Here is a 115,343-nt window from a genome sequence, read left to right on the forward strand (position 1 = left end):
ACTAAGTCGTCGATCATGTCAACCGCACCGCACCTGGACGAGATGACCGCCGCCAACCTCGACGCCGCGATCGGCGTCCGCGTCCGCCCCGATCAGGAACACCTGGTCGACCCGGTCGTGAAGTCCCTCGCCGAGGCGTACGTTCACCCGGGCGTCGCCTGGCCCCGGCTGATCCGGGACGGCGACCGCGCCGTCGGCTTCCTGATGGCCTTCCTCGACTTCGACTGGAAGGGCGACGGAACCGGGACCGACATCCGCTCCGGCCTCTGGCGCCTCAACATCGCGGCCGGGGAACAGGGCCGGGGCTACGGCCGCTTCGCCGTCGAGTCCGTGGCCGCCGAGATCCGCCGCCGCGGCGGCACCCGCCTCTTCGTCACCTGGCACCCGGGCGCGGACGGCCCGGAGGCCTTCTATCTCGGCCTCGGCTTCCGCCCGACGGGAGAGGTGAGCGGGGACCAGACGGTGGGGGTGCTGGAGCTGGCCGGATGATCGTCGGAACCGCCGCGCGCGTGCGCGGCGGTTCCGCCCCGCCGAAGCCCCCTCCCGAGAAGGGGTGGCTACGGCGGGGGGCCCCCGCTCCGGTCCGGTTCATGACGTCTCGCCGGTCGTACCCTCCCCCTCCGTCCCTGTCCCCGGCTCCGTCCGCGCTTCCGCCCCCGCACGCTTCTCCTGGAGCTTGCGCAGCAGCTCCCGCTTCTGGGCCCGGGGGTCGAGGCCGCCGCCGATGTGGCCGCTCGGGTGGGAGCCGCGGAGGGCCTTGCGGCCGAGGTTCCGGCGGGCGCCGCCCACTCCCAGCATGCTTCCTGATCCGCCTCGCGACATGGGGTCTCCGTAAGTTGTTGGGTCGCCCGGGAGGGCCGGATGTGGCGATACGGTTCGTCTCGCCTACGTCCACCACCATCAGGCGAGACGCAACGTCTTGTCAACTGGTAAATTCGAGCCCATGGCCAAGAACACCGCCCCTGATTCCACCCGGCGCAGCGAGAAGTCCCGCCGCGCCATCTATGACGCCGCCCTCGCACTCGTCTCCGAGGCCGGATACCAGAAGACGACCATCGAGGGCATCGCGGCCCGCGCCGGCGTGGGGAAGCAGACGATCTACCGCTGGTGGTCCTCGAAGGCGGAGGTGCTGCTGGAGGCGTTCATCGACCTGAGCGCGCAGGCGGCGGAGGCCGCGGCCCGGCCCGAGGCCATCGGTGAGCAGGCGGAGTACGAGATCCCGGACACCGGTGACCTGGAGGCCGACCTCAAGGCGGTCCTGCGGGCCACGGTGGACGAACTGCTCGACCCCAGGTTCGAGATCCCCTCCCGAGCCCTGGCGGCCGAGGGCGTGGTCAACCGGGAACTCGGCACCGAGTTCGTCGGCAAGCTCCTCGAACCCCAACTCCAGTTGTACGTGAAGCGCCTGCGCGCCGCCCAGGAACAAGGCGCGGTACGCCCCGACATCGACCCGCGCATCGCCCTGGAACTCTTCGTCTCACCGCTCGCCCAGCGGTGGCTCCAGTACACGGGGCCCATCTCGTACGAGTACACGGACGCCCTCGTCGAGTACGCCCTGTACGGCCTCGCGCCCCGCTGAGCCGGGTCGACCCGCTGCCCGAGTGTGACCAAACCGACCAGGTGGGGCTGATGGGCAGACCATAAAACCCGTAAAAACATGTAATAGCCCACCATCCCTGTCCGCACCCCGGCATCGCCCCACCTACCCCGGATGTGGGCTCTGGCCCCCCGGGGCGCAGGATGGTGGGACCATGGAGGCATGCTGTCCGCACCACAGCGAGGCGAGGCGATAGATGAGCGCGACGTTCGGTGGCCGTACCGGTCGGCAGGGCGGGATCTCCGGGTGGCTGCGCGCCCGTCGCACCAGCCGCCCGCTCGACGAGGCCGCCGACGACGCCGGCCGTGAGGCGCTGCTGCTCGCCGCCGCCGCTGCCGGACTCCCGCTCGCGCCCGCCGCGTACCCCTCGGACTACCGGTGTTCCTGCGACCGCGTCGGCTGTCCCACCCCCGCCCGGCACCCGGTGTCCTTCGCCTGGCAGACGCAGTCCACCACCGACCGCGCCCAGGTCGAGCGGTGGGCCCGGCAGCAGCCGCGGACCAACTTCATCACCGCGACCGGCATGGTCCACGACGTGCTCGACGTGCCGCTCGCCGCGGGGCAGGAAGCCCTGGAGCGGCTGCTCGCCGCTGGGATCGAGGTGGGCCCCGTCGCCGAGTCGGAGTCCGAGTCCGACGACGGCCGGCTCCTCTTCTTCACCCTCACCCGCGGTACGCCCGAGGTCGAGGACGAGTGGTGGCCCTGCGAGCTGGACTGCCATCCGGAGACCATGGACGAGCATCCGGGCCTGCGTTGGCACTGCCGGGGGTCCTACGTCCTGGTACCGCCGGCCCGGCTCCCCGGCGACCTCGCCGTCCACTGGGTGCGCGGCCCCGAGCACCCGCTGCCGGACCCGCTGACCCTGCTGGAGATCCTCACCGACGCCTGCTCCCGCCACGTGGGCGAGGGGCCGGACCACGCGAACGCGGCCTGGCCCGCGCGCGGCTGAGCCTCCCGGGGAGTTACTCGCCCTTCGCCCCGGTCAGCCCGCCCACCTGGCTCAGGAACTTCACCTGCTGGTCCGACTCCGTCTTCGCCGGATCGAGAACCGCCTGGTTGGAGACGAACTCCAGCGTCAGGGACTCCTTCGGCTCACCCGTCATCAGGGCCTTCACAGCCGCGTCGTCGACGGGGATGTCCACCCCCTGCGCGGCGGTCTGCTTCTCGTAGTGCCGGGTGGTGAAGAAGACCAGCGCCCCGCCGTCCGTGGTGCGCAGCCCGACCGGCGCGTAGTCGCCGTTGGTGAGGGCCTCGTCGATGTACTGCCGCGCAAGCCCCGGCTTCACCGCGTTCTGCTGCCGCTTGGAGCGCTCCTCGGAGGTGTACGGCCCGTCCGCGAAGAGAGCGCTGTCCTGCTGCAGATACGTCACGTACCGGTCGGGCAGTTCCTCGGGGGTGACGGAGAGTTCGGCGTCGTCGGGCTGGACCACCTGGGCCCAGCCGTTCTCGTCCTTCTTGAACTCGGGCACGTCGGAGGCGGCCATGATCGTGAGGAAGGACACCTCCCACAGGTCGGTCAGACCGTCCCGGGTGAAGACGAACAGCCAACGGTCCGTGGAGCGGCCCTTGTTGGCGGTGGCGTCGGCCACGAACCAGCGCGGCCAGGCCGCCTTCTCCGGGATCGTGTACTTGACGTCGGTCAGCTTCAGCGCCACATGGCTGGGGTTGCCACCCGGGTTGATCTTCGCGCCCGAGCGGAGCTTGCCGCCGTCGATGTCGGCGAGGGCGCCGGTCACCCGGGGGGCGTCCAGGGACTGGTCGTACGCCTTGTCCGCCTTGTTGTACGCGGTGGTGAAGTCCGTCAGCGCACGCGCCGCCTCCGACTGTGTCGCCGTGGCGACGATCTCCAGGTCGCCCCGGACCACCACACACCCGCTCGCCGTCAACGACAGCGCGGTCACCGCCGTCGTCAGCAGCGCGCCGCGGCCGTACGAACGAAGTCCGAGGAACCTCCCGCGCGTACGGAGGAACCTCCCGCGCGTACGGAGGAACCTCCCGCGCGTACGGACCGGACGAACCTCACGAAACCTCCGTGGGCTCAGAGCCCCGCGAACCCTGCTCATCAGGAATCTTCACCTTCCCCTTCCCGGAGGCGAACCCTACCGGGGCGAGGAACAGGGCGAGCGTCGGGACCAGATAGAGGAGCCAGACCGTGACTTGGAGGACCGTCGGGTCGGGCTGGAAGTTGAAGACGCCCTTCAGGAGGGTGCCGTACCAGCTGTCCGGCGGGATCGTCCCCGTGATGTCGAACGCCTTGTCCGTCAGGCCGGGCAGGAAGTCGGCCTCCTGGAGGTCGTGGAAGCCGTACGCGAGGACGCCCGCCGCGACCACGACCAGCATGCCGCCGGTCCAGGTGAAGAACTTGGCGAGGTTGATGCGCAGGGCGCCCCGGTAGAACAGCCAGCCGAGCGCGACCGCCGTCGACAGGCCCAGCAGCACACCGATCAGCGGGCCCTCGGTGCCGTCGCTGGAGGCCCGCACCGACGTCCACACGAACAGCGAGGTCTCCAGGCCCTCCCGGCCCACCGCCAGGAACGCGGTCGCCACCAGCGCGCCCGTGCCCATCCGGAGGGCCGCGTCCAGCCTGCCGTGCAGGTCGGCCTTCAGATGCCGGGCCGTGCGCCGCATCCAGAAGACCATCCACGTCACCAGACACACCGCGATGATCGACAGCGAGCCGCCGAGCGCCTCCTGTGCCTTGAACGTCAGCTCCTGGGAGCCGAATTCGAGCACGCAGCCGAAGGCGAGGGCCAGGCCGACGGCGACCCCGATGCCGATCCAGATGGGCTTCAGCGCGTCCCGGCGGCCGGTCTTCACCAGATAGGCGATGAGGATGCAGACGACGAGACTGGCCTCCAGGCCCTCCCGCAGACCGATCAGATAGTTCGCGAACACGGCCTAGGCCCCCTTCGACGTGAACAGCGCCCGGCCCCACCAGTCGTCCGCGTCCCGGACGCCGGGCGGGACCGCGAAGAGCGCCGAACCCACGTGCTGGATGTACTCGTTGAGCGCGTCCGTGGCGAGATTGCGCTGGACCGGGATGAACCCCGTCCGCACGTCCCGCTGGTACGCGAGGAAGAACAGGCCCGCGTCCAGGCGGCCGAGGCCGTCCGTGCCGTCGGTGAAGGAGTAGCCGCGCCGCAGCAGGGTCGCCCCGTGGTTGGAGTCGGGGTGCGCGAGCCGTACGTGCGCGTCCGGCAGCATCGCCTTCAGGAACGGCTCGTCCCGCTCCTTCGCCTTGCCCACCGGGGCGCCCTCGCCCTTGTCACGGCCGAAGATGTCCTCCTGCTCCTGCAGCGAGGTCCGGTCCCAGGGCTCGATGTGCATCCGGATGCGCCGGGCCACGAGATACGAACCACCGGTCATCCACGCCGAGTTCTCGTCGACGTCCTTCTCGCCCACCCACACGAACTTCTTCAGCCGGGCCGTCTCCGTGCCCGCGATGTTGCGGGTGCCGTCCTTGAACCCCAAGAGGTTGCGCGGGGTCTGCGCCTCGGGTGTGGTCGAGGAGGTCTTGCCGAAGCCGAGCTGCGACCAGCGCACGGACACCTTGCCGAAGCCGATACGGGCGAGGTTGCGGATGGCGTGCACCGCGACCTGCGGATCGTCCGCGCAGGCCTGCACGCACAGATCGCCACCGCTGCGGACCCTGTCCAGGTTGTCGCCCGCGAACTGCGGCAGCTCCACCAGCGCCTCGGGCCGCTGCCCCGCCAGCCCGAACCTGTCGAACAGCGACGGCCCGAAGCCGATCGTCAGCGTCAGCCGGGACGGCTTCAGCCCCAGCGCCTCACCGGTGTCGTCCGGCGGAGCCTCCGCCAGACCGCCGTACGCGCCCTCGCCGACCGCCTTCCCGGCGGTCATCCGGCGCGCGGCCGCCGTCCAGTCCTTCAGCATCGCCACGAACTCGGCGCGGTCGTCGGTCTTCACGTCGAACGCGGCGAAGTGCAGCCGGTCCTGCACGGGCGTCGCGATACCCGCCTGGTGCGCGCCGTGGAAGGCGACCCCCGCCCCGGCGGCCGGGGCGGCACTGTCGCCGGTGCCCGCCACGGCGACAGCGCCGCCGGCCGCGGCGGCACCGAGCGCGAGCCCGGCACCGCCCCAGCCGATGAGCGAACGCCTGGAGGGGGCAGGGGAGTTGGCCGAGCTACCCGGGTTACCGGAGCCGGCGGGGATACCGGCGTCGCTGGAGTCCTCGGTGGTCATCGTCACTTCACCACGGCTGCCGCGAGCTGCGAGAGCGGCTCGGCGAGCGCGTTCACCGCGTCCGACAGCTCCTTGCGATCGGCCTTGCCGACCTTGTCGTAGGAGACGAAGTCGTAACCCGTCGTGTCCGGGCGGTACTTGTCGAGGAGCGTGTTCAGCGCCGCGAACTGCTTGTCGAGTTCCTCGGTCAGCGCCGGGTCGTTCTCGGCGGCGACGGACTTCAGCAGCTCGTACGACTCCTCGGCGCCCTCGACGTTCGCCTTGAAGTCGACGAGGTCGGTGTGCGAGTAGCGCTCCTCCTCACCGGTGACCTTGCCGGTGGCGACCTCGTCGAGGAGTTCCTTGGCGCCGTTGGCCATCGAGGTCGGGGTGATCTCGGCCTTGCCGACCCGGTTCTGCCAGTCCTCCAGGTCGGTCACCAGCTGGTCGGCCAGCTCCGAGTCCCGGGCGGTGAGCTTGCCGTCCTGCCAGAGCGAGCGCTCCAGACGGTGCCAGCCGGTCCAGTCCTTCTCCAGATCCTGGCCCTCCTCCAGGCCGTCCTCGCGCAGGTCGACCAACGGGTCGATGTCACCGAAGGACTCGGCGACCGGCTCGGTGCGCTCCCAGCCGATACGGGAGGGCGCGTACGCCTTCTTCGCGGCCTCGACGTCCCCGTCCTTGACGGCCTCGGTGAACACCTTCACCAGCGGGAGGGTCGCGTCGGCCTGCTCCTGCGCGTACTTGCGGTAGGAGGCGACGGCCTTGTCGAGCCTCGGGTCGCGCTTCGCGACCTTGCCGGAGCCGGTGGCCGTGACGTCCTGGCGTATGCCGTCGCCCTTCATACCGGGCTTGCAGGCGATCCGGTACTCGCCCGCCTTCACCTCGGCGGTGACCTTCTGCTTGGTGCCGGGGCCGATGTTCTCGCGCTCGGTGACCACCCGGTCGTCCGGGAAGAGGAGATAGACCTCGGTGACCTTGGAACCCTTGTTCTCGATGTCCAGCTCGACGTGCCCCGCCGGGAACTCCTTCTTCGACACCTCGCACTTGGTGTCGGTCGCGGTCACCGCGACGACCCCGTCCGCGCCCGCGCTGCTCTTCTCGGTGCAACCGGTGACGGCGGTCAAAGCCGCCACGGTCATGGCGGCGGTGACGACGGACAGTCTGAGGGGTCGCATTTCGGCTCCAAGAGAGTGCACAGGGGACACACAGAGAAGGTCAGGCCGCCCGAGGTTACCTGAGGCTTACCTAACCTTTTTCCGTGTATCCAGTGAATCCCCCTGATCGGCGCCGGACGAGCACGACCGCATCACGGTGGCTCAAAACAGACCCCATGGTCCAGTCAAGAGCCGGTCAAGAACCCCATTCGGTGATCAAGAACCCCGTTTCGGTGTGATCAGGACATCACCCGTCCGCGGATGCGGGAACACCTCGACCGGCTGCCGGTAGACGTCCGACAGCAGCCCCTCCTCGAAGACCCCGGCCGGCGGCCCGTCCGCCGCGATCCGCCCGTTCCGCAACACGGCCACCCGGTCCGCGTACGCCGCCGCCAGCCCCAGATCGTGCAGGACGACGACCACCGCGTCCCCGGCCCGCGCCCGCGCCCGGCACACCCGCAGCACCAGCTCCTGATGGCGCAGGTCCAGCGCGGCCGTCGGCTCGTCGAGCATCAACAGCGGGGCCCGCTGGGCGAGCACCCGCGCCAGCGCCACCCGGGCCCGCTCGCCCCCGCTGAGCGCGGCGAAGGGCCGGGCCGCGAACCCGGTGACCTCCGTGACCGCCATCGCCTCCGCCACCGCCGTGTCATCGGAGTCCTCCTCGTACACCTCCGGCTGCCGCGCCCACGGCGCCCGCCCCATCCGTACGACCTCCTCCACCGTGAACGGGAACGACAGCGCCGCCGACTGGGGCAACACCGCCCGCCGCAGCGCCAGTTCGGGCGCGGACCACTCCTCGACCGGCCGCCCGTGCACCCGTACGACCCCGCCGTCGACCGGCAGATCGGCGGCCAGCGCCCCCAACAGGGTCGACTTCCCCGCCCCGTTGGGCCCGACGAGGGCGAGCACCTCACCCGCGCGGGCGGCGACGGACACACCGCGCAGGACCTCGCGGGAGCCGAGGCGGACCGTGATGTCCGCGGCCTCGACGAGCACGTCACCCGCGGTGGCCGGGGGCGGCGGAGTGGGGGCGCCCGAGCCCAGACGCCCCCTGAGGAGCCCTCGCAGTGACCCCGTGCTCAGCTTGGACTTCGTACCCGGCTTGGACTTCGTACCCGGCTTGGACTTCGTACCCGGCGTGGAACTCATGCCCAGCCTCCCTGCTTGCGACGGGTCCTGCGCAGCAGCCAGAAGAAGAACGGGCTGCCGATCAGGGCGGTGAGGACACCGAGGGGCAGCTCGGCCGGCTGGACGATCGTGCGGGCCGCGAGGTCCGCCGCCAGCAGCACGACCGCCCCGGCGAGCGCACTTCCCGGGATCAGGAACCGGTGCCCCGGCCCGGCCGCCATGCGCAGCAGATGCGGGACGACGAGCCCGACGAAACCGATGACCCCCGACACACTCACGGCGGCGGCGGTGAGCAGCGCGACGACCAGGATCAGCACGACCCGCAGCCGCTCCACATCCACCCCGAGATGCCGTGCCGGGCGCTCGCCCAGGGCGAGGAGGTCCAGTTTCCGCGCGTAGAACGGGGACACGGCCAGCCCGACGACCGCACACGGCAGCACGGCCAGCACCTTCGGCCAGGTCGACTGCGCGAGCGAGCCCAGCTGCCAGAACGTGATCTGGTTGACGGCCGCGGTGTCCTCCGCCAGGAAGATGAACAGACCGATCGTGGCGCCCGCGAACGCGTTCACCGCGATACCCGTCAGGATCAGCGTCACCACCTCCGTACGGCCGCCCGACCGGGACATCGCGTACACGACGAAGACGGTGATCAGCCCCGCGACGAACGCGAACACCGAGACCGTCCAGTTCCCGAGGAACGTGATCCCGAACGCGATCGTCGCGACCGCCCCCACCGCCGCGCCCAGCGAGACACCGATGACACTCGGCTCCGCCAGCGGGTTCCCGAAGATGCCCTGCATCAGCGCCCCCGCACACCCGAGCGACGCGCCGATCAGCAACGCCAGCACGATCCGAGGGAACCGCACGTTCCACAGCACCGACTCGGGGACCCGCGCGAGCTCCGCACCGCCGAGCCCGATCCGATGGGCGACTGAGGAGATCACGTCACCGGTGGGGATGGGATACGCCCCGAGCCCCCCGGCCACGGGGACGAGAACGAACAGGGCGACGACGAGACCGGTGGTGAGGAGGAAGGGGGCGCGCCGGCGGCCGGGTGCGACGGGCCGCGATCCGCCGCCCCCTGCCCGCCGCCCGGCCGCCCCTCCCTCGACCGCCCCACCGGATCTCTCCGGCTCAACCGGCTCGGCGGGCTCAACCGCCTTGTCCAGTACGGTCATTGGTCCTCTCCTAGGCTTACCTCTGTGTGTGCCGGTACCTGGCCGGCGCCCGGCGGTGCGATGACCTGGGACGACCGCGCGGCCCGAGTGATGTTTCAATGCGGGAGTGACTGACTTCGACGTGCTGCGGGTCTTCTGCGGCCCACGTGGCGGATACGGCAACGAACTGGGCGTCGTGCGCGAGGGCTCCGTCATGCCCGACCACGCCGACCGCCAGGCGTTCGCCGCCAAACTCGGCTTCAGCGAGACGGTGTTCGTGGACGACCCCGAGCGCGGTGTCATCGACATCTACACCCCCACCCTGCGCCTGCCCTTCGCGGGCCACCCCTGCGTCGGCACCGCCTGGCTGCTCGACGTACCCGAACTGCTCACCCCGGCCGGGCTGGTCGGGGCCCGGCTGGACGGCGAGTTCAGCTGGATCGAGGCCGTACCGGAGTGGGCCCCGCCCCGCACCTTCCGCAAGTACGCCTCCGCCGCGGAGGTCGACGACCTGAGCGTCCCGCCGCCCGGCGAGTGGATCTACGCCTGGGCCTGGGAGGACGAGGCCGCCGGCCGTATCCGCGCCCGAGCCTTCCCCGGCCGCGACGACGGCATCGACGAGGACGAGGCCACGGGCGCCGCCGCACTCCAACTGACGGCCCAGCTGGGCCGCGCCCTGAACATCACCCAGGGTGCGGGCTCCCAACTCCTGACGGCTCCGCAACCGCATGGGTGGGTGGAGGTCGGGGGGCGGGTGTTCCTGGAGCGCTGAGGGGTGAGAACTGAACGCCGGGCGCGCTGGGAGTTGGGTGCCGAGCCCTGGACGTCGGGTGCTGTTCAAGCGAGGGCGCCCCACGTTTTTGAGGGGCGCGGGGAACTGCGCGACCAGCCCCCACCCACCCGCAGCGAACCACCGACCCCGAGCGACCCAGCCCATCCGCTCAGCCGGCGCAGCGTCTACGCGCTGAGAGGGAACTCCTCACCCAGCCCGAGAAACACCGCCGTGTTGAGCGAGAACGCCCGCTTGCACTCACTCACGATCCGCTGCTTCTCCAGATCGTCCGCCCGCACCCGATCCAGCAGCCCCCGATACCCCCGCTTGAACGCCGCCGGGTTGGCGATCCCCTCGAACACATAGAAGCGAACGCCGTCCCCCTTCTTGGCGAAGCCCCACGTCTTCTCGGCCCGGTCGCGGATGATCTGGCCTCCGGAGAGGTCACCGAGATACCGCGTGTAGTGGTGGGCCACATACCCGCCGGGCCAGGTACGCGCGCACTCGGCGACCCGGGCCGCGTACGCCTCGGTCGCCGGCAGCGCGGTGAGTGTCGAGCGCCAGCCGGGGCCGCGCAGATGCTCCAGGTCCCGCTCCAGCGCGGCCAGCCGCATCAGCTCGGGCTGGATGAACGGCCCGGCGACCGGGTCGTCGGCCAGCGCGGGCGCGGCGCTCTCCAGCGCCTCGTACACGAACCACAGCTGCTCGGTGTACCGCGTGTACGCCGCGACACCCAGTTTGCCGCCCAGCATGTCGCCCATGAACGTCGTGGTCTCCGCCTCGGTGTGCTGCTCGTGCGAAGCGGTGCGGATGAGCGTGGAGAACGCCGTGGCGTCCGTGTCCGACGCTGTCATCGCGTTCATGAGGGCCTCCGGTGCCGAAGTGAGGAAGACGAGAAGCTGACGCCTATTTTCTATGGTTAGGCTTACCTAAGTCAACAGGTTCCCGACTGCCTGTCGGTAAAACCGTACCCTGGATCCCCACCGGCCCCACCTGGAATCGGCACAAGAAAAAGCCCGCCGCACGGCAGAGGCCGGGGCGGGCTGTCTCGGGTGCTCATATGTGGTCCATGTGGCCGGACACGGCTACGGCAGCGTGAGAATCTCCGTGCCGGTCTCCGTCACGACCAGCGTGTGCTCGAACTGGGCCGTGCGCCTGAGGTCCTTGGTGACGACCGTCCAGCCGTCGTCCCACATGTCGTAGTCGTGCGACCCGAGCGTGAGCATCGGCTCGATCGTGAACGTCATCCCGGGCTGGATCACCGTCGTGGCGTGCGGGGAGTCGTAGTGCGGGACGATCAGCCCGGAGTGGAACGACGAGTTGATCCCGTGCCCCGTGAAGTCCCGGACGACCCCGTATCCGAACCGCTTGGCGTACGACTCGATGACCCGCCCGATGATGTTGATCTGCCGCCCGGGCCTGACCGCCTTGATGGCGCGGGCGAGGGACTCCCGGGTCCGCTCGACGAGGAGTGACGACTCCTCGTCCACCTCGCCCACCAGGTAGGTGGCGTTGTTGTCGCCGTGGACGCCGCCGATGTACGCCGTCACGTCGAGGTTGACGATGTCGCCGTCGCGCAGGACGGTCGAGTCGGGGATTCCGTGGCAGATGACTTCGTTGACCGAGGTGCACAGCGACTTGGGGAAGCCGCGGTAGCCGAGCGTCGACGGATAGGCCCCGTAGTCGCACATGTACTCGTGCGCGACCCGGTCCAGTTCGTCCGTGGTGACACCGGGAGCGATGTGCTTGGCCGCCTCGGCCATGGCCCGCGCCGCGATCCGGCCGGCGATCCGCATCGCCTCGATCGTCTCGGGCGTCTGCACCTCCGGTCCGGTGTACGGAGTCGGGGCGGGCTTGCCCACGTACTCGGGTCGGCGGATGTTTCCCGGGACGGTTCGGGTGGGGGAGAGCTTCCCCGGTGCGAGCAGCGACTGGCCAGACATGTCAGCGAGTTTAACCAGCGCGGGTGGGGGACCATGTCGGTGGCGATCCGTCGCGATCGGCGGTGAAAGGAGCTCACGTCATGCCCTTGTTCAAGCGGCGCACGGCCGGCAAGCCCGGCGAGTGGTTCTACTGCCTGGAGCACAAGAAGGTCGAGGAAGGCCCCGAGTGCCCGGGCAAGGACCGGATGGGTCCCTACGCCTCCCGGCAGGACGCCACCCAGGCGATGGAAACCGCCCGCGAACGCAACACGGAATGGGAGACCGACCCCCGCTGGCACGACACCCCGACGGCCACGGGCCCGGACGACGACTGAACCCCCGAGCGGCCCCCCGGCCCACCCGCCCCACCAGGCAGGGTGGGCCCCCGCACCCGTCAACGGCGCGCGCCCCAGACGGGAGACCCGCACGTGTCGCTCGGGAGTAATGGGCGGAGCGGGTGGGCGAGGAATCGGCCGGAGCCACAACCGGCAGCGGCCGACGCAGACCGGCCCCCGCGGGAGACCCCACGTGTCGCTCGGGAGTAATGGGCGGAGCGGGTGGGCGAGGAATCGGCCGGAGCCACAACCGGCAGCGGCCGACGCCGCCCCGCCCGCACGGGCGACCCGCACCTGTCACCTGGGAGTCACGGGCGGAGCGGGTGGGTAACCAAAACGGCCGGAGCCACCCACCCGCAGACACAGACGGCGCGCTCACCCCACCCCACCCCGCCGCTCCCGCAACCGCACCGCATGCTCATTCGTCCGCACGTCGTACGACATCAACCGAGGCAGACACACCGCCAACACCCCTACCGCCCCCACACACAAAACCCCACCGGCCCACACCGACGCCCGCACAGACGTCCACGCCGCCATGGATCCCGCCCGCACCTGCCCGAGCTGAGGCCCGACCGAGTAGGACAACAACTCGATCCCGGCAAGCCGCCCCCGCAGCTCATCAGGAATTGTCTGGTTCCACATCGCCGCCCGGAAAATCCCGCTCACCATGTCGAACGCGCCCCCCAGAACCAGAAACGCCAACACGAGCCACACCTCACGCACCACCCCCGCCGCCACCACGGACAGCCCCCACAACGCCGCCGCCAGCACCACCATCCGCCCATGCCGATGCACCCGAGACGTCCACCCACTCGTCAACGTCACCAGCAACGACCCGGCCGGCAACGCCGCGTACATCAGCCCGAGCGACCACTCCGCGTCCAACTCGTCCGCGAGAAACGGCAACAGAGCCAACGGCATCGCGAGAAACATCGCGGCGAGATCGACGGCGTAGGTACCCAGCAACTCCTTACGGCTCCACGCGTACCGCGCCCCCTCCGCGATGGACCGCAACGAAGGCCTCGCCGCCTCGTGCGAGGCCGGTGAGGGCGCCAGCCCCACCGCCAGCACGACGGACACCACAAAGGTCGCGAGGTCCGCCGCGTAGGCCCAGCCGAGCCCGGCGTACGCCACGACGACGCCCGCCAGGGCCGGCGCCGCGACCCCGCCCACGGTCCAGCGGAGCGAGTTGAGCGAGGCGGCGGCCGGCAGGTGCTCGTGCGGGACGATACGGGGGACGATGGAGTCCAGAGCCGGCCGCTGGACCGCGACCAGCGCGGACGACAGCGCGGCGACCAGGTACAACGGCCACACCAGCGGCTCCGGCAGCAACGCGTTCACCAGAAGCCCCGCACACAGCACCCCCTGCCCGACCTCGCTCCACACGATCAGCGCCCGCTTGTCCCACGCGTCCGCGAGCGCCCCGCCGTACAGCCCGAAGACGATCAGCGGTACGAGTTCGACGGCCCCGATCGCCCCGACCGCCACGACCGACCCGGTCAGCTCCTTCATCTGCACGGGCAGTGCGACGAAGGTCAGAAAACTCCCGAAGTTGGTGATCAGCCCCGCCACCCACAACCGCCGGAAGTCGCGGGAAGCCCGCCAGGGCGCGAGATCGGGCAGCAGGGCGAACCGCCGGGGGGCCGGGGGAGCGGCGGGAGCCGGGGCGGCATCGTTGGAAGAGGTCACGACGGCCCATGCTCAGCCGCCCCCACCCTCAGAGCAACCGCTTTTCTCTCGGGCCACCAGCAGGCCGGTGGTGGGGCGGTGAGGCGGTCGCCGGCCGGGAGAGACGGTCACGCGGGCGCCGCGAACCGGCCGCCGCGCCGACGAGGTGCGCCGCGAGCTGCCACGGCTCGTACGCCGTGTGATCTCCGTGACCGCGCTCACCTGACCGCCACCCGCGACGGTCGCGCACGTAAAGTCGGCCCATGACCTCTACGGACAGTGCACAGCAGCCCACCGCGAAGGCCCCGGCCAAGGACCCCTGGGACCTGCCGGACGTGTCGGGGCTCGTCGTCGGCGTCCTCGGCGGGACGGGCCCGCAGGGCAAGGGCCTGGCGTACCGGCTCGCCAAGGCCGGGCAGAAGGTGATCATCGGTTCGCGGGCCGCCGACCGCGCGCGGGCCGCCGCCGAGGAACTCGGGTACGGGGTCGAGGGCGCCGACAACGCGGAGACCGCGCGCCGCAGCGACATCGTGATCGTCGCCGTGCCGTGGGACGGACACGGCAAGACCCTCGAATCGCTGCGCGAGGAACTGGCCGGCAAGCTCGTCGTCGACTGCGTCAACCCGCTCGGCTTCGACAAGCAGGGCGCCTACGCGCTGAAGCCGGAGGAGGGCAGCGCCGCGCAGCAGGCCGCCGCCCTGCTGCCCGACTCACGGGTCACCGCGGCCTTCCACCACCTCTCCGCCGTACTCCTCGAGGACCCGGAGACCGAGGAGATCGACACGGATGTGATGGTGCTCGGTGAGGTGCGCGCCGATGTCGAGATCGTGCAGGCGCTGGCGGGCCGTATCCCCGGGATGCGCGGCGTCTTCGCGGGCCGGCTGCGCAATGCCCACCAGGTCGAGGCCCTGGTCGCCAACCTGATCTCCGTGAACCGCCGCTACAAGGCCCACGCGGGAATCCGGCTCACCGACGTATGAGGCGCCCTCGGGCATGGGGGACACTGGACGCCGTACGACCTCGTACTGCTCGTACGACCTCGTACTGCTCGTACCTCTCGTACGACCTCGTCCGACCGTCCTGTCAGGAGCCGACCCCCATGCCCCGCCTCGCCGTCTACGCACTCGTCGTCTGTCTCCTAGCGGTCACCGCGGCCGTGGTCTCCTTCGCCCGGGGCAGCTGGCTGGGTGTGGTCTGGGTGCTGATGGCCGGACTGTCGTCCAACATGACGTGGTACTACGCCCGCCGCGCGAAGGCGGAGCGCCGGCCCACGGCGGGCTGATCCCCGGCCCAGTCCTCCTCAGCCGCTGAGCCCCATCGCCGTCAGACACACATCGCTGTCCTCGCGCCAGAAGCGGTACAGCCAGTAGCCGCAGTCGGAGAGCGGGTCGCGGACGCCGAGGCCGCGCATGAGGGCGTCGATGGCGTCGAAGAACACGGCGTTGACGTCCGGGATCCACAGCACCGCGAAGACGAGCAGCAGACCGAACGGCGCGAGCGGCTCCACCTGGCGGCGGATCTTGTACGACAGCCAGGGCTCGATGACGCCGTAGCCGTCCAGGCCGGGCACCGGCAGGAAGTTCAGGAGCGCGGCCGTGACCTGGAGCATCGCCAGGAAGGCGAGGGCGAACAGGAAGGTCGCCGGCACCCCGTCCGTCACGCCCAGCCAGAACGGCGCGGTGCAGACCGCCGCGAACAGCACGTTCGTCAGCGGGCCCGCCGCCGAGATCAGGCTGTGCTTCCAGCGGCCCTGGATACGGCCACGCTCGATGAAGACCGCGCCACCGGGCAGACCGATACCGCCCATGATCACGAAGACGACGGGCAGCACGATGCTGAGCAGGGCGTGGGTATAGGCGAGAGGATTGAGGCTCAGGTAGCCCTTCGAGCCAACGGTGATGTCGCCCCCGTGCAACGCGGTGCGGGCGTGTGCGTACTCGTGCAGACAGAGAGAGACCACCCAGGCCGAGGTGACAAAGAGAAAGACGGCAAGCCCCGGAGCCGATGCGAAGCCCGTCCACACCGCCCACCCGGTGACCGCTGTGACGGCGGCGATCCCGAGAAAGACCGGGCTGATCCGCTGGTCGCTGGTGCGAGAGGTGATGGTCATGGACAGGACTCCTGGTGCGTGGCAGTCGACATGGGTGAGGAACTTCGACCGTGATGGTGAACATGGGGACAACGTCTCGCGAGGCAGTCAGTCTCCCGAGTTGATTCTCGACCGGAGCACGTGCCCCCTGCCGCGGGGCCCCGGCTACACCAGGAACTTGGCAAGCCGCTTCTGGAAGTCTTCGGGGATCTCCGGAACATGGCCGCCGCGTTCTCGTGGGTGACATCTGACCGTGATGCCGCCGTGGATCAGGTCCTCGCCGATCTCTGCGATCCCCATGGTGCGCCACCGCTCGGCGAAGGTTGCACCAAGTGGCACGAACTGCCAGTGATCCTCATCGACTTCGTAGGGCGGGTGACTCGACTCACTCCTGCTCCTGGCTCGCGGGACGTATTCGCGGCGGGCGACAGGTGCGTCTCCGATCGCCTGGACCAGCATGGCCAGGATCGGGGTGACGACGTCTTCGTCGGGTGAAAACGCGTAGCCGGGGCATGCTGGGGAGCCGACACGCGAAAGGCAGCGGATCTTTGCGGTGACCCGGTATGTACCGTCCGCGCGCCGCTTCCTGGTTGTGTGCAGCTGAAGGTTCTTGCCGCACCCGCCACACTTGATCACGTTGAGGAGCGGGGTCCTGGGTGTCGAGGAACGTCGGCCGGCCGGGGAGGCGGAATCGGCCAGGACGTTCTGAAGGTGGTCGAAGGTCTCTTGGTCCAGCACTCCTTCGGCTACACGGACGGGACGGCCCTCCTCATCGTGAACCAGGACGCGCTTCTTGTACTTCTTGCCGGGAACATCTTCGCTGCGTGTCTTCCAGCCGAGCAGGGTGGGCGAGGTGAGGATTCCCTTCAGTGTGCGGGGATACCAGGCGAAGTCCTTGCCTGACTTGTTGCGCTGATACGTGTCCGCAGGCGCAGGTACCCCCCGCTCCTCGAAGTCCCGGCAGACGGCGTTGACCGGTTCGCCCTCGATGACGCGTCGAGAGGCTTCCCGGACGACATCCGCTGTCTCCGGATTGACCTCCAAGTAGCGGGCGCCGTCTCTCGCGTATGTGCGGTAGCCGAACGGTGGTGAACTGCCGCCCCACCGTGTGGAGATGAGCAGGTGCGCACGCGCTGAGGCGACCCGCTCGGCCGCAGCGTGGGCCTCCATCTGGGCGAATGTGGCGATCATGGTGGCTGCCGCCTTGCCCGTCGGACTCGTGAGGTCGAACGGTTCGGTGGCGGATACGAGCCCCTTGCCTCCATGAGTCTCTGCCCACTCGATCATCTGGTGCAAGTCACCGACTCGGCGAACGAACCGATCGAGTCGCCAGAAGACGATGACGTCGAATTCAGGGGCGCGTTCGTCGAGCCAGAGGGAGAGTTCCGGACGCTCCCACGGCGGCACAGCGGTGGCGGAGACAGAGAGATCTCTGGCGACACCGACGACCTCCCAGCCGCGCAGCTCACAGAAGGACCTGCATTCTTCGATCTGCCGCTCAGGGCTGGTCGTCGATTCGGTCCGGACAGTCAGCCGGATGGTGATGAGTGCCCTCGGGGATCTTCTCATGGCATCGAAGGCTAGCATATTTGTATCTAAGCCACTGAGAGTTTCATTGGTTAGCCCTCTGGTTCCTGGTGCCGCAAGGGGAAGTCCTTTAGGACCACCAGGCGAGCGAGAATGGCCCCGTGCGCTACCGCATCCTCGGCACCACACAGGCCCTGCACGCCGACGGCACCCCCGTCCCGCTCGGCGGCGCCCGCCTGCGCGCCCTGCTGACCGTGCTCGCGCTGCGGCCGGGGCGTACGGTGCCCGCGGCCGCGCTGGTCGACGAGGTCTGGGCAGGCGACCCACCCGCCGACGCGCCCGGCGCGCTCCAGGCGCTCGTTGGGTGGCTGCGCCGGACGCTCGGCCCGGACGCGGTGGAGTCGGTGAACGGCGGCTACCGGCTCGCGGCCGTCCGGGACGACATCGACCTGCACCACTTCGAACGCCTCGCGGACGAGGGCACCCGGGCCCTCGCCGACGGTGAGCCGGCCCGGGCCGCCGACGTCCTCGACGCCGCCCTCGCCCTCTGATACGGCCCGCCCCTCGCGGACCTCCCCGACCGCACCGCCGAGGCCGCCCGCTGGGAGACCCGCCGCCTCGACGCCCACCGCACCCGCCTGACGGCCGCCCTCACCCTCGGCCAAGCCGATTCCGCCCTCCCCACCCTCACCGCCCTCTGCGAAACCCACCCCCTCGACGAACCCCTCCAGGCCCTCCGCCTACGAGCCTTACGCACCCCCCACAAACCCGCAGCCGACCATGAGCCCCGGCGGGGGCCCGGGGGCGCAGCCCCCTGGGATGGGACGGGTAGGGGCGGCGGGGGCGAAAATCCCGATCCGCACCCGAACCCGCACCAGCAACCAGACCTCCACCCAACCCGCCCCCTGGGCAACCTCCGCACGCGCCTGACCTCCTTCGTAGGCCGCGACACAGACATCACCACCCTCCGCCACGACCTCACGACCACCCGCCTGGTCACCCTCCTGGGCCCAGGCGGCGCAGGCAAAACCCGCCTCTCCCAAGAGGTCGGCGAGGCAGTCGCCACCGCCATGCCGGACGGCGTCTGGCTGGCCGAACTCGCCCCTGTGGACGACCCCGAGAACGTCCCCGAGGCCGTCCTCACCGCCCTGGGCGCCCGCGAGACAGTCCTACGCGGCGCCGGCGCCGAAGAGATGCGCGTCGCGGCCGACCGCCACGACGACCCCCTGGCCCGCCTCGCCGAACACTGCGCCAGACGCCGCATGCTCCTGATCCTCGACAACTGCGAACACGTCGTGGACGCCGCCGCCCACCTCGTCGAACACCTCCTCCAACGCTGCCCGGCGCTGACCGTCCTGGCCACGAGCCGCGAACCCCTCGGCGTACCGGGGGAGTCGCTGTGCCCGGTGGAACCCCTCACCGAACCCCACGCCCTGCGCCTGCTCGCCGACCGAGGCGCGGCCGCCCGCCCGGGCTTCACCATCGCCGCCGACCCCGAGGCCGCCGCCGAGATCTGCCGCCGCCTCGACGGACTTCCGCTCGCGATCGAGTTGGCGGCCGCCCGGCTACGGATGCTGACGCCCCGCCAGATAGCCGACCGGCTCGACAACCGCTTCCGCCTGCTCACCTCCGGCAGCCGCACCGTCCTGCCCCGCCAGCAGACGCTGCGCGCCGTGGTCGACTGGTCCTGGGAGCTGCTCGACGAGGACGAACGCTACGTCCTGCGCCGGCTGTCGGTCTTCGCCGGCGGCTGCGACCTGGCCGCCGCCGAGGCCGTCTGCGGCCCCGCCGCGCTGGAAGCCCTCGGCTCACTCGTGGACAAGTCCCTGGTGGTGGCCGCCCCCGCGGCAGGCACCGAGATGCGCTACCGCCTCCTGGAGACGGTCGTCGAGTACGCCGGCGAACGGCTCGACGAGACGGGCACCCGCCCCGCCGCCGAACGCGCGCACCTCACGTACTACCGCGAACTCGCCCGCACCACCGACCCGTTACTGCGCGGCGCCGCCCAGCGCGCGGCGATCGAGCTGTTCGAGCTGGAGTACGAGAACATCCGTACCGCCCTCCGGCACGCCGTCGCCGAGCGGGACGAGCAGGAGGCGCTCTGTCTGACGCTGTCGCTGGCCTGGTACTGGCAGATGCGGGGCCTGAAGACAGAGGCCCGGCACTGGTCCACCCAGGTCAAGGAGCTCGGCCCGAACCCCTTCGCCCCGCCCGCGCGCCCCGTCCCGGACCTGCGGGAGAACCCCGTCGCCGGCTCGCCGCCGATGCGTCCCGTCCTCCTCGCCGAGGCCCGGCGCGGGGTGCATCTCATCCATCTGGCCTGCATGGACGTCGAGTTGTCGCTCTGGGAGACCCCGGAGGCCAGGGAGAGGCTCCAGGTCATGAGCCGGACCTACCGCCCCGGCCAGCCGCAGACCTGCCGCTTCCCCGGCTTCATGTGGTTCTACGCCGTACTGCTCTGCGGTGACATGGACCGGGTGCGCGAGGTCGTCGACGCGAACGTCACCACCGCCCGCGCCCTCGGCATGACCTGGGAGCTGGCGCAGGCCCTGCAACTGCGGGCCAACATCCTCGCCAACCGCAGCGACTGGGCGGGCGACGCCACTCGCGACGCCGATGAGTCACTGGAGCTCTTCGACCGCCTCGGCGACGCCTGTGGCGCCGCCGAGGCACTCTCGGCGCGCGGTGAGGCACTGGAGCGGCAGGGCGAGTTCGAGCGGGCCGCGGCCACCTTCGAGCAGGCCATCGAGTACGCCGAACGGCTGGGCGCCCACGCCCAGTTGGGCATCCTCAGCGTCCGTCTGGGCAGCGTGCTCATGGAGGGCGGCGACGCCGAGCGGGGCGAGAAGATGCTGGTCGACGTGTTGGCGGACGGCCGCCGTGCCGTCCACGAGGCCATGCCCGCGGCCCGCCTCTTCCTCGCGATCCGCCTCGGCCGCACAGGCCGCGCCGACGAGGCCCGGGAACAGATCAGGCTGCTCCGCGAGGACTTCCAGGCCGCCAGCTTCGTACTTTTCGCCGGGTTCGTCCTCGGCATCGAGAGCTGGCTGGAGACGGTGGCCGGGCGGCACGAGTCGGCGCTGGAGCTGATGTGCGGGCGATGGAACGGACGATGGACCCGCTGGCCCTCGCGGTCACGCCCCACATGCCCACCGTCCATCTCGTCACCGCGGCCCTCGCCACGGCGGCCGTCGACGACGGCGCCCGCGCCGAGGACGCCGCCCGCCTCCTCGGCGCCGCCGACGCACTGCTGCCGCCCGGCCACTTCTCCAGCCCGATGGAGGTCGAGAGCCGCGCCCAGGCCGAGGCCGCGACCCGGGCCGCACTGGACGACGCGGCGTACGAGACGGCGTACGCCGAGGGCGGCGCCCTCACCCTGGCGGAGGCCGCCGCCCTCACCCTGGCGGAGGCCGCCGCCCTCACCCTGGCGGAGGCCGCCGCCCTGATCTGACCGTCAGCTCCTCAGCTCTTCGTCCTTGTCAGCTCTTCGTCTTGAACTTGTGGATCGCGATCGGCGCCATCACCGCTGTCAGTCCCACCGACCAGCCGAGCGTGACGAGCAGGTCGTGGGCGATGGGTCCGCCCGTCATCAGCCCGCGCGCGGCGTCGGCGAGGGCCGACAGGGGGTTGTAGTCGGTGAAGGCCTGGAGCCAGCCGGGCATGGACTGCGTCGGTGCGAAGATCGACGAACCGAACTGCAGCGGGAACAGCACCAGGAAGCCCATCGCCTGCACCGACTGCGCGTTCTTCATCGTCACGCCCAGCACCAGGAAGATCCACATCAGGGACGAGCCGAAGACAACGGCCAGGCCCACCGCGCCGAGCAGCCCCGGCCAGCTGGTGATGTCGAAGCCGATGAGGACACCGACCGTCAGCAGGATCGTCGTGGCCACCAGCATCCGCAGCAGCTCGACGGAGATCTTCGCCAGCAGCACCGAGGACCGGCCGATGGGCAGGGACCGGAAGCGGTCCATGACGCCCTTCTGGAAGTCCTCGTTGAAGCCCGTGCCGACACCCATGGCGATGTTCATGCCCATCATCGCCATCAGCCCCGGCACCACGTACTGCACGTACTGCTCCTGCCCGCCGCCCAGCGCCTGCCCGATCGAGCCGCCGAACACGAACACGAAGAGCAGGGTGAAGACGATCGGCATGAGGACGGCGTCGAACATCGACTCCGGGTCCTGCCGGATCCACAGCAGGTTGCGGCGGATCAGCGCGCCGGTGTGGCGGGCGTGGGCGCGCAGCCCGATACGGCCGTCGGCGTCGCCCTTGAGGGGAGCGGTCACGGTGGTCATACGGCGACCTCCTCGTAGGCGGGGGAGGGGGTGGCCTCCTGCGGCGCACTGGCCCGGTGGCCGGTGAGCGACAGGAACACCTCGTCCAGGCTGGGCAGTTCGGTGCTGATCGAGCCGATCGTGACGCCGCGCGCGGTGATCGCGCCGACGACCGCGGTGAGCTGCTCGTCGCTGAGGATCGGGACGAGGAGGGTGCCGGTCTCCGTGTCCACGGTGGTCGTGGCGAGCCCGGTGATGCCGAGGTCGTCGAGGTCCCTGGCCAGTGGCCGCAGGTGCACCGGATCGGTCGGCCGGACCCGGAGCGTACGCCCGCCGACCTGCGCCTTCAGTTCCTCGATACGGCCGCCCGCGATCACCTGTCCCCGGTCCATCACGGTCAGCTCGCCGGCCAGCTGCTCGGCCTCCTCCATGTACTGGGTGGTCAGCAGCACGGTCACCCCGTCGCCGACCATGCGCTTCACCTCGGTCCACACCTCGTTGCGGGTGCGCGGGTCCAGACCGGTCGTCGGCTCGTCCAGGTACAGCACGGCCGGGCTTCCGATCATCGAGGCGGCCAGGTCGAGGCGTCGCCGCATACCACCGGAGTACGTGGCCGCCGGGCGCCCGGCGGCCTCGGTCAGCGAGAACCGCTCCAGCAGAGCGGTCGCCCGGCTCTTCGCCTCCTTGCGGGGCAGGTCGAGCAGCCGGCCGATCATGTACAGGTTCTCGAAACCGGACAGCTTCTCGTCCACCGAGGCGTACTGCCCGGTCAGTCCGATCACCCGGCGCAGCTGCCGCGGCTGCCGTACGACGTCGTAGCCGGCCACCGTCGCGTGCCCCGAGTCCGGCGTGATCAGCGTGGACAGGACCCGCACGAGCGTCGTCTTCCCCGCCCCGTTCGGCCCGAGCACCCCCATCACCGTGCCCTCACGCACATCCAGATCGACACCGTCCAGCGCCCTGGTCTCCCCGTAATGCTTGACCAGCCCCCGTACGGTGACAGCGCCCTGCGCGCCGCTGGTTTCCTTGTCGATTCGTGTCATACGGATGACACTGCCAGCCCCCACCGACAGATCACCTACAGCCCACCGACGTCCCGCCGATGCCGTGCGGTAGGGCTCGGGGGACTTGGGCGCGTTTTCGGCCGCGGGCGTGGGCGTTGAAAAGCACGGGGCGCAGCCCTGCTTTTCAGGGGCGCGGGGAACTGCGCGAGAAGCCCCACCGGACCGGCAGCCGAAAAACGGGGGTAGAAGGGGCGCAGCCCCTGGGGATGGGACGGGTAGGGGCGGCGGGGGCGAAATCACCCCGGGCACCCAGGACGGCCGACGGCCCGCCGACGGGGGAAGATCGACGGGCCGCGGTGGCACCACAGTGGCTCAATGGCCGTCAGGCCCTAGTGGACGGAGTGCTCCTCCAGCGGAAACGTCCCGCCGACGACATCCTCCGCGAACGCCTTCGCCGCATCCCCCATGACCGCCCGCAGATCGGCGTACCGCTTCACGAACTTCGGCACCCGCCCCCCGGTCAGCCCCAGCATGTCCGTCCAGACGAGCACCTGCGCGTCCGTCTCCGCCCCCGCCCCGATCCCGACGGTCGGAATGTGCAGCACCCGAGTGACCTCCGTGGCCAGCTCCGCGGGAACAAGCTCCAGCACGACAGCGAACGCTCCCGCGTCCTGCACGGCCTTGGCATCGCGCAGCAGCTGCTGGGCCGCCTCCTCGCCCCGTCCCTGCACCCGGTAGCCCATGGAGTTGACGGACTGCGGGGTGAGCCCGATGTGGGCCATGACCGGGATGCCGGACTCGACCAGCAGCTCGATCTGGCGGTGCGACCGCTCCCCGCCCTCCAGCTTCACGGCCCCGACCCCGGCCTCCTTGACCAGCCGGGTCGCCGAGCGCAGCGCCTGCACCGGACCCTCCTGGTAGGAGCCGAAGGGGAGGTCGCCGACGATCAGGGCGCGCGAGGTGCCCCGTACGACCGCGGCGGACAGCATGGTCATCTCGTCGAGGGTGACGGGTACGGTCGACTCGTAACCCAGGTGGCAGTTGCCCGCCGAGTCGCCGACGAGCATGACCGGGATGCCGGCCTCGTCGAAGACGGACGCGGTCATGGCGTCGTACGCCGTGAGCATGGGCCATTTCTCGCCGCGCTCCTTGGCGAGGGCGATGTCCCGGACGGTGATACGGCGTGTGCCCTTGCCCCCGTACAGCGCCTTGCTGCCGTCGGAGACCTTCGTCTGGGCAGCCGAAAGCTGCGTCATCGCTACAGCTCCTTCATGTCATCTCGAGGCACCCTGACGGTGTCCCCGGACCGCTTCCATGGTGGCACTTCCGCCCAGGGACGGCTAGGGCAGGTCGATGTGACCGTTCCGGCACGCGGTGTGTAAGAGCCGGGTAAAAGATTTACGATACGAGACGGTCCCGTATCGAAATCGGGCTAGGGTCGACAGCATGACTACCGCAGCCCCTGACTCCCGCATACCGGCGGCCGTGCATCGGCGCCGCTGGGTGATTCTCGGTGTGCTGATGCTGAGCCTGCTGATCGTGGTGCTGGACAACTCGATCCTCAACGTCGCCATCAAGACGATCTCGACCCCGGCCCCGACCGGGCTCGGCGCCACCCAGAGCGAACTGGAGTGGGCGATCAACGCCTACACGCTCGTCTTCGCGGGGCTGCTGTTCAGCGCGGGCCTGCTCGGCGACCGGCTCGGGCGCAAGAAGGTGCTGCTCGGCGGGCTCGTCGTCTTCGGCATCGGCTCGGCGCTGGCCGCCATGTCGGGCTCACCGGCCGAACTGATCACCTTCCGCGCGGTGATGGGTTTCGGCGCCGCCTTCGTGATGCCCGCCACGCTCGCCGTCCTGATGAACGTCTTCGAACGCGACGAGCAGCCGAAGGCCATCGGCATCTGGGCGGGCGGCGTCGGCCTCGCCATCGCCATCGGCCCGATCACCGGCGGTGTCCTCCTCGACCACTTCTGGTGGGGCTCGGTCTTCCTGATCAACGTGCCGATCGTCCTGCTCGCGCTGGGCCTGATGATCTGGCTGGTCCCCGACTCCCGCGACCCGAACCCCGGCCGGATCGACCCCGTCGGCGTGCTGCTCTCCGTCGTCGGCCTCGTGCTGCTCGTCTACGGCATCATCCGGGGCGGCCAGCTCGCCGACTTCACCGACCTCACGGTCCTCGCGACCATCGCGGCCGGGCTCGCGGTCCTCACCGCCTTCGTCGTGTTCGAGAAGCGCAGCGACCACCCGTCCATAGACATCGGGTTCTTCAGGAACAAGGTCTTCTCGACCGCCGTCGGCGTCATCGGCCTGGTCTTCTTCGCGCTGATGGGCGTGACCTTCTTCTCCGTCTTCTACACCCAGACGGTACGCGGCTACTCACCGCTGCAGACCGGCCTGCTGATGCTGCCGCTGGCCGTCGCCCAGCTCGTCTTCGCGCCGCGCGCCCGCCTCGTCGTCGACCGCTTCGGCACCAACGCGGTGTGTACGGCGGGCATGGCGCTGATCGCCGGAATGCTGGCCGCGTTCGCCGTGCTCGACGCGGACACGCCGATCTGGGTCCTCGAAGTGATCTTCTTCCTCATGGGCGTGGGCATGGCGCACGTCATGACCCCGCTGAGCGTCGTCATCATGCAGGCCCTGCCCCGCGAGAAGGCCGGCTCCGCGTCCGCGCTCAGCAACACCTTCCGCCAGGTCGGCGGCGCCCTGGGCATCGCCGTACTCGGCTCGGTGCTGTCCACCGCGTACCGCGGCGACATCGAGGGGAAGCTGCCCGCCGGCGCCCCGCACGCCGCCGCCGAGTCCATCGAGGCCACCCTCGGCTTCGCCGCCCGCCTCGGCGAGCGGGGCGAGGCCCTCGTCGGCCCGGCCCACGACGCCTTCCTGCACGCCATGCATGTGACGGCCCTGTGCGGCGCCGGTGTCGCCCTGGTCGGTGCCGTGGCCCTGGCGCTGTTCCTGCCGGGGCGCCCGAAGACCGGTCAGGAGGGCAGGGAGGAGGCGGAGTTGGTGGCCGCGGACCACTGACAGGAGAATCGCGCGCGTACGACGACCAGGAGAGTCGCGGGTACATCGCGGATACATCGCGGGTGCCACGACGGAGACGGAGTCACCTTGAGCCTCGCCGAAAGTCACGCCGGACAGGGGCGGGTCCCGGACGGCATCCCCGTACGGGGCCGGCCCCGGAGCGAGGCCGTGGAGCGATCCATCGTCGAGGGCGTGATGCGACTCCTCGATGAGGGCGTGCCGCTCTCGGAGCTGTCCATCGAACGGGTGGCCCGTACCGCCGGCGTCGGCAAGGCGACCATCTACCGTCGCTGGAGCGGCAAGGAGGACCTCTTCCTCGACGTTCTGCGCGCCGCGGAACCCCCCGAGCCGGCTCTGCCGGGCACCTCGATGCGTGACGACCTCGTCATCCTCCTGGAGGCGGCCCGCCAACGCGGGCTGCTCAACCGGCAGTCGGCGATCCTGCACAACGTCTTCGCCCAGATGAAGAGCAGCCCCCGGATCTGGGAGGCCTACCACGCGAACGTCGTCGCCCCGCGCCGCCGGACCCTCACCGACGTCCTGCGCCGGGGGCGCGACAACGGCGAACTCCGCGCCGACGTGGACATCGACCTCGCCGGCGATCTGCTCTTCGGCCCCATGCTCGTCCGCACCGTCATGCACCCCGACGCCTCGCTTCCGGAGGATCTCGCGCAGAGCATCGTCGACACGGTGCTCGAAGGGCTTCATCCCGCTGCGAAGTGAGTCACAGTTCTTATGTACCCGTTTCGTTACAGAGCGAGCGACCCGTCCCCGGGTTCGGAACTCCGAACAGCGGGTTGTTCGTCCTCGTGCCCGCACGGCCGTCATGGGACGGCATGATCGACGGCGATCATCCCCTAGGGTCTTTAGGCGCGGGGGACGAAGTGCACGGCAGGTTGTGAGGCGACGGTATGGCGCAGGCGTACATGACGGAGACGGGCGGCGGCACCGGCCAGGACCGCGAACAAACCCGGCTCCGGCGCCTGTTCGGCCGCTTGTTCGGCGGCTGGAGAGGGGACCGGCGGATCTGGCGACGCGGCATCGTCCTCGCGGTCCTCGCGACTCTCACCGCGCTGGCGATGGTGCTGCACGCTCAGGTCCCGAACGCGGTTGGCAACCTGGGCAGTCTCACCGAGACGTTCCTGCCGTGGCTGGGCGCCGCCGTCCCACCGCTGTTCGTCCTCGCGCTGATCCGCAGATCCGCCACCGCGCTGATCGCGCTCCTGGTGCCCACGATCGTCTGGCTGAACATCTTCGGCGGACTCCTCAGCAACAAGACCGGCACCGGCGGCGACTTCACCGTCGCCACCCACAACGTCAACGCGGACAACGCCGACGCCGCCGGCACGGCCCGCGAGATCGCCACTTCCGGCGCGGACGTCGTGGCCCTGGAGGAGCTGACCGAGACGGCGGTGCCGGTGTACGAGAAGGCGCTGGCGGCGACGTACAAGTACCACGAGGTCGTCGGCACCGTCGGCATGTGGAGCAAGTACCCGATGGCCGACACCAAGGCCGTCGACATCAAGCTGGGCTGGGAGCGCGCGATGCGCTCGACGGTGACGACGCCGGACGGGCCGGTCGCCGTGTACGTCGCCCATCTGCCCTCGGTGCGGGTGAAGCTGGAGGCCGGGTTCACCGCCCGGCAGCGCGACAAGAGCGCGAACGCGCTGGGCGAGGCCATCGCGGACGAGCCGATCGAGCGGGTCGCCCTCCTCGGCGACCTCAACGGCACGATGAACGACCGCGCCCTCCACGCCGTCACCGCGCAGATGCGTTCCACCCAGGGCGCGGCCGGCAGCGGCTTCGGCTTCAGCTGGCCCTCGTCGTTCCCGATGGCGCGCATCGACCAGATCATGGTCAGGGGCATGGAGCCAACGGCGTCCTGGACCCTGCCGCAGACGGGAAGCGACCACCTGCCGGTGGCGGCGCGGGTGACGATCGCCACGTCGGGGAGCTGACCGGGCTGGTGGGGCGCTTGCGGGCGCCGGGTGGACAGCTTCTGGGCGAGTTTGTTCCGTCGATGAACATTTGGAGGGCCTCATCTCGCACACCTCCGCCCCGACCCCCGACGGCTGGCTCGTGGTCGACGTATGGGAGTCCGAGGAAGCGTTCCGGGAGTTCGGCGAAACCATCCTGCCGATCCTGCGGGAACTCGGCGTCCCGGACGCGCGGCCGAGGATCCATCCGGTGTTCAGCATGGTCACCCGCTAGCCGTAGTCACGAGAAGACCCGCCGAGCCGCAGTCACCCCCGCTCGCGCCACCGATTCGTGATCGGCAGCCGCCGGTCCTTGCCGAAGCCCTTGGGGGAGATCTTCGTACCCGGCGGGTACTGGCGGCGCTTGTACTCGGCGGCGTCGACCAGCCGCAGCGTCCTGGTGACCAGCTCCCGGTCGAAGCCGGCGGCGGTGATCGCGTCGGCGCCCTGGTCGCGGTCGACGTACAGCTCCAGGATGGCGTCGAGGACCGGGTAGTCGGGGAGGGAGTCCGTGTCCACCTGGCCGGGACGCAGCTCCGCGCTCGGCGGCTTGGAGAGGGAGTTCTCGGGGATCGGCGGGGTCTGCCCCCGCTCCGCCGCCGCCCGGTTGCGCCACTCGGCCAGGCGGAACACGGACGTCTTGTACACGTCCTTGATGGGACCGTACGCACCCACAGAGTCGCCGTAGAGCGTCGAATACCCCACCGCCAGCTCGGACTTGTTGCCGGGGGCCAGCACGATATGGCCCTCCTGGTTGGAGATCGCCATCAACAGCGTGCCGCGCAGGCGCGACTGGAGGTTCTCCTCGGCGAGGCCCGTCAGCTCGGTCGACGCCAGGCAGGCGTCGAACATCGGGGCGATCGGGACCGTACGGAAGTCGAGGCCTGTCCGCCGCGCCAACTCCGCCGCGTCGTCCTTGGAGTGGTCCGACGAGTACTTCGACGGCATGGACACGCCGTACACGTTCCGCGCGCCCAGCGCGTCGCACGCGATCGCCGCGACGAGCGCCGAGTCGATACCGCCGGACAGCCCGATCAGTACGGACGTGAAGCCGTTCTTCGCCGCGTACGCCCGCAGGCCGACCACCAGCGCCGAGTACACCTCCTCGTCGTCGCCGAGGCGCTCCGCGTACCCGCCGGTCAGCTCCGGCTCGTACGCGGGCAGCGGCTCCTCGGAGATGACGAGCCGGTCGACGCGCAGACCGTCGTCGACGACCCCGGTCACCGGCTCGGCGGCCGCCGCCGGGAGGTCCAGGTCGAGGACGACGCACCCCTCCGCGAACTGCGGCGCACGCGCGACCACTTCGCCGTCCCGGTCCACGACGATCGAGTCGCCGTCGAAGACCAGCTCGTCCTGGCCGCCGATCATCGCCAGATAGGCCGTCGTGCAGCCGGCCTCCTGAGCGCGCTTGCGCACCAGTTCGAGCCGGGTGTCGTCCTTGTCGCGCTCGTACGGCGAGGCGTTGACGGAGAGCAGCAGCCCGGCGCCGGCGGACCGGGCCGCCGGGACGCGGCCACCGTCCTGCCAGAGGTCCTCGCAGATGGCGAGGGCGATGTCGACGCCGTGCAGCCGCACGACGGGCAGGGTGTCGCCGGGCACGAAGTACCGGAACTCGTCGAACACGCCGTAGTTCGGCAGGTGGTGCTTGGCGAAGGTGAGCGCCACCTCACCCCGGTGCAGCACCGCGCCCGCGTTCCGCGGCGCCCCCGCCGGCCGGCCGTACTTCGGCGCGGCGGAGCCGGACCGGTCGAGGTGGCCGACGACCACCGGCAGCTCCCCGAGGCCCTCCTCGGCGAGCCGCGCCGCGAGCGCGCCGAGCGCCGCGCGGGAGGCCTCCACGAAGGACGCGCGCAGCGCCAGATCCTCGACGGGATACCCGGTCAGCACCATCTCGGGGAACGCCACCAGATGCGCCCCCTGCTCGGCGGAGTGCCGGGTCCAGCGGACGACAGCCTCGGCGTTCCCGGCGAGATCGCCGACCGTCGAGTCGATCTGATTCAGGGCGAGACGAAGTTGAGGCACCCGCCCAGTGTAATCGTCAGAGCGACGCAATGGGTGTGGGGCGCCCATGTTCGAGGGCACCCCACAGCCCTGGCGTCGCTCGTCACGGAGTCAGGGGTGCTCCTCTTGTCCCTCACCCGTGACGGACGCGGACGGAGAGGGGGAGGCATCGGACTCGTCGGTCGTGGAGGTGCCACCGGACTAGGACCGCTGCACGGCCCCCCGCTCCTTGAGCATGTCCGTCATCAACGAGATCTCGGACTCCTGGGCGTTGACCATGCCCTGGGCGAGCTTCTTCTCCACGCCGACCGTGCACTTGGAGACGCAGCCCTCCGCCATGTGGATGCCGCCCTTGTGGTGGTCGGTCATCAGCTGGAGGTAGAAGACCTCGGCCTGCTTGCCGTTGAGCTTGCCGAGCTTCTCCATCTCGGCGTTCGTCGCCATGCCGGGCATCAGCGAGCCGTCCTCGCCGGAGGCCATGTCGCCCATGCCCATCCAGGCCATCGGCTTGGCCGACGACACCTTGGGCAGACCCCACAGGTCGAGCCAGCCGATCATCATGCCGCGCTGGTTGGCCTGCGTCTGCGCGATGTCGTACGCGAGCCGCCGGACCTCCTCGTCGTCCGTCCGGTCGCGCACGATGTACGACATCTCGACGGCCTGCTGGTGATGGACGGCCATGTCCCGGGCGAACCCCGCGTCCGCGGAGTCGGCGGCGGGGGCCTTCAGCCCGGACTGGTCGCCGTCGGCGACCGCGTACGTGATCGCCCCGGCCGCGACGAGCACCGTCGCGGCCCCGGAGGCGATCCAACCGATGTGCTTCATGCTTCCCACTGTGCCGGCCGCTGCCGCTAGGAGACGCCGTTGGTGCAGGCGGCACCCGGCTCGGGCGTCTGCTCGCCCTGGACGTACGTCTCGAGGAACTTGTCGACGTTCGGGTCGGTCGCGCTGGTCACCGTGCGCTGGTGGCTCCACGCGCTGAGCATGATCGGGTCCTTCTGGTCGTCGACCGGGCTCATCAGCGTGTACGGGGTCTTCTTGACCTTCGCCGCGAGCGCCTCGACGTCGGCGTCGGAGGCCTTGCTGTTGTACGTCACCCAGACGGCGCCGTGCTCCAGGGAGTGCACGGCGTTCTCGTTCTTGATCGCCTTGTCGTAGACGTCGCCGTTGCAGTTCTGCCAGACGGGGTTGTGGTCTCCGCCGACCGGGGGCTCCATCGGGTACTTCACGGTCTTGGTGACGTGGTTCTGGGTGAGCTTGGTGCTCCAGGTCTTCACGCCGTCCGACCCGGTCTCCCACTTGCCCGTGGACTTGGAGTCGCTCGCCGTGCTGCTGCTGTCGTCGCCGGACTGCGAGCGGACCAGGACCGTCCCGCCGACGACGAGGCCGGCGACTATCAGCACGCTGGCGCCGATCGTGAGGATCCGGTTCCTGCGCTCACGCGAGCGCTCGGCACGGCGCATCGCCTCGATGCGCGCCTTGCGCTCGGCGCTGCTGTTGGTCTTGGCGGCCATGGGGTGTGTCCTTAGTGGGGGATGGGTCGGATGGGACGGTCGGCTCAGCTGATCGTAAGTTGATCCGATCCCTCTCGTAAACGAGGGATCCCGCCCTCCCATGCTGTCCCGAGGACGCGCGGCCCGCCCACGGAATGACACGGGCGTTACGGATGTCGGCGCGAGCAGGCAAGATGGGCAGCGAAACGGTTGAACGGCGGAGCGAGCGGTACACCCGCCATACGCAGGGCGTTCAACTGGAGGTCGGTTTGCCGATCAAGGTGCGCAACGCGCACGAAATGGTGTTGTGGTGGGATGCTCAGGTGCCCGACCGCCTCCCGTGGTTCGGGAGCCAGGCGGCCTGACCAGCAAGGATTGGGTGGAAGCGGAAGATGGACAAGCAGCAGGAGTTCGTGCTCCGTACGTTGGAGGAGCGCGACATCCGTTTCGTACGCCTGTGGTTCACGGACGTGCTGGGCTTCCTCAAGTCCGTCGCCGTGGCCCCCGCCGAGCTGGAACAGGCGTTTGACGAGGGCATCGGCTTCGACGGCTCGGCCATCGAGGGCTTCGCGCGGGTGTACGAATCCGACATGATCGCCAAGCCGGACCCGTCGACCTTCCAGGTGCTGCCGTGGCGCGCGGAGGCCCCCGGCACGGCCAGGATGTTCTGCGACATCCTGATGCCCGACGGCTCCCCGTCCTTCGCGGACCCGAGGTATGTGCTGAAGCGGGCCCTGGCCAAGGCCTCCGACCTGGGCTTCACGTTCTACACCCACCCCGAGATCGAGTTCTTCCTCCTGAAGGACAAGCCGACCGACGGCTCGCGCCCGACCCCGGCCGACAACTCCGGCTACTTCGACCACACCCCGCACAACGTCGGCATGGACTTCCGCCGCCAGGCGATCACCATGCTGGAGTCGATGGGCATCTCGGTCGAGTTCTCCCACCACGAGGGCGCCCCCGGCCAGCAGGAGATCGACCTGCGCTACGCCGACGCCCTCTCCACGGCGGACAACATCATGACGTTCCGCCTGGTCATGAAGCAGGTGGCGCTGGAGCAGGGCGTCCAGGCGACGTTCATGCCGAAGCCGTTCTCGGAGCACCCCGGCAGCGGCATGCACACGCACCTCTCCCTCTTCGAGGGCGACCGGAACGCGTTCTACGAGTCGGGCGCGGAGTACCAGCTCTCCAAGGTCGGCCGCTCCTTCATCGCCGGCCTCCTGAAGCACGCGGCCGAGCTCGCCGCCGTCACCAACCAGTGGGTCAACTCCTACAAGCGCATCTGGGGCGGCTCCGAGCGCACCGCCGGCGCCGGCGGCGAGGCCCCCTCGTACATCTGCTGGGGCCACAACAACCGCTCCGCCCTCGTCCGCGTCCCCATGTACAAGCCCGGCAAGACGGGCTCGGCCCGCGTGGAGGTCCGCTCCATCGACTCCGGCGCGAACCCCTACCTCGCCTACGCCATGCTCCTCGCCGCCGGCCTCAAGGGCATCGAAGAGGGCTACGAGCTCCCCCCGGGCGCCGAGGACGACGTCTGGGCCCTCTCCGACGCCGAACGCCGCGCCATGGGCATCGAGCCCCTCCCCCAGAACCTGGGCGAGGCCCTCACCCTCATGGAACGCAGCGACCTGGTCGCGGAGACCCTGGGCGAACACGTCTTCGACTTCTTCCTGCGCAACAAGCGCCAGGAGTGGGAGGAGTACCGCAGCGAGGTCACCGCCTTCGAGCTGCGGAAGAACCTGCCGGTGCTGTAAGACCTGCCCTGGACGGCAGCCGCAGACGGTGAAGGGGAGCCACGAGCGGGGGCTCCCCTTTCCTGTGCCGGTGGGAACCGGCATGATGATCTCCATGAACGCACACCGACGAAAGGCCGATGCCGCGTAATCGGCCCGGCGTGCTGCGCGCCGGACAGCAGCCGCGACACCGCCCCTTTCGAGGGGACAACCCCGTCGCGGACAGGATCCATGGCCTCTCGGCCCGCACCAGCGTCGCCGTTCACCGCTACGAGGCGCTGGCGACCGACTACTACGTCTTCCCCGGAGTCACCGACCGCGCGCTGCGGAGATTCCGGGCCTTCCTCCGCCCGCCGGGGCGCCGACCTCGCTATCCGTTCCTGGACGACTGCTCGTGCCTCGGCTGCTCCTTCGTTGATGTGAGGCACGCCCGCGACATGCTCGGCACAGCCCTGCGGAACCTGCCTCCGCGGGCACGCGCCGAGCTGGGGCGCCTGGTCGCGGCGCTGGACGCCGAATACCTCGTACGAACCCTGCCCGATCCCTTCGCCGACACCCGCCGGGAGTGGCGCCCCCCCAGGTGTGGTGGTACCGCCGCCTCGAAGGCTGCCGTTACGCCGCGACCGGGGCCGTGTGACGTGCGCCCGCCCTCACCGCCCCTGAGCGGCCAGATCGGCCAGCACCTGGTGCAGCGGCTCAGTCACCCGCCGCCGGTACTCCTGGATGCTCCACCCGTTCCCGTCCGGGTCCTTGAAGTACATGAAGGTGGCGCCGTCGTCGGGGGCGTACTCGACGGGTTCGGAGACATCGAGGCCGCGTTCGAGGAGTTCGGCGTGGGCGGCCTTGATGTCGGCCACGCAGAGCTGGAGGCCCTGGTAGGAGCCGGGGGCCGGCTTCGGACCCTGGGCCATCTCCCAGATGCTGTCGCCGAGAGCGATCGAACAGCCGGAGCCCGGGGGCGTCAGCTGGACGATCCGCATGCCCGGCATGACCTCCTGGTCGATGTCGACGTGGAAACCGACCTTGTCCCGGTAGAAATCACGGGCCCGGTCGATGTCGCTGACGGGCAGCGGGATCACTTCAAGCGTGTACTGCATCCCTGGTTCTCCAAGTCACCGTTGGCGGGAGTGCGTGTGCATTGCCGTGCGCATCTGGCGTATGCCTTCGTGTCAGCCGAACCGCCATCGCGTCTGGCTGAACGGCTCCCCCTTACCGAAGCCGAAAACCGTGCCGGGCGCCACCGAGAAGACGAAAGCGCGCCCCGCGCCGTGATGGAAACACCCCTCCCGCACCTCGAAGCGCCAGAAACTGCCGTACTTCGCCTCCCACGCGGCGGCCAGCTCCCGCAGCCTCCCGTCGTCGGTCACACGTACGGCCTCGCCCTCCACCACCAGGTCATAGCCCTTGTCCCACGTGTTCGTGCCGGTCGTCAGCACGACGTGCGGGTTCGCCGCGAGGTTCTTCGCCTTCCGCTCCTCCGGGCCCGTGCAGAAATGCAGGGCCCCCTCCGACCACACCGCGGGCAACGGCGTCACATGCGGCCGCCCGTCCGGCCGCACCGTCGAGATCCAGAACAGCTCCGCCCCGGACAGCCACGCCTCGGCCTCCGGCCAGGGGGGCGCGGTGGCCGCGGGGTCGCTGTAACGGAGATCGAGCCGGGTCTGCGGGGTGCTGGTGTTCGACATGAGTTGTCTCTTTCTGCGGCCTGTCACCTGTGTCACCTGTCACTACAGGGCAGACTCCGCTGGGCCCGAGAATTCATCGGGCAGGCGCAGACCTCAAGAGGCCGGGGTGTGCCTGGCGCCACATCACGCCACGTCCCCCTCCCAAGCCCCCGAGTAGCCGTCGGCATGGTGAATGACGCCTGCCTCGGCGCCCCCGCCCGGCGCCGCGCACTCTGCCCCCCCCCGCCGACCGGCGCTTGCGCCAGGTACTCCGGTTACGCTCGTGCCCGTACGACCTTGATCGCGTGATCGGGGTGATCAGGTGATCGGGCTCGATCCGACAGGAGGCCGGGGATGACGGCGCCGGGGCGCAGGAGCAGTACCTTCTCGCGACTGCTGCGGCACGGTTTCACCGATCCTTCGGCCGCCGAGCGGCTGCTGGAGAGCGTGGAGCTGACGGACGTACGCAACGATCCGGTGCTGCTGGACGCGCTCGGGGCGACCGCCGATCCGGATCTGGCCCTCCTCGGCCTCGTACGGCTGCTCGAAGGGCAGCCGGACCGTACGGCACGGCGTGAGGTGCTGGACACGTTGATAGCGGCGAAGCCGCTGCGGGACCGGCTGCTGGGGGTGCTCGGGGCGTCCACCGCGCTCGGTGACCACCTCGCCCGGCACCCGCACGACTGGCAGGCGCTGGTGACCTACGAGCCGCGGGATCTGCACCCGGGGATCGAGGAGTTCGAGCGGGGGCTCGCGGAGGCCGACGACCCCGTCTCGCTCCGCGTCGCCTACCGCCGCTGCCTGCTCTCCATCGCCGCCCGCGACGTCTGCGGCACGACCGACGTCGCCCAGGCCGCCGCCGAGCTCGCCGACCTCGCCACCGCCACGCTCCGCGCCGCCCTCGCGATCGCCCGGACCGCCGCCCCCGAGGACGCGGCGGTGTGCCGGCTCGCGGTGATCGCGATGGGCAAGTGCGGAGGCCATGAGCTGAACTACGTCTCCGATGTCGATGTCATCTTCGTCGGGGAGAGCGCGAACGGGGCCGACGAGCAGAAGGCCGTCCGGGCCGCCACCCGCCTCGCCTCGCACATGATGCGGATCTGCTCCGAGACGACCGTCGAGGGCAGCATCTGGCCCGTCGACGCCAATCTGCGGCCGGAGGGGCGCAACGGCCCGCTCGTACGGACGCTGAGCAGCCATCTCGCGTACTACCAGCGGTGGGCGAAGACCTGGGAGTTCCAGGCACTGCTCAAGGCCCGGCCGGTCGCGGGGGACATCGAGCTGGGGGAGGCGTACGTCGCCGCCCTCGAACCCCTGGTCTGGAAGGCCGCCGAGCGGGACAACTTCGTCGCCGACGTGCAGCGGATGCGGCGGCGGGTCGTCGAGACCATTCCGGCCGCCGAGGTCGACCGCCAGCTCAAGCTGGGGCCGGGCGGACTGCGGGACGTCGAGTTCGCGGTGCAGCTGCTCCAGCTCGTGCACGGGCGCGCGGACACCTCGCTGCGCAGCGGGACCACCCTCGACGCGCTGGGCGCGCTGGCAGCCGGCGGATACGTGGGGCGTGCGGACGCCGCCCAGCTGGACGCCGCCTACCGCTTCCTGCGCTCCATGGAACACCGCATCCAGCTCTTCCGCCTGCGCCGCACCCACCTCGTCCCCGAGGGCGACAACGACCTGCGGCGCATCGGCCGTTCGCTCGGTCTGCGCACCGAGCCGGTCACCGAGCTGAACCGCGAATGGCGGCGCCACGCAGCCGTCGTACGACGGCTGCACGAGAAGCTCTTCTACCGCCCGCTCCTCGACGCCGTCGCCCAACTCGCCCCCGGCGAGACCAGGTTGCGCGCCGACGCGGCCCGCGAACGCCTCGTCGCACTCGGCTACGCCGACCCGGCCGCCGCCCTGCGCCACCTGGAGGCACTGGCCTCCGGCGTCTCCCGCAAGGCCGCCATCCAACGCACGCTCCTGCCCGTCCTGTTGGGCTGGTTCGCGGACTCCGCCGACCCGGACGCCGGGCTCCTGAACTTCCGCAAGGTCTCCGACGCGCTCGGCAGGACCCCTTGGTACCTACGGCTGTTGCGCGACGAGGGCGCCGCCGCCGAGAACCTGGCGCGCGTGCTCTCCGCCGGCCGCCTCACCCCCGACCTCCTCATGCGCGCCCCCGAGGCCGTCTCCCTGCTCGGCGACGGGGACGGTGTCGCCGGTGGCGCCGGCGGCCTCGAACCCCGCGAACGAGACCAGCTGGAGCAGGAGATACTGGCCGCCGTGGGCCGCGCCGCCGGCGCCGAACAGGCCGTCACCGCCGCGCGCGGTGTCCGCCGACGCGAACTCTTCCGTACGGCCGCCATGGACATCGTCGGCTCCTACGGCACCGAGGCGTCCCCGGTTTCCCCCATTCTCGGCTTCGCTCGAACGGGGGGACCCCCATCCGACCAGGGCGCCCTCGTCGACCTCGTGGGCGGCGCGGTGTCCGACCTCACCGCCGCGACCCTCGCGGGCACGCTGCGGGCCGTGGTCCGCGAGGGCTGGGGCGACACCCTCCCCACCCGCTTCGCCGTCATCGGCATGGGCCGCTTCGGCGGCCACGAACTGGGCTACGGCTCCGACGCCGACGTCCTGTTCGTACACGAGCCGCGGGAGGGCGCCGACGAGCAGGAGGCGGCCCGCGCCGCGAACACGGTCGTCTCCGAGATGCGGCGCCTGCTCCAGATCCCGAGCTCCGACCCACCCCTCCTCATCGACGCCGACCTGCGCCCCGAGGGCAAGTCCGGGCCGCTCGTACGGACCCTCAATTCGTACGAGGCGTACTACCGCCGGTGGTCGGTGACCTGGGAGTCGCATGCCCTGCTGCGCGCCGAACCGGTCGCGGGGGACCCGGAGTTGGGCCGCCGCTTCATCGAACTCATCGATCCGCTGCGCTATCCGGCGGACGGGCTCGGCGACGACGCGGTCCGCGAGATCCGGCGGCTCAAGGCCCGTATGGAGTCGGAACGCATGCCCCGCGGCGCCGACCCGACCCTCCACACCAAGCTCGGCCGGGGCGGGCTCTCGGACGTCGAATGGACCGTCCAGCTGCTCCAGCTCCACCACGGCCGGCGCGAACCGGGCCTGCGCACCACCCGCACCCGCGAGGCCCTGGCCGCGGCTCACGCGGCCGGCCTTGTGAGCGCCGAGAACGCGGCCGTCCTCGACGAGGCCTGGGTCCTGGCCACCCGGGTCCGCAACGCGGTGATGCTCGTACGCGGCCGGGCAGGCGACACGTTCCCCTCCGACGGCCGCGAACTCGCCGCCGTCGGGCGGTACTTGGGGTACGGCCCCGGACACGTCGGCGCCATGCTCGACGACTACCGGCGGACTACGCGGCGGGCTCGGGCGGTCGTGGAGGAGCTGTTCTACGGGGGGTGAGGGCTCCCACGCCGGCGCCCGCTCCGGCGCCCACCCCCGGCCCCGCGCCCACCCCCGGCCCCGCGCCCACCCCTGGCCCCGCGCTGGCCCCTGGCCCCGCGCTGACCCCCGGCCCCGGGCCGGCCCCCGTCCCCGCCCGGCGAGGCCGCGTCAGCGCCACGCCCGCCAACACCACGACCATGCCCGCGATCACCCGGAAACCGACCCGCTCGTCGAGGAACAGCGCGCCCAGGGCGATCGACACCACCGGCAGCAGATATCCCACCGTCGCCGCGCTAGTCGCCCCCTCGTCGGCGATCAGCCGGTAGTTGAGGTGGAAGGTCACCCCCGTACCGAAGATCCCCAGGACGGTCACCGCGACAAGGCCGGTCATGTCCACCCCGGCCCCACCGAAGCCGGACCCGAACCCGGACCCCCCGACCGGCAGCGCGAGCGCCGCCCACCCCGTCGCCGCGAGAAGCTGCGGCGCGGAGACGGCCATCGGGGCGTCGCGGCCGGTCAGATGCCGGCCCATGTACGCGAAGGCCACCGCGTAGCTGACGGCCGCGCCGAGCAGCGCGAGGGCGCCCCCGGTCATCAGCCCCGCCCGCTGCCAGGGCGCGAAGATCAGCAGGACCCCGGCGAAACCGAGCAGGAGGCCGGTGAGGCGGGCGCGGGAGAGGGGGCGGTCGGTGCCGAGGAGAAGGCCGAGGAGCAGGGACCACAGCGGCGTCGTGGCGTTGAGAACCCCCGCCGTCCCCGAGTCGACCGTCTGCTCGCCGATGCTGAAGTAAGTGAAGGGCAGGGCGTTGCAGAAGAACGCCGCCACCAGCAGATGCGCCCAGGTCCGCCGGTCGCGCGGCAGGCGCTGACGGACGGCGAGTGCCGTTGCCAGCAGCACCGCGGCGCCCAGCGCGCACCGCGTGACCGTGATCTGGAGCGGGGACAGACCGTGGTTGAGGGCGAGCTTGATCCAGAGGAAGCCGGAGCCCCAGAGAAGGGCGAGGAGGGCCATGCGGAGGGTGGACGCGAGAGGCATGGCCCCAACGGTCCGGGAGAAGAGCAGTAAGAACAAGCGAAAGATCCTGGACGCACCGTTAAGGTGAGCTACATGCTCGATGTGCGGCGGATGCAGGTGCTCAGGACCGTGGTGACCAGCGGATCGGTGACGGGGGCCGCCGCCACCCTCGGCTACACCCCCTCCGCGATCAGCCAGCAGATCGCGGCGCTGGAGAAGGAGGCCGGGACCGCGCTGCTGGAGCGCGTCGGGCGCGGGGTGCGGCCCACGGCGGCCGGGCTGCTGCTCACCGAGTACGCCGACACCATCGGCCGGCAGGTCGCGCAGGCGGAGGCCGCGCTCGCCGACCTGCGGGCGGGCCGGACCGGACGGCTCGCCGTGCGGTACTTCGCCACGGTCGGCGCGCCCCTGGTCGCCCCCGCCGTCGCCCTGCTGCGCGCCGCTCACCCCGGCGTCCGGATCGAGCTGAAGCTCAGCGACCCCGACGACCCGCTCCCGGACGTCAGGGAGGGACGGGCCGACCTCGCCCTCGTCGTACGGCCGCGCGGGGCCGCCCCCGACGGCGTACGGCTGCTGCATCTGCTCGACGACACCTACTTCGCCGTACTGCCCGCCGCGCACCCCCTCGCCGACCGGCCCGCTCTGCGGCTGGCCGACCTCGCCGACGAGCCATGGGTCGGCAGCGAGTCGCCCGGACCCTGTCTGGACGCGCAGCTGGAGGCGTGCGCCGAGGCCGGCTTCGGCCCCCGGTTCGTGGTGCGGAGCGAGGACTACGTCACCGCGCAGGGGTTCGTCGCCGCCGGACTGGGCGTCGGCCTCGTCCCCCGGCTGGGCCTGGGCAGCCGCCACCCGGACATCGTCGTGCGCCGTCTCACCGGCCCGGAACCCCAGCGCTCCATCCAAGCGGCCGTACGGGAGACCGCCCCACCGCAACCGGCCCTCGCGACCTTCGTCCAGGCGCTGCGGGACGCCGCCGGCAGCCCTGCGGAGCGCCCCGCCCCTACGCCTTGACCGGTTGCAGTTCCAGCTCCCCGGCGCCCCTGCCGCCCACCGACCGTGGCAGCGCGTACGGCAGTGCCCCGTACCAGAGCCGGGCCACGGCGAAGCCGAAGGCGAGGCAGAGCATGCCGCCCACCGCGTCCAGCCAGAAGTGGTTGGCGGTGGCGACGATGACGACCAGCGTCAGCGTGGGGTAGAGCAGGCCGAGCACCCGCACCCACGGCACCGACGCCAGCGCGAAGATCGTCAGGCCGCACCACAGGGACCAGCCGATGTGCATGGAGGGCATGGCCGCGTACTGGTTCGACATGTTCTTCAGGTCGCCGGAGGCCATGGAGCCCCAGGTCTGGTGGACGACGACCGTGTCGATGAAGTGCTCGCCGGTCATCAGCCGGGGCGGGGCCAGCGGATAGAAGTAGTAGCCGACCAGGGCGACGGCGGTTGTGGCGAAGAGCACCAGACGCGTCGCCGCGTAACGGCCCGGATGACTACGGTAGAGCCACGCAAGAACACTGAGCGTGACGATGAAGTGCAGCGTCGCGTAGTAGTAGTTCATGCCGACGATCAGCCATGTGACCGAGTTCACCGCGTGATTGACGCTCTCCTCGACCGCGATCCCGAGGTGGTGCTCCACCTTCCAGATCCAGTCGGCGTTGCTCAGCGCCTGCGTCTTCTGCTCCGGGACCGCGTTGCGGATCAGCGAGTACGTCCAGTAACTCACCGCGATCAGCAGGATCTCGAACCAGAGACGAGGGCGACGCGGAGCCCTCAGCCGGTACAGGAACCCCTGCTCCGACGCGTCCGTGACGGATCGCGGAGCGGCCTGCTCCCGGCCTTCCTCCAGTGTCGTCACGGTGGAATCACCCATGGGCACAGAGTCTGCCAGATAAGCCGTACCCGACCGATCATCCTCTGGTCGGGTTCAGCACGCACGTTCATCGGGGTACCGCACAGGGTCGTCTCCTACGCACGTATCGCATGGCCCCCCGTTTTCTACGCCTCAGGTACGACTCCGGTCCCCAGGAGCCGAAGCGGTCGAACCCCGCACCACCAGTTCCGGCATGAACACGAACTCACTGTGCGGCGCCGGTGTGCCACCGATCTCCTCCAGCAGCGTACGCACCGCCGCCTGCCCCATGGCCGGGACCGGCTTGCGGATCGTCGTCAGCGGGGGATCGGTGAAGGCGATCAGGGGGGAGTCGTCGAAGCCGACGACCGAGACGTCCTGCGGCACCCTCAGGCCCAGCTGCCGGGCCGCCCGGATCGCGCCCAGCGCCATCATGTCGCTCGCGCACACCACCGCCGTACACCCCCGCTCGATGAGCGCCGTGGCCGCCGCCTGGCCGCCCTCCAGCGTGTAGAGGGAGTGCTGCACGAGCTCGGACTCCACGTCCCCGGCGTCCAGGTCCAGCTGGTCCCGCATGGTACGGACGAAGCCCTCGATCTTGCGCTGCACGGGCACGAAGCGCTTGGGGCCCAGGGCCAGGCCTATCCTCGTGTGCCCCAGCGACACCAGGTGTGTCACCGCGAGGGACATCGCCGCCCGGTCGTCCGGCGAGATGAAGGGGGCCTGCACCTTCGACGAGAAACCGTCCACGAGGACGAACGGCACGCCCTGGGCCCGCAGTTGCTCGTAGCGCTGCATGTCGGCCGAGGTGTCGGCGTGCAGACCGGAGACGAAGATGATGCCGGCGACCCCGCGGTCGACGAGCATCTCCGTCAGCTCGTCCTCGGTGGATCCGCCGGGCGTCTGGGTGGCGAGCACCGGGGTGTAGCCCTGCCGGGTCAGCGCCTGGCCGATGACCTGGGCCAGGGCCGGGAATATCGGGTTCTCCAGCTCCGGCGTTATGAGGCCCACCAGACCCGCGCTGCGCTGCCGCAGCCGTACCGGCCGCTCGTAGCCCAGTACGTCGAGGGCGGCCAGAACGGACTGGCGAGTGGTGGCGGCGACGCCCGGCTTCCCGTTCAGGACGCGGCTGACAGTCGCCTCACTGACCCCCGCCTGGGCTGCGATGTCGGCAAGCCGTGTGGTCACAGCACTGGACTGTACCGGCCGGGTGTCCGCTTGCCCACCGGCCCGGCGCCGGGTGCGGGCGGGGGTGCGGCCCGCTGCGGGCTGCTGCGTCATCGCGGTCCCTCGTGATTTCTGGTCGGTGTCCGGTGGGGGCGCCCATGCGTGGAAAGGGGTGGCTTCCGCAAGGGCTGACGGAGTGATGATTGCCGTACGCGCGACTTGTGGCAAGAGCTTGCAGAGTCTTTCAGGGTCGCACCAACACCTGCTGAGCGGCCCGAATACTGGGTTTCCGGGGGGTCGACAGCAGGTCACGGACGGGTAACCGTCACCGGTTCTTGCATTTTTTTGCAGCAAGGTCTTTCGTCCGGCTTACATCGCTGTTACGTTCGGCCACGCCCGGCGGCGGCAACGGCGCCCCGGCAACTCGGCAGGGGCGGCAGACGGGGCCCTCCTCCAAGCACACGGGCTTTCACCCTCAAGGAGATCTCATGCGGCGTGGCATAGCGGCCACCGCGCTGGTGGCGTCGATCGCCCTCACGGCGACGGCCTGCGGCGGAAGCGACAGCGGCGACTCGGCCGACGGTCCGGTCACCATCACCTGGTGGGACACCTCCAACGCCACCAATGAGGCACCGACGTACAAGGCCTTGGTCAAGGAGTTCGAGGCCGCCAACAAGGACATCGAGGTCAAGTACGTCAATGTGCCCTTCGACCAGGCGCAGAACAAGTTCGACACCGCCGCCGGTGCCTCGGGCGCCCCGGACATCCTGCGCTCCGAGGTCGGCTGGACCCCCGCCTTCGCCAAGAAGGGCTTCTTCCTCCCGCTCGACGGCACCGAGGCCCTCGCGGACCAGGACAAGTTCCAGCCGAACCTGATCAAGCAGGCCCAGTACGACGGCAAGACCTACGGCGTCCCGTTCGTCACCGACACCCTCGCGCTGGTCTACAACAAGGAACTCTTCGAGAAGGCCGGCATCACCGAGGCCCCGAAGAGCTGGGACGACCTGAAGAAGGCCGCCGCCACGATCAAGGACAAGACCGGCGTCGACGGCTACTGGGGCTCCACCCAGGCCTACTACGCCCAGTCCTTCCTCTACGGCGAGGGCACCGACACCGTCGACGCCGCCGCCAAGAAGATCACCGTGAACTCCGCCGAGGCCAAGAAGGCGTACGGCACCTGGCTGGACCTCTTCGACGGCAAGGGCCTGCACAAGGCCGACACCACCGCCGACGCCTACGCCCACATCCAGGACGCCTTCGTCAACGGCAAGGTCGCCGCGATCGTCCAGGGCCCGTGGGAGATCACGAACTTCTACGCGGGCTCGGCGTTCAAGGACAAGGCCAACCTGGGCATCGCCACCGTCCCGGCCGGCTCCTCGGGCAAGGCGGGCGCCCCGACCGGCGGCCACAACCTCTCCGTCTACGCCGGCTCGGACAAGGCGCACCAGGAGGCGTCGCTGAAGTTCATCGACTTCATGACCTCGGCGAAGTCCCAGGAGACCATCGCCCTGAAGAACTCCACGCTGCCGACCCGCGACGACGCCTACACCGCCGAGGTCAAGGCCGACCCGGGCATCGCCGGCTACCAGACCGTCCTCGCCGCCGCCCAGCCGCGCCCCGAGCTGCCCGAGTACAGCTCCCTGTGGGGCCCGCTCGACACCGAGCTGCTCGCGATCGCGGGCGGCAAGGAGTCCCTCGACAAGGGCCTGGGCAACGCGGAGACCGCGATCGCCAAGCTGGTCCCGGACTTCGGCAAGTGACCCCGAGTGGCCGCCGCACGCTCCTCCCGCCGGGGGAGGATGCGGCGGTCACCGGCCTGCGCAAGCCCAGCCACTGATCTTCCAGAAGGTGTCGAACGATGACAGTCGCCATCGACCGAGCGACCGGCAAGCGCCGAGGTGAACCGGACGGGCGTCGCCCGGGCCCGCTGACCCGTCTGAGGCAGACGTACCAGCGGTACTGGTACGCGTACGCGATGATCGCCCCGGTGATCGTCGTGCTCGGCGTCCTCGTGGTGTATCCGCTGGTGCGCGGCTTCTACCTCACCCTCACCAACGCCAACAGCCTCAACTCGGCGCGCACGATCGGCGTCAACCACATCGAGGCGACCTACGAGTTCATCGGCTTCGACAACTACGCCGACATCCTCTGGGGCCCCACCTCCTACGACCGCTTCTGGTCGCACTTCATCTGGACGATTCTCTGGACGGCGCTCTGCGTCACCCTGCACTACGTCATCGGCCTCGGCCTCGCGCTGCTGCTCAACCAGAAGCTGCGCGGCCGCACCTTCTACCGGCTGATCCTGGTCCTGCCGTGGGCGGTCCCCACCTTCGTCACCGTGTTCGGCTGGCGGTTCATGCTCGCCGACGGCGGAGTCATCAACGCCGGCCTCGAAGCACTGCACCTGCCGACACCACTGTGGCTGGAGGACACCTTCTGGCAGCGGTTCGCCGCCATCATGGTCAACACCTGGTGCGGGGTGCCGTTCATGATGGTCTCGCTGCTCGGCGGCCTGCAGTCCATCGACTCCACGCTGTACGAGGCCGCCGAGATGGACGGCGCGACCGCCTGGCAGCGCTTGCGCCACGTCACCCTGCCGGGCCTGAGGCCGGTCAGCTCGACGGTCGTCCTGCTCGGCGTGATCTGGACGTTCAACCAGTTCGCCGTCATCTTCCTGCTGTTCGGCGACACGGCACCCGACGCGCAGATCCTCGTGACCTGGGCGTACTACCTCGGCTTCGGGCAGCAGCCGCGCGACTTCGCGCAGTCGGCGGCCTACGGCATGCTGCTGCTCGCCATCCTGATCGTCTTCACCTCCGTCTACCGCCGCTGGCTGAACCGCGATGAGCAGCAGTTCGCGATCTGAGGCAGGAGCCCCCATGAGCACCACGACCGTCAAGACCACGGCTCCCTCAGGCCCGCCGGTGGCACCGGGCGGCGCACCCCGCAGGGCCCGCCGCCGCGGCGAGAACAGCCCCGCCGGGGCCCTCGCCTCGCACGCGATCCTCATCGTGGCGAGCCTGGTCGCGCTCTTCCCGATCGCCTGGCTGGTCTTCCTCTCCCTCGGCCCGGACAAGGACGACTACCTGCATCCCGGGCGCATCTTCGGCAAAATGACGCTCGACAACTACTCGTTCGTCCTCCAGGAGACGTCGTTCTTCGACTGGCTGGTCAGCACGCTCGTCGTGTCGCTCGGCACCACCGTCATCGGGGTGCTGATCGCCGCGACCACCGGCTACGCCGTCTCCCGCATGCGCTTTCCGGGCTACCGCAAGTTCATGTGGGTGCTCCTGGTCACGCAGATGTTCCCGGTAGCCGTACTGATGGTGCCGATGTACGAGATCCTTTCGGAACTGAGGCTCATCGACAGCTACCTCGGACTCATCCTCGTCTACTGCTCGACGGCCGTGCCGTACTGCGCCTGGCTGCTGAAGGGCTACTTCGACACGATCCCCTTCGAGATCGACGAGGCGGGACGCGTCGACGGGCTGACCCCCTTCGGCACGTTCGCGCGGCTGATCCTGCCGCTCGCCAAGCCGGGCCTGGCGGTCGCCGCGTTCTACAGCTTCATCACCGCGTTCGGGGAGGTCGCCTTCGCCTCGACGTTCATGCTGTCCGACACGAAGTACACCTTCGCGGTCGGCCTGCAGAGCTTCGTCAGCGAGCACGACGCCCAGCGCAACCTGATGGCCGCCACCGCGGTACTGGTCGCGATCCCCGTCTCCGCGTTCTTCTACCTCGTGCAGCGGAATCTGGTGACCGGTCTGACGGCGGGCGGCACCAAAGGCTGATGCCCTCGGCCCTGCTGTCAGGACCTCTCGACTCCCGTACGCCTCGTCGTACGGGTGGCGGCCGCGGTGACCATCCGACCCCGCTGTCACCGCGGCCGCCTCGTCAACCAGACCTGAGACGTTTTTCGGAACCGAGACGTTTGATGCCCCCAACTCCTTTACGTACCAAGGACGTCATGACCCAGCACTCCTCCACCGGCCCGGCCGACAACTCCGCGCTCGCCACCGTCGCCTCCCGTCGCGACTGGTGGCGCGACGCGGTGATCTACCAGGTCTATCCGCGCAGCTTCGCCGACAGCAACGGCGACGGCATGGGCGACCTGGAGGGCGTACGTTCCCGACTCCCGTACCTGCGCGACCTCGGCATCGACGCCGTGTGGCTCAGCCCCTTCTACGCCTCCCCGCAGGCCGACGCCGGCTACGACGTCGCCGACTACCGCGCCGTCGACCCCATGTTCGGCAACCTCCTCGACGCCGACGCGTTGATCCGCGACGCCCACGACCTGGGCCTGCGCATCATCGTCGACCTGGTCCCGAACCACTCCTCCGACCAGCACGAGTGGTTCAAGCGGGCGGTGGCGGAGGGCCCGGGCTCCCCGCTGCGCGACCGCTACCACTTCCGCCCAGGCAAGGGTGCGAACGGCGAACTCCCCCCGAACGACTGGGAGTCCATCTTCGGCGGCCCGGCGTGGACCCAGGTCGAGGACGGCGAGTGGTACCTGCACCTCTTCGCGCCGGAGCAGCCCGACTTCAACTGGGAGCACCCGGCGGTCGGCGACGAGTTCCGCTCCGTCCTGCGCTTCTGGCTCGACATGGGCGTCGACGGCTTCCGCATCGACGTCGCCCACGGCCTGGTGAAGGCGGACGGCCTCCCCGACCTTGGATCCCACGAACAGCTGAAGCTGCTGGGCAACGATGTCATGCCGTTCTTCGACCAGGACGGCGTACACGCGATCTACCGCGAATGGCGTCTCGTCCTCGACGAGTACGCGGGCGACCGCATCTTCGTGGCGGAGGCGTGGACCCCGACGGTCGAACGCACGGCGAACTACGTCCGCCCGGACGAACTGCACCAGGCCTTCAACTTCCAGTACCTGGGCACGGACTGGGACGCGGCGGAGCTGCGCGTCGTCATCGACCGCACCCTGGACGCCATGCGCCCGGTGGGCGCCCCCGCCACCTGGGTCCTGTCCAACCACGACGTGACCCGCCACGCGACCCGCTTCGCGAACGAGCCGGGCCTCGGCACGCAGATCCGCCTGGCGGGCGACCGTGAACTGGGACTGCGCCGCGCCCGCGCCGCCTCCCTGCTGATGCTGGCGCTGCCGGGCTCGGCGTACGTCTACCAGGGCGAGGAACTCGGCCTCCCGGACGTCGTGGACCTCCCCGACGAGGTCCGCCAGGACCCCGCCTACTTCCGAGGCGCCGGCCAGGACGGCTTCCGCGACGGCTGCCGGGTCCCGATCCCGTGGACACGCGAGGGCTCCTCGTACGGCTTCGGGGCCGGCGGCTCCTGGCTGCCGCAGCCGGCGGAATGGGGCGAGCTGAGCATCGAGGCCCAGACGGGGGCCGCCGGCTCGACTCTGGAGCTGTACCGCACCGCCCTGTCCGTGCGGCGGGAGGAGGCCGGCCTGGGCGCGGGCGACTCGGTCGACTGGCTGAAGGCCCCTGAGGGCGTCCTCGCCTTCCGGCGGGGGGAGTTCGTGTGCGTCACGAACACCACGGGGGAGGCGGTCACCGTCCCGGCGTACGGGCGGGTGCTGGTCGCCAGCGGGGAGGTCACCGTGGCGGAGGGGGAGGCGAAGGTGCCGGGGGACACGACGGTCTGGTGGACGACCGCCTGAGGATCTGCAAGGCGGTCCTCGCAGGCACGTGTGATCGAACCTTCAGGGCTCGCCGCCCGGTCCGGACGGCGAGCCCTCTCATGCGCGAAGGGCACGCCCCCACGCTCCCCGAAGGACGGCGCCGCCGAAAAACCCATCCATTCACGTGGGTTGCCGTCACCGCCGTGAAGTGACCAAGGTGCCGTAACAGGCCGAACCACGCTCGCGACGGGCCGTCGAGGGATACGCGGGCCCCGCCCCCGCGCGAACAATGGCGCTGTGACCGATCCCGCCGCCGCCATGACACCGCCCCTCGACCCGTCGGCGGCGCCACGCGGAGACGCCGGTGTCGCCGGGGGGGAAGTTCGGTGCGAAGCAGCAGGTGACGCCGACCTGCTCGGAGATCTCCGCGATCTCCGCGATCTCCGCGATCCGCCTCGGCGGAAGTTCCAGCACGATGCCGAGCCGTTCGAGGACATCGGCGGAACCGCACGCCGACGAGGCCGACCGGTTACCGTGCTTGACCACCAGGGCTCCGGCGCCCGCCGCGACGATCGCGGCCATGGTGGAGACATCGACCGTGTGCGCGCCGTCCCCGCCCGTACCGACGATGTCCACGGTGGGGCCCGCCACGTCGAGCGGCACGGCATGAGCCGCACCGCTCCGGTCCTCGCCCTTCGGCGAGCCTGCCCAGCCCGACGACGACCGGGCCGCGCTGTTCCCTGAACACACCGAGACCTTCCCTCGCGTACACGTCGTCCGCGCCGAGTCGCCGGCACGAAATCTCCTCAGCGGATTCGGCGGCCGGTTATTGGTACGCGGTCGGCCGAGCAGTGGGCTCCGGCCGGTAACCAGGCCCCTTTCGCCGTGTCGTCGCGGCCCACTGGTGACGGCCTCGCCTCGCGCCGAGCAGCTGGGATTCACTGTTCGGCGACCCGGATCTCCGTAACGGAGCCGGAATCAGGCCGACTTCGTTCTCATTTCAGGAAAGGCTGGAGGAATGCCATGGACAAGAACTCTTCTCAGCAGCCGGAATGGCATGACACGACCACGTTGAATTCCGTACTGGAGACGCTTTCGGTGGCTCCGCCACTGCTCCTCGGGGCGGAATGCGATCGATTGCGCGGGCAGCTCGGGGAGGTGGCCCGAGGAGAGGCATTTCTGGTGCAGGGCGGTGACTACGTCGAGGCTTTCGCCGGTGCCACCGCCGACTCGATCCGAAGCAGGCTGAGGACATTGCTGCAGATGGCGGTCGTGCTCACCTATGGCGCCGCACTTCCGGTGGTCAAGGTCGGGCTCATGGCCGACCGGTTCGCCGAGCCCCGGTGCGGCCCGGCGGCACGCAACCCCGATCCCAGGCGGCTGCTCACCCTGTACGAGAAGTCGGCAGCCACCCTGAATCTGGTCCGCGCGTTCGCCGAGGGCGGCGAGGCCGATCTCCGCCAGGCGCACGCCTGGAACCAGGGATTCGTGCGGGAGTCGTCCTCGGGCTTCCGCTACGAGGTGCTGGCCGGGGAGATCGATCGGGCGCTCTCCTTCATGTCGGCATGCGGTGTCGACTTCCGGGAGGTGCGCCGCACCGAGATCTTCGCGAGCCACGAGGGCCTGCCGCTGGACTACGAAGCGGCGCTCACCCGAACCGATCCGTCGACCGGCCGCGTCCACGCCACCAGCGGTCACCTGCTGTGGATCGGCGAACGGACCCGGCGACTCGACGGCCCCCACCTGGAGTTCTTCTCCCAGATCGCCAACCCCGTGGCGGTGAGGCTGGGCCCGTCCACCACCCCCGACGACGTTCTCGGCCAGGTGGAGAGCCTCGACCCGGACCGGGAGGCGGGCCGGCTCACCTTCGTGGTGGGGATGGGGGCTTCACGAGTGCGTGATCTGCTTCCGGCCCTGGTGGAGAAGGCCCTGGCCGAGGGGGTCCAGGTGGGCTGGGTGTGCGATCCCGTGCGGGGCAACACCTCCCCTGCTCCCGACGGGCGCAGGACCCGTGGCCTCGACGTCATTCTCGACGAGGTGCGCGGCTTCTTCGAGGTGCATCACTCGTTGGGCACACATCCGGGCGGTATCCATGTCGAGCTCACGGGGGACGACGTCACCGAACGCGTGGACGGTGACGACGTCGTCGTCGAGCGGCGGCACCAGCGGTACGAGACGGCCCACGATCCGCGGCTCAACCGTTCCCACTCCCTCGAACTGGCCTTTCTCGTCGCCGAGATGCTCCGGGGCGGCGCGTCCGAGCCACCTCGGCCCGGCGGGGCGTGAGCCCGGTGGGCGCGGCATCGTATGCTCCCGCCCGCCGCCCCCACCCGGCCCGAGGCGCTCGCATCCCCCGATGTCATTGCCGGACACGTGGGGCATGACCCCACCCACCGCCGCCCGTGACCGCCCGAGCCCGCGCGGACGCGTGGTTTTCCGGCGGGCGCGTCCGAAGACAGCTGGATCTCACTAACGTTCCGGGAAGTTGGAAATCAGGCCATCACGATTCCCGTACGCGTTCTTATGACGCACGGGTCGATGGCCGAGTCTGTCCTCGGAGGGATTTTATGCTGCAAAGTATTGTCGTCGTAGGTGGTGGCACTTCTGGGTGGATGACGGCATCGTATCTGAGTGCTGCGTTCGGCGATCGAATCTCGGTGACGCTGGTCGAATCAGCGCGGGTCGGGACGATCGGTGTCGGCGAGGCGACGTTCAGCACGGTGCGGCACTTCTTCGAATATCTGGGGCTGTCCGAGCGGGACTGGATGCCCGCCTGCAACGCCACGTACAAGCTCGGTATCCGATTCGAGAACTGGCGGGAACAGGGGCACCACTTCTACCATCCCTTCGAGCGGCAGCGGGTGGTGGACGGATTCAGCCTCACCGACTGGTGGCTGCGCAAACCCGCGTCCGACCGTTTCGACAAGGACTGCTTCCTCATCGGGACGCTGTGCGACAACGAGAAGTCGCCCCGCTACCTCGACGGCTCGCTGTTCGAGAAGACGATCAGCGACAAGCAGCTCTACCGCACCACACTCGCGGAACAGAACACCCAGTTCCCCTACGCCTACCACTTCGACGCCAGCCTGCTGGCCGACTACCTGCGCGACTACGGGGTGGCACGCGGGGTCAAGCACGTGGTGGACGATGTCGTCGACGTCGCTCAGGACGAACGCGGCTGGATCACCCACGTCACCACCCGCGACCAAGGCGACCTGACGGGCGACCTGTTCGTCGACTGCACGGGATTCCGAAGCCTGCTGATGGGCAAGGCGCTGGGCGAGCCGTTCGAGTCCTACAAGGACACCCTGCCCAATGACAGCGCCGTGGCACTGCGGGTACCGGTGGACATGGAGCGCCAGGGTCTGCGCCCCTGCACCACCGCCACCGCCCAGGAGGCGGGCTGGATCTGGACGATCCCGCTGTTCGGCCGGGTCGGCACCGGCTATGTGTACTCCAGCGACTACACCACCCCGGAGAAGGCCGAGCGCACGCTTCGCGAGTTCGTCGGGCCCGCGGCGGAGGACCTGGATGCCAACCACATCCGGATGCGGATCGGCCGCAGCCGCCGGTCGTGGGTGAACAACTGCGTCGCGGTCGGCCTCTCCAGTGGCTTCGTCGAACCGTTGGAGTCCACGGGCATCTTCTTCATCCAGCAGGCGATCGAGCAACTGGTCAAGCACTTCCCGGCCGCCGACTGGGAGGAGGGGCTGCGGGATTCCTACAACCAGGTCATCAACCGCTGCATGGACGGTGTCCGCGAGTTCCTGGTGCTGCACTACTACGCCGCAGCACGCTCGGACAACGACTACTGGCGCGACACCAAGACGCGCGAGCTCCCTGAGGGGCTCGCCGAGCGGATCAGCCGGTGGCGGACCAAGATGCCCGACTCCGAGTCGGTCTACCCGCACTACCACGGGTTCGAGCCCTACTCGTATGTGTGCATGCTCCTCGGGCTCGGCGGCATCCCGCTCAAGTCTCCGCCCGCGCTGGAACTGTTCGACGAGTCCTCGGCACAGCGGGAGTTCGCCATGGTGGCCGAGGAGGCCCGGAAACTGGAGCAGTCCTTGCCCACCCAGTACGAGTACTTCGCCCAGTTCCACTAGACGAGTCTGGGGAGCGAAGAGACGATGAACGGTCCAGGGCTGCTTGTGGTGCACGTGATCGTGCTGCTCGGCCTCATGCTTCTGATCGCCGCCATCGGGCGGATGGGGGCCAGGCTGCTGCGTCTGCCATCGGTCATCGGGGAGATTCTGCTGAGTCTGCTCCTCGGTCCCGTCCTGGTGGCCCTGGTGGGCCGACGGACGTTCCGGGCCTGGCTGCCCGAGAACATCACCGGCCTGCTGACCCAGATGGGCAATGTGGGGCTCCTGCTGTTCCTGGTCGGCATCGTCTACCGGTTGGACCATGGATCGGCCGGGCTGCGCAGCCGCGCGGTGAGCCGGGTGACAGTGGGGCTGTTCGGGCTGCCGCTGCTGACCGGGCTGGCTTTCTCCGGGTGGCTGTTCCGGTTCGGCCCGGCCGAGTTGCGCGGCAGCGCGCCCTGGCCCGCGCTGCTGGTCCTGCTGACCGTGGCGATGAGCGTGACCGCGGTACCCGTGCTCGCGCGCATCATCGAGGAACGCAAGGAGAACCTGGGCCGCTCCGGCGAGCTCACGATGATGTCCGCCATGGTCATCGACACCCTGGCCTGGCTGCTGTTGATCCTGGCGCTGGGCCTGGCCGCGGGCGGGCTCGGCGGGATCGGCGCGTCCCTCGCCGCGACCGTGGTCGGTGTGGCGGTGGCCTTCGCGGGGCATCGGGCGCTGTCGAGGCCGACGGTCGGACAGGCGTGCGCCCGGAACCCGCGGGGGGTGACCGTACTGCTCGCCCTGGCCACCGTGGTGGCGGGCACTCAGGCGCACAGCTTCGGCCTGACCGCCGTCTTCGGCGCGTTCGTGGTCGGGTCGATGATCCCGAAGGACGACACGCACTGTCCGTGGCCGTCGATGGTGGACACGCTCAGCCGGGTGGGCCGGGCGCTGGTACCGGTGTTCTTCGTCGTCACCGGAGTGACGCTGTCGACCGGGGCGTCGCTCTCGCTGCCCTGGACGGCGGGGCTCCTGGCGACGGTCCTGGCGATCCTCGGCAAGGTCGGCGGCGGCTACCTCGGCGCGCGATGGGCCGGGGAGGAGCGCCGGGGCGCGCTGCGCGTGGGCGTGCTCGGCAACACCCGGGGGCTGACCGAGGTCGTGGTGCTCCAGGTCGGCTACAGCGCGGGCATCCTCACGGCGGGGCTGTTCGTCGCACTGCTGGTGATGGCGCTGGTCACGACCTGTCTCACCGGTCCCCTGCTCTCCCTCATCGATCGACAGGCGACGCGTGAGGTGTCGCTGGTGCGAGAAGGCGATGTGTCGTGAAGGCTGCCGGCCATGTCACCCCGAACAGTTTCCGTTCCCTGATGGCGGGCTTCCCCACGGGTATCGCCGTCCTCACCACCAATGACGCGGACGGGCATCCCAAGGGCATGACCTGCTCGTCCGTGTGCGCCGTTTCGCTGGAACCGCCGACACTGCTGGTCTGCGTCCGTGACGGCAGCCCGACCTTGGAGGCCATGCTGCACCAGGGCACCTTCGCGGTGAACCTGCTGCACGGCGGGGCCCGCCCGACCGCGGAGCTGTTCGCCTCGGGCGACCCCGACCGCTTCGACCTGGTTCGCTGGCAGGACGACGCGGAGCGCGGTGGCCCGCATCTGGTCGAGGACGCCCATACGGTGGCCGACTGCCGGATCAGCCGACGGCACGGCGTCGGGGACCACACGGTGGTCTTCGGCGAGGTCTTCCGGGTCACCTACCATCGCGATCCTCATCCGCTGATGTACGGGATGCGCCGATACGAGGAGTGGCCGGCGGGCTGACGCACACCGGCCCGTCCCTGTCGCCCGCGGTCAGCGGTCGCCGAGAATCCACTCGGTGGCCGCCTCGGCCGCGGGCGTCCGCCATTCCCCGCTCCGGTCGGCGTCGATCTCCACCAGCCGGTGGGCACAGGTCAGCGCCTTGTCCGCCGCGCGGGAGGACTCCACGGGGACGGTTGTCGGCCCGGCACCGTGCACGATCAGTGTGGGCGCGGCGATCACGTCGAGCACCCCGCGCGGCTGCAGCCAGAACACCTCGTTGAGCATGGCCCTGCCCAGTACGAAGGAGGGCGTGTACGCGAGCCGTCCGGTGGCCAGCAACTCACGCCCGGCCGGCTCGTCGAGGTAGTCGCTCGACCACTCGCGCCGCGCGTCGACGAAGTGCTCCTTGTAGTCGATCAGCGGGTTGAACAGCACCAGCCGGGAGACCTCCGCACCGCGACGGGCCGCGAAGCCCGCCGCGACGCCGCCGGTGAAGCCGGTGGCCACCAAGGCCGGTCGGGTGGTGCCGACCCGCTCACGCAGGTGATCCAGGCCGGAGCCGATCACATTGAGCAGCATGGACAGGCTCAACTCCTCCTGCCTGCCCTCGCTCTCGCCGTGGCCCGGCAGGTCGAAGCGGAGGCTGGCCACGCCCTGGGCGGCCAGTGCGTCGGCCAGCGGGGCGAAGAACCCGTCCTGCTCGCGGGTCCCGCCCTCGCCGTGCAGGAACAGCACGGCCTGCTCGGGCTCGGCCCGGGGGGCGAGCAGCGTACCGGCCAGACGCAAGCCGTCGTGGGTTCGGACGGTGGTGCTCGTCCCCCTCGTCGAGGGCGCGGTCGTGGGGGTGGGATCAGACATGCCGGACTCCCGTGTCATGGAGGGGCGGGCCGCAAGTATGGCTTCGGGATCCGGGCCGCCGATGCGCGTACGCGCGGAATCCGTTGCCTCGTGTGGTGTGAAGCGCCCGTCGGAGCGGAAGCCGCACCGTCCTGGCAAGCCAAACCGTCAAGGAGCGGCGCCCGCTGGGGATGTGTGGGCGGGGCCCCACTCATCACGATGGGCGCCAGCCGGTCACGGCCCGAACATCCCTCTCTGGCAAAGGAGTCAGGGTGTACGCACACGACCTGTCGGGAGCCCCGCACTGGGCCACGCCCGGCCAGAGGGCGAAGAGGATCACCGTTGTCGGAGCCGGCCTCGCCGGACTGACAGCGGCCTATGAACTGGAACGGCTGGGGCACAGCGTCCAAGTGCTGGAGGCCCGGCTGACGCTGGGCGGCAGGGTCCGTACACATGTCTTCTCCGACTCGCCGAACGGTCCCCTCGCCGAGCTGGGTGCCATGCGTATCCCCGCCTCGCACCACCGCACCATGCGCTGGATCGATGTGCTCGGACTCAGCGACCGGGTCCGGCAGTTCCGCACGCTGTTCTCCGACGATGCCAGCTATCTGGAGTCCCCGGCCGGGCACCTGCGGGTCCGCGACGCGTCCCCGGCACTGGTGAAGGCGTTCCGTGAGGGGCTGCCGCCGGGGAGCGACTACCGTGCGGAGACCGTCCTGTGCGCGGCGTGGCTGAGCGCCAGCGTCAACGCGGTGGCGCCGGGCTCCTTCCGGCAGAGTCTCCAGACCGGCCTCAACGTGGAGTTGCTGGAGCTGCTGGAAGACATCGACGTCCGCCCGTTCATCGTCGACGGCGCCAACGAGCGGATCGACCTCAACCGGTTCTTCGCCAACAACCCGGGCTTCGCCCGGACCAGCAGGCTCAGTAACTTCTTCGACGACGTCGTCATCGAGACCTCCTCAGCGCTGTTCCGTCTGGACGGCGGGATGGACCAGATCGCCCGTCGACTGGCCGAGCGGGTGCGCGGGCCGATCCACCGGGGGCGCCGTGTGGTGGGCCTGCACGCGCAGCCCGACGGCGTTCTGATCGAGATGCGGCACGGGCTGGCCACGGTGTCCCGACACTGTGACTACGTGCTGTGCACGGTGCCGTTCTCGGTGCTGCGCGGGATGCGGTTCAGCGGCATGGGCGATGACAAGACCGCGGTGATCCACGACATGCAGTACTGGCCGGCCACCAAGATCGCGGTGCACTGCCAGGAGGCGTTCTGGGAGCGCGACGGGATCAGCGGCGGAGGCTCGTTCACCGGAGGGCTGGTGCGCCAGACCTACTACCCGCCGGTGGAGAGCGATCCTCGGCTGGGCGCCGCGCTGCTGGCCAGCTACACGATCGGACCGGACGCCGACACACTCGGCCGGGTGCCCCCGGACAGGCGGGCGGCGGCGGTGCTCGACGAACTCCAGGCGATTCACCCGGAGTTGGGTCGGCCCGGCATGGTGCTGGACGTGGTGAGCCAGGCGTGGGGCGAGGACCCGACGAGTATGGGCGCCGCAGCGGTGCGCTGGAGCAAGGACCCCGCCGCCGCGGAGGAGGAGCGGATTCTGGCGGCCAGGTCCGACCGCACCTTGTTCTTCGCGGGCGAGCACTGCTCGTCCCACCCGGCGTGGATAGAGGGCGCGATCGAATCAGGGGTCGCGGCCGCGCAGGAGATCGACGCATATGTTCCCGCCCCCCGCCGGGTACTGGCGGCGGGCTACCGAAAGGTGCCGGGGGACTCGGTCTGAGCCCCGGCCATACGACCCACTGACGCTCATCGAGGAGAGCACCATGACCTCCTTCCAACAGACCGACGTGCTGATCGTCGGCGGTGGTCCCATCGGCATGGCCATGGCACTCGAACTGCGCTCGCGGGGCGTGGACTTCGTGCTGGTCGAGGCCGGCGACGGAGCGGTGTCGCACCCGAGGGTCAGCAGCATCGGCCCGCGCTCCATGGAATTGTTCCGGCGGTGGGGCGTGGCCGACCGGATCCGTGACTCCGGCTGGCCGGGGGACCATCCGCTGGACTGTGTCTGGGTCACGCGGATCGGCGGTCACGAGCTGTTCCGGCTGCCCCGGCACACCATGGACACCCGTCCGATGTTCCGGCACACCCCGGAGCCGGACGCGGTCTGTCCCCAGCACTGGCTCGGGCCGCTGCTCCGTGAGGAGTTGGGAGTCCACCCCGACGGCCCGATCCGGATGCGGACCGAACTGGAGGGGTTCGAGCAGGACGAGTCCGGGGTGACCGCGAGGATCACCGACCTGGTCCCCGGCGAGAGCGTCACCCTCCGCGCCCGGTACCTCGTCGCCTGCGACGGCGCGTCGTCGCCGATCCGCAAGAGCTGTGGGATCTCCGCCCCGGCACGCCACAAGACACAGGTGTTCCGCAACATCCTCTTCCGCGCGCCGCGACTGAGGGAGGAACTGGGGGAGCGCAACGCTGGCTTCTACTACCTGATGCTCTCCTCCGCGCTGCGGTTCCCGGTGCGCGCGCTGGACGGCAGGGAGCTCTACCGGTTGACCGTAGGTCTCCAGGGCGACCCGGAGTCCCTGGCCGATCCCGAGACCCTGGTGCGCAGGGCGATCGCCGTGGACACCCCGTTGGAGGTCCTGTCGGACAGCGAGTGGCATCTCGTGCACCGGGTCGCGGACGACTTCCGGAACGGCCGGGTGTTCCTGGTCGGTGACTCCGCGCACACGCTGTCTCCCTCGGGCGGCTTCGGTATGAACACCGGTATCTGCGGTGCGGCCGACCTCGGGTGGAAGCTCGCGGCACAGCTCGCCGGGTGGGCCGGACCCGGGCTGCTGGACACCTACACCACCGAGCGGCAGCCGGTCGCGTTCGAGGGCCTGGAGGAGGCCAACCGAAATCTGGTGCGCGCCATGAAGCGACAGGTGCCCGAGGAACTCGACGACGACACATCCGCCGGTGAACAGGCCCGGCGCGGCATCGGTGAACAACTCGCCCGTGGCGGGGTGGCCAGGGAGTTCGACGCGCCGGAGATCCACCTGGGCTTCAGCTACGCCGACTCGCCCGTCGTGGTGCCCGACCCGACGGTGTCACCGGAGGAGCGACTGGACCGGCGGCCGAACACCCGGCCGGGCTCACGCGCCCCGCACGCCTGGGTCGAGCCCGGTGTGTCCACCCTGGACCTCTTCGGCGACGGATTCGTGCTGCTGAACTGCGCGGGCTCCGACGAACTCGCCCCCTTCGAACGCGCCTTCGCCGAGCGGGGCGTACCGCTGACCGTCGTCGCGTGTGACGTACCCGAGGTTGTCAAGGCGTACGAGCGGCCCTATGTGCTGGTCCGCCCGGACGGGCACGTGGCGTGGCGGGGGAGTGAACCACCTGGCGACCCCGGCGTGATCGCCGATCGGGTACGGGGCGCGATCCCGTCCTTCTCCGGAACCGAGGACAACGCATGAGGCACACATCCGCCGGCGGGACGCTGCCGCCGTTCGATCTGAAGGGCTGGTCCGCCGAGGACGTGGCCGACCCCTACCCGGTCTACCGGCGTTATCGTGAGGCCTCCCCGGTGCACCGGGGCGCGGACGCGACCGGACACGACACCTTCTATGTGTTCGGTCACGACGAGGTGACCGAGGTCCTGTCCGGCCAGGCGTACGGGCGCAGCGCGCGGGTGGCTCAGAAGGGGAGCCCGAGCCCGCCCACGATGGTCCCGTCGGACCGTGTCGCGCTGCGCTCCCTGGTGGAGAACTGGCTGGTCTTCCTCGACCCGCCCCGCCACACCGAGCTGCGGTCCCTGCTGAACGTCGAGTTCTCCCCCCGCGTGGTGTCGAACCTGCGCGACAGGATCACCGAGATCGCCACCGGACTGCTCACGGCGATGGCGGGTGCCCGGGAGATCGATCTGCTCGAGTCCTTCTCGGCGCCGCTGCCCATCCTGGTCATCTCGGAGTTGCTGGGGGTGCCGCGCGAGGACTGGGACTGGATGCGGGACCGGGCGGTGGCGTTGCAGGAGGCCAGCAGCAGCCGGGCCGCGGTGCGCGCGGACGCCTACCAGGTCGCCGATACCGCGGCGCGGGAACTCACCGTGTACTTCGGTGAGTTGGCCGCACGCCGCCGCGCCGGGGACGGCGACGACCTGGTGTCGCTGCTGGTGCGGGCGCAGACACGGGGCGGGCCGCTGTCCGATGACGAGATCGTGGCGACCTGCGTGCACCTGATGACGGCGGGCCACGAGACCACCACGAACGTGCTCGGCAAGTCCGTGCTGGCTCTGGCCACACGCCCACAGGAGCTGGCCCGGCTGCGGGCCGTGCGGCGGATCCCGGCCGCGGCGGTGGAGGAGCTGGTCCGCTTCGACTCGCCGGTGCAGTCGGTGAGCCGGTGGGCCTACCGGGACGAGCGGCTGGCCGGGCACGACATCCCTCGCGGCAGCAAGATCGTCGCCATGCTCGGAGCGGCCAACCGGGACCCGGCCCGCTTCGCCACCCCGGACACCCTGGTGCTGGACCGCCCCGCCGGCCGCAACATCGGTTTCGGCCTGGGCATCCACTACTGCCTGGGCGCGACGCTGGCGCGGGCCGAGATCGAGATCGGGGTCGGTCTTCTGCTCCAGGCCCTGGGAGAGTTCACCGTGACCTCCGTGGACTATGCCCACGACATGGTCTTCCACGGCCCGTCACGGCTCATGCTGCACCGGAGCTGACACTCGTGCTCATGCCGCACCGGCGCTGATGCTCGGCGCCGATGCGCGCAGCAGCACTTCGTCCAGGTGGTCGCGCACCTGCTGGACCGCGCCCGGATCACCCGGATCGGCGAGGGCCGCGATATGCCCGTCCGGGCGGACCAGCACCAACCGGGCACCGTCCACTCGGTAGGCACCGTACGCCGCCGTCTCACTCGGCGGGATCACATGGGTGGTCACCGGCGCCACATACCGGTCGGCCAGCCGCACCGCCAGCTCCTCCAGGTCCATGGACGTGGAGGAGCGCTCCCGGTTGTCAAACAGGAGTACGTGGTAGCCGCTGCCATGGGTCAGGTCGAGCACGCTGCGTGCGCCGTCGCACGTCTCGCTGATCGGCGCGTAGGGCGCGCGGTCGCCGGGCCGCAGCGCGCCCTTGGCGGACCGCGCCGCGTGCACCGCGCGGCTGCCCGGGTACTTCACCCAGAGCTGGGAGAACAGGTGGAAGAACATCCGCCGCACCGGGGCCAGACGACTGACCACGCCCACGACCCTGGTCGCCACATGCGCGCGCATCCACACGGCGACGGCGTTGTCGCCGGTCTCCAGCTTGAAACCGAGATCGGTGCGCTTGAGCACGGTGCTCGCGACCGGACGACGCTCGGACTCGAAGGTGTCCAGCAGCCACTCGGGGCTCTCGCCGTTGACCACCTGGGCGAGTTTCCAGGCCAGGTTGACCGCGTCGCCGATGCCCAGGTTCAGACCCTGACCGCCCGCCGGGTTGTGGATGTGCGCGGCGTCGCCGATCAGGAAGGAACTGCCGACCCGGAACCGTGAGGCGAGGCGGCTGTGGAAGCGGAACATCGATGCCCACTCGATCTCCTGGAGGCGGGCGTCGACGCGGAAGTAGGAGTCGAACCAGCGTTGCAGTTCGCCATGGTCCAGCGCCGCGTAGGCATCGTGCGAGGCCCCGCCCCGCTGCTCGGGTGCCCTGTGGAGGTGCGGCGGCACCACACCGAAGAGCCGGCAGCGGCCACTGGCGAGCGGCAGGATGCCGACGAAGCCACCCCGGGTGAGGTTCAGCCGCATCCCCTTGACACCGAGGTCCACATCGAGGGTCACGTCGGCCAGCATGCCGCTCTGCGTGTAGGTCTCGCCGTCGAAGTCCTGGCCGAGGAGATGGCGCACGGTGCTGCTCGCCCCGTCCGCGCCGACCAGCCAGCGCGCGCTGACGGTCGAGGACGTCTCGTCGCGCCGCACGCCCGCTCGTACGCCGTCGCCCGTGTCGACCAGCTCGGTCAACGTGGAGTCCCACTCGACGGTCACCGCGTGCTCGGCCAGCGCGGACACCAGCAGCCGTTCGGTCTCGGACTGCTCCAGAGCCAGGGCGAAGGGGAACCGTGTCCGATCGGCGGTGCCCTCCCCGGCCAGCGGCATCGACCCGGCGTGGCGACCGCTCTCGTGGATGGCCACGTGGGTGATCGGCAGACCACGGGCCACGGCTGCCTCGGCGACACCGAGCCGGTCCAGGTACTCCAGGGTGCGAGCGTGCACGATGGCGGCGCGTGCCTGCTCGACCGGGCCGGGCTTGGCGTCGACGACCCGCACCCGGACCCCGTTCTGTGCCATCAGTAACGCGGCGGTCAGCCCGCTCGGACCTGCTCCTACCACGAGGACGTCACAATCGTGTAGGTCGCGCATAGGGCCCCTTATCACATGCAAGTGGAAGCGGTGTCGGGGGCTCTCTTCGCCCCGACGCGGCGAGTATCACCGTCCGGCGGTCGCGTGCGCATCCTGCGCCGAGGGTCACCGGCGTGTGGTTTCTGACCGCGTGCCAGGGAGCCGATCGGTGCGATGCCTGAGAGCGCTCCTGCGAGGCGGGCGGCACCCTACGTGAGTACGCAGGTTCTTGCGGTCGCCCGGTTGCGGTCGCCCGTCGGTGCGGAAGCTGTTCCAGCAGCCGGTTGCCCCACGGGCGGCCACCGCACCCCGCCCCCGCCCTGAGATGTCGAGGACGCGCTCATGACCGAAGGTGCCAACTCCGTGGCGACACAGCCAGAACCCTACTTCGACGACCTCGCCGAACTGTACGAGCGGTTCACCAGGGTCCGTGACGCCGCCACCAGCCCGGTGCGCTCCTGGCTGGTCGAGCGGCTTCCGCCGGGCAGGCGGGCGATCGACGTCGGCTGCGGCGGTGGCAACAACTGCGGAATGCTGGCCGACCACTACGACGAGGTCGTGGGCGTGGACATCTCGCAGCGGATGCTCGACATCGCCGCGACCAAGCCGTCCCGTGTCCCGGTGCGCTACGAGTGCCGCAGCGCACTGGACCTCAGCCCGGCCACGCACGGCACCTTCGACCTCGTGATGTCGGTCAACGCCGTGTTCCACATGGGCCCGGCCGAGTCGGCGCTGGCACGTCTGCGTGAACTGGTCGCCCCCGGCGGACGATTGCTGATCATCGACGTCACCCAGCCGGACGCCGCCGCCGACGCGCCTCCCAGCCGGCAGAGCACCTACGCCTTCGAAACGGCCCGGATCATCTACGAGATGTCCGGAGACGTGGAGGCCGCCGCCGACTCGATGCGCATGATGCTGCACCCACGCTGGCTGGAGATGAGCACCCAGCACATGCCGCTGACGGACGCGGAATTCGCCCGCGCGTACGAGGCGCTGTTGCCCGGGGTCCAGATCACCAGGGACGTCGTCCCCACCATGAGCGCCGCCCTCTGGGACGCGCCGTGAGCGTCTTCGACCTGCCGAGGCTGCACTTCGCCGGGCTTGCGGTCACCAGACTGCCGACGGGTCCCCGCGCCGGGCTGCTGGATCTGGCGGCCAACCGGGCCCTGACCGACGACGGGCCGTTCCCCACGGAACGGCCGGTGCAGGAGTATCACGACTTCCTGCACCACCGGGGCGAGCGTTTCGAGCCGGACGGCGAGATCACCCCGGAGGGCCGGTTCGGAACCACCAAGGGCTGGAACTTCGGCGGGAACGGCCACTTCTGGATCGACGCGAAGGTGGTCAGCTGCGAGCGCGAGGCCGGGCGCGTGGACACCGAGGACCCCTTGGTCGGGCGGCAACTGGACCTGTGGGGCCACTACTGCGACTACACCGCGGGCACCGCCAACCGCGCCCGGGTGTTCGATGTGGACCCGTCGTCGAACTGGACCACCACGGTCATGGTGGGTCATTTCGCCTTGGGCAGGCTGGGCCGCTCGCACGAGACCGGCTACCTGGTCACCGGCGACGTCAACGGCATGTGCCCGCCGCGCTGGCAGAACTCCGCTCACATCCGTGACGTCGGTGAGCATCAGCTGTCCGCGCACTTTCGGCGCTCGGTGGTCCACCAGTTCGTGGTGGACAGGAACGAGGGCCTGCACTGGCTGGACGGGGCGGACAGCTCCCCCGCACTGACCGCGCTGCGCGAACTCATCGACTCCGGCGCCGCCGATGGGCTGGTCGTGCAGTTCGCCCTGACCAACATGGCCACGCCGACCGCCAACGACGAGCCCGACCTGTGGGACCTGCGCGGCACGATCGCCGCCTGGCACGCCCAGGAGCTGCGCACCTGTCCCGCCGGACGGCTGCTCACCGGGCGCAGGCTGCGCTCCGCCGGTCAGGCCGGCCCCCTGCACAACCTGACCGTGCGGGTCGACGACACCCACGTCACCGCCAACCTGATCACCGCGCTGCCCGTGGAACACCGTGCGCCCCGGCGCGGCCCCGGCCCCACACACCGGCTCGGCCCGTTCACCGACCTCGGTGACCTGGAACTGCGCACCGGCTCCGGCACGCTGCTCGCCACCATCCCCAGCAGCGCCTATCTCGGTGACGACTACTCCCTGACCTCCGGTGTGCTCACCGTGGCCCGCGTGGACGGCGGCACCGGCAACCCCGGCGAGACACTGCGACTGACCTCCGCGGAGGGCTCCACGCTGCTCGACGAGGAGGAGACGGTCGTCCAGTCGGACGAGGCGTGTCTGTTCCTGGAACACCCCAACTCCCGGACCGGCGAGGACTTCGCCGTGGAGATCCCGCTGCGCTCGTATGTGCGCGGCGAGCCCGCCAGGGTGGACGCCATCCGCGTCCTTCAGTTCTTCAATCCACGGGGCCTGCCGCTCGACGAGGCGGCACAGTCACCCGCCGCCCGCCCCGACGACGTACGCATCGTGGCCTTTCTGCCGCCCGGCCGACGGGACTACGAGGCCCAGTGCGTCACCTCGACCGACGAGCGGGGCCACGGCAAGGTCACCGTCAGGGGCATGCGCGGTGGCGCGGCCAAGGTGCTGCTGCTGCCCGAGGGCGAGCAACTGCCCGTGGACCCCGAACTGCCCGGATCGGCGGCACTCGCCTACGACAACGACGACGACCTGGGGTACTGGTCGGGCGTGGGCGCCCTCGCCGTCCGGGTGCTGCCCGACCAGTGGTATCTCGACGAGCTGCCGGACAGCGAGATCACTTTCCAGACGGTCTATCGCGAGGTGTTCGCCTACTACGAGCTGCAGTACTCCTTCATGCGATCGGAGGTCCTGAGCCTGGAGGACGAGTTCAAGGTCGAGCCCTACGCGCGGCTGATCTGGCACGTCAGCGACTCCAAGCACAAGGACAAGACCTTCTACATGCCGCCCACCCGCGACATGAACGCGCCACAGACCAGGCTGCTGCTGCGGTACCTGCTGGCCGACGAGGCGAAACGGCAGATCCCACCGACGCTGGTGCCCCAGGAACGCAGGTCCGGGCTGATCAACACCAGGGACGAGCTGCTGCACGCGCTCCACCACGCCGCGCGGATCGAACTCGCCACCATGATCCAGTACCTGTACGCGGCGTACTCGATCCCCCTCCACGGCGCGGCCCGGCACTACGTGGCCGACGGGACGTGGACCGAGAGGCAGCTCGAGATCGCCTGCGGCGAGGGGACCCAGACGCTGCGCAACGGCATCCGGGGCAGCCTGATGAACGTGGCCAGGGAGGAGATGATGCACTTCCTGGCGATCAACAACATCCTCATGGCCATGGGACGGCCGTTCTACGTGCCCCAGCTGGACTTCGGCGACTTCAACCGGCAGACCTCCGTACCGCTGGAGTTCTCCCTGGAGGCGTTCAGCCTGGCCGGCGTGCAGCGGTTCGTGGCCCTGGAACAACCACACGATCTCGAACCGGAGGTGGCGGGCAACGACCCCGTCGTCCGCGGGACCGATGGCGAGCCCTACCCGTACAGCTCACTGAGCGAGCTGTACGCGGCGATCCGTGAGGGCGTCCAGCGGGTGCCCGGGGCGTTCCTGATCAAGAAGGGACGGGGCGGCGGAGCGCATCATCTGTTCATGCGGGAGTCGGTCAACGCCGTACACCCGGACTACCAGCTGGAGGTCGACGACGTCGCCAGCGCGGTGTTCGCCATCGACTTCGTCACCGAGCACGGCGAGGGCGGCTCCATCTCCTCGGTACTGCCCGAGGAGGAGTCCCACTTCGAGACCTTCCTGCGCATCTCCGACCTGCTGGTGAACGAGCGGGCCACCGGGCCGATGGGGCTGCGCGTCCCCTGGAACCCGGCCTACCCGGTGCTGCGCAACCCCACGCTCACGCCCCGCAGCCCGACCAAGAACGTGGTCACCCATGAGCCCGCGCGGCTGGCCATGACGGTGTTCAACCGCTCGTACTTCATGGCCATGCAGCTGATGGTGCAGCACTTCGGCTACAGCCCGGACAAGAGCCTGCGCCGGTCCCGGCTGATGAACTGGTCGCTGGACGTCATGACCGGCGTACTGCGACCGGTCGGTGAACTGATCGTGACCCTGCCCTCGGGCCGTCCGGGCCGAACGGCCGGCCCCTCCTTCGAGTTGGACCGGACGCCCGACTACATCTCCCGGCCCGACGTGGCGGTGGCGTGGATGGCGCGTGAGTTCGACGAGATGGCGCAACTGGCCCGCAAATGCACCGGGCTGACCCCGACCGTGGCGGATCTGCTCGCGTTCATCGGCGACCGGCTCCGCACGATGGACCTGCGGGACCTGTGATGGCGACCGAGACACGGCACACAACGGTGTGCGTGGTCGGCGGCGGTCCCGCCGGCGCCATGCTCGGCCTGCTGCTCGCCCGCAGCGGGGTGGACGTGGTGGTACTGGAGAAGCACGCCGACTTCCACCGCGACTTCCGGGGCGACACCGTCCACCCGGCGACCCTGCAGATACTCGACGAGCTGGGCCTGGTGGAGAAGTTCCACGAGCTGCCGCACCAGAAGGTCTCCACCATCGGTGTGGTGCAGGACGGCAAGCGCATCGACATCGCCGACTTCAGCAGACTGAAGGTGCCCTACCCGTACATGGCGTTCGTGCCGCAGTGGGACTTCCTCGACCTCATCACCGCACAGGCGGCGGCCCGTTACCCCTCGTTCCGGCTGCTCATGCGCTCCGAGGTGCTGGGCGTGGTGCGGCACGAGGGCAGGGTCACCGGGGTCAGGGTGCGTGGGCCCGGAGGCGAGTTCGAGGTGCGCAGCACGCTGGTGGTGGCCGCCGACGGAAGGCACTCGGCCGTCCGCCGAGACGTCGGCGCCGAGCCGAGGCTGATCGGCGCCTCCCTCGACGTCATCTTCTTCCGGATCTCCCGCCGGGAGGACGATCCGGACGAAGGCATCTGCGTCCGGATCGGCAACGGCAAGATCTTCGGGGCGACCGACCGCAGAACCTACTGGCAGATGTCCTACGAGACCAGCAAGGGCGGTCTGGAGGACATCCGCAGAAGGGGGCTCGACGCCTTCCGCGCCGATCTCGCCGCGCTGGTGCCGTTCCTGGCCGACCGCGTGCACGAGGTCGCCTCGATGGACGACCTGAGCCTGTTGGAGGCAAGGATCGACCGACTGGAACAGTGGCACAGGCCGGGCCTGTTGTTCATCGGCGACGCCGCGCACGCGATGTCCCCGGTCGCGGGGTTCGGAGTGAACCTGGCGGTCCAGGACGCGGTGGCGACCTCCAACGCGCTGACCGCCGCCCTGCTGCGCGGCCAGCGGACGGGCGCGCCCTTCGACGACACCCTGCTGGCCAAGGTACGCCGGCGCCGACGGCTGACCACGGCACTGTCGCAGGCGTTGCAGCGCGGAACACAGCGCTTCGGCATCGACAGCGCCCTGAAGGGCTCCGGGCAGCCACCGGCGCCGAAACTGTTCGAGCGCTTCGGCCCCGCGCAGAAACTGATGAGCCGTGTCATCGGGCTCGGCTTCCGACCCGAGCACGTCCGCACCCCGGAGGCCGACCGGCCCCCGTCGGACCCCTCGGCGTTCTCTCCGCACACCACGCAGCTCACGACCGATGAGGAGCGCCAGACATGACATCCGAAGTCACCGACGGGGAGCCGTCGCAGGCCCAGCAGCAGGCCATGCGCAGTACCACCCGGATGATGTCCATGATCACCGGGTACTGGGTCACCCAGATCCTGCGCACGGTGGCGGAGCTGGGCGTGCCCGACCACCTCGCCGAACGCCCCCTGACTGCCGGGGAGTTGGCCGAGCGCGCGGGCAGCGACCCGGAGGCGACATTCCGTCTGCTCCGGGCCTGTGCCGCGCTGGAGTTGGTCGAACCGGACGACGAGGCCCGTTTCACCGGCACACCGCTGCTCGACACCCTGCGCACGGGGGTTCCGCACTCGCTGCGCGACATCGCGCTGGTACACGGCTCGCCGGGGCACTGGTTGCCCTGGGGGCATTTCCCGCAGGCCGTGCGCGCGGGCGTGCCCCAGACCGGGGCCGCGCTGGGCATGGACATCTGGGACCACTACGCGGCCAACCCCGTGGAGGGCGAACGGTTCTTCTCCTCGATGACCGAGCTGACGGCCGGTCTGTCCGAGGAAGTGGCCCGACTGATCGACACCGGTGATGTCTCCGTGGCGGTGGACGTCGGCGGCGCCAACGGCTCCCTGCTGCACGCGCTGATGAGGGCGGACGACACGCTGCGCGGAGTGGTGTTCGACCTGCCCGCCGTGGAGGAGACCGCCGTCGCCGAAGCGGAGAAGGCCGGCCTGCTCGGGCGGACCACGGTGGTCGGCGGCTCCTTCTTCGACTCCGTGCCGCGGGGGGATCTGCTGCTGCTCAAGGCCGTCCTGCACAACTGGGACGACGACTCCTGCGTGAAGATCCTCAGCAAGTGCCGCGAGGCCCTCAACCCCGGGGGGCGGATCGTGGTGGTGGAGATGCCCCTCGGCCCGGTCGGACAGCCGGGATTCGCCCCTCTGCTGGACCTCGACATGCTGGCCGTACTGCCTGGCAGGGAGCGCGAACTCACCGCCTACGACGCCCTGTTCGCCGCTGCGGGGCTGCGCCGGACGAAGGTGACCCCCACCAGGTCGCCGCAGAGCCTGATCGAGGCCGTCGCAGGTCCGTGAGATCCCCGCGGACCGTTGTCGGTTGACGAAGCGGCGGGCAGTCCCGGCTGCGAACGATATGTTCGCACCCGGGACTGCCCCCCGCCGCGTCAGCGGGTGCACGCGATACGGGCCAGGTCCACGCGGGACTGGATCGCGAGCTTGCGGTAGATCTGCCGAAGGTGGAAACCCACGGTGTGCGGGGAGACGAACAGCTCACCCGCGACCTGCCTGTTGGTCAGCCCGCGGGCCACCAGCTGCGCCACTCCCTCCTCGGCCCGGGTCAGACTGTCCCAGCCCGTCTGCGGACGGGGCACATGCTTCCAGTGCCGCCGGCGCACCCCCAGCCGCCGCAGCCGTTTGCGCACCCGCGCCTCGTCCCACACCGCGCCCAGACCGTGGTAGGAGGCCATCGCGATGTTGAGCGCGGCGATCGCCTGCTCCCGTTCGGCGGAGCCCAGTAGGACGCCCAGGTCCTCGGTCACGGAGGCGGCCGCCCACGGGTCGGCGTAGTCCTCGGCCACGCCCGTCAGCGACTCGGGGTCACCGATGAGCAGCGCCCGGCCGTGCGTCGCGGCGGCGGCCACCGTGGGATACGCGCAGGCGGCCACGCTGATCTCCGTGGCGGTGCCCACGATCAGGGACGCCGTCTCCCGGTCGTCCGCGGCCAGCGCGGTCCGCACACACCACGCGGTGGCCGACGGGTCCTCCAGCAGGAGCTGGCGGAGCTTGCCCGGGTCGTGGACGAACTCGCCCAGCGCCCCCAGCGCCGCCCGCGCACCATGCCGTGCCGCCGTCACCTGCGCGGTGACCAGGCAGCGCGTCACCGACCACCGCTGCTCGTACTCGCCGGAGTCCGTGCCCAGCAGCGCCAGCCGTTCGTCCGCCGCGGTGAGCTCTCCGCGCCGCAGCGCGGCGACCACCAGGGCGGCGTGCAGTTTCGGCTCCCACAGCGGCATCTGAACCTCCTTGGAGACCCTGATCCCGGCCTCCGCGTCGGCCTCGGCGGCGGCCAGATCGCCGCGGGCGATGTGCACCCAGGCACGCAGCGCGAGCGGCACCGCGGCCAGCACCCTGTTGTGCTCCGAGATGATGGTGTGCTGAATGGTCTCCACGGTGGACATGGCCTCGTCGAGCTTGCGGATCTGGGTCAGCATGCACGCCTTGGTCCACAGGGGGCCGGCCTGCCAGAGGCTGGTCAGCGGTGCGGGTAGCGCCGCCGCCTGGTCCAGCGCGTCGAGCGCGTCATCTATACGTCCCTCGCGCCACCGTGCCAGCGCGCGGATGTTCAGCGCCGCGGCGTGCACATCAGTGCTGTGGGTTCCCTTGACGGTGATCACCTGTTCCGCGGCCATCGCGGTGGCACCGCTCTCACCGACGGGGGACAGCACGTCCAGTCGGAGCAGCGTCGAGCATGTCTCCCCGCCGCGTGGGGCCGAGGTGCCGAGCCGGGGTGCTTCCCGCAGGATCTCGAACGCTGTACGGGCATCCCCGCGCAGCTGCAGCGCGGTCGCCAGCCAGGCGCGCAGGGTCTGGACGGACCAGTCCGACCCGTCGCTCCGACTGAGCGTGACAAGCGACTCGGCGACCTCGATCGCCTGTTGCAGATTGCCGTGGCGGAGCAACCCGATCGTCGCCGTGATGGCCAGTCTGATGTGTTCCGGCTGGCCGCGGCGGGCGAGCTCCAGGCCGCGCAGGGCCAGCGCCGCGGCGTCCCGCGGTGAGGTCGGAAGCAGGTTCTCGGCCGCCGTGCAGATGGGGTCGATCGCCTGTGCGTCTCCGGCCTGCGCACAGTGCACGAGGTGTATCGCCGCGGCGTCGGCCGAACCACCCTCGCGGGCCAGGATCATGTCCGCCGCCTGCCGGTGCAGCAAGGACCGCATCAAAGGGGGCACGGTGCCCACGACGGCACGCCAGACCAGCTCGTGGCGGAAGGAGAACCGCTCGGGTCCGTACGTCACCAGTCCGGCGGTGAGGGCCTCCCGGAGCGGGGCGAGGAGCGCGACCGGGCTCTCGTCGAGCATCTCCATGAGGTCGCGCGGGCAGAAGGACACGCCCAGCACAGCTGCCACCTGGAGGCTCCGCTGCGTGGCCGGGGCCAGCTGTTCCAGACGCTCGTGGATCAGTCGTACGAACGGACCGGGCAGATGCGCGTCCGGCTCCGGAGCGACGGCCGAGGCGATCCCCGAGGTCAGCGACCCGTCCGCCAGGCTCGCCGTGCCATCGGCGATGCTCAGGCAGTCCTCCTCCAGCAACCCGCGCACCAGATCCACGGCCACCTGGGGCATGCCGCCCAGGCTTTCGCCCAGGGCGCGGACGTCGTCGTCCGGTTCCGCGCCGAGCAGGTCGCCCATGAGTGCGGCCACCGCGTCGTCGTCGAGGTGCTCCAGCGTGCAGAGCGACGCCGCGGGATGGCTGCGGACCAGCCGGCGCAGTAACAGGTTGTTGGGGGAGTCCGCGTCCTCCGAGCGCAGCGCGAAGAGCCAGACGACGGGGACGTCGATCAGCTTGAGCGCCAGGGAGTTGAGAGCGCGGACGACCAGCGGGTCGGCGCACTGCGCGTCGTCCAGCACCGCCAGCACGGGTCCACGGCGCAGGCGCCCCTGCAGGCGGGCCTCGATCTGCCCGGTCAGCCATGCGAGCCGGTCCGGGTTCGGGGCGCTGGTCCGGTTCGGCCGCGCGGCCGCCGGGGCGACCGGAGTCGGCATATTGACCTGACCGTGTTCGTCGACGACGCCCTCCACCACCGCGAAACCCAGCGGCTCCGCGACCGCGGCGGCCTCCAGCAGCAACCGGGTCTTGCCCGTACCGGCAGCTGACTCCAGCAGTACCACGGTGCTTCGGCGGCTCTCGGCGGCGGTGCGCAGAGCGGTTTCGAGCCGTTCGAGGTGGACCTCGCGGCCGTGTAACGGCAAGGGAGTCCGGGCTCTTGGCGTACGGGCCGGTTCCCTGGGCTGTTCGGAAGGTATCCGGTCCATGATCTCTCCCTGGTGCTGGCATGGGTGCGCACGCGGCGGGCGCCCGTCGTCGGCGGAAACGCGGGCATGGGTCCGGCGCATGGCGGATGGCTCGCGGAAATCGTCCTTTCAGTGCCTGAGTCGGCGACGCTGCCGATCGGGGACGAGGAAGGTGAGCGGGTGTCGACGGCGCCGGCTGGCGGACACGCCCGGGGGGCGTCAGGTGGTGGAGCGACGCCGCGCCGGTGAATGAGGTGACCGGGTGCGCGGCGGAGCTCCTGTGGGTTCATATGCCGCAGACGCGGCCGCCGTTGACACGGATGTCCGCGGCGTGCGCGCCGAAGACCTCGGAGGAAGGGCCCCTCGACAGGGGCGCGCGGCCGGTGAACACACAGCGCACGGCCGCCTTGTCCATCTGGGCCACCGTGAGGACGGTCGGGGCGCGGACGGTCCCGTCGCCGCCCGCAGGAGAGTGATCCGAGGCTGTGGAGGAGGTGTTCCTTTGAGCATGAGCTGTGCGGTCCTCACGTCGTGGGGGAGGAGGGCCTGGGGCCGGTCATGAATCGCTGCTGCTGCGCTGTTGGCACAGCGGCCTCGCGGTAGGGAAGGCGGGAGCGGCTGGGGGAAGGGGAGCGGGGACGCGCGACGTCCAGTCCGCGGCGACTGCCTGGGGCGGCGACGATTTCCATGCCGCGGTGCGGAGGGTGCCACACCGTCGTGTGGCCCTTCAGCGCCGTGGCCGTGACCGTGGGCGGGTTGGCGGCTTTGGCGGAGGAGTCGAACGGGCTGGTGACACGTGACGATAATCCACCCGGGACGGGTGCTTGAGATTGCAAGTTTCACAGGCGGGCGCCAACCACCATAGATCGATTATCGGACGAGAACGCCGAGTGTCCAACTCGCCGTATCGGCCGCCAAACGCAGCCAAAAGGGGTGGGGGGAGCGGCCCGTGCACCCGCTGTGCGAGCAGCCGTGCGCCGGTAAGCGGAGGTGATGTGTTGTTGACATCGGCTGATCACGTACGGGAGAGCGCCACGCTGCTTCTGTCCAGATCGATCATGGCGTGTCGGCCGTGGGTGTGCTAATGATCTCGACCGCGGAATTCCGGTGGGTTCTATACGACTTCGCTGGGCCGGGGGATCACCTGCGAGGAGCATCCGGTCCACGGTTTGCTGTCGCCCGCTCCGCACACCGCCGCGCCGGTGTGCGGTGCGCGCACGGCCCGCCTGCTCGACTCGTTCCGCCGAGCCCGCCGGACTCCGTGAGGGCTACGTCGGCTTCGCCACCCCCGAGCCCCCGCTCAAGCTGATCCTGGTCGAGGGCGCCACGGGCGAGGCAACCCGTATGGACCACCTCGGCGCCGAAGCCGAAACGGACGAGGCTGTCCACGCAGCCACCGCTCGATCGAGCGTGGCGGGCCTGGCCACCACGGAGAAGAGCGACACCACCTGCTGCTACGCCCTACGCCCTACGCCCTCCAGGACAAGGTCCGGGTCCACGGCCCGGCCGGGACGCCTGGGAGGATCGGTGATCCGCAAGTACCACCGGACTCGGTGAAGATCTCCGTGAGAACCATGACTCGCTCACGCCGAGGGCGCGGCACGAGACGGTGTGCGGGATGCCGTGCTCGGTCCTGTTGTCGCTGATCGCCTCGTCCACGGCGGTCGGGTCCGCCTCGCCGCGCGGAGATTTCGTGCGCGTAAAGAAGGTGTGTCCGGAGGGTTGACCGTCTGACAAACGGACTCGTACCTTCCTCTCGGTTGAAAGTTTTCAGTCGTCTTGCAGCAAGAACCGGCAGTGGATCTTGCATGGACCCTTCAACGGAGAAGGACCCACATGGCCAGCAGAACCCTCTCCGGCGCGCTCGCCCTCGCGTCCGCCGCGTCGATCGCGCTCGCTGTCCCGACGGGCAGCGCGTACGCCGCCCCACCCGGCACCAAGGACGTGACCGCCGTCCTGTTCGAGTGGAGCTTCGCCTCCGTGGCCAAGGAGTGCACCAACACCCTCGGCCCGAACGGCTATGGATACGTCCAGGTCTCGCCGCCCGCCGAGCACATACAGGGCTCGCAGTGGTGGACGTCGTACCAGCCGGTGAGCTACAAGATCGCGGGGCGGCTCGGTGACGCCACGGCCTTCCAGAGCATGGTCAACACGTGTCACGCGGCAGGTGTGAAGGTCGTCGTCGACTCCGTCATCAACCACATGTCCGCCGGGAGCGGCACCGGTACGGGCGGGTCGTCGTACACGAAGTACAACTACCCCGGGCTGTACTCCTCCTTCGACTTCGACGACTGCACGGCCACCATCAGCGACTACACCAGCCGGACCAACGTCCAGAACTGCGAGCTGGTGGGACTGTCCGACCTGGACACCGGCGAGGAGTACGTCCGCTCGGCGATCGCCGGCTACCTGAACAGCCTGCTCGGCTACGGCGTCGACGGCTTCCGTATCGACGCGGCCAAGCACATCCCGGCCGCCGACCTCGCCAACATCAAGTCCCGGCTGAGCAACACCTCGGTCTACTGGAAGCAGGAGGCCATCTACGGCAGCGGCGAGGCCGTCCAGCCGACCGAGTACACCGGCAACGGGGATGTGCAGGAGTTCCGTTACGCCTTCGACCTCAAGCGGGTCTTCAACAACGAGAACCTGGCGTATCTGAAGAACTACGGCGAGGGGTGGGGCTACATGAGCAGCTCCGTCGCCGGGGTCTTCGTCGACAACCACGACACCGAGCGCAATGGCAGCACCTTGAGCTACAAGGACGGCGCCAACTACACGCTCGCCAATGTGTTCATGCTGGCGTACCCGTACGGCGCGCCGGACATCAACTCCGGGTACGAGTTCTCGTCCACGGACGCCGGGCCGCCCAACGGCGGTACCGTCAACGCCTGTTGGCAGGACGGCTGGAAGTGTCAGCACGCCTGGCCGGAGTTCATACGCATGGTCGCCTTCCGCAACGCCACCCGAGGTGAGTCCGTCACCAACTGGTGGGACAACGGCGGCGACGCGATCGCCTTCGGGCGCGGCTCCAAGGGCTACGTCGCCATCAATCACGAGTCCGGCAGCCTCAGCCGTACGTATCAGACCTCGCTGGCGGCGGGCACGTACTGCGACGTCCAGAACAACACGTCCGTGACGGTGAACAGCTCCGGCCAGTTCACCGCCACCCTCGGCTCCAACGCGGCCCTCGCGATCTACGCCGGCAAGTCGAGCTGCTGAGCGGCCGTCCAGCTGCCGGGTAGCCGACAGCGACCTCTCCGTGCGTGACCGCGCGTTGTTGCGACTGGCAACGCGCGGTGCGCGAGGGGTTGACGGCCCCTCAGTCCCGCCCTACGTTCCGAGATGGTTATGGGAGCGCTCCCATAATTCGGGACGGGTCGACGGGAGTCGCGATGCGTGTGACAAGACGGCTGACGGAACGGCTGACAGAACGGCTGGCGGGGCGGCCGGCGGGACGGCTGAGAGGACGGCTGGCGGGGCGGCTGGCGGGGCGGCCGGCGGGACGGCTGAGAGGACGGCTGACAGGGCGGCCGGCAAGACGGCTGGGCGCCCTGATCGGTGGGCTCGCTCTCCTACTCGGGTTCGCGGCCTCACCCTCCTCCGCGGCCGCCTTGCCCGGCAGCTTCCAGTGGAAGTCGAGCGGCGTACTGATCTCTCCGAAGTCGGACGCCACCCACAGCCTCACCGCGATCAAGGACCCGTCGGTCGTGTACAACAACGGCCGGTGGCATGTGTTCGGGAGCACCACGAGCAGCAGCGGCGCGTACAGCATGGTGTACCTGAACTTCACCGACTGGTCGCAGGCCGCCAACGCGCAGCACCACTACCTGGACCAGACCGCGATCGGCGCCGGGTACAAGGCGGCGCCGCAGGTGTTCTACTTCGCGCCGCAGCGGCTGTGGTACCTCGTCTACCAGGTGGGGGACAACGCCGCGTACTCGACCACGTCGGACATCGCCAACCCCGGCTCGTGGAGCGCCCCGAAGAGGTTCTACGCGAACGGTATGCCGCAGATCATCCGGGACAACATCGGCAGCGGCTACTGGGTCGACTTCTGGAACATCTGCGACAGCGCGAAGTGCTACCTCTTCTCCTCGGACGACAATGGGCATCTGTACCGCTCCGAGACCACACTGGCGAACTTCCCGAACGGCTTCACCAACACGGTCATGGTGCTGCAGGACTCCGACAGATACCGCCTGTGGGAGGCCGCCAACGTCTACAAGATCCAGGGCTCCAACGAGTATCTGCTGCTCAACGAGGCGATCGGCAGCAACGGCAAGCGGTACTTCCGGTCCTGGACGGCGAGCGGTATCGCCGGTACGTGGACTCCGCTCGCCGACACCGAGACCAACCCCTTCGCGCGGTCGAACAACGTCACCTTCGACGGCACCCCCTGGACGAACGACATCAGCCACGGCGAGATGGTCCGCGCCGGCACCGACCAGACGCTCACCATCAACCCATGCCGCCTGCAGTACCTGTACCAAGGGATGAACCCGTCGGCGACCGGCGACTACAACACCCTGCCCTGGCGGCTGGGGCTGCTCACCCAGACGAACTCGACCTGCTGAAAGTTCTTTCCGATGGTTTCAGGACTCTTGCTGTAAGGCTTTCGGCGGCGATACGGTCACGCGGGGTCGGACCCGAAGAGCCGTGATCGCAAGGAGTCCATGTCTGTGTCCGTGATACCGAGATGGCCGGTGCCGTCGAGGCGCCGTACCGCCCATGCCGGACGAGTAGCCGCGGTCAGCGCGGTCACCGCGACCGCGCTGACCGCAGCGCTCGTCCAGCCCCTCGCCGCCCGGGCCGCGACCCCGCCCGCGCCGCCCTCGGACGCGAAGCTGGCCGCCGAGCCCGCCCGTCACGACCTCACCCGCGAGCAGTTCTACTTCGTCCTGCCGGATCGATTCGCCAACGGCGACAAGGCGAACGACAAGGGCGGCCTGACCGGCTCGCGCCTCGCCACCGGCTACGACCCCACCGACAAGGGCTTCTACCAGGGCGGCGACCTCAAGGGTCTGACCCAGCGGCTCGACTACATCAAGGGCCTGGGGACCACGTCCATCTGGCTCGCGCCCATCTTCAGGAACCAGCCCGTGCAGGGTGAGGGGGCGAACGCCTCGGCCGGCTACCACGGCTACTGGATCACCGACTTCACCCAGGTCGACCCGCACTTCGGCACCGACAAGGACCTTCAGACCCTGATCTCCAAGGCCCACGCCAAGGGCATGAAGGTCTTCTTCGACGTCATCACCAACCACACCGCCGATGTCGTCGACTATGAGGAGAAGTCCTACGACTACCTCTCCAAGGGCGCCTTCCCTTACCTGACCAAGGACGGGAAGCCCTTCGACGACGCCGACTACGCGGACGGGAGCACCGTCTTCCCGGCCGTCGACGCGGACTCCTTCCCGCGCACCCCCGTCGTCCCGGCCGCCAAGCAGAACACGAAGGTCCCCGCCTGGCTCAACGACCCCACGATGTACCACAACCGGGGCGACTCCACCTGGGCCGGCGAGTCCGCCACGTACGGCGACTTCGTCGGGCTCGACGACCTGTGGACCGAGCGTCCCGAGGTCGTCGAGGGCATGGAGAAGATCTACGAGAAGTGGGTCAGGGACTTCGACATCGACGGATTCCGGATCGACACCGTGAAGCATGTCAACACGGAGTTCTGGACCCAGTGGGCCACCGCGCTCGACGCGTACGCGGCCAGGAAGGGCCGGGACGACTTCTTCATGTTCGGCGAGGTGTACTCCGCCGACACGTCCGTCACCTCCCCGTACGTCACCCAGGGACGCCTCGACTCCACGCTCGACTTCCCCTTCCAGGACGCCGCACGGTCGTACGCCTCCCAGGGCGGCAGTGCGCGGAAGCTCGCCGCGGTCTTCGGCGACGACTACAAGTACACGACCGACAAGGCCAACGCGTACGAGCAGGTCACCTTCCTCGGCAACCACGACATGGGCCGCATCGGGACCTTCCTCGAGCAGGACGACGCGGGGGCGAGCGACGCCCGGCTGGTGAAGAAGGCGAAGCTCGCGAACGAGCTGATGTTCCTCAGCCGCGGCAACCCGGTCGTCTACTACGGCGACGAGCAGGGCTTCACCGGCGCGGGCGGCGACAAGGACGCCCGCCAGACGCTCTTCGCCTCCGAGGTCGCCGACTACCTGGACGACGACCAGCTGGGCACGGACCGTACGCACGCCGAGGACGCCTACGACACGAGTGCACCGCTCTACAAGCAGATCAGTGCTCTCGCCAAGCTCCGCAAGGCCCACCCCGCCCTCGCCGACGGCGTCCAGAGCGAGCGCTACGCGGCCGACGGGTCGGGCATCTACGCCTTCTCCCGCACCGACGCCAGGACCGGCACCGAGTACGTCGTCGCCTTCAACAACGCGGAGGCAGCGAAGACGGCGACCTTCGCGACCGGGTCGGCGGACATGACCTTCCAGCACATCTACGGGACCGGGGCCGGGACCGGGGCCGGAACCGGGACCTCCGCCGACGTGGAGAGCGACTCCGACCGGAAGATCACCCTCACCGTCCCAGCCGGCTCCGCCATCGTCCTCAAGGCCGCCGGCCGACCCGCCGACCCCACCACCGAGCCGTCCCTCACCCTCAAGGCCCCGGCCGCCGGCGCCACCGGCACCGTGGAGCTCACCGCCGATGTCGCCGGCGGCCGGCTCAACCGCGTCGTGTTCGCCGCCCAGACCGGCAACGGCACATGGAAGGCGCTGGGCTCCGCCGACCACGCCCCGTACCGGGTCACCCAGACCGTCGGCGAGGACGTCGCCGCCGGAACGGCCTTGCGGTACAAGGCGGTTGTGATCGACTCGGCCGGCCGTAGGGCGAGCGCGACGGCGGAGTCCACCACCGGCACTCCGCCCGCCCCCGACACCCCCACCGCCTCCTCCCGCGACCACGCGATCGTCCACTACAAGCGCGCGGACGGCGACTACACCGACTGGCGGCTCTACGCCTGGGGCGACCTCGCCGACGGGGAGGCGACCACCTGGCCGGAGGGCCACGACTTCATCGGCCGGGACGCGTACGGCGCCTTCGCCTACGTCAAGCTCAAGCCCGGGGCGTCCAGCGTCGGTTATCTCGTCATCGACAAGGACGGCGACAAGGACGTCCCGGCCGACCGTTCGATCGACGTCACGAAGACGGGCGAGATCTGGGTCGAGCAGGGCAAGGAAGCCGTACTGACCGAGAGGCCCTCGGCCGACTATCCGGAGCAGGACACGTCCAAGGCGGTCCTCCACCACCACCGCGCCGACGGGGACTACGACGGCTGGGGCCTGCACGTCTGGACCGGCGCCGCCAACCCCACGGACTGGTCGAAGCCCCTGGAGCCGGTGCGGACCGACACCTACGGCGCGGTCTTCGAGGTACCGCTCACCGAGGGCGCCACCGGCCTCAGCTACATCCTCCACAAGGGCGACGAGAAGGACCTGCCGACCGACCAGGCCCTGGACCTCAAGGCCGACGGCCACGAGGTGTGGCTGCTGAGCGGCCAGGAGAAGCACCTGCTTCCGCAGCCGGCCGGTTCCGCCGCCGCCCTCGACCTCACCACCTCCAAGGCGGTCTGGATCGACCGCGACACCCTCGCCTGGAACGGCGACGAGACCGCCGCCTCCACCCAGCTGCTGTACTCGCGCACCGGCTCGATCACCGCGAAGAACGGCACCCTCACCGGTAGTGCCACATGGCTCCGCCTCACCAAGTCCGCCCTCACCGACGCCCAGAAGGCCGAGTTCCCGCACCTGAAGTCGTACACCGCCTGGACCGTCGACCCACGCGACCGCGACCGGGTGCGCGAGGCGCTGCGCGGCCAGCTCGTCGCCTCCCAGCGGGCGGCGACAGGGGCGGTGCTCGCGGCGACGGGCGTGCAGCTCGCCGGCGTACTCGACGATCTGCACGACGGATCGGCCGCGGACCTCGGCCCCACCTTCCGGGCCGGCCGGCCCACGCTCGCCGTCTGGGCGCCCACCGCCCAGCAGGTCTCACTCGAACTCGACGGCACGAACCACCCCATGAAGCGGAACGACACCACCGGCGTCTGGTCCGTCACCGGCGAGAAGTCCTGGAAGAACAAGCCCTACCGGTACGTCGTGAAGGTATGGGCCCCGAGCGTCGGCGAGGTCGTCACCAACAAGGTCACCGACCCGTACTCCGTCGCCCTGACCGCCGACTCCGAGCGAAGCCTCGTCGTCGACCTCGCGGACAGGTCCCTCGCCCCGGCCGGCTGGTCGTCGTACACGAAACCCGAAGCCGTACCGCTCAAGGACGCCCAGATCCAGGAACTGCACGTCCGGGACTTCTCCATCGACGACGAGAGCGTGCCCGCGAAGGACAGGGGCACCTACCTGGCCTTCACCGACCGGAGCGGCGACGGCTCGAAGCACCTGCGTGAGCTGGCGAAGGCGGGCACCTCGTACGTCCACCTCCTCCCCGTCGCCGACATCGCCACCATCCCCGAGAAGAAGGCGGACCAGGCGACCGTCGACTGCGACCTGAACGGCTTCGCCGCCGACTCCGACCAGCAGCAGGAATGCGTGGCGAAGGCCGCCGCGAAGGACGGGTTCAACTGGGGCTACGACCCGTACCACTACACCGTCCCGGAGGGCTCGTACGCGACCGATCCGGACGGGACGCGGCGCACGGCCGAGTTCCGGAAGATGGTCAAGGCGCTCAACGACGACGGCCTCGGGGTCGTCCTCGACGTGGTCTACAACCACACCCCCGCGAGCGGCCAGGCCGACAAGAGCGTCCTCGACAAGGTCGTCCCCGGCTACTACCACCGGCTCCTCGCCGACGGTTCGGTCGCCACCTCCACCTGCTGCGCCAACACCGCGCCCGAGAACACGATGATGGGCAAACTGGTCGTCGACTCCGTCGTCACCTGGGCCAAGGAGTACAAGGTCGACGGGTTCCGCTTCGACCTCATGGGGCACCACCCCAAGGCCAACATCCTGGCGGTCAGGAAGGCCCTCGACGGGCTGACCCCGGCCAAGGACGGCGTCGACGGGAAGAAGATCATCCTGTACGGGGAGGGCTGGAACTTCGGCGAGGTCGCCGACGACGCCCGCTTCCCGCAGGCCACCCAGAAGAACATGGCCGGAACCGGCGTCGCGACCTTCTCCGACCGAGCCCGTGACGCCGCACGCGGCGGCGGCCCCTTCGACGAGGACCCGGGCGTCCAGGGCTTCGCCTCCGGCCTCTACACCGACCCCAACTCCTCGGATGAAAACGGCAGTTCGGCCGAGCAGAAGGCGCGGCTGCTGCACTACCAGGACCTCATCAAGGTCGGACTGAGCGGCAACCTCGCGAACTACCGGTTCACCGACACGGGCGGCAAGGAGGTCAAGGGCTCCGAGGTCGACTACAACGGGACCGCCGCCGGATACGCGGACGCCCCCGGTGACGCCCTCGCGTACGTCGACGCCCACGACAACGAATCGCTGTTCGACGCGCTCGCCTTCAAACTGCCCGCCTCCACGAGCGCGGCCGACCGGTCCCGTATGCAGGTCCTCGCCATGGCGACGGCCGCCCTCTCCCAGGGCCCGGCGCTCTCCCAGGCGGGCACCGACCTGCTGCGCTCAAAGTCCCTCGACCGGAACTCGTACGACAGCGGCGACTGGTTCAACGCGATCCACTGGGACTGCCGGGACGGCAACGGCTTCGGCCGCGGCCTGCCCATCGCGGCCGACAACCGCTCCAAGTGGTCCTACGCCAAGCCCCTGTTGACCTCCGTCGAGGTCGGCTGCGAACAGATCGAGGGAGCCTCGGCGGCCTACCGGGAGCTGCTGGAGATCCGTACCACGGAGGACCTGTTCTCCCTCGGCACGGCCGGGCAGGTGCAGTCGAAGCTGTCCTTCCCGCTGTCCGGGACGGACGAGACACCCGGTGTGATCACGATGGAACTCGGCGACCTCGTCGTCGTCTTCAACGCGACCCCCGAGAAGCGGAAGCAGACGGTGGCGGAGCTGGCCGGGTCGGCGTACGCACTGCACCCGGTGCAGGCGGCGGGTGCGGACTCTACCGTCAGAAACGCGTCATACGAAGCGGAATCGGGCACGTTCGCCGTCCCGGGGCGGACCGTGGCGGTATTCGCACGATCGGACCGGTAGGGCGCTAGTTTTGGTGGTGCAGGCGGAGAGGGACGGGCCTGCACCACCCGAACGAGAGCCTCATGAGCCTGATGGCCGACGAAGCAAGCACGGTCCTGGTGGTCGACGACGTGGCCGCCAGCCGTTACGCGATGGGCGCGGTGCTGCGCCGGGCCGGACACAGCGTCGTCCCCGTCGCCAGTGCCGGTGCGGCCCTCGCCGAACTCGATCTGCGGCTCCGCTCGGGTGCCCTGCCCGACGTGGCCCTCGTCGACGTCGGCCTGCCCGACATGAGCGGCTTCGAGCTCTGCCGCCGCCTCAAGTCCCGGCCCCCGATGGCCGCCCTGCCCGTCGTCCACTTCTCGGCCGCCGCCGTCGCCCCCAGCGACCGCTGCCGGGGACTCGACGCGGGCGGCGAGGCCTATCTGACGGTGCCCGCCGAACCCGAGGAGATCCAGGCGGTCGTACGGGCCGCCGTGCGCGGCGCCCGGATGCGCAGCGGCGCCGAGGCCCTCGTACGACGGCTCACCCTGCTGTCCGAGACCATCGTCGACGTCCAGGCCGCCCGCACCCTGGAGGAGCTGGCCGCGGCCGCCGCCGAGGGAGCCGCCCGGCTCACCCGGTCGCCCGCCGCCGTGTTCGTGCTCGGCGAGGACGGCGACCTCTACAGCGGCGCCTCCCGGGCCCGCGCCCGCACCACTCTCCCCGACGCCGGCGCGCACGACGCCGTCGCCCGGCTCATCCGGCGCATCACCGACGGCGACCCCGGGCCGCACCACACCGTGGTCCCCGCACCCCTGTGGCCCGCGGGCTTCTTCCGGCCCGGCGTCACCGAGGACGCCCACCTGGTGCTGGCCCGCACCGAGGGCGGCGCCCCCGTGTGCGTCGCCACCCCCCTGCGCGGCGCCCACGGCGCGTCCCCCGACACCGGCGGCCTCGTCGCCCGCCTCGCCCAGGCCACCGCCCTGGCCGCGCAGCCCCTGCTCATGTACCAGGTCGAACGCCATGTCGCGCTCACCCTCCAGCACAGCTTCCTGCCCAAGCGGGTCCCCGACTTCCCCGGCCTCGACGTGGTCGTCCGCTACGTCCCCGCCTCCCGCCAGACCGAGATCGGCGGCGACTTCTACGCGGCCCTGTCCACCCCGCGTGGTGTTCTCACCGCCGTCGGCGACGTCGTCGGGCACTCGCTGGACGCGGCCACCGTGATGGTCGAGATCCGGCACGCCCTGCGCGCGTACTGCGTGGAACAGTCCGACCCCGCCGCGCTCGCCCGGAGGCTCGACCGAATGCTCCAGCACTACCATCCTGACGTCACCGCCACCGTCTGTCTGGCCCTCGTCGAGCCGGGCAGCGGACGGGTACGGATCGCCAACGCGGGCCACATCCCGCCGCTGATCGTCCGCGACTCCGGCGAGGCCGAGTACGTGAAGGCCGCCGGACCGCTCCTCGGCCTCGGCCTCGAACGGCCCGAGCCCACCGAGGCCGTCCTCTGGCCCACCGACCGGCTCCTCATGGTCACCGACGGTCTCGTCGAGACCCGGGGCATCGACCTCTCGCTCTCCCTGGAGCAGCTGCGGGCGGCCGCCGCCGGCGCACCGCTCGGCACGGTCGCCCTCTGCGACACCTTGCTGCACTGCTTCGGGCAGGACCGGGAGGACGACATCGCGATGCTCGCGCTTCGCCTGCGGCTAGGCTGAGCGGGTTTCCTTTGTTGACCTGGACCTACTGGACCTAGAGGGGCATCGCATGCCGCAGATCACCGTCGACTACTCCGCCGTACTCGCCGAGGGTTTTGACCGGCCGGGGTTCGCCAAGGCCCTGCACGAGGAGGTCGTACGGACGGCCGCCGCGAAGCCGGAGGCCTGCAAGACGCAGTTCAGGGCCGGTGGGGACACGACGGTCGGACCCGACACGGCGGGGCACGCGGTCGTGCATGTCACGCTCGGGCTGCTCGCGGGGCGTACCGATGAGACCAAGGTGAAGCTGACGGAGAACGTGCTGGAACTGCTTCGGGAGTACCTGAAGCCTGAGGGTGGCCTGGCGTTGCACGTGTCGGCGGAGGTGCGGGACCTGGCTCCCTCCTACCGCAAGTTCGACGCGTAGTCGCACCGCGGGGAGGGGGCGTCGGATTTCGGCCGGGGGCTCGTCGTGGTTGCTCGCGCAGTTCCCCGCGCCCCTCAAAGGCTCAGGGGCGGGCCCAGGGTCATCAGGCGCCCCACCAGATCGCTGAACGGGCCGTCTGCCGGCTCGTCGGCGAGCATTCCGTGCAGCAAGGTCGCCATCTCCTTGTCGTGGGCGGCGCTCACCGCCGCCAAGGCCGCGAAGTCGTGTACGAGCTGGGTCTCCAGTTCGCGGCGGGGGATGCGGCGGCCGTCGAGCCAGAGGAGGGCGGTGGACTCGGCGAGGGAGATCCAGGAGCGGATGACCAGCTCCAGTCGGGCGGGTGGGTCCTGGACGTCGAGGTGCGACAGGATCTGGACATAGGCGGCCTGGCGTACGCCGTCGATGAGAGCGTTGGTGCGGGACGAGCCGATGGCCGGGCCGCCGCGCATCAGGGCCGAGAAACCGGGGCCGTGTTCGTCGACGAAGTCGAAGAAGCGGTGCATGACGCGGAGCAGCCGGGTGCCGAGCGGGCCCTGGTGGGGCTCGACGAAACGGTCGGCGAGATCGTCGGAGGCACGCTTCAACGCGGCCTCGTACAGGCTGAGTTTGCCCGGGAAGTAGTGGTAGACGAGCGGGCGGGAGATGCCCGCCGCGGACGCTATCTCGTCGATGGAGACCTCGTCGGGCGAGCGCCGGCTGAACAGTTCGAGGGCGACCCCGATCAATTGCTGCCGCCGCTCCTCCACCGTCATCCTGCGGCGCTCACCGGTTCTCATACGAACACCTTACCGATCGATTCCAGCCTTCCATGGGCTGGATCGCGCAGGGGTGTTCAACGCTTCACTGGACCGCTCTACCGGCCGGCTGGAGCCCGCTGACCTCCCGGCCGTTCGCCAGCACGCCCTTCAACTCGGCCTCGACGCCCTGCTTCGCGGGTACGGCCAGCAGGTTGCCCGGGGCCGAACCGCTCACGCCGCCGGTCACTTCGATGGAGACAGTGTCCTTGGCGCCGGCGGCGAGGAGGTACGAGTCGCCGGTCGCCGACTTCCACGGACCGGCGGCGAGGACATGGGGGTCGGCGGGCCCGCAGGCGGGCACCTCGTCGCCGGCCGCCGTGATGTACGCGCCGGCCGGAGTGTTGAGCTGGGTCAGCGTCCGCGTCCCCGCGCCCCGCCAGGTCTCGGTACGGGTGCACACCCAGTCGGCCGTGCCGCTGCCGTCGGGCAGCGGCTGCCGGGCGAACTGCCAGGCGTTCACGGTCCGCACCCCCTGCGACCGCACCGCGGCCAGGGAGCAGGCGAACGGCGCCCAGGTCGCGGGCGCCGCGGACGCGTCACGCCCCGGCGCCGACGACGGGCGGCCCACCGTGAGCTGCGCGGGCATCACCTCGGCCAGATCGGTCAGCAGCCGCGTACGCCCCGTCGCCTCCGTCAGCTGCAGAACGTCCCACGACCGGCACTCCCCGGTACCCGCCGCCGGACTGGCGAACGGGGCCGTCGTCCCGTCCGCCGACAACGCGAGCGCCCGTACCTCACCACTGGCCTTCGCCAGATCCCGTACGGCCGCCGCACGCACCCAAGGGGCCGTCAGATAGCGGACGTTGCCGTCGGCCCGGCCCAGCACCAGGGCGCTCGCGCCGGCGCCCGTCGCCCCGTCGACCCGGGACAGGTCGAGGGCGGCCACGCCGGTGTCGTCGAGGGACTCCGCGTACCGGGCGATGCGCAGACCGTCGTGGAGCAACACCACCCGCAGGTTGTCGACCTTGCCCGCGTACAGCAGCTGCGGCGGGCCGGGCGGGGCGCCGGCCGGGGTGCCCAGCGTCACCGAGACCTGCACGGACTCGCCGGGGCGGGCCCACACGGCGAGCGCCCGCCGCAGCAGGGCCTTGTCCCGGGTGAGGTCGCCGCGCGCGGGCCACGTGCTGAAGTCGCTGCGCCCCGTCGCCCGCCACGCAGTGGCCGCCGCCGTCGTCAACCGGCCCGGATCGAGCGCCGCCTGCGCCGCCGGATTCCGCGCGTACGGGGGTGCCGCCGCGCCGTCCGGGCCCCACCCCTCGCCGGGCAGCCCCAGGAGCGCCCCGCACACGACCACGGCGGCCGTCGCGGCCAGCGCGGCCTTCGTGTGCTGGCGGCGGCGCATCAGGTCCGTGGGGCGGGCATGCAGCGAGCAGGGGTCGAACTCGGGGGAGGCGAGGAGCGGATACTGCTGCGTCGACACGGCGTCGGCCTCTGCCAGCGCCGCGCCCGGGTCGTCGGCCCCGGCCTCCAGGAGGAGCGTCCTGATCGCCGGGTCCGGGAGCTTCTCCAAGCCGCGCAGTACGTACGCGGCGCGGGCGGGGGAGGACAGCGCCGACAACCGCTGATCCAACGCCAGTTCGTCGGCGCCGCCCGAGCGGGGGAAGAGACGCAGGCCCCACACCTGGGGCAGCAGCGGCGGCAGTTGCGAGCGCTTCGGCCACGCCTTGCGGCGCAGGGGGAGCCCTGCCTCCAGCGCGGTGCGGATCACCTGGAGGCGGACGTACGCGTACCCCGGGTTCCGCTCCCGGCCCGTCGCCTGCGCCGGGACGCGTGATCCCGCCGTACGCCCTCGCGGCAGCGCCCGCTGAGTCAGCGCGTGCGCCGTCACCACGCGGCGGTTGCGGCCCAGGCTCGGGGGCAGCGTGAGATACGCCAACCGGACCAGCCGCGGGTAGTGCTCGACGAGCGCGGCCTCCGCCTGCTCGACGTCCACGGTCTGTTCCTGGGCGGCGTGGGGCGATGTGGGGCGGGGGGCGACATCCTGTGACTGCACGTTCAGCAGAACGAGCGAATGGTCCGATGGTCACGTTGCCGCATCCGCGGGGCCGCGGACTCGCAGACAACCGACAACCGAGGAAAGCTACCTGAGCACCCAGCCGCTGAACTCCACCGTCCCCCGCACCCCACTCCCCCCATTCGTCGCACTCATGAACAACCCCACATCCTGAGCCCCACCAGAAGCCCCCGGCACACTCACCACCCCCACCGCCCGCCACGTCCCCCCGTCATCCATGGAGCACTCACCCGTGTAGGAGCCGGAGGCCCCCCGCGTCAACCGAAGAAGCACCGGCGCCTTGATCCCTGTGATCCGCCGATACGTGTCGAGCGTCCCGTCCCCCGTGCTGTCGTAAGAAAGCACGACCCCGTTCGCCGGCGTGACCGCCAGGTTGAGGAAGCCCGGAGAGCCGGGCGTGGCAAGGCTGTTGCGCACGATGATCCCCGCCCGAGCCCAGTTCCCCGTGACCGCCTGGGAGTCGACCCGGAGGGTGACGGACCCCCCGTCCCGCAGCCCGCCCGCCCGGTACGCCGTACCGAACTCCGTCGTGCCACGCCAGAGATCCACCCCACCGCCATCGATGGCGAATCGGCCCTCCAGTTCCCCGAAGACGGCCTCGTTGTCGGTGTAGGTGTCCCACCCCGCACCCAACGGCCCCGCCTCGAAGAGCGTCCCGTCGACCCGCCCCTCGACCCGGTCCTCACCACGAGGGCCGTACCGCACGGTGACGGTGCAGGGGAGAGGCCGGAGAGGACGGTCGAGCGGAGCACCCGGCGCGCTCGCGCGCCAGCGGACCGTGGCGGAGCCCGCCGCCGGGACGCTCGCGACCGACGTCGTCCCCTCCGGCTCGGCCGTGCCTTCGAAGCCGGTGAGGGCGAAGTCCACCCGCCCCGTCGCCCGCAGCCCGTTGACATTGCGGAACTCGGCCGAAACCCGCGCACTCCCACCGGGCGGCAGGACCGGCGGCTCGGCGTCGACGGTCAGGGCCCCCTGGTACGGCGCCCGCGCCAGGACGCTCCGCACCCGCCCGGCCAGCGCGTACGCGTCGCCCACCGGCCGCAGCGGATAGTCCTTGCGCTCCCAGGTCCACGGCTCCTCGAACGCGAACCAGTCCACGGCCGCCGGCGCGGTCCCCGTGGCGAGGGCGTCCTCCAGGGTGTCGAGCCACTTCTGCCAGCGCGGGACGTAGAAGTCGGCCATGAGGCCGTTCCACTCCCGGTTGCCGTACTCGTGGAGGTTCCCCGTGTCGGAGGTCGCCCGCCCGCCCCACACCGTGATCAGGACCTTCGCCGTCCGCTCGAACTCCGCCCGCTCGGCGTCGTTCGTGGCCATCAGCCGTGCCTCGTTCACCCACGGGCCCAGCAGGAACGCGCCGTTCGCGCCCGTGACCTCGTCGGACAGCCGCATCAGCCGCAGCCAGAGCGTGGACAGGGCGCGGAAGGTTTCGAGATCCTCGCGCTGGTAGGCCGCCCGCAGTTGCGGCAGATACTGGCGGCTCCGGTGCGCCAGCGCCTGCCTCGCCACGTCCACCACGTCGTACCGGTACGCCGCGTTGCCACGCAGCCCGCCCGCCACGCCCAGCAGTCCGGCGAGGGCCGCGTCGAAGCGACCGGGGTCGTACGTCAGCGTCCGGGGCGCGTACTCGGCGGCGCGGTCCGCGGCGAGGTCGGGGCGGGCACAGAACAGGGAGTCGTGCGGGTCGCTGCGCTCGACGGCCCGCTGTTGGTAGGCGGTGTCGTGCAAGGCCCGCCAGGCCTCGCGGGCGGAGCGGTCGCGGCCGCCGTACCGGAAGTCGGCGTACGAGGAGAACCAGGCGGCCCGGTCGATCTTCGTCGGCGTCCACGCCAGTTCGGAGAAGAGCTCGAAGGCCGCCGGGTCGCGGTCGGTGGCCTCCGGCATGAACGCCGTACCGGCCAGCGCGCTGCCCGCCTTGTCCCGCCAGGCGAAGAACTTGTCGTTCCAGAGGTGCGCGCGGGCCCCGATCGTCGTACGGCCGCCGAAGTTGGGGATCGTGCCGAAGCAGTACGGGGTGCCGCCCCAGTCGCGTTCCCGGTCGGTGACGCTCGTGTAGCGGTCGGAGACGCCGTCGACGATCAGCATCCTCGACCTGTCGATGGCGTCGAGGAGTTCCGGCAGCGGGTTCTCCTGCCAGCCGAGGATGACCCAGGTGGCGCCGGGGCGGGCCTTGTGCAGGGCTCGCTCCACGCCCTGCGCGGCGTCCGGCACCGGTACGTCACCCGCCGTGCCGCCCTCGTGGAGGAGGTCCATCTTGAAGTGGGACGCCTCGCCGAACACGTCCGTCAGATGACCGTAGAACGAGGCGGCGACCCCCGCGAAGGAGTCGGTGCGGGGGTCCAGCCAGTCCGGGCGCTCGAAACCGTGCCAGATTCCCTGCGGGACGACCCGCGCGTCGCCGCCGTTGCGCGCCACGAACTCCTTGGGCACATGGCCGTAGTAGCCGGGCAGCACGGGGGACATGCCCAGCTCGCGCAGCCGGTCCGCGATCCGCCGGCCGAGCGCGGCCCGGCGCGCGATCAGCTCGGGGGAGAGCGGGCCGCCGTAGCCGGACAGGTTCTGCAGCAGCCACCACGGCTGGTGGGAGGGGGCGGGGAGCCAGGCGCGGGACTCCTCGTCCGAGTAGCCGAAGTCCTTGAGCAGCCGGTGGTAGACGGCCTCCATACCCGCGATGACCAGCACCTCGTTGCAGCCGTGCGCCGCCAGGAGGTCGATCTGGTGTTCCCAGTACGGCCAGTCCGCGTACGGGGCGGTGTAGCCGTCGTTGGTGTCGTTGAGCGCGAAGCGGTGGGGGAGGGCGGTGGATCTCTCCAGGGGCCGGGCGGGCGCGGGGAGGCGGTTGGGCAGGTCGAGCCGGCTGCCGTTCCAGGCGAGGTGCGCCCCGCAGACGTACTTCAGGTACCAGTGCACGCCCATGAGCAGGGTGGCCGGGGTCGTGGCCTGCACCTGGAGGCGCCCGGTGGTGCCGGTGACCCGGAAACGGTCGGTCGTACCCTGCCTCCTGACGAGCGTGAGCCGGAACTGATCGGCGTGGCCGGGGAGCATCCGATTGAGTGCTGAGCGGGCGGGAGCCGTATCGAAGGCAGGGCCCTGGCCGGGGCTCTCAGCGGCGTGGACCGGGACCGTCAGTCCCAGAGTGGTCCCGAGGCCGATGGCACCGGCCGAGCCCAGCACCGAGCGTCGCGACGGAGAGTTCATGACTGTGTGCCCCCTGTGTCGACAGATGCGGCACGCTAACCGGACGGACGCCTGTGCTCAACGGTGCGCACGGAGCTGGCGAGTTCATATCGCCGGAATGGACCGGAGGGACGACGGATGAAAATGACGCACGAGAGGCTTGCGGTGCGCGGGCTCGCCCTGAGTGCGGCCGGTGCGGCCGCGGCTCTGCTGGCGCTGACCGGCTGCGGCTCGAGCTCGGCCGACGAGGGCGAGACGGTGCCCAAGACGGCGAGCGGGACCCTGGAGCACATCGCGGGCGAGGTCGGCTGCAAGCCGGACATGCAGACGGACGCCGACACGATCCGGCAGGCCCTCTGCAAGAACACCGACGGCGACTTCGACGGCAAGTTCGTCCTCGCGACCTTCGCCACCGACCGCGGCCAGGCGGAATGGCTCGCAGGTGCCAAGGACTACGGCGGCTACTACCTCGTCGGCCGCAAGTGGGTCGCCATCGGCGATGAGAAGACGGTCACCGGGCTGCAGGGCTCGCTCGGCGGGGAGATGCAGGAGGGGTCCGAGCACATGAACCCCGGTGGCAGCCACAACAACAGCGGCAGCCACAGCGGCTGACTGCGAGTGGCTGACCGGGCGGGTCGGGTTCGGGCGCAAGCGAAAGTCGGCGGTGGGAGATCCCACCGCCGACTTCCTCGTTACTGCTTCAGGACTACTGGCAGTCCTGGCCGCTGTTGATGCAGTCGACCACCTGGTTCATCGTGTTCTCGTCGAAGAAGTTGATGAAGTCGTTGTGGTCGGTGATCGCCTTGTGCAGCTGGTCCGGGAAGGAGTCGACCGCGAAGGGGTTCGCGATCTGTCCGTTCTGGATCTGCGGGGCCGGGACGTCGTAGACCAGGCGGACCTGGAGCTGGGGGATGGCCTGGAAGCCGTTGGAGCAGCTGCCGTTCCCCTCGACGAAGTCCACGTGCGTGCGGTGGTTGGCGCTGTCGATGTTCTGGCCGTCCCAGCAGCTCTGGAAGAAGGACGTCCGCACCACGGAGCTGCCGTCGGGGCAGATCGGGTACTTGTCCGTCAGCTGGCGGTCCTCGAAGCCGGTGCAGCTCCAGTTCGTGTTGGCGTTGTTGAGGCCGTTCACGAAGGCCTTCGCGTCACCGGTGATGATGCGCAGGGCGGTCGGCATCGCGACGACGTCGCTCGTCTTGTTGCCGACGAACTTCAGCTCCGCCTGGCTCGGCTCGACGATCTTGCCGACGTTGCCGTCCTGGCCGCCACCGGGCTGACCCGCGTCGATGTCCTGCGTACCGTCCTGGATACGGATGACCGGCCAGAAGTACGACGACTTGTCACCCTGGTTCTGGCAGGTGGTGTCGGCGTTCGCCAGGTCCTGGTCGCTCGCGAAGGCGTTGTTGCTCTGGTTGCCCACGTAGTCGTGCTGGTGCTGGGCACCGTTGCTGACACCCGGGGCGACGATCACGTTGTCCGAGTTGCGGAGCTCGTTCTCGTTGGTGCCACAGGCCGTGGTGAACGTGCCCGTCGAACCGCCGTCACCGTTCGCGGCGAGACCGTTTCCGTTCACGCCCTGCGGGCCGCCGTTGGGCTGGACCTGGGTGATGTCCTGGAAGTCGGCCGCGACCGGGCCGTTGCCGCCCTGGCCCTGGTCCTGGCCCTGGTCCTGACCGTCGCCCTGGTCCTGGCCATTGTCGCCCTGGTTCTGACCGTCGCCCTGGTCCTGGCCGTCGCCCTGGTTCTGGTCCTGACCGTCGTTGCCCTGGTTCTGGCCGCCTCCGGCGTTGGTCTGGTCGGCGACACCCTTGCAGCCGGCGAGCTGGTCCATGCCCTGCGGGGTCTTGCCGCCCGCGTTCCGGATGTTGATGCCGATCCGGTCGAGGGTGGCCGTCCGCTTGGACTGCAGCGGGCTGAGGATGGCGTTGTTGACGAAGCCCGCGTCACCGGCCTGTGCCTGGCGGGTGTCCGCGAGGCGCTTGTAGGCGGCGGTGATCTGCTGATCCAGCAGCGCCAACTCCTTGGCGACGCCCGCCCGTGCCTTTTCAGGCACGCTCGTCAGCTGTTGGCCGACGTCGGGGCAGTCGATGGTGGCCACCTGAGCGGAGGCCAGTGTGCTGTTCTGCTTGGACTTCGACTCACCGGCTGAGGCGTAGAAGTTTGCCCAAACCAGCCCGCCACCCGCGACCGCGAGCGCCGCGGATGCGGCAATGGCCCGAACGGCCAGCGGCGAACGTCGTTTCCTTGTGTTGCGTCCCATGGAACTCCTCTGACTTCCTTGCGGGGCATCGAGGCGCCCGACAGGAGTGAAGCGGCTCCATCAAATACGCGGCTCGTCCCAGGAGTGTTCAGGCGACTCAGAAACTGATGAGAGATTCGTGGGACAAACTGGTTTCAACACCCCACGAAACACCAGGAGTTGTTGATCCCCTACGGCCTGTGCGCGGTGAAGGCCCCTGGCGGAGTCCGGGAAGGGAGTGTTTCACCGACCCTGACCAAGATGGACGAGAACCGCCGCCACATGCCGAATGACGCCGTCAGGTGGCTTTGGCGAGGATACGGCGGTTGTGTCGGGTGATCACCTGTTCCGTGACGTTGAGCTGCCGCTCCGGGGGCGGGGGCGGGGGCCGCCGCCCGGGGAGGGCTACCGGGGTCCGGGTCCGGGTCCCGAACTCGGCTGATCTATAGGGGAGTTCGGGACGGCAGTCGACCGGATCACCGACCGGATAGCTGGCCGGGCCGCCGTCGCATGCCCCTGGTCGTCCGCTCGACTCCGGCTGGTTCGAAGCCGCGCGGCGCCGCTCCGATCCCAGCCCCGTCCCGCCTCCCCGCGCCCGATGCCGGTCACCGCGACAGGCGTCGGGGCCGCGGGCACGCGTGCCTGAGGCGTCCCCGCTGCCCGGATCAACTGCCGGCGATCGTGCCGCTGGGGCGGTACGGGTGGGCGCGGTGGCGCCGTGCGGGTGCCGGGAAGCGCCGCCAACCCCCGGCCCCGCCCCGCCCCCGACCTCGGCCTCGTCCCGGTCCCGATACGCACCCCTCCGCCCCCCGGTTCGATGCCGGTCACCGCGGGACGCGTCGGGGGCGACGGGCGTGCACGCCTGTGGCCGTCTCCGCTGCCTTGGCCCACGTGCCGATCCCCGGTCGGCCTCGGCGTGGGGTGCCCCGTCAGTGGGCGCGGCTACAGGCTCAGCACCTTCGCCTCGACCGACGGGTCCAGACCCGGCACCGGGCGGTCCGGACGGAGTGGGGCGACGCCGCCGAGGCTCGTCAGCCAGTTCCAGGTGTCGCGTACGGTCTCCTCCACATCCCGGCAGCGGAGTCCGTCCCGCACGGCTCGCGACACGTCTGCCGTGTGCAGGGCGTCGTACAGGTCGCTGCGCGACGGTACCCACACCGGCAGCTGAGTCCACGGCTCGATGCCGGCCCCGAGGACCGACTCGGGTGCGGTCCACCGGAGTTCGGCCGTGCCGCCGGTCGTCCGGACGCAAGCGTCGAGCAGTGCGCCCATGGTGGTCACACCCGGGGGCCCGACGAGGTTGTAGGCGCCGTCCAGCCGCTGTTCCGCGGCGCCGACAACCCAGGAGGCCAGATCGCGGACGTCGATGTATTGAAGGGGGAGATCCTGGGGGCCGGGCGCCAGGACGGGTCCGCCCCTGGCGATGCGGGTGAGCCACCAGGGGAGGCGCCCGATGTTCTCGTACGGCCCGAGGATCAGCCCGGAGCGTACGAGCAGGGAGCGGTCGGTGCCGAACGCCTCGATCGCGGCGAGCTCCCCGCCCCGCTTGTCGCGGGCGTAGTCCGTCTGCTCCGCGTCGGCCGAGGCCCCCGCCACGAGCGGCGCCCGCTCGTCGTACCCGGCGGCCGGCGGCCAGTCGTACACCGAGCAACTCGACACGTACACATACCGGTCGGCCGCATCGGCCAGCAGCCGCGCGGCATCCCGGACAGCCCGTGGCGCCGCCGACCAGGTGTCGACGACGACATCCCACCCGCCCTCACCGGCGGCGTCGGCGAGCGCCGCGAGCCCGTCCGGTGCCGTGCGGTCGCCCCGCAACGACCGCACTCCGGCCGGAGGCGCGTGCCGTCCCCGGTGGAAGACGGTCACCTCCCAGCCGTGGGCCAGCGCCGACTCCACGACGGCGCGACCAACGAACTCCGTACCACCCAGCAACAGAAGTCTCATACCGACGAGCCTGCCCGCCGGGCGTCCGGTACGGAACGGGAATCTGCTCTCAGGAGATCCGCCGGCAGGAGATCCGCTGTCAACGACCGAGCGGCGGCGCGTACTTGTACCCGACCCGTCGCACCGTCTGGATCGCCTGGCGGAACTCCGCACCCAGCTTGCGGCGCAGCCGGGCGATGTGGACGTCGACGGTCCGCCCGTCGCCCACATGTCCGTAGCCCCACACGGTGGTGACCAACTGGTCGCGGGTGTGCACCCGGTTCGGGTGCGCGACGAGGTGGGCGAGAAGCTCGAACTCCAGGTAGGTGAGGTCGAGCGGCCGCCCGTCGGTCTCGGCGGTGCGCTGCACGGTGTCGACCCGGACCAACTCGTCCCCGGAACCGGCACCGGCGCCGACGGCACCGGCGCCGTCGGCCGACCCCTCGTCCGGGACCGCGAACGGCGGCACCGGCGGCCGCCGGTCGGCCGGGACGAGGACCAGGTAGCCGATCATCGGCGGCCGGCCCGGCAGCGTGGGCAGCGTGTGCTGGGGAGCGGGCAGCCAGGTGGTGCCCGGCGGCAGGAAGTCCGCCACGTCGACGACCTCGTCCCGGCTCACGGCACGCAGTCGATGCCGGGGGGAGGCGAGGGGCGAGGGCACGGCGGCGGCCGGGGCGGAGCCCGCGGCGGCGGAGAGAGGAGCGGCGGTCGAGAGGGAACGGGTCTTCGCCATGAGGTCAGCTCTTTCGCGCGAGAGGTTCGTCCGGGAGACCTCGGCGCCCGATTCGTGGTCGGGTCCGCCGAGGGACGTACGTCGTGTCGCGCCGACCGAAGGCCGGGGTGTACGGCTTTAGAGGGCCGGCGCGTTCATCGCGCGGCAACACACCCGGTCGAAGTCGTGGTGCTGACGGGAAGGCCAGAAGGGCTCAAGGTCATGGCGACCCGTCGCACGTCGGTTCTGGAAGCTGGCCATGAGCCCATTGAAGCAGACACCGCCCCGCGAAAGGACCCCTCCTCTCACCGCTTGGACGCTTCGCCGATGTGACGGGGATGTGCCGTGACCTCATCCGACCAGGCGTTTCCGCCATTCCAGCGGGGTGACGGTGATGCTCTTCGACGGATCGCCGTCCCACTCGGTGGACAGCCCCTCCGCCGCGAGCGCCGCGACGACCTGGCGCCCGACGGTGGTCGTGGTGTCGGGGGAGCCGTCGAACCCGCCGTACAGCAGCATCAGTCCGTGCCCGCCGGCGGCGCCCTCGGTGCATTGCGAGTGGAAGAACACGAACCCCGGGGCGTCATCCGGTCCTTCGGCGCCTATCTCGCTCGTACCGCAGTTGCGGCAGCAGGTGAAGTTCTCCCGGGCGGTGATGCCGTGCGCCGCCCGGAGCGTCTCGAAGGCGCGGGTGAGCCGCTCGGGGTCGGTGACCCCGTCCCAGGTCTCCTGCTCGGCGACCCGCTCCACCCACAGCCGGTCGACGAGCTGCCGGGCCTGCGCGGAGGAGACGGGCCGGTCGTCGCCGTCGACAAGACAGTCCTCGGCGGTCTCGCTCAGCCCGTCCCGGTCGTCGTATCCGCAGCGCAGCAGCTCCCGTACCCGCTCCTCGACCTGCTCCCGTACGTCGTCCGGGAGTTCCGGCACCTCCTCGGGGGCGTCGTGCTCGACCAGGCTCCACTCGATGCCGCGCTCCCAGCCCGCCGTCCGCCGCGCCCAGCCGGTCATGGCCGCCGCGACCCGCTCCGGGTCGGTGAGGACCGCCCCGAAGAACAGGTCGCGGGCCTCCCGGCGCTCCAGCTGGTACTCGCCGCTGCCCCGCTCGTGCCAGACCTGGATGAAGACATCGGGGATGTCCGGTATCCGCTGCACGACCAGGAACCGGTCGTCCTCGTCCCCGATCCGTTCCACCAGCTCCCGCAACCGCCCCGCCGTGATCCGGGCGTGCGTCTGCCAGTTCTCCGTCTTGACCTTGACGGCCAACTCGTCCGTACCGACCGCGTCCGTACGGGCCAACTCGTCCGCACCGACTGGCTCGTCCATGCTGACGGGCTCTTTCATACGGGCCTCGTCGCCCCCGTTGATCTCCATGCCCCTCACCATGACACGCCCCACTGACAACGCCGGAGGGCGCCCACCGGAACCGGTGGACGCCCTCTCGGAGTTCGCGGCGTGGATCAGACCTGGCCGGCCTTGTCCAGCGCGGTGCAGCAGGTGTCGACGATCAGCCGCGTCACGACGTACGGGTCGACGTTGGCGTTCGGACGGCGGTCCTCGATGTAGCCCTTGCCGTCCTTCTCGACCTGCCACGGGATACGGACCGAGGCGCCACGGTTGGAGACGCCGTACGAGTACTCGTTCCACGGGGCGGTCTCGTGCAGACCGGTCAGGCGGTCGTCGATGCCGGCGCCGTAGTTCTTGACGTGGTCGAGCGGCTTCGAGCCCTCGCCCAGCGACTCGCACGCGGTGATGATCGCGTCGTAGCCCTCGCGCATCGCCTTCGTGGAGAAGTTGGTGTGCGCACCGGCGCCGTTCCAGTCGCCCTTCACCGGCTTCGGGTCCAGCGTCGCGGAGACGTCGAAGTCCTCGGCCGTGCGGTAGAGCAGCCAGCGGGCCACCCACAGGTGGTCGGAGACGTCCAGCGGCGAGACGGGGCCGACCTGGAACTCCCACTGACCGGGCATGACCTCGGCGTTGATGCCCGAGATGGCGAGACCGGCCTTGAGGCAGTTCTCCAGGTGGGCCTCGACGATGTCACGGCCGAAGATCTCATCGGCGCCGACGCCGCAGTAGTAGCCGCCCTGCGGGGCCGGGAAGCCGCCGACGGGGAAGCCGAGCGGGCGCTCGCCGTCGAAGAAGGTGTACTCCTGCTCGATGCCGAAGATCGGCTCCTGGGAGGCGAACTTCTCGGCGACCTCACGCAGCGCGGCACGTGTGTTGGACTCGTGCGGCGTCATGTCGATGTTGAGGACCTCGCAGAGCACGAGGATGTCGTCGCCGCCGCGGATCGGGTCCGGGCAGGAGAAGACCGGCTGGAGCACCCGGTCCGAGGAGTGCCCCTCGGCCTGGTTCGTGGAGGACCCGTCGAAGCCCCAGATCGGCAGCTCGGCACCCTTGGCGTCGTCGGCCATAATCTTCGTCTTGGAACGGAGCTTGGCCGTCGGCTCGGTGCCGTCGATCCAGATGTACTCAGCCTTGAAGGTCACGGGCCTCATCCTTCGGGGTGGGTCTCTAGGCGCATGTGCGGGTGCTGCGGCGCTGCGGCACTGAAACGCCGCGCTGATGCCGGGCAGCCTGTCAACATGCGATTTCCCGATCATTGCTCGAATGTGAACCCCGTGTTACCTGGTGCCTCTGTGGTGCGTCTCACGCACCGTGCGGACCGGCTCGTATGCGATGGGGGGACGGGGGGACGCCGTGGGCCCTGTCGCTCTCCGCGGAGAGCGACAGGGCCCACGACTGTCGGGTATCGGGAGGGCTACCCCGAGAGGGTCACCCCACCTTTTCGATCAGCGCCCGGCGGATCAGGAACTTGCCGGGTTCCCGGACCTCCTCGAAGGCGGAGTCGTTCAGCAGGACACAGCTGCCGGAGACCGAGGTGACCTCGACGGTCGTGGACTTGTTGTTGTCCAGGTTGGTCACCTTCAGCTTCGTGCCGGCGGGGAACTGGTCGCTGGACGCGGCCGGGGCGCCGCCCTCACCGGAGAGGGTGACGGTGGAGCCGTCGCAGACCTGCTCGCCGGCGCCGCCCGCGTCCCCTGCGGCCTCGTCGCCCTGGGGATCCTGGGGGTCCTGAGCCGATCCCCCGGTCTCCGTGGCCGGTGCCGAAGGCTGTGCGGGCTGTGCGGGCTGTGCGGGCTGTGCGGGTTGCGCGGCCTGGGAGCCCTGAGCCGACTCCCCGACGACGCAACCGGACGCCTCCTGCTGGACGTTGATCTGGGCGATGACCGCCTCGCGGTTGGTGACGCGGGCCGCCGACTGGGCGTCGGGGTTCGCCTTCTGGTCCGCGATGAACCGCTCGTTGTTGCCGAGCGCGGTGGCCAGGCCCTGACAGACGCTCGACTCCGCCGCGGTCTGCGCCGCGTTCGACGTGGCCGCCATGGCGAAGGCCCCGCCGCCCGCCACCGCCGCCGCGGTCACGAACAGTGCGACCTTCTTCTTCGTGCTGAGCGTTCTCCTACGCGACATGCGCGCCTCCTGTTCCCGGCGGCCCTCGGATGGGCCGTCGGCTCGGACGAGTACGCCGCTACGTAGGAGATGTCGAACGAAGTTACTCAATGGTCACAGGAAACTCTCAAGTAACCCGGACCACACAAAGGGTGGGGGCCGCCGGCTCGGTCGGACGGGCCCTCACCGGGACAGCGCGTCCCGTACGGCCTCGTCCGTGCGGGCCACCACCGCTGTGCCGTCGTCCGCGGTGATGATCGGCCGTTGGATGAGCTTCGGGTGCTCGGCGAGTGCCGTGATCCACCGCTCGCGCGTATCGGCGTCCCGCGCCCACTCCTTGAGGCCCAGCTCCTTCGCGGCGGCCTCCTGGGTGCGGGTGATGTCCCACGGTTCGAGCCCGAGCCGGTTCAGTACGTCGCGGATCTCGTCCTCGCTCGGGACGTCGTCCAGGTAGCGGCGGACGGTGTAGTCGGCGCCCTCGGCGTCGAGCAGGCTGACCGCGCTGCGGCACTTGGAACAGGCCGGATTGATCCAGATCTCCATGCCGACAACCGTAGCCAAGGCCGTGCGAAAACCCGTGTTCCACGTGTGTCACAGGGCCCCCGAAAAGCCTTCTGGCCAGGGGTGATTGTCAGTGGGGGGTAGTAAAATAAGAGCAGTGTTCGAGGGTTGCCGACGGGGGATTCCGGCGGCGCCCAGACCGCGACAGGAGGATGTCCGTGCCCGCTGCCGCACTGAAGTCGAAGCCGCTGCCCACCCAGTCCACCGCCCACCGTCCCGTCCTGCTCGACCTGCCCTACGAGCCGGTGGTGAAGCACACGCTGCCGCCGGGCCGTCCGCGCGAGTGGTACATCACCCACAACCGGCGTCTGAAGGCCATGCGCCTCGCGATCGCCCTGCTCGACTCCGGTCTCTACATGCCGAACCAGGCGCGCAACGAGACGATCCGGAGCACGGCGGAGGCCATCGGTGTGCATCCGCCGTCGGACACCACGTGCCACATGGTGCGGGCGCTGATGCGGTACAGCCGCTGAACGACCGCTGACGCCGCCCGCCCGATCTTCCGGTGCCGTCCACTCCTCGGGGTGGGCGGCACCGGTGCGTCGAGGGGGTCGGCGCCCAACAGGCCCCCGTGGGCCGGAGGAAGGTGGAGGTGGTGAGGTGGTGGAGGCGGTGGAGGTGGCGGCGGGAGAGAAGGGTGATCTCCGGCCGCCAGGGTTGGCCGGAGATCGCTCTAGCCATGCCCGCTCGGGCTCCATACGATGCGGTCGCCCCTCGGTCTTCACAGCTCTTTCACAGAGTGAGGGGTCCTCGTGCATGTCTGTTGACATGTGCATGCCTTTAATTGGAGAACCCCCCATGGTTCGTGGTCTCCTGCTGGGCGGCGCCGTCGCCGCCCTGTTCGCCAGTGCGCTTCCCGCGCAGGCCGAGTCCCCCTTCGAGGACCCGCCCCCGGACAAGATCGTCATCAAGGTCGCCACGGTGAACGGCTCCGGCTGTCCCCAGGGCACGGCCGCGGTCGCCGTCTCGCCCGACAACACCGCGTTCACGGTGACCTACAGCGACTATCTCGCCCAGGTCGGGGGCGGCGCCCCCTCCACCGCGTTCCGCAAGAACTGCCAGCTCAACCTGATCGTCCATGTGCCGGGCGGCTTCACCTACGCCATCGCGAGCGTCGACTACCGAGGCTTCGCCTCGCTCCAGAGCGGCGCGAGTGGCACGGAGAAGGCCTCGTACTACTTCCAGGGCTCCCCGGACACGGCCGCGAGAACGCACGCGTTCAGCGGTCCCTACGAGGACAACTGGCAGACCACCGACGAGACCGACTGGGCCCAACTGGTGTGGGCGCCCTGTGGTGTTGAGCGCAACTTCAACATCAACACCGAGCTGCGCGTGAACAAGGGGACGTCGCCGGCGAACAGCACGAGCTTCATGACCATGGACTCGACGGACGGTGACATCAGCACGGTCTATCACTTGGCGTGGAAGGAGTGTCCCTCCGGGTGAGCCGGTGGTGCCGGGTGGCCTGGGTTTTTCTCGGGCGCCCGGCACATTTGCGTGCCTCGCCGGGTTGTTCCGGCGCGGGTCCGGTGGGGGTGCCCCCAAAGGCGAAAAGCACGGGGCGCAGCCCCTGCTTTTCAGGGGCGCGGGGAACTGCGCGAGCAACCACGAATCACCCGCACTCGCCAACGCACCAGCCCCCCCCACTCATGGGCGCCCGCCTACCCCAACTCCCGTTCCAACGGCGTCCGGAAGCGCGGCGTGACCCGGGTCGCGCCCAGCCACCCCCGCAACCGCTCCGCCTCCGCCGTGATCGCCCGCTCCGCCTCCCCGTCGATCCCGGTCGTGTCCAGCAGGCGCCAGGCGATGTCGCCGTCGGGCCGCTGGGCCCAGCCGCCCACGACCCGGCCGTTCCACCACACCGTCGGGCCGACGTTGCCGCTGTAGTCGAAGAGCGCGGCGCGCAGCTCGGGGGCGAGATACCAGTCGCGCTGCTGCCAGCCCATCGAGGGCGGGCAGGAGGGCGGCCCAGGGCTCGACCGGGTCGAGGACCGGGCGTCGGCCGTCACATACCCGTGCCCTCGTCCAGCGTCACCGCCCGCGCCCCGATCGCCGCCAGCGCCCGGCGGACCTCGGTGACCCGCCACCCCGTCCACCACTTCAGGTCGGCCTCGGTCGCCGGGCCGCAGGCCGCCAGCCACCGGCCCAGCAGGGACGCCTGCGCCTCGGCCACGTCCAGCTCGGGGTGCGGGGGCGCCACGGCCCAGCGGAACTGGCTCGACGTCCAGGAGCCGAGCGGCCGTCCCCGTACGACCCTGCCCTCCACGCCCAGCACCTTCAGCAGCCGCGTCGAGACGGTGTGCACGCCCTCGTAACTCTTCCCTGCCGCGTACACGAACCGCTCCCGCAACCGAGGTTCGTCCTGCGCGAGTTCGGCCGCCGTCGCCTGGCCGCGGAGGGCCAGCGCGGCCAGCGCCGACTCCTCGACCTCCTTCAGCCAGGCCGCGTCCGGGGCCCCGGCCACCGCCATGCTCTTGAGCAGCGAGGCTCGCTCCTTGGCGGCGACGGTGATGCCGGTCGAGGCGTGCACCACGGCGGTCAGGTCCGTGGGGAACACGAACACGGTCTGCCGCATGCCGTGCATCCGGACGAGGGCCCGGTCCGTGTACAGCGCCCGCTCGGTCTCGGCCACCGTCCGCCCCGGGTCGGCGAGCCGCGCACCCACCGCCAGATACACCGTCGCGGGGTCCGAGCCGTGCAGCGCGACCAGTGAGCCGGCCACCTCCTCCGGGCCCGCCGCCCGCACAGATCCGGCCAACCGCTGCCGCAGCGCCAGCCGGCCCCGCCGCTCGGCCACACCGACGTACCGCCTCGCGTCCCCCATACCTGCCGCCTCCCGCTCGTAGCCCCTTGAGATCTCCGGAGCCATCCTCTCGGACACCACTGACAATCGGGCGGCACCGGCGACCGGCCCACGTCAGCCGATCGCCGTACTCGAACGCCAGGGCCAGGGCCAGGGCCAGGGCCAGGGCCAGGGCCAGGGCCAGGGCCGGGACCGGCTGCCGGAGCTGCCGCCCGTCCGGTCCGGCCGACGAGCCCTGCCGTAGCCCTGGCCGCCGTCGGCCGACTACGCGTACCGCACGGTGAATTCGGCCGTGTCGCCGCCCACCCTGATCGTCGAACCCCATGGGCCCGGCATCCCGATAAATGGGATGCCGACGCAGGTGTCACAAGAGCATCCTGAATACGCGCCGCGGAGTCGCCGGGGGCACCGGGCCCGTGCAGGGCAGGCACCACTTTCCGGTCCCGGGGCTACTCTTCCGTCGTCACGCCATCACATCATCGAGCCATCACCCACGCCACGCTCCAAGGAGTCCCGTCATGGGCACCTTGATCCTCTCGGCGACCGCGGTTCTGGTCGTCATGGGTTTCTCCAACCAAGTCCTCTGGCTCGCCGCGGCCGCCCTGCTCTACCTGTACGTCCGCTACGGCCGCACGGGGGGCGGCTCGTCGTCCGCGTCCTCGTCCGGATCCCCGGCGGGCGGCGGCCCGGCCCAGCCCGCCTCCTACCGCGCGTACCGCGATCGCCGTGACCAGCAGGCGAAGTGGGAGCGCCGCTACCGCCGCGAGCGGCCCCACGAGACCCGTCGGCAGGAGCGAGGCGGGAGCAACAAGTAGCGGCGAGCCGGAGCGAGCCGGCCGACTGGGTGCCCCGGGCGGGTCACAGCCCCGGGGCACCCCAGACCGGGAACCACCGGTTCAGCTCGGGCTCGATCCGCAGATCGTCACCGAGCACGGCCCGGACCCGCAGCTCCAGCGCGTTGTCGCGCCGCTGCCCGGCACCCGGCAGCGGCGCGAACGGATAGAACGTCCCCCGCTTGTAGAGATAGACCAGCCCGAGCCGCCCGCCCTCCGTCCCACCGCCTCCACCCTGGAAGCCGACCACCGAGCACAGCAACTGCGGCCCGAACCCGTCGCTCTCCAGGGCGCTGTTCACCGCGTGCAGATCGTTAACCAGCGCGGGCAGGTCGTGCGGCCCCCGCCGGGAGACCAGCCACGAGTAGCCGTACTCGTCCCGCTCCACCTCGACGGGCGGTCCCGTCCGCCCCGCGTCCGCGTCCAGCAGGGCCCGCACCTCGCGTCGTACGTCGTCGAAGGCCGCGCCCTCGACGGTCGCGAAGCACACCGCGCCCGTTCCGGTCGGGGTGAGGGAGACGGCCGCCTCCAGGGTGACCGCGGCCGAGGGCAGGGCGAAGAGCCGGTCGAGGTCGGGTGCGACCGGCTTCGTACGGCCGAGGATGATGTCCAGGAGCCCCATGGCCGGTCAGCCCGCCGTCCCGGAGCCCGCCGTCCCGGACTCGGGTGTCGCGGACTCAGGTGCCGCGGAGCCGGGTGCCGCGGAGCCTGGTGTCGCTGCCGCGCCCAGCTCCGCCGAGATACGGCCCAGTTGGTCGAGTCGCTGCTCCAGCGGCGGATGCGTGGCGAAGAAGCGGGCCAGATGCGGCCGGGTGCCGAGCGCGGGGGTGAAGTAGAAGGCGTTGAAGGCCTGCGCGGTGCGCAGGTCCCGGGTCGGGATCCGCGCGATGTCCCCGGTGACCTTGGTCAGCGCGGAGGCGAGCGCCGAGGGCCGCCCGGTGAGCAGGGCGCCCGCCCGGTCCGCGGCCAGCTCGCGATACCGGGACAGCACCCGGATCAGCAGGAAACTCAGCACGTACACGGCGGCGGAGATCCCCATCACCACGCTGAACACGACGGCGGTGTTCTGGTCCCGCCGCCCGCCGAACATGTGCGAGTAGAAGGCGAACCGCACGACGAGCCCGGCGATCACCCCGAGGAACGAGGCGACCGTCATGACGGCGACATCGCGGTGCGCCACATGCGACAGCTCGTGGGCGAGCACACCCTCCAGTTCGTCCGGCTCCAGCCGCCGGAGCAGCCCGGTCGTCACGCACACCACCGTGTGATCGGCGTTCCGCCCGGTGGCGAACGCGTTCGGCATCTCCATGTCCGCGACCGCGACCCTCGGCTTCGGCACGTCCGCGACCGCGCACAGCCGGTCCACGACCCCGTGCAGCCGCGGATACTCCTCCCGCTCCACCACCCGCCCGCGCATCGCGTACAGGGCGACCCGGTCCGAGTACCAGTACTGCGCCCCCAGCAGCCCCGCCGCGATCACCACGACCAGCACCCAGGACTTCAGCAGCGCGATCAACGCGGCCACGAACAGCACGTACAACAGTCCGAGCAGAAACATCGTGACCGTCATCCGCACAGCCAGCCGCGGATCACTCCGGAACCGCTTCGACATCCGTACCACCCCGCACTCAGGCAGGCACTCGTCCCGCCTTCCATTGTGCGCCCGGGCGACACCGGCGGGGCGGGGCTAGTACGACGACCGGTAGTTGATGTACCCGATCAGCAGGATCAGCCCCGCCACACACCCGAACACGATCACCGTCGACACCCAGGACGACCGGCGCGGCGTTCTCGGGCCGGGATCGGCGCGGAAGGGCTGTGGCGCGGGCGGGTTCTCCTTCCAGCGCGCGGCCAGCATCCGGGCCCGCGCGGAGGGCTCCTTCAGCTCGGCGTTGTCCGCCCACTTGATGTCGAACTCGTGCTCGTCGTCATCCTGTCCGGGCATCCCCGTGTCTCCCCGTCGTCTCTCTCGAACAATCGTGCCAGAAACCATACGACGGCGCCCCCGTCCCGAGAAACGGGAACGGGGGCACCGTCGAAAGCCGTACGGCTACGGTTCGATCACACGTCGAAGTACAGCTCGAACTCGTGCGGGTGCGGGCGCAGCTGCAGCGGGGCGATCTCGTTCGCGCGCTTGTAGTCGATCCACGTCTCGATCAGGTCGGACGTGAAGACGTCGCCGGCGAGCAGGAACTCGTGGTCCGACTCAAGGCGGTCCAGGACGGCCGGGAGGGAGGTCGGGACCTGCGCGACGCCCGCGTGCTCCTCGGGGGCGAGCTCGTAGAGGTCCTTGTCGATCGGCTCGGCCGGCTCGATCTTGTTCTTGATGCCGTCGAGGCCCGCGAGGAGGAGGGCCGAGAAGGCGAGGTACGGGTTGCCGGAGGAGTCGGGCGCGCGGAACTCCACACGCTTGGCCTTCGGGTTCGAACCCGTGATCGGGATACGCATGGCCGCGGAGCGGTTGCGCTGCGAGTACACCAGGTTGACCGGGGCCTCGAAGCCGGGGACCAGTCGGTGGTAGGAGTTCACCGTCGGGTTGGTGAAGGCCAGCAGCGACGGGGCGTGCTTGAGGATGCCGCCGATGTAGTAGCGGGCGGTGTCCGACAGGCCCGCGTAACCGGCCTCGTCGTAGAAGAGCGGCTGGCCGCCCGTCCACAGCGACTGGTGGACGTGCATGCCCGAGCCGTTGTCACCGAAGATCGGCTTCGGCATGAAGGTCGCGGTCTTGCCGTTGCGCCAGGCCACGTTCTTCACGATGTACTTGAAGAGCTGGAGGTCGTCGGCCGCGGCGAGCAGCGTGTTGAACTTGTAGTTGATCTCGGCCTGGCCGGCGGTGCCCACCTCGTGGTGCTGGCGCTCGACCTGGAGGCCGGACGCGGCCAGCTCCAGGGAGATCTCCGCACGCAGGTCGGCGAAGTGGTCGACCGGCGGGGTCGGGAAGTAACCGCCCTTGTAGCGGACCTTGTAGCCGCGGTTGTCCTCCAGCGCACCGGTGTTCCAGGCGCCCGCCTCGGAGTCGATGTGGTAGAAGGACTCGTTCTCCGCGGTCTTGAAGCGCACGCTGTCGAAGACGTAGAACTCGGCCTCGGGACCGAAGTACGCGGTGTCCGCGATACCGGTCGACGCCAGGTAGGCCTCCGCCTTCTTCGCCACGTTCCGCGGGTCACGGGAGTACTGCTCGCCCGTGATCGGGTCGTGGATGAAGAAGTTGATGTTGACCGTCTTGTCGCGGCGGAAGGGGTCGACGCGCGCGGTGGACAGGTCGGCGCGGAGCGCCATGTCGGACTCGTGGATGGCCTGGAAGCCGCGGATCGAGGAGCCGTCGAACGCCAGCTCTTCGGTGGGGTCGAAGGCCGTGGCCGGAATCGTGAAGTGCTGCATCACACCCGGCAGGTCGCAGAAGCGGACGTCGACGAACTTGACGTCCTCGTCCGCGATGTACTTCTTGGCCTCGTCGGCGTTCTGGAACATCCAGCTCCTCCTACTCCCGACGTCCTGCCGGGGTGGTAGTTCGTTCGTGCGGCCAGTGCGGTGGCACACGCTGTCGTCGACACTAGGGACGGGTGATTTCTCGTACGTCACCCATTTGTTTCGCACAAGTTAACCGGACATCCCGTACCGCACCCCACCTGTCCGTATGGCAAAACGGTCCCAGTACGGTGGACGCGTGGACAAGAGGCAAGCAATCGGATCGTGGCTCTCCGGCCCCCGCGCGGCGGCGGAGGACGCGGGTGTGGACTTCGGATACCGGGGCGAACAGCTCGGTCTGCCGGAGGAGGGGCCGGGCTCCATCGCCCGCCCCGGACGGCGCCTCGGCGCGCTGGCCGTCGACTGGGGGCTGTGCCTCTTGATCGCATACGGCCTGATCACCGACGGCTACGACCAGGCGACCGGCAACTGGGCCCTGCTCATCCTCTTCCTGCTGCACGTCCTCACGCTGGGCACCGCCGGCTTCACTCCGGGCAAACGCCTCTTCGGCGTCCGCGTCGTCGCCCAGGACACCGGCACGGTGAACCCCTGGCGCGCCGCCGTCCGCTCCGCCCTCCTCTGCCTCGCCCTCCCGGCCCTGATCTGGGACCGCGACGGCCGTGGACTCCACGACCGGCTGGCGCGCACGGTGGAAGTACGGATCTAGCCGGAACGGCGAACCCGTACGGCGAATACGACGAAGGGGGCGCCCGGAGTGATCCGGGCGCCCCCTTCGTCGTACGGGTTCGCCGTACGAGTAGGAGATCAGCGGGTTTTCGGGCCGCCCTTCGGCATGCGCATGCCCTTCGGCATCGGCCCCTTCGGCACCGGCATGTTGCTCATCAGGTCGCCCATCGCGCGGAGCCGGTCGTTGGTGGCGGTCACCTGGGGGCCGGAGAGGACGCGCGGCAGCTTCAGCATGGTCGTGCGGAGCTTCTTCAGCTCCACCTGGCCGTCGCCGCCGCCCACGAGCAGGTCGTGCACCGGGACGTCCGCCACGATGCGGGCCATCTTCCGCTTCTCGGCGGCGAGCAGGCTCTTCACCCGGTTCGGGTTGCCCTCGGCGACCAGGACGATGCCGGCCTTGCCGACGGCCCGGTGGACCACGTCCTGGCTGCGGTTCATCGCCACCGCGGGGGTGGTCGTCCAGCCGCGGCCCACGTTGTCCAGCACCGCCGCGGCGGCGCCCGGCTGACCCTCCATCTGTCCGAACGCGGCCCGCTCGGCTCGCCGCCCGAAGATGATCGCCGTCGCGAGGAAGGCGAGCAGGAGGCCGAGAATGCCCAGATAGATGGGGTGACCGATCAAGAAACCGATCGCGAGGAAGACACCGAGGGTGCTGATTCCGACAGCCGCGAGTACAAGACCGATCTTCTTGTCGGCCTTGCGGGTCATCTTGTACGTAAGAGCGATCTGCTTGAGTCGCCCGGGGTTCGCAGCGTCCGCTGCGGGTTCCTTCCTCGCCATGGCACGAAGTCTACGTGTCCGGGGAAGCGAGGACGACGGCGGTGCCGGTGGGGACCGGAGACCGGCGGCAGCGCTGGGGAAGCGGCGCCGGGCGGCGGCGGTGCCGGCGTGAAGCGGCCGCTGTCGTCAGGAGGTGCGCGTGGCGACCGCGGCTTCGATGACGCGCTCGGTCTCGACACGGTCCTTGGCGCGGCGGCGGTCCTCCAGGACGGAGGTCCAGGCGTTGCGGCGGGCGGTGCGCTGGCCACTGCTCATGAGCAGTGACTCGACGGCACGGAGTGCATCGGTGAACGACGGGATGGCTGTGGCGCGAACGGGCGCGGCCTGCATGGGAGGTCCCCCTCGGGATGGCTGCTCTGGCTAGGACTGTGTACCGGGCGTGAAACCAGGGTCACTGATTGGTGTTACCAGGGCGTGACCGACCGGTCAAACCGCAGTGAAGCCTTGATGTGCGGCCTCTAAACCTCGACGCGGCCCTGACAGTGCCCTCATCTGCGAGGACTGTCAGGGCCGCGGTCGATTGGCCATTACTGGTGAGTAGCTACTTGTGCTCAGATTCACACGAGCCGGTGGCACTCCGTGCCATTCGGCGTAACCGGCTGAACGCGTCAGACCGCCTGTGAAGCGACGTACGAACCCCGCTTCTCGATGGCCATCTGGTAGAGCCGGCCGGCGCGGTACGAGGAGCGGACGAGGGGGCCCGACATCACGCCGGAGAAGCCGATCTCGTCGGCCTCCTGCTTCAGCTCGACGAACTCCTGCGGCTTGACCCAGCGCTCCACGGGGTGGTGACGGACGCTCGGGCGAAGGTACTGCGTGATGGTGACCAGCTCGCAGCCGGCGTCGTGCAGCTGCCGCAGCGCCTCGCTGACCTCCTCGCGGGTCTCGCCCATGCCGAGGATCAGGTTCGACTTCGTGACCAGACCGTAGTCGCGGGCGTCGGTGATGACCTTCAGCGAGCGGTCGTAGCGGAAGCCGGGGCGGATGCGCTTGAAGATCCGGGGGACCGTCTCGACGTTGTGCGCGAAGACCTCGGGGCGGGAGGCGAAGACCTCCTGGAGCAGCTCCGGGACGGCGTTGAAGTCGGGGGCCAGCAGCTCGACCTTGGTCTGCCCGCTCTCGCGTCCGGCGGTCTGCTCGTGGATCTGGCGGACCGTCTCGGCGTACAGCCAGGCGCCGCCGTCGGGGAGGTCGTCGCGGGCGACGCCGGTGATCGTGGCGTAGTTGAGGTCCATGGTGACCACGGACTCGCCCACGCGGCGGGGCTCGTCGCGGTCGAGGGCCTCGGGCTTGCCGGTGTCGATCTGGCAGAAGTCGCAGCGGCGGGTGCACTGGTCGCCGCCGATGAGGAACGTCGCCTCGCGGTCCTCCCAGCACTCGTAGATGTTGGGGCAGCCTGCCTCCTGGCAGACCGTGTGCAGGCCCTCGCTCTTCACGAGGCTCTGCATCTTCGTGTACTCGGGGCCCATTTTCGCCCGGGTCTTGATCCACTCGGGCTTGCGCTCGATGGGGGTCTGGCTGTTCCGGACCTCCAGGCGCAGCATCTTGCGTCCGTCGGGTGCGACTGCGGACACATCGGCTCCCTGTAGCTTCGATTCTTCGGCGTACACCAGGGTACGCCCGTGCGGTTCTCGGTCCTCGGGGTGGGCAACCTTCGGCTCGTGGGGGGAATTCCCTCGCCCCTGCCGCCCCATCCCCGGGGCTCCGCCCCGGGGACCGCCCCTCAAACGCCGGAGGGGCTGAATTTTCAGCGGACGGGGCGGCTACGCCGACGCCCGCTCCACCACCCGAGGGCTCAGCTCCGCGTTCTCCAGGATCTCCCGCAGATGCCGCTCGGCCACGGGCAGGACGTCCGCGATGGTGACGTCGCGGCCGAGCTCACCGGCCAGGGAGGCGACGCCCGCGTCACGGATCCCGCAGGGGATGATGCGGTCGAACCACTTGTTGTCGGGATTCACGTTCAGCGAGAAGCCATGCATCGTGACCCCCTTCGCCACCCGGATCCCGATCGCCCCGATCTTGCGGTCCTCACGCCGCTGCCCGGCGTTGGACGGCGCGTACTCCGGCCCGTTCAGCCGAGGGTCGAACTCGTCGTCGTGCATCCGGGGGTCGAGGTCCAGGGACAGCCCGCCCAGCCGCTGTTCGACGGGGTCGCCGAGCACCCACACACCACTGCGGCCCTCGACCCGGCTGGTCTCCAGGCCGAACTCCGCGCAGGTGGCGATCAGGGCGTCTTCGAGGCGCCGTACGTGGGCCACCACGTCCACGGGGCGGGGGAGCTTCTGGATCGGGTAGCCGACCAGCTGGCCCGGCCCGTGCCAGGTGATCTTGCCGCCGCGGTCGACGTCGATGACGGGCGTGCCGTCGAGGGGGCGCTCGTTGTCGGCCGTGCGCCGGCCGGCCGTGTAGACCGGCGGGTGCTCCAGGAGCAGCACGGTGTCGGGGACCTCGTCGGCGAAGCGCGCCGCGTGCACCCGGCGCTGCTCGTCCCACGCCTCCTGGTACTCGACGGCCTCCGCGCCGAACCCCATGCGGACGAACCGCAACCCACTCACGGCAAGCGCCTCCCTCGGCGGTACGGCCGTGCGGCGGTACCGCGATAGCTGTGGCTCTGTCAGGCACGTCTCGCGCCCAAGCCACTGTACGACCCGTACGACCACGCGATGTTCGAGCGGTGGACGGCCCCGGGTCCGGCCCGTGCCCGGCGTCCGGTCCGGCATCAGGTCCGGCATCCGGCGTACGCGGCGGCCGCCCGGCGTACGAGGGGCTCGGCCGGCGCGCGTCGGAGGCGGCACCCGTCAGCCGCGCGGCCAATCCTCACACGATCGGATGAACCGACGCGGAAGTGTGCGATCAGACGCTTACTCTCCGCTACATTCGCGCCGTTCACAAGGCCGCAAAAGGCTTCTCACCAGGCAATCCGGGAAACCCCGCCGAGACCCGGAAGGCAGGAGACCGCACCGCAGATGACGGAACGACCCGCGCAGCGCACCCCCAACCGCCAGCTCGCCGCCCTCATCGCAGAAGCGGGGTTCTCCAACGCGGGACTAGCGCGCCGAGTGGATCAGCTCGGTCTCGAACACGGCCTCGACCTCAGATACGACAAGACGTCGGTCACCCGCTGGCTGCGTGGTCAGCAGCCCCGGGGGACCACGCCCGCACTCATCGCCGAGGTGTTCACCCGCCGCCTCGGCCGCCGGCTCACCGCCCAGGACCTCGGACTGGACGCCTGCGCCCCCGTCTACGCGGGCCTGGAGTTCGCCGCGACCCCCGAGGAGGCCATCGACATCGTCGGCGGCCTGTGGCGCAAGGACTCCGGCAGCCACGCCGAACTACGCAAGATCGCGTTCACCCCGGCCGGACTGGTCGTGCCCAGCCGCGACTGGCTGATCGGCCGCGCCGACGACCGGGTGGGCCGGGGCGATCCGGGCGCCACCCGGGTACCCCCGCAGGGCCGCCCGGTCGTCCCCCGGCAGCGCAGCCAGACCGAGCGCGGCCCCGGCCAGAAGGTCACCGGCGGGGACATCGCCGCCCTCCGCTCGGTCGGGGAGCTCTTCCGCGCCCTCGACGACGCCTACGGCGGCGGCCACGCCCGCCAGGCCCTCGTGCGCTACCTGGAACACGAGGCCGAGCCCATGCTGCGCGGCGCCTACGGCGAACAGATCGGCCGACGGCTCTTCGCGGCCGCCGCCGACCTGACCCGACTGGCCGGCTGGACCTCGTACGACATCGGTGCCCACGGGCTCGCCCAGCGGTACTTCGTGCAGGCGCTCAGGCTGGCGCAGGCGGCGGGGGACCGGGCGTACGGGGCGTACGTCCTGGTCACGATGAGCCGGCAGGCGGTCTATCTGGGGCACGGACGGGAGGCCGTGCAGCTCGCGCGGGTCGCCCAGCAGGGCGTCGGGTCGGCCGTGCCGCCGGTGGTGCAGTCGCTGCTGCACTCGGTCGAGGCGCGCGGGCACGCCGTGCTCGGCGAGGTGCGGGCCTCCACGGCCGCGCTGGTACGGGCCGAGCGCGCCCTGGAGACGGCCCGCCCCGGGGACGAGGTGCCCCACTGGGCGCGGTTCTTCGACGAGGCGCAGCTCGCCGACGAGTTCGGCCACAGCCACCGCGACCTCCAGCAGTACCGGGCCGCGGCCCAGCACGCCGAACGCTCGCTGCAACTGCGGGCACCCGCCTACGCCCGCAGCCGCCTCTTCTGCCGGGTGGTGCTCGCCTCCGCCCGGCTCGGGCTCGGCGAGCTGGACCAGGCCTGCCAGTTGGGCGCGGAGGCCGCCGGGCAGGCCGCCGAGATGAGGTCGGTACGGGCCGTGGAGTACGTCCGCGACTTCGAACGCCGCCTGGAGCCGTACCGCGACGCGGCACCCGTCCGCGGGTACCGGGACAAGGTGGCGGCGCTCGGGTAGGCGTACGGCTCGACGAGGGGGCGCCCGGTGAACGACCGGGCGCCCCCTCCGGCGCTTCCCAGCCCCTCACGCGGCCGTTTCCAGCGGCTCCTCCAGGGGAGCCGGGCGGGCGTCCAGGTCCGTGAGGACGGCGTGGGCGGCCCGGCGGGCGGAGTGCAGGGCGCCCTGGACGGTGCTGGTGTCGCGGTGGTCGCCGCAGACGTAGAGGCCGGCCAGGAGGCGTACGGGGCGGCGCAGATCGTGCGGCGCGGGCATCGCGGGGACGGCCTCGGGGGTGTGGTGCGCGGCGAGGAGTTCCCAGCGTGTCGTGGACGTGCGGTAGAGGCGGGCCAGTTGGGCGCGGACCGTGGCGTCCAGGTGCGCGGGGGCCGGGGGCGTGCCCAGCACGGTGGAGGTGATCAGGGCGCGGCCCGCCGGTGCCCGGCTCGGGTCGACCTGGCTGATGACCGCCGTGTGCGAGACGGGACCGCTGCGGTCGGCGTCGAGGAGCAGCGCCGGTTCGGTCAGCGGCGGCTCGTCGGTGGCATGGTGCAGGACCGTCACCGGGTGGAACTCCGGCACGCGCAGCCCCGGCAGCAGCTCGGCGGCGGCGCGGGCGTCCGTGGCCAGCACCACGGCACGGCAGGTGAGTTCGCCGTGGTTCGCCGTCGTCACCGAGGTCGTGCTGATCGCGGTGGCTCGTACGCCCGTACGGACCGTGCCCGGTGGCAGGATGGCCGCGAGGAGCTCCGGGAGGGTGTCGGCGCCGCCCTCCGGGATGCACAGCCGGCCCGTCGCGAAGGTGTGCAGCGCCAGGTCGGCGCAGCGGCTCGAGGTCTGCAGCACGGGGTCGGCGAGCAGCGCGGCCAGCAGGGGACGGACGAAACCGTCGATGGTCCGGGGCGGGAAACCCCGGGTCGCCAGCGCCTGGGCGACGGGGACCTCCGCACGGGAGAGGAGCCGCTCGGGCGCGGTGGCGGCGAGCCGGGCCAGGGCCATGGCCAGCCGGGACTGATCGGCCGGGGCACCGAGGCGGCCGGGGCGCGTGCCCGTGGAACGGCCTTGGGGGCGGCCCGGGTTCCGGGGGATCCTGGGGGCGCTTGCGAGGGCGCGTGCGGCTGTGAGTGCGCCCCTCGCGCTCCGCGGAACAGGGGTGGCGCCGGCGCGGTACTGATGGCCGTCGGCGTGCAGCAGGACGCCGGGGGCGAACGAGCGCAGGGGCAGGGCGCCCAGACCCGGGGTGCGGCGCAGCTCCGGGTACGACGTGGAGAGCAGCTGGGGCGTTCGGTCGAGGCGGAAGCCGTCGATCTTCTCGGTGGACATCCGGCCGCCGACGGCGGGTGCGGCCTCCAGGACGGTGGCCGTCAGCCCCGCCCTGGTCAGATGTCCTGCCGCCGCGAGGCCGGCCACTCCGGCTCCTACGACGATGACGTCCACGGTCTCCGTGTCCGCCGGGTACGCCGACTGGTGCACCGACTCAAGCACGTGCCCCTCCCGAGGTCGCGCGGCCGCCGGGGACGTCCTGCCCCGGCACCCTTCTGAAATACCTGAGTTAGCGACGAGGGTGAAGCCCGGCGGCCGTCCCGGGGAAGTAGCGCGTGACCTCGCACGGAGGCATGGGCGGGCCGGGTGTGCGCCCGGCGTCCCGGCGGCGGCCGGTCGAGCCCCGCCGGGGCCGGGCGCCGATCCCGGTCAGCTCGGGCCGGCGGCCGCCCGGATCGCGGCGTCGATCTCCGGGTACGTGAAGGTGAAGCCCGACTCCAGCAGCCGCGTCGGGACGATCCGGGCGCTGCCGAGGACGTCGTCGGCGACCCCGCCGAGGACGAGCCGGAGCACAGGGGCGGGCACGGTGAAGAGGGTGGGCCGGTGCAGGACCCGGCCCATGGCCGCCGTGATCTCGCGGTTGGTGAGCGGGGCCGGCGCCGTCAGGTTGAACGGGCCGGACAGCGAGGGCGTGAAGAGCAGATGCCGCAGGGCCGCGACCTCGTCGTGCAGGGAGATGTAGCTCCAGTACTGCCGCCCGTTGCCCATCCGCCCGCCGAGACCGGCCTTGAACAGCGGGAACAGCGGGCCCCAGGCGCCCCCGCCCCGGCCCACGACCAGCCCCGTACGGGCGAACACGGTCCGGACACCCGTGTCCCGGACGGCCTCGGTCGCCCCCTCCCACTCCACGCACAGCTCGGGCAGGAACCCCGTCCCCGGCTCCGCCGACTCGTCCACCACCCGGTCGCCCGTGTAGCCGTAGAAGCCGATCGCGCTGCCGTTGAGGAACACGCTCGGCGGTGAGTCGAGGGTCGCCACGGCCTTGGCGAGCGTCCTCGTGCCGAGCACCCGGCTGCGCCGGATCGTCGCCTTGTACGCCTTCGTCCAGCGGCGTGACGCGACCCCCGCACCGGCGAGATTCACCACCGCCGCACACCCCGCCAGCCCCGCCGCGTCAACCTGCCGCGAGTCCGGATCCCACCGCACCTCACCGGGGCCGCGCGGCTCCCGCCGTACCAGCCGCACCACCTCGTACCCGTCGGCGGCGAGAGACCGGGCCAGCGCCGAACCGATCAGCCCGGACGCCCCGGCGATCGCGATACGAGAACCGGGCGGAACGTGCGCTTCAACGCTCATGCCACCATCCTGCCGGGCACCCCAAGAATCCGCGGACCCGGGGGCGGGCGACGGCCGGCCGCCCGCCGGACGCCGCCCACCGGTCCACCGCCCCCGCCGTACAGTGGCCGTCATGCCGGTTCCGCACATACGCGCCGCGAGCTCCGAGGACGAGGACGCGCTCGGCCGACTCGATCGGGTCACGTGGTCGACTCTGCACTCCGTGCAGGAGCGCCCCAGACAGCCGTACGAGCCCTTCTTCGGCGAGCGCTACGGGCCGGGGGACCACCTGGTGGCCGAACTCGGCGGGGCCGTCGTCGGGTATGTCCGGCTCGCGTTGCCGTCGGCCCTCGCCTGCCACGTTCATGTCCGGCAGATCCAGGGGTTCGTCGTCGCCGACGAGGCGCGCGGGGCCGGGGTCGGACGGGCGCTGCTGCGGGCCGCGCGGGACGAGGCACGCCGCCGGGGAGCCCGCCGCCTCACCCTGCGGGTGCTCGGCCACAACACACCGGCCAGGAAGCTGTACGAGTCGGAGGGGTTCGTGGTGGAGGGGGTCCTGCCGGAGGAGTTCCTGCTGGACGGGGCGTATGTGGACGACATCCTGATGGGTTGTCGGCTCTGAGTGTGTGAGGGGCGTTCCGGCAGCTGAACGGTGTCAGCTTCGACGCGCCCGTCCCGCCGGACGCCACCTCACGAGGTCACGAAGTGACGAGGTCACCCGTGTCCACCGCCGCCGTCGCGTCCGCCGCGCGCTCCGCGTCGGCGGCGACCTCGTCCACGGTCAGGACGTAACCCGTCTCCGCGTCCGAGGTGGAGCGGGCGAAGACGACGCCGTAGACCTGGCCTTCGGTGGTGAGCAGGGGGCCGCCGGAGTTGCCGGGGCGGACGGTGGAGCGGATGGAGTAGATGTCACGGGTGACCGAATCCGTGTTGTAGATGTTCCGGCCGGTCGCGTCGATACGACTGGCGACCGTGGCCGCCTGGAGGTCGAGGCCGCCGTCCTCCGGATAGCCCGCGACGACCGCCGCGTCACCGCGCGAGGCGCTGTCGTCGAAGCGCAGGACCGGCGCCTTGAGACCCGGGACGTAGAGCACCGCCACGTCCTTGTCGGGGTCGAAGAGCACGACCCGCGCCTCGTACGCCCGGCCCACGCCGCCCACGCGCACACTCGGGTCGTCGATGCCCGCCACCACGTGCGCGTTGGTCATCACATGCTCGGCGGCGTACACGAAGCCGCTGCCCTCGCGGCCCTGGTTGCCCGCGACGCCCTCGATCTTGACCGTGCTGCGCTTGGCGGCGCCGGTCGCGGCCGCGGTGACACTGTCGCCGGAGGGCTTGGCGACCTCGGCCGTCGCCTCGTTCTCGAACGGGTTGAAGACCTGTGGGAAGCCCGCCTCGGTGAGCGCCGAGGTGGCGTTGGAGAACCAGGCCGGGGTGGTGTCCGGCATGGTGTTCTGCACGGCGCCGAGCAGCGCGGAGTTGCGGATCGAGTTGGTCACCACGGGGGACGACGAGGCGCCCAGGACGCTCGCGGCGACCCAGGCCACGATGAGCACCGCGACCGTGTTGGCCGCCGCCCCGCCGACGCCGTCGGCCACCCGCAGCGGGCTGCGGTCTATCTCCCGGCGCAGCCGCAGCGCCAGCCGGCCCGCCAGTTCGTGCCCGATCACCCCCGGTACCAGCACCGTCAGCACCGCCGTGACCGTCGCCGCCGGGGTGCCCGCCTCCACCAGCTCCATCATCCAGGGCAGCACCCAGACGCCGATCGCCGCGCCGCCCACGAAGCCGGCCAGGGACACACATCCCGTGACCAGGCCGCGGCGGTAGCCGGACGCCGCGTAGGCCAGGATCACCAGCAACAGCAGGATGTCGAGCACGTCCACTCCAGCCGCCTCACTCTCTAGGGACCCTGTAGTACGCGCGGGGTCGGCGCAGTGATCAGTTACGTCCGCAGGTGCCCCGGCGGCCCGCGCTGATCGGCCACCGGAGCGCCCTGCCGGTCAGCCGTGTCCGGCAGCCGTGTCCGTCATCTGTCCCGAACCGTAAAAACGCCCCGGACCACGGCATTGGTTCCCTCCGCTTCCACCGGGTGGCACACCCCACATCGCGGCCGGCGCGCATCTGCGTGACGCTGGGGGCATGCGTGTGTTCCGGGAGCCACGGGGGGCGCGAATGCGGCTGCCGCTACGTGTGTGGCGGCGCCGAATACGGACCCCGCGCGGCCCCGAGACGGTTCGGGGCCCGCGGGTCCCGGGTCGCGCCCGGCCCCCGC

Annotated in this window: 90 protein-coding genes and 4 pseudogenes; 44 read left to right on the forward strand and 50 right to left on the reverse strand. The window is 70.4% G+C overall.

Annotation, left to right across the window (positions count from 1 at the left end):
- Positions 1-15 precede the first annotated feature (15 nt).
- On the forward strand, positions 16-489 hold the full coding sequence (locus tag I8N67_RS14650) for a GNAT family N-acetyltransferase (protein ID WP_200303519.1): 474 nt from the start codon (positions 16-18) through the stop codon (positions 487-489).
- 99 nt (positions 490-588) lie between these two features.
- Here the strand turns inward: I8N67_RS14650 and I8N67_RS14655 are convergent, their stop codons facing one another.
- Positions 589-798: a DUF6243 family protein gene (locus I8N67_RS14655; RefSeq protein ID WP_200303520.1), complete on the reverse strand. Its 210-nt coding sequence runs from the start codon at positions 796-798 to the stop codon at positions 589-591.
- Between the two features lie 145 nt (positions 799-943).
- Here I8N67_RS14655 and I8N67_RS14660 point away from each other — a divergent pair, with 145 nt between their 5' ends.
- Together I8N67_RS14660 and I8N67_RS14665 are read left to right on the forward strand one after the other, a co-directional pair.
- Complete coding sequence (locus I8N67_RS14660) at positions 944-1,579, forward strand: TetR/AcrR family transcriptional regulator (protein WP_200303521.1); 636 nt, start codon at positions 944-946, stop codon at positions 1,577-1,579.
- A gap of 214 nt (positions 1,580-1,793) precedes the next feature.
- On the forward strand, positions 1,794-2,546 hold the full coding sequence (locus I8N67_RS14665; RefSeq protein ID WP_200303522.1) for a bifunctional DNA primase/polymerase: 753 nt from the start codon (positions 1,794-1,796) through the stop codon (positions 2,544-2,546).
- A gap of 13 nt (positions 2,547-2,559) precedes the next feature.
- On the opposite strand, the gene I8N67_RS14670 is transcribed toward I8N67_RS14665, so the two are convergent.
- From I8N67_RS14670 to I8N67_RS14695, 6 genes are all read right to left on the reverse strand, one after another.
- Positions 2,560-3,660, reverse strand: a complete 1,101-nt coding sequence (locus I8N67_RS14670) for an SCO2278 family lipoprotein (RefSeq protein ID WP_200303523.1) — start codon at positions 3,658-3,660, stop codon at positions 2,560-2,562.
- On the reverse strand, positions 3,617-4,492 hold the full coding sequence (gene efeU / locus I8N67_RS14675; protein ID WP_200303524.1) for an iron uptake transporter permease EfeU: 876 nt from the start codon (positions 4,490-4,492) through the stop codon (positions 3,617-3,619). The genes I8N67_RS14670 and efeU overlap by 44 nt, the downstream gene beginning before the upstream one ends.
- 3 nt (positions 4,493-4,495) lie before the next feature.
- On the reverse strand, positions 4,496-5,800 hold the full coding sequence (gene efeB / locus I8N67_RS14680) for an iron uptake transporter deferrochelatase/peroxidase subunit (RefSeq protein ID WP_234045712.1): 1,305 nt from the start codon (positions 5,798-5,800) through the stop codon (positions 4,496-4,498).
- A 2-nt stretch (positions 5,801-5,802) separates the two neighbouring features.
- Positions 5,803-6,954, reverse strand: a complete 1,152-nt coding sequence (gene efeO, locus I8N67_RS14685; protein WP_200303525.1) for an iron uptake system protein EfeO — start codon at positions 6,952-6,954, stop codon at positions 5,803-5,805.
- A 195-nt stretch (positions 6,955-7,149) separates the two neighbouring features.
- Positions 7,150-8,001: a heme ABC transporter ATP-binding protein gene (locus I8N67_RS14690; protein WP_372443712.1), complete on the reverse strand. Its 852-nt coding sequence runs from the start codon at positions 7,999-8,001 to the stop codon at positions 7,150-7,152.
- Between the two features lie 77 nt (positions 8,002-8,078).
- Positions 8,079-9,239, reverse strand: a complete 1,161-nt coding sequence (locus tag I8N67_RS14695) for a FecCD family ABC transporter permease (RefSeq protein WP_200303527.1) — start codon at positions 9,237-9,239, stop codon at positions 8,079-8,081.
- Between the two features lie 106 nt (positions 9,240-9,345).
- Here I8N67_RS14695 and I8N67_RS14700 point away from each other — a divergent pair, with 106 nt between their 5' ends.
- Positions 9,346-9,990, forward strand: a complete 645-nt coding sequence (locus tag I8N67_RS14700; RefSeq protein ID WP_200303528.1) for a PhzF family phenazine biosynthesis protein — start codon at positions 9,346-9,348, stop codon at positions 9,988-9,990.
- A 185-nt stretch (positions 9,991-10,175) separates the two neighbouring features.
- Here I8N67_RS14700 and I8N67_RS14705 read toward each other — a convergent pair whose 3' ends face one another.
- Positions 10,176-10,853 (reverse strand): biliverdin-producing heme oxygenase, encoded by a 678-nt coding sequence (locus tag I8N67_RS14705; protein WP_372443708.1) that lies wholly within the window; start codon positions 10,851-10,853, stop codon positions 10,176-10,178.
- A 222-nt stretch (positions 10,854-11,075) separates the two neighbouring features.
- Positions 11,076-11,933 carry a type I methionyl aminopeptidase gene (gene map / locus I8N67_RS14710; RefSeq protein ID WP_200303529.1) on the reverse strand — a complete coding sequence of 286 codons (858 nt, stop codon included), beginning with the start codon at positions 11,931-11,933 and terminating at the stop codon, positions 11,076-11,078.
- A gap of 80 nt (positions 11,934-12,013) precedes the next feature.
- Between map and I8N67_RS14715 the strand changes: the two genes are divergently transcribed.
- Positions 12,014-12,247, forward strand: coding sequence for a hypothetical protein (locus I8N67_RS14715; RefSeq protein ID WP_200303530.1), 234 nt, complete (start codon positions 12,014-12,016; stop codon positions 12,245-12,247).
- A gap of 375 nt (positions 12,248-12,622) precedes the next feature.
- Here the strand turns inward: I8N67_RS14715 and I8N67_RS14720 are convergent, their stop codons facing one another.
- The gene (locus I8N67_RS14720; RefSeq protein WP_307835243.1) at positions 12,623-13,939 is read right to left on the reverse strand and encodes an MFS transporter; all 1,317 of its coding nucleotides are present in this window, start codon (positions 13,937-13,939) and stop codon (positions 12,623-12,625) included.
- 242 nt (positions 13,940-14,181) lie between these two features.
- On the opposite strand from I8N67_RS14720, the gene npdG reads away from it, so the two are divergent.
- The gene (npdG, locus tag I8N67_RS14725) at positions 14,182-14,898 is read left to right on the forward strand and encodes an NADPH-dependent F420 reductase (protein ID WP_200303531.1); all 717 of its coding nucleotides are present in this window, start codon (positions 14,182-14,184) and stop codon (positions 14,896-14,898) included.
- A 119-nt stretch (positions 14,899-15,017) separates the two neighbouring features.
- Positions 15,018-15,200: a hypothetical protein gene (locus tag I8N67_RS14730; RefSeq protein ID WP_200303532.1), complete on the forward strand. Its 183-nt coding sequence runs from the start codon at positions 15,018-15,020 to the stop codon at positions 15,198-15,200.
- An 18-nt stretch (positions 15,201-15,218) separates the two neighbouring features.
- Here I8N67_RS14730 and I8N67_RS14735 read toward each other — a convergent pair whose 3' ends face one another.
- Positions 15,219-16,028: a site-2 protease family protein gene (locus I8N67_RS14735; RefSeq protein ID WP_200303533.1), complete on the reverse strand. Its 810-nt coding sequence runs from the start codon at positions 16,026-16,028 to the stop codon at positions 15,219-15,221.
- Between the two features lie 144 nt (positions 16,029-16,172).
- Positions 16,173-17,594: a recombinase family protein gene (locus tag I8N67_RS14740; RefSeq protein WP_234045713.1), complete on the reverse strand. Its 1,422-nt coding sequence runs from the start codon at positions 17,592-17,594 to the stop codon at positions 16,173-16,175.
- Positions 17,595-17,695: 101 nt separating this feature from the next.
- Here I8N67_RS14740 and I8N67_RS14745 point away from each other — a divergent pair.
- Positions 17,696-20,985: pseudogene (locus tag I8N67_RS14745) on the forward strand (AfsR/SARP family transcriptional regulator).
- Between the two features lie 28 nt (positions 20,986-21,013).
- Here the strand turns inward: I8N67_RS14745 and I8N67_RS14750 are convergent.
- From I8N67_RS14750 to panB, 3 genes are all read right to left on the reverse strand, one after another.
- Positions 21,014-21,832 carry an ABC transporter permease gene (locus I8N67_RS14750; RefSeq protein WP_200303534.1) on the reverse strand — a complete coding sequence of 273 codons (819 nt, stop codon included), beginning with the start codon at positions 21,830-21,832 and terminating at the stop codon, positions 21,014-21,016.
- Positions 21,829-22,854, reverse strand: coding sequence for an ATP-binding cassette domain-containing protein (locus I8N67_RS14755; RefSeq protein WP_234045714.1), 1,026 nt, complete (start codon positions 22,852-22,854; stop codon positions 21,829-21,831). The genes I8N67_RS14750 and I8N67_RS14755 overlap by 4 nt, the downstream gene beginning before the upstream one ends.
- A gap of 350 nt (positions 22,855-23,204) precedes the next feature.
- Positions 23,205-24,071, reverse strand: a complete 867-nt coding sequence (gene panB, locus I8N67_RS14760) for a 3-methyl-2-oxobutanoate hydroxymethyltransferase (protein ID WP_200303536.1) — start codon at positions 24,069-24,071, stop codon at positions 23,205-23,207.
- 190 nt (positions 24,072-24,261) lie between these two features.
- Between panB and I8N67_RS14765 the strand changes: the two genes are divergently transcribed.
- The 4 genes from I8N67_RS14765 (at position 24,262) to I8N67_RS14780 (ending at position 28,050) form a co-directional block, all read left to right on the forward strand.
- Entirely contained in the window at positions 24,262-25,839 is a 1,578-nt protein-coding gene (locus tag I8N67_RS14765; RefSeq protein ID WP_200303537.1) for an MFS transporter, read from the forward strand.
- Between the two features lie 87 nt (positions 25,840-25,926).
- Positions 25,927-26,562 carry a TetR/AcrR family transcriptional regulator gene (locus I8N67_RS14770; RefSeq protein WP_200303538.1) on the forward strand — a complete coding sequence of 212 codons (636 nt, stop codon included), beginning with the start codon at positions 25,927-25,929 and terminating at the stop codon, positions 26,560-26,562.
- A gap of 188 nt (positions 26,563-26,750) precedes the next feature.
- Positions 26,751-27,797, forward strand: a complete 1,047-nt coding sequence (locus I8N67_RS14775; protein ID WP_200303539.1) for an endonuclease/exonuclease/phosphatase family protein — start codon at positions 26,751-26,753, stop codon at positions 27,795-27,797.
- A gap of 70 nt (positions 27,798-27,867) precedes the next feature.
- Positions 27,868-28,050, forward strand: a complete 183-nt coding sequence (locus tag I8N67_RS14780; RefSeq protein ID WP_200303611.1) for a hypothetical protein — start codon at positions 27,868-27,870, stop codon at positions 28,048-28,050.
- Positions 28,051-28,082: 32 nt separating this feature from the next.
- On the opposite strand, the gene I8N67_RS14785 is transcribed toward I8N67_RS14780, so the two are convergent.
- The 3 genes from I8N67_RS14785 to I8N67_RS14795 all read right to left on the reverse strand — a co-directional run bounded on the left by I8N67_RS14785 (position 28,083) and on the right by I8N67_RS14795 (position 31,330).
- Positions 28,083-29,837, reverse strand: a complete 1,755-nt coding sequence (locus I8N67_RS14785) for an NAD+ synthase (protein ID WP_200303540.1) — start codon at positions 29,835-29,837, stop codon at positions 28,083-28,085.
- A 180-nt stretch (positions 29,838-30,017) separates the two neighbouring features.
- Positions 30,018-30,641 carry a DUF305 domain-containing protein gene (locus I8N67_RS14790; protein ID WP_200303541.1) on the reverse strand — a complete coding sequence of 208 codons (624 nt, stop codon included), beginning with the start codon at positions 30,639-30,641 and terminating at the stop codon, positions 30,018-30,020.
- A gap of 26 nt (positions 30,642-30,667) precedes the next feature.
- Positions 30,668-31,330, reverse strand: coding sequence for a thioredoxin-like domain-containing protein (locus I8N67_RS14795; RefSeq protein ID WP_200303542.1), 663 nt, complete (start codon positions 31,328-31,330; stop codon positions 30,668-30,670).
- Between the two features lie 173 nt (positions 31,331-31,503).
- On the opposite strand from I8N67_RS14795, the gene I8N67_RS14800 reads away from it, so the two are divergent.
- Both I8N67_RS14800 and glnA2 read left to right on the forward strand, forming a co-directional pair.
- Positions 31,504-31,674, forward strand: a complete 171-nt coding sequence (locus I8N67_RS14800) for a hypothetical protein (RefSeq protein ID WP_200303543.1) — start codon at positions 31,504-31,506, stop codon at positions 31,672-31,674.
- A gap of 27 nt (positions 31,675-31,701) precedes the next feature.
- Positions 31,702-33,063: a gamma-glutamylpolyamine synthetase GlnA2 gene (gene glnA2, locus I8N67_RS14805; RefSeq protein ID WP_200303544.1), complete on the forward strand. Its 1,362-nt coding sequence runs from the start codon at positions 31,702-31,704 to the stop codon at positions 33,061-33,063.
- Positions 33,064-33,692: 629 nt separating this feature from the next.
- Here the strand turns inward: glnA2 and I8N67_RS14810 are convergent.
- Together I8N67_RS14810 and I8N67_RS14815 are read right to left on the reverse strand one after the other, a co-directional pair.
- Positions 33,693-34,139, reverse strand: a complete 447-nt coding sequence (locus I8N67_RS14810) for a VOC family protein (protein WP_200303545.1) — start codon at positions 34,137-34,139, stop codon at positions 33,693-33,695.
- Between the two features lie 72 nt (positions 34,140-34,211).
- Complete coding sequence (locus I8N67_RS14815) at positions 34,212-34,727, reverse strand: pyridoxamine 5'-phosphate oxidase family protein (RefSeq protein WP_200303546.1); 516 nt, start codon at positions 34,725-34,727, stop codon at positions 34,212-34,214.
- Between the two features lie 333 nt (positions 34,728-35,060).
- On the opposite strand from I8N67_RS14815, the gene I8N67_RS14820 reads away from it, so the two are divergent.
- Complete coding sequence (locus tag I8N67_RS14820; protein ID WP_200303547.1) at positions 35,061-38,108, forward strand: bifunctional [glutamine synthetase] adenylyltransferase/[glutamine synthetase]-adenylyl-L-tyrosine phosphorylase; 3,048 nt, start codon at positions 35,061-35,063, stop codon at positions 38,106-38,108.
- On the opposite strand, the gene I8N67_RS14825 is transcribed toward I8N67_RS14820, so the two are convergent.
- Complete coding sequence (locus I8N67_RS14825) at positions 38,059-39,126, reverse strand: DMT family transporter (RefSeq protein ID WP_200303548.1); 1,068 nt, start codon at positions 39,124-39,126, stop codon at positions 38,059-38,061. The two genes, I8N67_RS14820 and I8N67_RS14825, sit on opposite strands and share 50 nt — an antisense overlap.
- A gap of 72 nt (positions 39,127-39,198) precedes the next feature.
- On the opposite strand from I8N67_RS14825, the gene I8N67_RS14830 reads away from it, so the two are divergent.
- Positions 39,199-40,116 carry a LysR family transcriptional regulator gene (locus I8N67_RS14830; protein WP_234045716.1) on the forward strand — a complete coding sequence of 306 codons (918 nt, stop codon included), beginning with the start codon at positions 39,199-39,201 and terminating at the stop codon, positions 40,114-40,116.
- On the opposite strand, the gene I8N67_RS14835 is transcribed toward I8N67_RS14830, so the two are convergent.
- Positions 40,106-40,972, reverse strand: a complete 867-nt coding sequence (locus I8N67_RS14835) for a phosphatase PAP2 family protein (RefSeq protein ID WP_200303549.1) — start codon at positions 40,970-40,972, stop codon at positions 40,106-40,108. The genes I8N67_RS14830 and I8N67_RS14835 overlap by 11 nt on opposite strands.
- A gap of 132 nt (positions 40,973-41,104) precedes the next feature.
- Positions 41,105-42,139, reverse strand: a complete 1,035-nt coding sequence (locus I8N67_RS14840; protein WP_307835245.1) for a LacI family DNA-binding transcriptional regulator — start codon at positions 42,137-42,139, stop codon at positions 41,105-41,107.
- A gap of 467 nt (positions 42,140-42,606) precedes the next feature.
- Between I8N67_RS14840 and I8N67_RS14845 the strand changes: the two genes are divergently transcribed.
- The 4 genes from I8N67_RS14845 (at position 42,607) to I8N67_RS14860 (ending at position 47,753) form a co-directional block, all read left to right on the forward strand.
- The gene (locus tag I8N67_RS14845) at positions 42,607-43,878 is read left to right on the forward strand and encodes an extracellular solute-binding protein (protein WP_200303551.1); all 1,272 of its coding nucleotides are present in this window, start codon (positions 42,607-42,609) and stop codon (positions 43,876-43,878) included.
- A 98-nt stretch (positions 43,879-43,976) separates the two neighbouring features.
- Positions 43,977-44,984, forward strand: a complete 1,008-nt coding sequence (locus tag I8N67_RS14850; RefSeq protein ID WP_200303552.1) for a carbohydrate ABC transporter permease — start codon at positions 43,977-43,979, stop codon at positions 44,982-44,984.
- Between the two features lie 13 nt (positions 44,985-44,997).
- Entirely contained in the window at positions 44,998-45,909 is a 912-nt protein-coding gene (locus tag I8N67_RS14855; RefSeq protein ID WP_200303553.1) for a sugar ABC transporter permease, read from the forward strand.
- A 176-nt stretch (positions 45,910-46,085) separates the two neighbouring features.
- Positions 46,086-47,753, forward strand: coding sequence for a glycoside hydrolase family 13 protein (locus I8N67_RS14860; RefSeq protein WP_200303554.1), 1,668 nt, complete (start codon positions 46,086-46,088; stop codon positions 47,751-47,753).
- 156 nt (positions 47,754-47,909) lie between these two features.
- Here I8N67_RS14860 and I8N67_RS43835 read toward each other — a convergent pair whose 3' ends face one another.
- Positions 47,910-48,377, reverse strand: coding sequence for a hypothetical protein (locus I8N67_RS43835; protein ID WP_372443709.1), 468 nt, complete (start codon positions 48,375-48,377; stop codon positions 47,910-47,912).
- A gap of 360 nt (positions 48,378-48,737) precedes the next feature.
- Between I8N67_RS43835 and I8N67_RS14870 the strand changes: the two genes are divergently transcribed.
- The 4 genes from I8N67_RS14870 (at position 48,738) to I8N67_RS14885 (ending at position 53,610) form a co-directional block, all read left to right on the forward strand.
- Positions 48,738-50,000, forward strand: a complete 1,263-nt coding sequence (locus I8N67_RS14870; protein ID WP_200303555.1) for a 3-deoxy-7-phosphoheptulonate synthase — start codon at positions 48,738-48,740, stop codon at positions 49,998-50,000.
- Positions 50,001-50,281: 281 nt separating this feature from the next.
- Complete coding sequence (locus I8N67_RS14875; RefSeq protein WP_200303556.1) at positions 50,282-51,820, forward strand: tryptophan halogenase family protein; 1,539 nt, start codon at positions 50,282-50,284, stop codon at positions 51,818-51,820.
- 24 nt (positions 51,821-51,844) lie between these two features.
- On the forward strand, positions 51,845-53,113 hold the full coding sequence (locus I8N67_RS14880) for a cation:proton antiporter (protein WP_200303557.1): 1,269 nt from the start codon (positions 51,845-51,847) through the stop codon (positions 53,111-53,113).
- A gap of 41 nt (positions 53,114-53,154) precedes the next feature.
- Positions 53,155-53,610, forward strand: coding sequence for a flavin reductase family protein (locus I8N67_RS14885; RefSeq protein WP_200303558.1), 456 nt, complete (start codon positions 53,155-53,157; stop codon positions 53,608-53,610).
- A 30-nt stretch (positions 53,611-53,640) separates the two neighbouring features.
- Here I8N67_RS14885 and I8N67_RS14890 read toward each other — a convergent pair whose 3' ends face one another.
- Positions 53,641-54,447, reverse strand: a complete 807-nt coding sequence (locus tag I8N67_RS14890; protein WP_200303559.1) for an alpha/beta hydrolase — start codon at positions 54,445-54,447, stop codon at positions 53,641-53,643.
- Positions 54,448-54,698: 251 nt separating this feature from the next.
- Here I8N67_RS14890 and I8N67_RS14895 point away from each other — a divergent pair, with 251 nt between their 5' ends.
- The 3 genes from I8N67_RS14895 to I8N67_RS14905 are packed head-to-tail and all read left to right on the forward strand — an operon-like array spanning position 54,699 to position 59,138.
- Positions 54,699-56,210, forward strand: coding sequence for a flavin monoamine oxidase family protein (locus I8N67_RS14895; RefSeq protein WP_307835246.1), 1,512 nt, complete (start codon positions 54,699-54,701; stop codon positions 56,208-56,210).
- Positions 56,211-56,253: 43 nt separating this feature from the next.
- Positions 56,254-57,891, forward strand: a complete 1,638-nt coding sequence (locus I8N67_RS14900; RefSeq protein WP_200303561.1) for an FAD-dependent monooxygenase — start codon at positions 56,254-56,256, stop codon at positions 57,889-57,891.
- The gene (locus I8N67_RS14905; RefSeq protein WP_200303562.1) at positions 57,888-59,138 is read left to right on the forward strand and encodes a cytochrome P450; all 1,251 of its coding nucleotides are present in this window, start codon (positions 57,888-57,890) and stop codon (positions 59,136-59,138) included. Before I8N67_RS14900 ends, I8N67_RS14905 begins: the two co-directional genes overlap by 4 nt.
- Before the next feature lie 9 nt (positions 59,139-59,147).
- Here I8N67_RS14905 and I8N67_RS14910 read toward each other — a convergent pair whose 3' ends face one another.
- Positions 59,148-60,815 (reverse strand): FAD-dependent monooxygenase, encoded by a 1,668-nt coding sequence (locus I8N67_RS14910; RefSeq protein ID WP_267912750.1) that lies wholly within the window; start codon positions 60,813-60,815, stop codon positions 59,148-59,150.
- A 321-nt stretch (positions 60,816-61,136) separates the two neighbouring features.
- Here I8N67_RS14910 and I8N67_RS14915 point away from each other — a divergent pair, with 321 nt between their 5' ends.
- Genes I8N67_RS14915 through I8N67_RS14930 form a run of 4 tightly spaced genes read left to right on the forward strand, consistent with a single transcriptional unit; the run spans position 61,137 to position 67,490 of the window.
- Positions 61,137-61,859 (forward strand): class I SAM-dependent methyltransferase, encoded by a 723-nt coding sequence (locus I8N67_RS14915; protein WP_200303564.1) that lies wholly within the window; start codon positions 61,137-61,139, stop codon positions 61,857-61,859.
- Positions 61,856-65,134, forward strand: a complete 3,279-nt coding sequence (locus I8N67_RS14920) for a ferritin-like domain-containing protein (RefSeq protein WP_200303565.1) — start codon at positions 61,856-61,858, stop codon at positions 65,132-65,134. The genes I8N67_RS14915 and I8N67_RS14920 overlap by 4 nt, the downstream gene beginning before the upstream one ends.
- Entirely contained in the window at positions 65,134-66,441 is a 1,308-nt protein-coding gene (locus tag I8N67_RS14925; RefSeq protein ID WP_200303566.1) for an FAD-dependent oxidoreductase, read from the forward strand. Before I8N67_RS14920 ends, I8N67_RS14925 begins: the two co-directional genes overlap by 1 nt.
- Positions 66,438-67,490 (forward strand): methyltransferase, encoded by a 1,053-nt coding sequence (locus tag I8N67_RS14930; RefSeq protein WP_234045719.1) that lies wholly within the window; start codon positions 66,438-66,440, stop codon positions 67,488-67,490. Before I8N67_RS14925 ends, I8N67_RS14930 begins: the two co-directional genes overlap by 4 nt.
- A gap of 89 nt (positions 67,491-67,579) precedes the next feature.
- Here I8N67_RS14930 and I8N67_RS14935 read toward each other — a convergent pair whose 3' ends face one another.
- Positions 67,580-70,384 (reverse strand): helix-turn-helix transcriptional regulator, encoded by a 2,805-nt coding sequence (locus I8N67_RS14935; protein ID WP_200303567.1) that lies wholly within the window; start codon positions 70,382-70,384, stop codon positions 67,580-67,582.
- Between the two features lie 328 nt (positions 70,385-70,712).
- Positions 70,713-70,850, reverse strand: a complete 138-nt coding sequence (locus I8N67_RS14940; protein WP_200303568.1) for a hypothetical protein — start codon at positions 70,848-70,850, stop codon at positions 70,713-70,715.
- A 785-nt stretch (positions 70,851-71,635) separates the two neighbouring features.
- On the opposite strand from I8N67_RS14940, the gene I8N67_RS14945 reads away from it, so the two are divergent.
- The 6 genes and pseudogenes from I8N67_RS14945 (at position 71,636) to I8N67_RS14970 (ending at position 82,647) form a co-directional block, all read left to right on the forward strand.
- Positions 71,636-71,983: a hypothetical protein gene (locus tag I8N67_RS14945; protein WP_372443711.1), complete on the forward strand. Its 348-nt coding sequence runs from the start codon at positions 71,636-71,638 to the stop codon at positions 71,981-71,983.
- Positions 71,984-72,262: 279 nt separating this feature from the next.
- Complete coding sequence (locus tag I8N67_RS14950) at positions 72,263-73,645, forward strand: alpha-amylase (RefSeq protein ID WP_200303569.1); 1,383 nt, start codon at positions 72,263-72,265, stop codon at positions 73,643-73,645.
- Positions 73,646-74,016: 371 nt separating this feature from the next.
- A pseudogene (locus I8N67_RS14955) lies at positions 74,017-75,000 on the forward strand (glycoside hydrolase family 62 protein); the annotation flags it as partial.
- A gap of 111 nt (positions 75,001-75,111) precedes the next feature.
- Positions 75,112-80,565 carry a pullulanase-type alpha-1,6-glucosidase gene (gene pulA / locus I8N67_RS14960; RefSeq protein WP_200303608.1) on the forward strand — a complete coding sequence of 1,818 codons (5,454 nt, stop codon included), beginning with the start codon at positions 75,112-75,114 and terminating at the stop codon, positions 80,563-80,565.
- Positions 80,566-80,636: 71 nt separating this feature from the next.
- A complete protein-coding gene (locus I8N67_RS14965; protein WP_200303609.1) occupies positions 80,637-82,241 on the forward strand; it encodes a fused response regulator/phosphatase in 1,605 nt (534 codons plus the stop codon).
- A 49-nt stretch (positions 82,242-82,290) separates the two neighbouring features.
- A complete protein-coding gene (locus I8N67_RS14970) occupies positions 82,291-82,647 on the forward strand; it encodes a 5-carboxymethyl-2-hydroxymuconate Delta-isomerase (protein ID WP_200303571.1) in 357 nt (118 codons plus the stop codon).
- A 74-nt stretch (positions 82,648-82,721) separates the two neighbouring features.
- Here I8N67_RS14970 and I8N67_RS14975 read toward each other — a convergent pair whose 3' ends face one another.
- From I8N67_RS14975 to I8N67_RS14985, 3 genes are all read right to left on the reverse strand, one after another.
- On the reverse strand, positions 82,722-83,423 hold the full coding sequence (locus I8N67_RS14975) for a TetR/AcrR family transcriptional regulator (RefSeq protein ID WP_200303572.1): 702 nt from the start codon (positions 83,421-83,423) through the stop codon (positions 82,722-82,724).
- Positions 83,424-83,487: 64 nt separating this feature from the next.
- Positions 83,488-85,437 carry a hypothetical protein gene (locus tag I8N67_RS14980; protein WP_200303573.1) on the reverse strand — a complete coding sequence of 650 codons (1,950 nt, stop codon included), beginning with the start codon at positions 85,435-85,437 and terminating at the stop codon, positions 83,488-83,490.
- A gap of 87 nt (positions 85,438-85,524) precedes the next feature.
- Positions 85,525-88,653, reverse strand: a complete 3,129-nt coding sequence (locus I8N67_RS14985) for an alpha-N-acetylglucosaminidase (RefSeq protein ID WP_200303574.1) — start codon at positions 88,651-88,653, stop codon at positions 85,525-85,527.
- Positions 88,654-88,770: 117 nt separating this feature from the next.
- On the opposite strand from I8N67_RS14985, the gene I8N67_RS14990 reads away from it, so the two are divergent.
- Positions 88,771-89,244 (forward strand): hypothetical protein, encoded by a 474-nt coding sequence (locus I8N67_RS14990; RefSeq protein WP_200303575.1) that lies wholly within the window; start codon positions 88,771-88,773, stop codon positions 89,242-89,244.
- A gap of 94 nt (positions 89,245-89,338) precedes the next feature.
- On the opposite strand, the gene I8N67_RS14995 is transcribed toward I8N67_RS14990, so the two are convergent.
- From I8N67_RS14995 to I8N67_RS15025, 7 genes are all read right to left on the reverse strand, one after another.
- The gene (locus I8N67_RS14995; RefSeq protein WP_200303576.1) at positions 89,339-90,892 is read right to left on the reverse strand and encodes a DUF1996 domain-containing protein; all 1,554 of its coding nucleotides are present in this window, start codon (positions 90,890-90,892) and stop codon (positions 89,339-89,341) included.
- A 921-nt stretch (positions 90,893-91,813) separates the two neighbouring features.
- A complete protein-coding gene (locus I8N67_RS15000; protein ID WP_200303577.1) occupies positions 91,814-92,818 on the reverse strand; it encodes an NAD-dependent epimerase/dehydratase family protein in 1,005 nt (334 codons plus the stop codon).
- A gap of 79 nt (positions 92,819-92,897) precedes the next feature.
- Positions 92,898-93,530 (reverse strand): winged helix-turn-helix domain-containing protein, encoded by a 633-nt coding sequence (locus I8N67_RS15005; RefSeq protein WP_200303578.1) that lies wholly within the window; start codon positions 93,528-93,530, stop codon positions 92,898-92,900.
- 330 nt (positions 93,531-93,860) lie between these two features.
- Positions 93,861-94,832: a DUF6891 domain-containing protein gene (locus I8N67_RS15010; RefSeq protein ID WP_200303610.1), complete on the reverse strand. Its 972-nt coding sequence runs from the start codon at positions 94,830-94,832 to the stop codon at positions 93,861-93,863.
- Positions 94,833-94,966: 134 nt separating this feature from the next.
- On the reverse strand, positions 94,967-95,995 hold the full coding sequence (glnII, locus tag I8N67_RS15015) for a glutamine synthetase (protein ID WP_200303579.1): 1,029 nt from the start codon (positions 95,993-95,995) through the stop codon (positions 94,967-94,969).
- Between the two features lie 286 nt (positions 95,996-96,281).
- Positions 96,282-96,977, reverse strand: a complete 696-nt coding sequence (locus I8N67_RS15020; RefSeq protein ID WP_200303580.1) for an SCO2207 family protein — start codon at positions 96,975-96,977, stop codon at positions 96,282-96,284.
- 162 nt (positions 96,978-97,139) lie between these two features.
- Positions 97,140-97,499 (reverse strand): arsenate reductase family protein, encoded by a 360-nt coding sequence (locus tag I8N67_RS15025; RefSeq protein WP_200303581.1) that lies wholly within the window; start codon positions 97,497-97,499, stop codon positions 97,140-97,142.
- A 176-nt stretch (positions 97,500-97,675) separates the two neighbouring features.
- Between I8N67_RS15025 and I8N67_RS15030 the strand changes: the two genes are divergently transcribed.
- Both I8N67_RS15030 and I8N67_RS15035 read left to right on the forward strand, forming a co-directional pair.
- Positions 97,676-97,990 carry a hypothetical protein gene (locus tag I8N67_RS15030; protein ID WP_200303582.1) on the forward strand — a complete coding sequence of 105 codons (315 nt, stop codon included), beginning with the start codon at positions 97,676-97,678 and terminating at the stop codon, positions 97,988-97,990.
- Positions 97,991-98,315: 325 nt separating this feature from the next.
- Complete coding sequence (locus tag I8N67_RS15035) at positions 98,316-98,963, forward strand: DUF4360 domain-containing protein (protein WP_200303583.1); 648 nt, start codon at positions 98,316-98,318, stop codon at positions 98,961-98,963.
- Positions 98,964-99,178: 215 nt separating this feature from the next.
- Here the strand turns inward: I8N67_RS15035 and I8N67_RS15040 are convergent.
- A pseudogene (locus I8N67_RS15040) lies at positions 99,179-100,341 on the reverse strand (winged helix DNA-binding domain-containing protein).
- 497 nt (positions 100,342-100,838) lie between these two features.
- Between I8N67_RS15040 and I8N67_RS15045 the strand changes: the two are divergent.
- Positions 100,839-101,135, forward strand: coding sequence for a hypothetical protein (locus I8N67_RS15045; protein WP_200303584.1), 297 nt, complete (start codon positions 100,839-100,841; stop codon positions 101,133-101,135).
- A gap of 43 nt (positions 101,136-101,178) precedes the next feature.
- On the opposite strand, the gene pspAB is transcribed toward I8N67_RS15045, so the two are convergent.
- From pspAB to glnA, 4 genes and pseudogenes are all read right to left on the reverse strand, one after another.
- Positions 101,179-101,775, reverse strand: a complete 597-nt coding sequence (pspAB, locus tag I8N67_RS15050; RefSeq protein ID WP_200303585.1) for a PspA-associated protein PspAB — start codon at positions 101,773-101,775, stop codon at positions 101,179-101,181.
- 78 nt (positions 101,776-101,853) lie between these two features.
- Positions 101,854-102,765 (reverse strand): annotated as a pseudogene (htpX, locus tag I8N67_RS15055) (zinc metalloprotease HtpX); the annotation flags it as partial.
- 75 nt (positions 102,766-102,840) lie between these two features.
- Positions 102,841-103,098 (reverse strand): SCO2583/SCO2584 N-terminal domain-containing protein, encoded by a 258-nt coding sequence (locus I8N67_RS15060; protein ID WP_200303586.1) that lies wholly within the window; start codon positions 103,096-103,098, stop codon positions 102,841-102,843.
- A gap of 116 nt (positions 103,099-103,214) precedes the next feature.
- The gene (gene glnA / locus I8N67_RS15065) at positions 103,215-104,624 is read right to left on the reverse strand and encodes a type I glutamate--ammonia ligase (RefSeq protein ID WP_200303587.1); all 1,410 of its coding nucleotides are present in this window, start codon (positions 104,622-104,624) and stop codon (positions 103,215-103,217) included.
- A gap of 196 nt (positions 104,625-104,820) precedes the next feature.
- Between glnA and I8N67_RS15070 the strand changes: the two genes are divergently transcribed.
- Positions 104,821-105,288: an RDD family protein gene (locus I8N67_RS15070; RefSeq protein ID WP_200303588.1), complete on the forward strand. Its 468-nt coding sequence runs from the start codon at positions 104,821-104,823 to the stop codon at positions 105,286-105,288.
- A 98-nt stretch (positions 105,289-105,386) separates the two neighbouring features.
- Here the strand turns inward: I8N67_RS15070 and I8N67_RS15075 are convergent, their stop codons facing one another.
- From I8N67_RS15075 to lipB, 4 genes are all read right to left on the reverse strand, one after another.
- On the reverse strand, positions 105,387-106,088 hold the full coding sequence (locus I8N67_RS15075) for a DUF4191 domain-containing protein (RefSeq protein WP_200303589.1): 702 nt from the start codon (positions 106,086-106,088) through the stop codon (positions 105,387-105,389).
- 126 nt (positions 106,089-106,214) lie between these two features.
- The gene (locus I8N67_RS15080) at positions 106,215-106,418 is read right to left on the reverse strand and encodes an SCO2195 family GlnR-regulated protein (RefSeq protein ID WP_200303590.1); all 204 of its coding nucleotides are present in this window, start codon (positions 106,416-106,418) and stop codon (positions 106,215-106,217) included.
- A gap of 278 nt (positions 106,419-106,696) precedes the next feature.
- On the reverse strand, positions 106,697-107,662 hold the full coding sequence (gene lipA / locus I8N67_RS15085; protein ID WP_200303591.1) for a lipoyl synthase: 966 nt from the start codon (positions 107,660-107,662) through the stop codon (positions 106,697-106,699).
- A 189-nt stretch (positions 107,663-107,851) separates the two neighbouring features.
- Positions 107,852-108,643, reverse strand: coding sequence for a lipoyl(octanoyl) transferase LipB (gene lipB, locus I8N67_RS15090; protein WP_200303592.1), 792 nt, complete (start codon positions 108,641-108,643; stop codon positions 107,852-107,854).
- 411 nt (positions 108,644-109,054) lie between these two features.
- On the opposite strand from lipB, the gene I8N67_RS15095 reads away from it, so the two are divergent.
- Positions 109,055-110,494, forward strand: a complete 1,440-nt coding sequence (locus I8N67_RS15095) for an NsdA family TPR-like regulatory protein (protein WP_200303593.1) — start codon at positions 109,055-109,057, stop codon at positions 110,492-110,494.
- 66 nt (positions 110,495-110,560) lie between these two features.
- Here the strand turns inward: I8N67_RS15095 and I8N67_RS15100 are convergent, their stop codons facing one another.
- On the reverse strand, positions 110,561-111,958 hold the full coding sequence (locus tag I8N67_RS15100; protein WP_200303594.1) for an NAD(P)/FAD-dependent oxidoreductase: 1,398 nt from the start codon (positions 111,956-111,958) through the stop codon (positions 110,561-110,563).
- 207 nt (positions 111,959-112,165) lie between these two features.
- Positions 112,166-113,092, reverse strand: a complete 927-nt coding sequence (locus I8N67_RS15105; protein WP_200303595.1) for a TIGR01777 family oxidoreductase — start codon at positions 113,090-113,092, stop codon at positions 112,166-112,168.
- A gap of 112 nt (positions 113,093-113,204) precedes the next feature.
- Between I8N67_RS15105 and I8N67_RS15110 the strand changes: the two genes are divergently transcribed.
- Positions 113,205-113,693 (forward strand): GNAT family N-acetyltransferase, encoded by a 489-nt coding sequence (locus I8N67_RS15110; protein ID WP_200303596.1) that lies wholly within the window; start codon positions 113,205-113,207, stop codon positions 113,691-113,693.
- Positions 113,694-113,769: 76 nt separating this feature from the next.
- Here I8N67_RS15110 and I8N67_RS15115 read toward each other — a convergent pair whose 3' ends face one another.
- Complete coding sequence (locus I8N67_RS15115) at positions 113,770-114,954, reverse strand: MarP family serine protease (RefSeq protein ID WP_200303597.1); 1,185 nt, start codon at positions 114,952-114,954, stop codon at positions 113,770-113,772.
- Positions 114,955-115,343: the final 389 nt, after the last annotated feature.

Origin of the sequence: Streptomyces adelaidensis, assembly GCF_016598475.1 — a bacterium.
Lineage (GTDB): Bacteria > Actinomycetota > Actinomycetes > Streptomycetales > Streptomycetaceae > Streptomyces > Streptomyces adelaidensis.

What these genes read in the sequence shown, in the direction of transcription:
- I8N67_RS15105 (WP_200303595.1), bottom strand. Translation starts at nt 113,092, where the DNA reads ATGAGCGTTGAAGCGCACGTTCCGCCCGGTTCTCGTATCGCGATCGCC.
- I8N67_RS14665 (WP_200303522.1), top strand. Translation starts at nt 1,794, where the DNA reads ATGAGCGCGACGTTCGGTGGCCGTACCGGTCGGCAGGGCGGGATCTCC.
- I8N67_RS14915 (WP_200303564.1), top strand. Translation starts at nt 61,137, where the DNA reads ATGACCGAAGGTGCCAACTCCGTGGCGACACAGCCAGAACCCTACTTC.
- I8N67_RS14750 (WP_200303534.1), bottom strand. Translation starts at nt 21,832, where the DNA reads ATGACCACCGTGACCGCTCCCCTCAAGGGCGACGCCGACGGCCGTATC.
- I8N67_RS14875 (WP_200303556.1), top strand. Translation starts at nt 50,282, where the DNA reads ATGCTGCAAAGTATTGTCGTCGTAGGTGGTGGCACTTCTGGGTGGATG.
- I8N67_RS14910 (WP_267912750.1), bottom strand. Translation starts at nt 60,815, where the DNA reads ATGCGCGACCTACACGATTGTGACGTCCTCGTGGTAGGAGCAGGTCCG.
- I8N67_RS14985 (WP_200303574.1), bottom strand. Translation starts at nt 88,653, where the DNA reads ATGAACTCTCCGTCGCGACGCTCGGTGCTGGGCTCGGCCGGTGCCATC.
- map (WP_200303529.1), bottom strand. Translation starts at nt 11,933, where the DNA reads ATGTCTGGCCAGTCGCTGCTCGCACCGGGGAAGCTCTCCCCCACCCGA.
- I8N67_RS15010 (WP_200303610.1), bottom strand. Translation starts at nt 94,832, where the DNA reads ATGGACGAGCCAGTCGGTGCGGACGAGTTGGCCCGTACGGACGCGGTC.
- I8N67_RS14715 (WP_200303530.1), top strand. Translation starts at nt 12,014, where the DNA reads ATGCCCTTGTTCAAGCGGCGCACGGCCGGCAAGCCCGGCGAGTGGTTC.
- I8N67_RS14655 (WP_200303520.1), bottom strand. Translation starts at nt 798, where the DNA reads ATGCTGGGAGTGGGCGGCGCCCGCCGGAACCTCGGCCGCAAGGCCCTC.
- I8N67_RS14845 (WP_200303551.1), top strand. Translation starts at nt 42,607, where the DNA reads ATGCGGCGTGGCATAGCGGCCACCGCGCTGGTGGCGTCGATCGCCCTC.
- I8N67_RS14730 (WP_200303532.1), top strand. Translation starts at nt 15,018, where the DNA reads ATGCCCCGCCTCGCCGTCTACGCACTCGTCGTCTGTCTCCTAGCGGTC.
- I8N67_RS14905 (WP_200303562.1), top strand. Translation starts at nt 57,888, where the DNA reads ATGAGGCACACATCCGCCGGCGGGACGCTGCCGCCGTTCGATCTGAAG.
- I8N67_RS14800 (WP_200303543.1), top strand. Translation starts at nt 31,504, where the DNA reads ATGGGCAGCGAAACGGTTGAACGGCGGAGCGAGCGGTACACCCGCCAT.
- I8N67_RS14820 (WP_200303547.1), top strand. Translation starts at nt 35,061, where the DNA reads ATGACGGCGCCGGGGCGCAGGAGCAGTACCTTCTCGCGACTGCTGCGG.
- I8N67_RS14930 (WP_234045719.1), top strand. Translation starts at nt 66,438, where the DNA reads ATGACATCCGAAGTCACCGACGGGGAGCCGTCGCAGGCCCAGCAGCAG.
- I8N67_RS14900 (WP_200303561.1), top strand. Translation starts at nt 56,254, where the DNA reads ATGACCTCCTTCCAACAGACCGACGTGCTGATCGTCGGCGGTGGTCCC.
- I8N67_RS14775 (WP_200303539.1), top strand. Translation starts at nt 26,751, where the DNA reads ATGGCGCAGGCGTACATGACGGAGACGGGCGGCGGCACCGGCCAGGAC.
- I8N67_RS15080 (WP_200303590.1), bottom strand. Translation starts at nt 106,418, where the DNA reads ATGCAGGCCGCGCCCGTTCGCGCCACAGCCATCCCGTCGTTCACCGAT.
- I8N67_RS14790 (WP_200303541.1), bottom strand. Translation starts at nt 30,641, where the DNA reads ATGAAGCACATCGGTTGGATCGCCTCCGGGGCCGCGACGGTGCTCGTC.
- I8N67_RS14880 (WP_200303557.1), top strand. Translation starts at nt 51,845, where the DNA reads ATGAACGGTCCAGGGCTGCTTGTGGTGCACGTGATCGTGCTGCTCGGC.
- I8N67_RS14660 (WP_200303521.1), top strand. Translation starts at nt 944, where the DNA reads ATGGCCAAGAACACCGCCCCTGATTCCACCCGGCGCAGCGAGAAGTCC.
- panB (WP_200303536.1), bottom strand. Translation starts at nt 24,071, where the DNA reads ATGACGCAGCTTTCGGCTGCCCAGACGAAGGTCTCCGACGGCAGCAAG.
- I8N67_RS14850 (WP_200303552.1), top strand. Translation starts at nt 43,977, where the DNA reads ATGACAGTCGCCATCGACCGAGCGACCGGCAAGCGCCGAGGTGAACCG.
- I8N67_RS14855 (WP_200303553.1), top strand. Translation starts at nt 44,998, where the DNA reads ATGAGCACCACGACCGTCAAGACCACGGCTCCCTCAGGCCCGCCGGTG.
- I8N67_RS15025 (WP_200303581.1), bottom strand. Translation starts at nt 97,499, where the DNA reads ATGGAGATCTGGATCAATCCGGCCTGTTCCAAGTGCCGCAGCGCGGTC.
- I8N67_RS14885 (WP_200303558.1), top strand. Translation starts at nt 53,155, where the DNA reads ATGGCGGGCTTCCCCACGGGTATCGCCGTCCTCACCACCAATGACGCG.
- efeB (WP_234045712.1), bottom strand. Translation starts at nt 5,800, where the DNA reads ATGACCACCGAGGACTCCAGCGACGCCGGTATCCCCGCCGGCTCCGGT.
- pspAB (WP_200303585.1), bottom strand. Translation starts at nt 101,775, where the DNA reads ATGGGGCTCCTGGACATCATCCTCGGCCGTACGAAGCCGGTCGCACCC.
- I8N67_RS15005 (WP_200303578.1), bottom strand. Translation starts at nt 93,530, where the DNA reads ATGGCGAAGACCCGTTCCCTCTCGACCGCCGCTCCTCTCTCCGCCGCC.
- I8N67_RS14860 (WP_200303554.1), top strand. Translation starts at nt 46,086, where the DNA reads ATGACCCAGCACTCCTCCACCGGCCCGGCCGACAACTCCGCGCTCGCC.
- I8N67_RS15060 (WP_200303586.1), bottom strand. Translation starts at nt 103,098, where the DNA reads ATGCCCGGACAGGATGACGACGAGCACGAGTTCGACATCAAGTGGGCG.
- I8N67_RS14735 (WP_200303533.1), bottom strand. Translation starts at nt 16,028, where the DNA reads ATGACCATCACCTCTCGCACCAGCGACCAGCGGATCAGCCCGGTCTTT.
- I8N67_RS14740 (WP_234045713.1), bottom strand. Translation starts at nt 17,594, where the DNA reads ATGCTAGCCTTCGATGCCATGAGAAGATCCCCGAGGGCACTCATCACC.
- glnA (WP_200303587.1), bottom strand. Translation starts at nt 104,624, where the DNA reads ATGTTCCAGAACGCCGACGAGGCCAAGAAGTACATCGCGGACGAGGAC.
- I8N67_RS14825 (WP_200303548.1), bottom strand. Translation starts at nt 39,126, where the DNA reads ATGCCTCTCGCGTCCACCCTCCGCATGGCCCTCCTCGCCCTTCTCTGG.
- I8N67_RS14815 (WP_200303546.1), bottom strand. Translation starts at nt 34,727, where the DNA reads ATGTCGAACACCAGCACCCCGCAGACCCGGCTCGATCTCCGTTACAGC.
- I8N67_RS14890 (WP_200303559.1), bottom strand. Translation starts at nt 54,447, where the DNA reads ATGTCTGATCCCACCCCCACGACCGCGCCCTCGACGAGGGGGACGAGC.
- I8N67_RS15000 (WP_200303577.1), bottom strand. Translation starts at nt 92,818, where the DNA reads ATGAGACTTCTGTTGCTGGGTGGTACGGAGTTCGTTGGTCGCGCCGTC.
- I8N67_RS14975 (WP_200303572.1), bottom strand. Translation starts at nt 83,423, where the DNA reads ATGAGAACCGGTGAGCGCCGCAGGATGACGGTGGAGGAGCGGCGGCAG.
- I8N67_RS14830 (WP_234045716.1), top strand. Translation starts at nt 39,199, where the DNA reads ATGCTCGATGTGCGGCGGATGCAGGTGCTCAGGACCGTGGTGACCAGC.
- I8N67_RS15020 (WP_200303580.1), bottom strand. Translation starts at nt 96,977, where the DNA reads ATGTCGCGTAGGAGAACGCTCAGCACGAAGAAGAAGGTCGCACTGTTC.
- npdG (WP_200303531.1), top strand. Translation starts at nt 14,182, where the DNA reads ATGACCTCTACGGACAGTGCACAGCAGCCCACCGCGAAGGCCCCGGCC.
- I8N67_RS14795 (WP_200303542.1), bottom strand. Translation starts at nt 31,330, where the DNA reads ATGGCCGCCAAGACCAACAGCAGCGCCGAGCGCAAGGCGCGCATCGAG.
- I8N67_RS14765 (WP_200303537.1), top strand. Translation starts at nt 24,262, where the DNA reads ATGACTACCGCAGCCCCTGACTCCCGCATACCGGCGGCCGTGCATCGG.
- I8N67_RS14970 (WP_200303571.1), top strand. Translation starts at nt 82,291, where the DNA reads ATGCCGCAGATCACCGTCGACTACTCCGCCGTACTCGCCGAGGGTTTT.
- I8N67_RS15075 (WP_200303589.1), bottom strand. Translation starts at nt 106,088, where the DNA reads ATGGCGAGGAAGGAACCCGCAGCGGACGCTGCGAACCCCGGGCGACTC.
- glnA2 (WP_200303544.1), top strand. Translation starts at nt 31,702, where the DNA reads ATGGACAAGCAGCAGGAGTTCGTGCTCCGTACGTTGGAGGAGCGCGAC.
- I8N67_RS14695 (WP_200303527.1), bottom strand. Translation starts at nt 9,239, where the DNA reads ATGACCGTACTGGACAAGGCGGTTGAGCCCGCCGAGCCGGTTGAGCCG.
- I8N67_RS14995 (WP_200303576.1), bottom strand. Translation starts at nt 90,892, where the DNA reads ATGGGACGCAACACAAGGAAACGACGTTCGCCGCTGGCCGTTCGGGCC.
- I8N67_RS14705 (WP_372443708.1), bottom strand. Translation starts at nt 10,853, where the DNA reads ATGAACGCGATGACAGCGTCGGACACGGACGCCACGGCGTTCTCCACG.
- I8N67_RS14755 (WP_234045714.1), bottom strand. Translation starts at nt 22,854, where the DNA reads ATGACACGAATCGACAAGGAAACCAGCGGCGCGCAGGGCGCTGTCACC.
- I8N67_RS14835 (WP_200303549.1), bottom strand. Translation starts at nt 40,972, where the DNA reads ATGGGTGATTCCACCGTGACGACACTGGAGGAAGGCCGGGAGCAGGCC.
- I8N67_RS14925 (WP_200303566.1), top strand. Translation starts at nt 65,134, where the DNA reads ATGGCGACCGAGACACGGCACACAACGGTGTGCGTGGTCGGCGGCGGT.
- efeO (WP_200303525.1), bottom strand. Translation starts at nt 6,954, where the DNA reads ATGCGACCCCTCAGACTGTCCGTCGTCACCGCCGCCATGACCGTGGCG.
- I8N67_RS15095 (WP_200303593.1), top strand. Translation starts at nt 109,055, where the DNA reads ATGACGGAACGACCCGCGCAGCGCACCCCCAACCGCCAGCTCGCCGCC.
- I8N67_RS14670 (WP_200303523.1), bottom strand. Translation starts at nt 3,660, where the DNA reads ATGAGCAGGGTTCGCGGGGCTCTGAGCCCACGGAGGTTTCGTGAGGTT.
- I8N67_RS15035 (WP_200303583.1), top strand. Translation starts at nt 98,316, where the DNA reads ATGGTTCGTGGTCTCCTGCTGGGCGGCGCCGTCGCCGCCCTGTTCGCC.
- I8N67_RS14810 (WP_200303545.1), bottom strand. Translation starts at nt 34,139, where the DNA reads ATGCAGTACACGCTTGAAGTGATCCCGCTGCCCGTCAGCGACATCGAC.
- I8N67_RS14990 (WP_200303575.1), top strand. Translation starts at nt 88,771, where the DNA reads ATGAAAATGACGCACGAGAGGCTTGCGGTGCGCGGGCTCGCCCTGAGT.
- I8N67_RS14950 (WP_200303569.1), top strand. Translation starts at nt 72,263, where the DNA reads ATGGCCAGCAGAACCCTCTCCGGCGCGCTCGCCCTCGCGTCCGCCGCG.
- I8N67_RS14965 (WP_200303609.1), top strand. Translation starts at nt 80,637, where the DNA reads ATGGCCGACGAAGCAAGCACGGTCCTGGTGGTCGACGACGTGGCCGCC.
- I8N67_RS15110 (WP_200303596.1), top strand. Translation starts at nt 113,205, where the DNA reads ATGCCGGTTCCGCACATACGCGCCGCGAGCTCCGAGGACGAGGACGCG.
- I8N67_RS14870 (WP_200303555.1), top strand. Translation starts at nt 48,738, where the DNA reads ATGGACAAGAACTCTTCTCAGCAGCCGGAATGGCATGACACGACCACG.
- I8N67_RS14650 (WP_200303519.1), top strand. Translation starts at nt 16, where the DNA reads ATGTCAACCGCACCGCACCTGGACGAGATGACCGCCGCCAACCTCGAC.
- I8N67_RS15045 (WP_200303584.1), top strand. Translation starts at nt 100,839, where the DNA reads ATGGGCACCTTGATCCTCTCGGCGACCGCGGTTCTGGTCGTCATGGGT.